Source organism: Pseudomonas sp. VD-NE ins, from assembly GCF_031882575.1.
Classification (GTDB): domain Bacteria; phylum Pseudomonadota; class Gammaproteobacteria; order Pseudomonadales; family Pseudomonadaceae; genus Aquipseudomonas; species Aquipseudomonas fluorescens_BZ.
The window spans coordinates 3354737-3470079 of the sequence record NZ_CP134772.1; the positions used below are offsets into that span (position 1 = coordinate 3354737).

The following is a 115343-nucleotide window of genomic DNA, read 5'->3' on the forward strand; positions in this document are numbered from 1 at the left end:
ATCCGGCGAGCCTTGTGCCCGGCCAGCAGCAGATCGATCTTGAGGCGTTCGTCGCCCGCGAGCACATTCTGGTGTCGTCCGGCGGGTTTATCGGGATTACCGATGAGGGCTTGGCGGCGCTGGGCCTGAGTCGACGGGTGTGCGCCTCGACCACGCATTTCGCCGCGCTGCCGTATCTGCTCAAGGGCAGCCGGGCGGTGGCAACGATTCCGGCGCATGCCGCCGAGAGCATCGCGGCGCTCAGCGGCCTGGCACTGCTGCCCTGCCCGCTGAGTTTGCCGCGTTATCCAATCGAACTGGGCTGGCGCACCAGCACGCAGATCGATCCGGTGGTGGTCAAGGTACGCGAGGCGATTGCCGCGACGTTCAGTTGAGGCGTTACTTGTTGGCAGCCATCAGGCGATTGACTTCACTGCGTACCATGTTGGCGAACTCTGGCGGCGACATACCATCGAGTTCCGCGCGGACCCACTCGGCCCATTTGCCTTTGCGCTTGCCACGCTCGCCGAACAAACGCGCGGCTTCGCCTTTGGCTTTGCCCAGATTGTTCTGCCAGAGTTCGAACAGACGGGATTTCTCGTCTTCCAGCGCAGCGCGCTCTGCGAGTGGTTTGTCGGCCAGATTGAAACTCATGGGGAATTATCCTGCTGCGTAAAATGGCGACATCTTACACGCTCGACGGAAATCTCCCGCGCAGGTTTTTCTTTCTGACCTAAATTCAGTGCAACTTTTTGATCAGCGCCACACTCCATTGATCACTGTCCATTCAACTGCAAGGAGTCACCCAATGGCCCGCAAATCCGCCGTGCAAGCCGCCGAAGATCAAATCAAGGATCAGGCCTTCAGCGAACTTCAGGCTCTGATCGAAGAGTCGGACAAACTGCTCAAGAGCAGCGCCTCACTGGTCGGCGAAGAAGCGGAAACGCTGCGCGGACAGATCGCCCTGAAACTGCAACAGGCGCTGGATTCCGTGTCGAGCGTCCGTGACCGCACCAAACCGGCAGTCGATGCCACCGAAAGCTACATCGGTGGCCATCCGTGGCAGACCGTGGCGATCTCCGCCGGTTTCGGTCTGGTGGTCGGCCTGCTGCTCGGCCGTCGCTGAGTCAAACGCCCACAAAAAAGGCGAACCCACTGGGTTCGCCTTTTTTATGCCTGCTGGGTCTAATCGGTTCCAGGCTTGCAAAACCTGAACTCAGCTCGATCTTTCACGTCGGCGCACATCCCCCATTCACCTCGGTCAGTCCCCTCTCCCTTTGGGAGAGGGTTAGGGTGAGGGGCCTTTGCTCTTTGCTCACACCCCCGCCAACTCACGCAACTGCGCCAATGTCTGCGCATCCAGCACAATACCCTCAGCCAACGATTTACTGCGCTGCCAATGCCGACGATCCCCCGGCAAACGCTTGAGTCCGACGCCATGCATCTGCCGCACCAATTCCCCACTGCGCTCGGCAAAACCCTGCCCGGCGGCTTTGCTCGGATCGATGACGATCAATAACTGCCCGGTCCACGGCGTTTTCGCCCCGGGATGATCGGACCAATCAAATTCAAAGGAAAAATTGCCCCCCGTCAGCGCCGCCGCCATCAGCTCGACCATCATCGACAGCGCCGAGCCCTTATGACCGCCGAACGGCAGCAACGCGCCGCCTTCAAGAATCGCTTTGGGGTCTTGGGTCGGCTGACCGAGGCTGTCCACACCCATCCCGGCCGGCAACCGTTCGCCTTTGCGCGCGGCGATCTGCACGTCGCCATGGGCAATCGCGCTGGTGGCCAGGTCGAAGACAATCGGTGCGGCACCGGCCCGTGGTGCAGCGAACGCAATCGGGTTGGTGCCGAACAGCGGTCGGTCGGCGCCATGGGGTACCACGCAGGTCATGCTGTTGACCACGCTCAGCGCCACCAGCCCCTCGTCGGCGAACGGCTCGACGTCCGGCCACAACGCGGCGAAGTGATGCGAGTTGCGAATCGCCAACAAGGCAATCCCGGCGCTACGCGCCTTCTCCACCAGCAACGGCCGGGCGGCGGCCAGTGCCGGTTGCGCGAAACCATTGGCGGCATCGACACGGACAAATCCCGAGGCGACATCTTCGACTTGCGGCACGGCGTGGCCGTCGACCCAGCCGCTTTTAAGGGTCGAGACATACCCGGGAATGCGGAACACGCCGTGGCTGTGGGCACCGTCGCGCTCGGCGCCGGCGCAGTTGGCGGCCAGCACTTGCGCGACTTCGGCGGAGGTGCCGTGGCGCAGAAAAATCGTTTCAAGCAGTTGCGTCAGCGCTTCGAGAGACAACGAGGACGAGACAGCAGAGGACACATGATCGTGTGGCGCAGACATCTGAAGCTCCAGAATGATTATTGGAGGGAACAACAGCGTAGGGACGACTTGCTGATCGATTAACCATGGCGAAGCTGTCGGCTGTCAACCCTTGCATCGGGATGACTGCCATTGGCCCATGACACATTTCAATTCGATGTGTGCGGTAACTATGTACCGCCTGCGCGGCGACCTGCGTAACTAATCTTGAACTCCCCGCCCGAGGCGCCCCGTTCAGAGTTCCGATAATGTCTAGCCCCCTGCTATTTCCCGACGTACTCAAATCACCGGGTTTGCATGACGACTCAGGTCGCACGCATGGCCTCAACAGTAGAGATTTCATCTGGCTTGCGCATGTGCAACTGGCTACCCAGGTGCGGCGCAATGAGCAAACTCCGCCCATGCTGGCCGAACGCATTCTGCTGAACGCTGACAAGCAACTGGCCGTGCCGCTGGCCGGCAGTTTCATTCTCAGCGCCGGGCCGGATGACGATGGCGTGTTTTTGTACACCCCTTACGACGGCCTGAAAAAATACAGCGATCACGAAGCGCTGACGGACGCCTTGCAGGCACGTCTCGACAACGCGCAGGAAACGGATGATCTGTTGGCTTTTCTCACTGTTTCGCTGCGCAAAGAACTGGTAGAGAAGCGCGGCATTACCTTGACCCGCGAAACGATTGAAGGCGACGTGTTTGACGATCAAAAAGCCGCGATCAACCAGTCTCAGGAGACCTGCGCGCGCGATCTGCTGGATGAACTGAAACGCCTGCCCTCCCTCACCACCCTGCTGGAGACAATTCTCGACGAACTGCTCGAACCGCACTTTGCCGGTTTGGAGCAGTCGCGCACCCGAGTCAGTTTTTTTGCCGACACGGCGCCCCTCTCCGGGGATGTCAGACATTGGATCAATTCGATGTCGCTGAGTGAGGCATTGCTGCTGCATTTTCGCCGTCAGGGCTGGCCGCACGGCCAGACTGCGGAGTTCTCCCATCCGGCCCGCTCAAACCAGCAAGCTGACCAGGCAGCCTGGGCTGAGGCGATCAAGTCCGCGTCGGGGAAATTGAGCATGCTGCTGTTTCGTCAGCTTGAAGTGTACTGGAATGGCGCCGCGTTCGAGGGCTCGCCCCGGCGCACGTTCTTCAGCCAGACCTTGCAGGATCAGGTGCGCGCGGATTTGATGATCAAACGCGAAACGGAAATCATCTCCGCCCGCGAGTTCGACGCCCTGCACAGCTTGATCCGAGAACCAAGCGTGGCGGTCCGGCGACCCAACTTCGAAACGGTGTGTTTGAGCGAGAAGACCGCCTATGTCGAACTCGCCGGTTCGCTGATGATCAACCATGACAACGCCTATCTGTACACCCCCACTCAAGGCTTGCAGGTCCTCACGAACTACGACGAACTCAAACAGACGCTGACCGCCAAGCTCAATGCGGCCGGACATGAAGACGAGTTATACGGTCTCATGAGTCTGGAGGAACGCAATCGTTACCTTGGATTCGCCAACGCACAGGTATCCGGTGAAAACATCGGTGGTGAAATCATCACCACGCTGTTTGAGGCAATCCTTACCAAACAACGGCAGAACGTCGAGTTTGCCTTGCAGCTCTTTCGCCAAAGCGAACGCACTACCGACATCCATGCACTTTTCGATAAGGCGCTGGATATCCGCTCGATGATTCACGAGCGCCTGATCAAGCTTGACGTCAACGAGCGCTGGAGTACCCGACCGCTGTTTTCCAGCGCTCCGCCATCGTCAGTCGTGCAGGCTGACAAGGCTGGGCAGTTGGCGGCATCGCTCGAACGCACGCTGGACAATCTCACCAGCCACTTTAAAGACCAGCCAACCACGAGCAGTACTGAACAACGCGCCTTTCTCGAAGGCATTCTGTGGAAACTGGCGCAGGCTTTCGAGGACGGGGTACGTGGCGAGGCGCAAATGAGAAATCTCAGTGGTTCCTGGCTGACCGCCGAACGAAAAATAGTCGATACCGTGTTCGACGCAAAACATGCGACACGCATGGATCGCCAGTCCCTCAATGGGTTCCGGCCGGATGCATGGTCAATCACCCTCACCTGCGCTGGCAAAAATGAGGTGTTGTCGCTTGCCAACTGCGTGCTCCTGACCGAACGCGGAGGTATGGACGTCGAGCATTCCGGGCGCGCCATCCTGTGGACGCCAGCTATGGGCCTGGAATCGTTCGACGACATCGCCATTGCGCTAAAGCAGTTGCAACGACGGCTCGACGACAACAACCAGAATCAGACACTGCTGGAAAACCTGCCACCGAAGCAACGCCAACTGGATCAGCAATACACCTTGGGCACCTTCCAGCTGATTGAAGGCAATGTGTTGAAAAATCGCATGCAGTCAGCGATTGACCATTTCCTCGACCATTGCGAGCTGCTACGCGTTTGCATAAAGGACGAGGACACTCTCGCAAATTTCCTGAGCAAGATGAAAAACACCGTCATCGATACCAACTTGCGCCGGGCCATTGAACTCGCGCGGGCCATCGTCCGTCGGCTCGACTATCCAGACTGGCTGCGCATGGCCCCGGTCACCGAACAACGCACGCAACTCGCCCTGCTGGATGAATTGCGGCACAGCTTCATCGATGGCAAGGATTTTCTCGAGGGCATTCCTGCGTTAACCACTCATGTCGAGGAGACGCTGAAGAAACAGCTCAACGCCAGATTCCCGGGCAACGGACTCACGCCACAGGACATCCTGATCACTCCGAACCTGACGCTGGCCGGCCCGGCCTGCAATCTGCTCGATTTTGCCTTGCATCACTACAACATCGTGCAGGGTACCGGTTTCAAGATTGCCTCGAAAACAACCGCAGAGTTGCCGGCAAAGCTTGATCAATCTGCAGTACGGCAACTGTTGCAATCCCTCGATATCACCACCACCTACGCACAGAAAGTGACTGAAGCACTGTCAGCTGACAGCGACTCGGCACGCAAAAGCAAAGAACGCTTTCTACGTCAGTTGCCCTGGCAATTGATGCAGCACGCGCACGCGTTGAAGTTGCAGCAACAGCTGTCGGAAATCGGCTACGACGCTATTTGCCAGGTTCTGGACATGCCGGACGGCGTAGCGCGTGCCACCGTCGAGGGTGCTAACGCCTTTGTCTGCCCGCTGTCATTGATCAAGACGGGAGGTGGTGACTTCGTCGACGCCCTCGGACTCTATGTCATCGGACCCGGTATGGGCAAAACAGGACCACGGGTGCTCTACGCTCCGTACTCCAAATACGTTTTTCGCGAGTTCGAAGATGAAGCGCAGTTGATCGAGACATTGAATACCCCCGGGCATTTTCAGGATTTGATCATCCGACGCTTGCCCTCTGCGCAGCAGACTGTCTTCAAGAATCTGCTGAAAACGACAATCGGCAAACCCAGTGAAATCAAACTGCAAAGCACGGCCATTACCGGCAATGTATTGGAGCAGTTGCACAAGGACACGCTCAGCCTCTTGCCGCAATTGCTCAGGTGCCAGCCGCAGATCAATGCGCAAGCCGACTGGGAAGCGGCGAAGTGTCTATTCAGCCACGGTGTTCGTTTGGTTCCCCATCTATTGCCGGGAAAACTCGCCTCTTTGTTTTTTCTCTGGAAAAGCTACAGCGACTTCAAGGATTCCGCCGAGGATCTGCAGGAGCACCATTGGGCAAACGCCTTGAAAAGCTTCATTGCAGGGGCAATTTCCCTGTTCAGCCTGGGACGGCTGTCCTGGGAAACAGAAGTAGAAAAGGAAACGGTCGAATTTGCCTCTGAAGCGCAGACGACTGGATCGACAGTTGCCCAAACCAGCGGGACTACAACAGTAAAAGCCGCCCCACGCTGGGCCAAAGTCGCGCCTGTTACTGCCACTCGCATCAACCTGCAACGCTTTGAAACCACCACCGCTCTCGAGAAGCTCAAGCTTGAGAGCAATAACCTGGTTTATGGCGATCCGTCGACGACACAAAAATACGCGGCGATTGCCGGCAAGGTCTACCCGGTGATCCAGTCGGAAAAAACCTGGCATCTGCAGATAAAAGGCGGGGGCGAAGGGCCGGCGCTTGAACAGAAGAACTCGCGACTTGTGGTTGCCGGCGCGGACAAATCTGCCAATCGTTGCCGATCAAAGCAACGCAACCGTGCGCAAACCGAGATCGAGCGCGACCGTTCAGTAATGATGTATATCCAGGCCAGAGGTATGGCCCAAATCAACCGCCGCTACCCCGCCAGAGCCTTCGTGATAGAGCAAGCTGTCAGCAGGGCCAGAGACTACGCGCTGAATTGTCTGCATAACTTCGTCATATATCGCGACAACCTGGGTGGCTCTCGTGTGGAAAAGCTACTCAGAGATTTTTTTGAGGTGCCGCAAGTCACGCCCATGTTGCTCAGGAAAATCGAAAAGGTCATCCTCCCTCTTTGCCGCGAGTTGACGGATCCCAAAGATGACTTGCTCTACACGGAACGCTTTTTCGCGGGCCTGAATGCGCGGTATGACGACGATACGGTTGCCTTTGTTTTCAAGCAGGACAGGCGACGAATCGTCCACTTCACCGAACAATTTTTTAATCCGGAACTGGATGCCTACACCGCTTTTCTGCCTCCCAGGTTCAATGTTGACTCTCACGCTCGCGCGGTCACGCTGATCCACGAGCTGTCGCATTTAGTCTGCGATAGCGAAGATTTTGTCTTCGTACAGGCGATCTCGCCATTTCCCCATCTAATCGACACTTCAACCGCTGACGGGCAACTTCTTAAAGATGATATTGATCGTCTGCGTAAGTCCATGTCCCGCTCTACTCCACTTTCGCAGTTATTCGCGCAGAAGAATGAGAAAGGGCTGTGGGTGGGTCTGGATCAGTTGCCGGAGCGCGCCGATGATCTCGAAAAAATTCTCAAACTGACAAAAACCAAAAACCTTGCAGATGCCCGTCAAGCCTTTCGCAGTCCAGTCTCTGACGAGGCACGCATTGAGGTAAAGATGGCCAACGCCGACTCGATCGCGTTGCTCATCAGCGAAATGGGCCGGGAGCTTGATCCTCTTCCGGTACGAATACCCCTGCCGGCACCCATCGCAAGCCAGACAGGATCCTTACCTGCTTTGCCTTAACGACTGAAAAAAAATGCGCCGGCTCAACGCCGGCGCATTTTTACAAGAAGCAGTCTGGACCGTTAGTCTTTCTGATCCCGCAACACGTTGCCCGACGCCCCATCGATACGGAACTCGTAGACAACGCCATCGGCCTTGCGCCCTTCGCCCTTCCAGTAGCCGTTGTTGTCGGCTTCGATCTCATAGACCTCGACGTAACCGGCCTTGGTTTTGACGATCTCGATGGCTTTTTCGATGGTGACCCAGCCGGCGCCCGGCTTATCGGCCAGCGCCGCGCCTGCACTGAGCAAACCGGCAGTAGCAATCAACGCTGCGAATGTCTTTTTGATCATTTTTTTCACTCCATTTGTGGATAGTGGTCTTGGTCGTCCTGCTTTTTGGGTGCCTGAGGGAAAAATAAGTTCCACTTTGATGGGTAAATGCCATGACGGATGTTCTCGGTCACTTCCTGACAAGGTTAGAATGTGCGAAATCAGGATGAGTCAATGACCCAAGACACCCTCTCGGAAGCCGAATACGATGCGATCACCGATGCCGCCGCGCATTGGTGCATGCGTGTGCACGCTGCCGACTGCACGGACGAAGAGCGTCGCGCGTTCCGGCAATGGCACGACGCTCATCCCCTGCATGCGTTCGAATATGAGGCCATGCTGGAGATCTGGGACGTGGCCGAACACTTGCCGCGCCCGGCATCAGCCTCAGTCGTGCCTGCGCATCGACCTTCGCGCTCCTGGCGTCAGTTCGCTATAGCGGCGGGTGTCTGTGCGCTCGCACTGCCGCTGGCGGCTTACACCGGCTGGAACCTGGGCTGGGTGCCCGACAGCTATCAGCATTTCGCCGCCACCGATACTGTCCGGCAGGTCACGCTGAGTGACGGGAGCCAGCTCGAGCTGAACCTCAACACCGATCTGACCTTCAGCAACTACAAGGACGAACGCCGCGTCACCCTGAAAAAAGGTGAAGCGTTCTTTACCGTCAGCCACGACATGGCTCATCCATTTGTGGTTCGCGCGGGAGAAGGCAAGATCAGGGTGACGGGGACACGCTTCAACGTCTGGATGTATCAGGATCAAGTGCGCGTGAACCTGGTCGAAGGTTCAGTGCTGGTGACCAGTAATCGCTCGTTGCCGGGCGACGGCTTGCGTCTCGGCCCGTCGATGCAGGCACGTTACCAGCAAGGCGACTACATGCCGCAGATCAGCCAGACCTACGCCAGCGACACGTCACTGGCCTGGCGCAACGGCAAGCTGGTACTGGACAACCTGGCACTGAGCGAAGCGCTGCCACTGATCAATCGCTATCTGAGCAATCCACTGGAACTGGCTGATACCCGTACCGGTTCGATTCGCGTGGGGGGCATCTACAACATCAGAGAGCTGAACAACCTGGCCAACAGCCTGCCCAAGGTCCTTCCGGTCTACCTGACCCGGAACAAGGAAGGTAACCCGGTGATCAACTCGATGCCGCAACAACCGCCAAAAAGCTGAAGGCCGCAACCTTTGCAGGATGCGGCCCTCGGGCTTGACGCAATTGACACCCGGATTTACTGAGCGGCGACTTTCCCCGCCTTCTCCAGCGTCTGGCGAACAGTCTGAACCTGATACTGCGGGTCCGCCTGGATCTGCTGTTCGGTAAACGGCAGCACACTCCACTGTTTCTTCGAGAACGCCTCAGTCTGATCCCGCGAATACTTCGACGCCGGATCGCTCGACAGCGAGAACGCCAGTAGCCCTTGGGCGTGCGGGCCCTTTTCATCGAATGTCACGACTTGCAGATAGCTGGTGCCACTGACCACTTCGAGCTTGCCATCTTCACGCGGCACGCTCTGAATGGCGTTGTAGATACCCAGCGTGCCTGGGCCGCCGTGGATCGGCGTCTGTTGCCCGCCACTGCTGACGACCTGAATATCGCCCCAACGGGTTTGTGGTTTGAAACCCATTTTTGCGCTCGATTCAACGGACGCCAACATGGCCTCACGCAGCGCCTTGGCCACCGCGGGCTGCTCGACGGCCAGACCTCGCGGTGTGTGTTGAGCATCTTTGGGATCGAACGCCACGCGCCAGACATCCGGCGAAGCCTGCAAGGCCTGCATGATGTTCTGGAAATGCACCAGGCCCAGGCCCGATTCCAGATTGGCGCGACCATCCCATGCCTTGAGGCTGACGCAAACCGGCTTCAGTGCCGGCGCGTCGGCGCCGAGATCAGAGGCACAGAACTTCAGCAGATCCGGCACCACCTGCGTCGCCAGGTACACTTGATCGTCCATCACCATCTGCTGCAGATCCTTTACCGCCAACGGACCTTTCTTGCTCAGCGTGCTCAAGCGATCCAGGGCAAACCGGGAGCGCAAGCCCAGCGGTTGACCGTCCTGACTGATCAATGGCGAGAAACCGGTCAGCGGTTGCGCCGGGTTGGCCAGCCATGCCGAGTCGTTGGAATGCTGGACGAAGTCCTTGCGCAGCATTTGCGGTAATTGGCTCGAGGCATAAATGCCCTTCTGCGCGGCTTGCGGGTCAATGTCCCACGCGCACGCGCTGTTGGAGCCGTCCAGCACGATCATTTGCGTGCCGATACGCGGGTCGCTGCACTTGGCCAGTTTCTCGGCATTGACGTTCGGCACCACCGACAGGTTCATGTACAGCGTCTGGCCTTTGTCGTCGACAGCCAGGGTGTTGACCCACGGGATGCCCTGAATCTTGTGCACCGAATCCTGCAGTTCGGAAAGCGTGGACGCCTGATTCATGGTGTACCACTGGTTGAGCACCCGATCATTCTCGAGGTTGGCATCGCGCAGGCTGTAGGCGAACTGATTGTCCCAATCGAGCTTGCCCGGCCATTGCACAATCGGCCCGAACTGCGAGCTGTAGACATCACGCGAAACCGGCACAACTTGCCCGTCTGCCTGCTTCACCTGCACGGTGACGGTCTGCTTGTTCAGCGGCAAGGATTTACCATCGAGCATATAGCGGGTGGAATCTTTCGGATCGAGTTGCAGACGATACAACGTGAAGTGTTTCGAAGAGTCGACCGTGTGGGTCCAGGCCAGATGCTGATTGAAGCCGATATTGATCATCGGCAGGCCTGGCAAAGCGGCGCCCATGACATCGAGCTTGCCGGGGATGGTCAGGTGCATTTGATAGAAGCGCATGCCGCCGACCCACGGAAAATGCGGGTTGGCCAGCAACATTCCGCGCCCGTTGAACGAACGCTCGCTGCCCACCGCTACAGCGTTACTGCCACGATCCAGGGCGAAGCGCTGCTGACGCGCATCGGCCAACTGATAGGCCTGCACGTTGTGTTCGATGCGCGCTGTTGCCTGCGGCGGGGCAGCACCGGCCACAGCCTCGGCGAACTGCCCTACTCCGCCCTCGACCAATAGACGCCGAGTCAGCTTCACCAGATCCTCCGGCGCAATGTCTCGCACCCACTCACCCTGACATTGCTGCGGCAAGCCTTGCTGCCGACGCTCGCCCAGATTACGGTTGAAGCCGGCGACATAGCCTTCGACCAGATCACGCACCTGCGCAGGCTGCGCCTGCCAGAATGCCTCGACCGCTTCCGGTGTGTTGAGCCAGGTAAAGAACACATCGCTGACACGGTTTTCGCGCTGCTCGACGGTGAACTGCTCCGGCCCGAAGTAACGTGAGCGCTGGCCGTTGACCGTCACGATCTCGTTGGCCAGCAGGCACAGGTTGTCCTGCGCATAGGCATAACCAATACCGAACCCAAGCCCACGCTCGTCTTGCGCACGAATATGCGGCACGCCAAACGCAGTGCGACGAATATCGGCGCTGACATCAGTGGCCGGACTAAACGCATGGGCTGAACAACTCAAACCAAAAACCATACCGGCCAAGGTCAGTCCGGGTAACTGTCTGGAAATAATCACGCTCACTCCTGATCGACATGCCAAAGAGCGGATCCGACGCTGACGCAGATCCACCCTGGAAACACCCACGCGTCCACGCGCAATGAGCCTGTCGAAGAAACGAAGTCAGAGGGAAAAATTTAGCCCCTCCACGCAATCCCCCAAACGCAAAATCAAAAGCCCCTCACCCTAGCCCTCCCGAAACGTCGGACCGCCCAGAGGGAGAGGGAACTGACCGAGGTGATTGCGAGAAACACACCGAAATGAAATACCGAGTTGGACTCAATACTGCACCAGATCAAAAGCCCCTCACCCTAGCCCTCTCCCAGAGGGAGAGGGGACTGACCGAGGTGATTGCGAGAAATACACCGAAATGAAATACCGGGTTGAACTCAATACTGCACCAGATCAAAAGCCCCTCACCCTAGCCCTCTCCCAGAGGGAGAGAGGACTGATCGAGGTGATTGCGAGAAATACACCGAAATGAAATACCGGGTTGAACTCAATACTGCACCAGATCAAAAGCCCCTCACCCTAGCCCTCTCCCAGAGAGAGAGGGGACTGACCGAGGTGATTGCGAGAAATACACCGAAATGAAATACCGAGCCGCACTCAAATTCGGAAACAAATCCAAAGCCGCACCCACCCCCGCTCCTCACCACTCAACAGGATGAGCGTTAGCTCGGCTGCCGCTCTTGATCTTGCCGTGCAGGCCCCTTCGGCAGGCTGAGTGGAGGGATTTATCCGGGGGTGGGAGCGCAGCGACCGTTCGACGAAGTCGAACACATCGAGAGGAGGTGCAGCGAAGCAAACCGTAGGCGATGCCCCCGGATAGATCCCGTAACGAAGGAACCCGAGCCACGGCGAGGGCCGAACGCCGGGGCCCAGACCTTTGGTTCCTTTGGGGCGTTTGCCAAAGGGACTCGCTGTAAGAGCGAAACCGCCAGCCGCAACACCCAAAAAAACGGATATACACCCAAACCCGCAAGAGCATGGTCGGCCCAAAGGCCGCCAAGCCCAACCCAATTTCAACCCACGATCACAAGAAAAAGACAAACCCCCGACAAATTTTCTACATTTTTTCTTTCATGATTTGTCGTGCTGAAACGTCTTGTTTTAGAGAGCGCAAAAAAACCTCCCCGATCAGGCTCTGAAAAGGAGTAATCGCATGTACAACTCGCAACTACCAACGGACGGTAGCCAGGCCCCCAAAGGAGTTTCCATGAGCCCCCACGCGAGCGATTTCGGGCAACGCGTCGAGCGTCACGGAAACGAACGCATCCGCTTGCTGCTGAAAAGTTTCGGGCTGCGCACCAGCCTGATTCGTCTGAAAGTCATCGACGCCCTGCTGGTCGCCGCACAAAGCGAGCGGCGTCTGGGCGTACGTGGTGTCCACAGCCAATTGCTGGATCTGGATATTCCACTGTCCTTCCTCAGCGTGCGTGAGGTGCTCAAGCGCCTGTGCGCCGAAGGTGTGATCACCTTCAATGAAGACAAGAGCTACAGCCTGCATCCACAGGCTGCAGCAGTCCTCAGCCACGATTGAAGCGTGCGCCAATCGCCGTCAAGGCTTGACCTTGCGGCGCATCACGCCGTTGATCACCACCACGACCACCGCCACACCGATGGCGACGAACTGGAACGCCTTCTCCGTAATCATTCCGGCATTTTGCAGCCAGGACAGGCCGAGCATGATAGCCAGCACCGACACGGCGATCAGAATCGAATAAATCAAACGTTGCTTGTGGGTCATTACGGCTTCCTGAAACTTTGAAATGTATCCGGTTTGTATCCGATTGCATGCCATGCACTTACCGTTCTACGGGGATGCGCCGCTGCAATCGGGGTCTCATGTTACAGCCGATGAAGAGTTTTGGCTTCATGACGGCGTAACCATGAGGATTTTTCAAAATGCTGCGTCGAATCACCTGGCTGATTCCCGTTCTTGCCCTGCTGACCCTGAGTGGTTGCATCATCTTCCCCCACGGCGGCTGGCATGACGATCACCACCGTTACTACCAGGGTGGCCCTGGCTATTACCAACATCGCTAGAACAGGATTGTTCGCCCTGCCCGCTTGCCTATGGACAGACTGAGGCAGGTCATCAACAAGCCCAATCAACTTCAAATAAAGCCCGCCATGTTGCGGGCTTTTCTGTTCTGGCGCGCACGCAATGCTGAAACGCCCAAATAAGTTGTAAGCATTTGAAATCTAATGTCGCAGCAAAACAATAGGTTAAGCGAACTTCTGCAACTAGTCTCTGGCCACTTATTTCCACTCACTAACAGGGACGTTTATGCAGAACACTCTTATACATATCGGGCCTCGACAAGTGCTCGGTTTTTGTTTTGCCATCAGCGCTTTTGAATGTCTGACATACATGGCCAGCGATTTGATCATGCCGGCTATGCTGAACGTGACAAGCGAACTTCAAGCCGATGTGCGGCATGTTCCCAACGCCTTCAATCTTTATTTGATTGGCGGTGTCTGTCTGCAATGGCTGATTGGCCCACTGTCCGATCAGTGGGGCCGACGACGGGTATTGTTGATCGGTTGTGCGTTGTTTGCTGTGGCCTGCGCGGGGGCATTCGTCACTCGCAGTATTGAAGCCTTCAACCTGCTTCGACTGATGCAAGGCATGGGCCTGGGTTTTGTAGTCGCCGTGAGTTATCCGGCGCTGCAGGAAGTGTTTTGCGAAGCGGATGCGGTGCGGTTGATGGCACTGCTCGGCAATATCGCCTTGCTGTCACCGTTGGTGGGGCCGTTGTTGGGCATTCTGTTGTTGCAATGGCTGTCCTGGCGCGAACTGTTTCTGGGCCTCGGTCTGGCGGCGTCGATGGTCTGGCTGGGGCTGTTCGCCTGCATGCCGGAAACGGTCGGCGTCGTACGTCGCGATGGGCAGCAGCAGCTCGCCGTGCGCTTTTCCTGGCGCCAGACCTGCCAGCGCTACGGAGTTCTCTTTGGTAATCGTCGCTTCCTCGCCGCCAGCCTCGCGCTCGGGCTGATGAGCCTGCCGCTGATCGCCTGGATCGGCCTGGCACCGTTGCTGCTGATCCAGTTGCTCGGGCTGACGCCACTGGAATATGGCGTGTGGCAGATTCCGGTGTTCTCTGCCGTCATCGTCGGCAATCTGATCCTCGACCGCTTGCTGGTCACTCACTCTTTGCCGCAACTGATCCGGTTGGCCCTGTGGCCCTTCTGTCTGGGTCTGCTGGCGTTGATTGCCTGTGCCCTGTCTGGCGCCGGCCTGGGTCCGGTGGTCGCCAGTCTGGCGCTCTACGCGGTCGGGCTGGGTATGAGCAACGCCGCGCTGTATCGGCTGGCACTGTTTGCCAGTGATGACAGTAAAGGCCTGGTCTCGGCATTGGTCGGCATGATTTCGATTGCCGTGATGGGCCTCGGCGGCGTGCTCATTGCGGCCATCGGTGGTGGCGCGCGCCTGGAGCTTTTTGCGCTCTGTGCCGCCTTCAGCGGCCTGACGTGCCTGCCTCTGGTCCGGGGACTCGTGCAAGACACCGAGTCCCGATAACGCTTCTGCTCAATAAAGGAATATTGAATGAATCACTTCCCCGCCGGTGACGCGCTCTGCGCGTTGCCACACCCGTATTGCCCGGAATCCGTGCCTGCGGGCCTGTTCGACAGGGCCATGACCGAGATCAGTCGGTTTCATTGCCAGCACACCCCCGGCTACGCACATTGGCTGAACGCCAACGGCCTCGACGTGGAGGACCTGGATAATCTCGCTGACTGGTCACGACTGCCGCCGATTCTGGCCAGTTTTTTCAAACAGCAACTGTTGCTCAGCCCGAGCGGAGAGAACGCCCTGGAACTGACATCGTCCGGCACCAGTGGCCAGAAAAGCCGCATGCGCTATGACCAACGCAGCCTGGCGGGCGCGCAGTTCATGGTCGAGCGGATCTTTGCCCACTACGCTTGGCACTCACCAGACACACCGTGCAACTACCTGTTGCTGAGCTACGAACCGCAGGGTGCGATCACTCTGGGAACAGCCTATACCGACCAGTTTCTCTGTCGCTTCGCCCCCATCAATCGCGTCGTTTACGCCTTGCGCTGCAATGGCAGTGGTCACCAGTTCGATGTGTTCGGGGTTATCAGCGCGCTGCAGTCGTTCGCCGAAGAAGGCCTGCCCGTGCGGATTTTCGGCTTCCCGGCATTCCTCTGGCAGACACTGCAACACATGCAAGCCACCGGTGTGCCTGAACTGAAACTGCCAGCTGATTCGCTGGCGTTTTTCGGCGGTGGCTGGAAAACCCGGGCGAGCGAGGAAATTCCAAAACAACAATTGTATGAACGCATCAGCCGACAACTGGGTATCGAAACGAATCGGTGCCGCGACGGTTATGGCGCGGTCGAGCACGCAGTGCCCTATATCGAATGTGCCCACCATCATTTCCATGTCCCGGTTTACGCGAGGGCTTACGTCCGCAATCCGCTGGATTTTTCCGTCCAGCCCTATGGCCAGCAAGGCTTGCTGGGGTTTGTTTCGCCCTACATTTCGTCCAGTCCGGCTCACGCGGTGGTGATGAGCGACCTGGCGACGCTGCACCCCGGTTCGAGTTGCGGCTGCGGCCTTGTCAGTGACTGGTTCGAACTGCATGGCCGCGCCGGCACCAGCGCCGGCAGGAGTTGCGCGATGGCGGCCTCCGAATTACTGGGGAGGCACTGACATGTACCTGATCAACGGGGAACTGCACGAGGACCTCGACCTCGACAACGCACTGCTGCAGCTACAGCAGACCTTGCCGCTAAACCTGAGTACACCGCTGGACAGCGCCACCGTACTGACTGCCGCCGCACACTTTGCGCAGCAACTGCACAGCGCCGAGTTGCCCCTGGATGCCGAGCAGCGCCAGGCGTTGATTGACTTCTGTCAGCCTTACGCCCTGCAAACCAGAATTGAACGCGAGCTGGGCGAGCAAGCCGATTGCCTGCGACGCATCGATTATCGGCAATCACGTTTTGAGCGCTGGAGCCCCTTGGGTCTGGTGATCCATGTCACACCGGCCAATGCGCCGCTGCTGGCGTGCTGCGCCATGCTCGAAAGCCTGCTCGCCGGTAACATCAACTGGCTGCGCCCCAGCCGCAGTGATCAAGGCCTGACGGCGCGTCTGATGCATGCGTTGGTGCAATCCGATCCCAGTGGCCAACTGCGTCATTACGTGGCGGTGCTGCCGGTGGCGACGGCGCAGATCGGCCGCTTGTGCAAAATGGCCAATGGCGTATCGGCGTGGGGTGGCGAAGCGGCCCTGCAAGCCATCCGCCAACAGTTGCCGCCCGGGTGTCGCTGGATCGACTGGGGGCACCGCATCAGTTTTGCCTACCTGACACCGGACGCGGCATCGCCACAGGCACTGGACGCGATAGTCGATGAGGTCTGCCGGCTGGATCAACAGGCCTGCTCCAGCCCGCAATGGTTATTGGTCGACAGCGATGACCCCTGCGTTCTGGAAAGCATCGGCGGCACGTTGGCCAGGTCGTTCGAGCGTCGTGCCGGGCAATGGCCGGCGCTGGTCCCGACGATCCAGGAAGCCAGCGAAATCACCACCCACAGTCTGATGACGCGCCTGAGCAGGAGCTTTTCCGGGGTGACGGGACAGGTCTGGAGCGCGGCGGGCTGGCGAGTGATCTGGAGCCATGATCCGTTGCTCGCGCCCTCGCCACTGTTTCGCACCCTGCTGCTCAAACCGCTGCCGCACGCGCGCCTGGCGCAAACCCTGTTGCCTTGGCGCAACGTATTGCAAAGCTGTGCCCTGGCGTGTGGCGAAGCGCAGATCGGTGAACTGTCGCGCACGCTGATTGCGGCGGGCGTCAGCCGGATTGCACCGGTCAACGCGATTCATGATGGCTACGATGGCGAACCCCATGATGGCGTTTACGCGCTGCAACGTCTGAGCCGACGCGTGTCGGTCAGCGTCGCGCCGACGCAGTTGCCCACCCACATGAGCCTCGCCCCGCCACCTCGCGCGCCGAAACTGGCGGGCCTGCCGATCACCGACAAAGCGGCGTTTATCGCGCGGCCGACGACAGCGGCAGCGCAGCTATTCTTCCGCTCCGGCGGCAGCAGTGGCACACCGGCCCTGGCGGGATTCAGTTACCGTGATTTCCAACGGCAAATGCAGGCAACAGCCGACGGCATGTTCGCCGCAGGTCTCGACCCGCGCCGCGACAAAGTGATGAACCTGTTCTTCAGTGGCGGTTTGTACGGCGGCTTTTTCAGTTTTGCCAAAGTGCTGGAAATGCTGGGCGCAACGCACCTGCCCATGGGCGCGCCGGCCGACGATGATTACAGCGATATTGCGCAAGTGATCATCGAACAGCGCGTGACCGTCCTGATCGGTATGCCCAGCACCTTGCATCGATTGTTCCTCAATGAACAGCCGCGCCTGAGCCGCTATGGCGCGATTGAAAAAGTCTTCCTTGGCGGTGAACACATCAGTGAACAGTGCCGCGAACTACTGCATCGCTGCGGCGTCGCCAGCATTCGCTCGGCGGTGTACGGCAGCGTCGATGCGGGGCCATTCGGGCATGCCTGCGCCGTGACCGCTGATGGCGTGTTTCATCTGATGGACACCATCCAGCATCTGGAAATCGTTGCACTGGAGAAGGACGTGCCTGTCGCCGAGGATGAAATCGGCCGTTTACTGTTCACTTCCAAGGCACGCGAAGGCCAGCAGGTACAGCGTTATGACGTTGGCGACACCGGTCGATGGTTGCCTGGGCAGTGCGCATGCGGCCTGAGTTCGCCACGTTTCGAGCTGCGGCAACGGCACGGCAGACTCCTGCGCATCGGCACCGATTTCATTTGTCTTGATGAGCTCGGTCGACACCTGCAGGCGCCATTCCAGTTGCACCTCGATCACGCATCTGACGGCCTGGAACGCTTGCTGATTCGCAGCCCCGGCGCTCCCGCCGACATCCTCGGCCGACTGCAAAGCTATCCGACGCTGGCCACGCTGGTGCGTACCGGACTTGTCACTGTGCACGCGCAACACTGCGCACCACAGCAATTCGACAGAAACAAACACAGCGGAAAGACACCGCCAGTGATTGACGCGCGCCGCTAGAGGCAAAAATCGCCCACCGCCAGATCAATTAATGAGAACACCATGAACGCAGCACTTGAACTAAACAAGTTACTGGCCTTTGCCCGCGAACATTCAACGTATTACGCCAACCATTGGCAAAACATTACCGCGCAGATAACCGCACTGGAGGAACTTCCGGTGATCGACCCACAACAATACTGGGCAGCCAGCGAGAACTTCGAACAATGGCCGGTGCTGACCTCTACAGTCGAACGCGCACTGGTGTTCAAGACCGGTGGAACCACCAGCAGCGGTAAACTTTCGGTATTTACCCGCGAAGAATGGCAGACACTTGTGCGCGACTTCGGTGCGCATCTTGGTAGCCAGCTCAATCCAGGAGACCGGGTTGCCAACCTGTTTTTTGTCGGCGATCTGTATGCCAGCTTCATCTTTATCCACGATGCACTGGCACACGAAACAGCGGGGATCACCGAATACCCGTTTACCGGCAACGTCGAGCCAGCGGTACTGGCTGACGCCATTCGCCAGCACAGGATCAATGTGCTGGCCGGCGTACCCGCACAATTGCTGACGTTCGCTGACGCGCTGGAGCGCCAGGCGCAGACCCTGACCGAGGTCGAAACGATACTTTACGGCGGAGAAAGTCTGTTTGCCGGGCAATTGCAGCGGTTGCGCGGCGTGTTCCCCAACGCACGAATCGCTTCCATCGGCTACGCCAGTGTCGACGCCGGGTTCATCGGCGCCACTCACCGCGATTGCGCCTTGGGCGAACATCGCATGCTCGCAAGCCATAGCGTGCTGGAAATCGTCGACGAACACACCGGAGAAGTGATCGTGGACTGCGACCGTACCGGGCGACTGCTGATCACCAACCTGACCCGCCGGCTGATGCCGTTGATCCGCTACCCCGTAGGCGACCTTGCCTGCTGGAAAGAACCGGCCACAGCGCCGATGCGCAAGTTCGCCCTGATGGGCCGCAGCGCGAGCAGTCAGCGCGTACGGGTGAGCACTCTGACCCTGCTGATCGAAGACATCGCCCGGATCGTCCAGCGCACCACCGCCAGCGATGACTGGCAACTGGTCATCAGCCAATCGGCCAACGTCGATGTGTTGCGTCTGCAGTGGGTGGCCGCAGCGCTGATGCCTGAAACCGCTGATGCCAACACAACATTGCACAGTGAACTGATCGAGCAATACCCGCTGATCACGCAACTCTGCGCTGATCGGTTGATCGAGTTGCAGATCGCCCGATGCACTGGCGATGAACTCGCTCGCCATCCGCGCTCCGGCAAGCGCCAGCGAGTCGTCGACCTTCGTGTCTACACGCCTCCCCGCCCGGAGCAATGCCCATGGACAACGTAACGCTGCGCAGTTACCGGCGCTCCGACGCTGCAGCCATCAGCCGTCTGTTCCGGGAAATCTATGGCGATCACTACGTACAGCCGCACGTGTATTTGCCTTTGATGATCAACCAGAACCACTGCGATGGGACCTGGCACTCATTGGTCGCGGAATCAGGACAGAAAATCCTCGGCCACGCCACGTTGTGCAGAAACGCCGGATCGCACACGGCGGAACTGGCGTTGAGCGTGGTGCATCCATCGACGCGCGGGCAGAACATCGCCACGCAGTTGGGCACTCGACTGTTGATCCATGCGCAAGCGCTGGGTTGCCACGGCGTGACCATCAAACAGGTGACGCAGCACGCCTACACGCAACGCATGGCGCACAGACTCGGGTTTTGCAGCAGCGGCTTGTTGCTCGACTATGTCCCCTCGCCATTTGGCGAAACACTGCCGGAGTCGATCGTCATCGGCTACACCCCCATCGACGGCTACCGCCGCCCGCTGCCAGCCTTGTTATGGCCGCAAAGCTGTCGCGAGTTCATGGAGCATTTGTGCGAGGTGTACGGGACACAGGAAAAGGAAGCGCCTTGGGTGGGACCGCCGCTGCATGTCGAGCAATGTGCCGGGCGTTATGACGTGATGCTGAAAAAAATCGACAGCGGTTTGCTTAAACAACTGCGCAGACTGCCCCAACACTGGATGATCTCGATCAGGCTAAGGCTGGCAACGGGTTTCGCCAGTGCGGTGGTCAGCCTGTCGGCGTTGGGCTTTATCTTCACCGGGATTGCCCCGAATGATCGCGGCGCGGGATGGCTGGCACTGTTTCATCGGGGCTATCGCTCGCGCTCACTGGAACTGCATTGCCCACACATCCAGCGCTTGCATGATCAGGCGCAACTGCCCTTTGCAGTGCACGCAGAGGCATCGCCGCTGCCTTGATGACCCACAGCGCGCGAACCGCTGTAGCCCGCTCAAGCGTTGAGCGGGCTACAGCAATCGGTCTCACGCCTTGGCTTTGACGCCCTCGTCGACCGGTTTCGGCGCGTTGCCGTCACCGTAGGTCTTGAGGTTCTGCAAGACATAGATCGCTTTCTTGAACTCGGGAATCAGGCTCTTGCCGTAGGCGTTGCCATTGAGGCCATTGTTCTGAATGGCATCGAGTTGGGTCGCGAAATACTCCAGGGCGTTGAATTTGGCATCAATATCCTTGGTCACGCCAAAGCGGTCGAACTTGTCACCGGCGTTCTTCAACGTAAACGAGGTGATCTCGGAAATCAGCCCACGGCTGCGCAGCATCTCGCTCAGATTGCCCAATTGTTTTACCGAAACATTCGCAGGATCAAAGCCCTTGATGGCCTTGCGCATGCCCTGCTTGTCCATCTCGGCGGTATTCAGCGCGGTGGGGTTGGTACCGACCATGGTGAGCATCTGCTGCACCTTGAGGCTCTGTGACACTTGTTTCTTTGCGCCGGTGTCGCGTACCAGAACGCCCGCCTTGGCCTGCCAGCCGCCGACAATACCGATCGTCATGAAGAGACTCCCTGTAAAATGACCATGAAAATGTCCGTGTGAACGGCATTAATGGCCGCGAGTATCAGCGGGCTAACTGATGGCACCAACCCCTTTCTGCACTTTTTTACAATTCTTGTACATTCTCGATACAAAAGCAGAACCTCCCGAGAAGCCTGGCCCAGAGCTGTCATGGTACTGAAATGAAAATGACCCTTTTCATTCAATCCCCAGGCTTAACTCGGCCCATGTATCGAAGCTGATACCAACCGGTCATCGGTACTCAGGTTATTTAGGACGTATGTACCTAAAGCTTCCCGATGCAACGACGATACCCTGTGGACACCCGCACTGTTTTGCCCCTGCCCCCCTAATAAGAAACGCAGCTCAAGGACCGGTCTCCATGCCCGCATTCCGCACTATTCAGGCTCGCTACACGCTGTTTCTGGTTCTGTTCATCCTGCTGCTGTCGGTGTTGACCGTGGTCGGCATCAGCCAACTGGTCGCCCCCAAACTGCGGCATACCGAAGAACAGGTAGTCCTCAACCGCATCGCCGAAGTGGCCGAGCAGATTCAGGGCGAGTTGAACAAAGTGCAGGCGCAACAGCGCAGCATCACCCAGACCATCCCGCTGCTCGACAGCGCCGCCATCGACACGGTGCTGCCTGGCCTGGTTGATCAGTACGGCGAGTTGAAGGTGTTCGGCGGCGGGATCTGGCCGCTGCCGGGGCAACGTGAAGCCGGGCGCAACAAATTCAGTACGTTCTGGCACCGCGACGCGTCGGGCAAACTGGCCGTGAACACGTTCTGGAACAGCGACGCAGCCCCCAACTATTACGACCAGAGCTGGTACAAGGGCGGCATGGCCACACCGCGCGGCCAATGCGCGTGGGCGGCAGCGTATAAAGATGATGCCAGTGCCGAGCCGCGCACCAACTGCGCCATGGCCATCCAGAAAAACGGCAGCGCCTGGGGCGTGTCGACCATCGACGTGACCCTCGGTTTCTTCAACGATCTGGTGGCGCGCAAGGAAAAAGACCTCAACGCCGAGATGCTGATCATCGAAGCCGACGGCAAGATCATCAGTAACAGTTCGCGCATCAGTGGCCCGATCGTGCTGAAAAACATCAGCGAACTGGCCGGCACGTCGACCTTCGCCAGCCAGATAAAAGCCGGGTTGCAGAACCGCGATCAGGCGCAGCGCATCGAGTTCGACAACAACGGTGAAGCCAGCACCTTCTTCATGCGCCCGATTGAAGGCACGCCGTGGTTCCTCGCCAGCGCCCTGCCGACGAAAATGCTCACCGCCCAGCGTGATGACGTCCTCAGCACCTTGAGCCTGTTGCAGATTCCGCTGGTGATCCTGCTGGTGCTGTTGCAGGTCTACGCGATTCGCCAATTGGTACAGCGTATGAAAGCGTTGAAAGCCAACATCGACTTGCTGTCCAGCGGCGATGCCGACCTGACCCGCCGCATCACCATTCGCGCCGAAGATGAACTTGGCGCCATCGGCCACTCGGTGAACACCTTTATTGCCTATCTGCAGAACATGATCGGCGAAGTCACCCAAGCCACCGGCGCCATGGCCTCCAGCCTCGACAACCTGCAACGCACCTCGGCACACACCAGCCAGATCCTGCTGCGTCACGCCTCGGAAACCGATCAGACCGTTACCGCCATCACCGAGATGAGTTCCACGGCAGAAAGTGTCGCGCAGAATGCCGCCGAAACCGCTGCGTTCACCCAGCGCGCCAACGAAAACGCCGACCGTTCCCGCGTGGTGGTGGGCGAAGCGACCAACAGCGTGGTGGCGCTGATCGATGAAGTGGCCAGTGCCACGCACAAAGTCGAAAACATGCAGCAGGACGCCCAGCGCATCACCGAAATTCTCGGCGTGATCGGCGCGATTGCCGGGCAGACCAACCTGTTGGCGCTCAACGCGGCCATCGAAGCGGCACGCGCCGGTGAACAGGGGCGCGGTTTTGCCGTGGTTGCCGATGAAGTCCGCGCCCTCGCCGCGCGTACCCAGGCCAGCACGTCGGAAATCAACGAGATGTTGGCCCGCCTGACCCAAGGCGTGAGCTCGTCGGTCAGTGCCATGGAAAACACCCAGGCCAGTTGCCAGTCTGCCGCTGACGCCACCGCGCGGGTCAACTCCGGTCTGGATGAAATGGCCGGTTCGGTCAGCCACATCAACAGCCTCAGCACCCAGATCGCCACCGCCGCCGAACAGCAAAGCGCCGTGACCGAAGAGATCAACCGCAGCATGGTGCAAATCCGCCACATGGTCGATGAACTGGTGCAGAGCGGTAAAGCCAGCGAGCTCAACACCCACCAGTTACTGGAGGCCAACAGCCGGGTGAGCGCGATCATGGGGCGTTTCAAAGTCCGCTGATCCGTTCAGGCATTTCTGCCTGTCACATAACCCTGTGGGAGCTGGCTTGCCAGCGATGGGGCCCGGTCAGACACAACCTCATTGACTGACCTGCCGCCATCGCGGGCAAGCCCGCTCCCACAGGAGTCGACGGGGTCCAAACAATTGTTACCTGACGACCTTGTCATCTCACGCTCAGCAACCTGTCAGCCTTGATCTACGATCATCCTGGCAGCCTGCCTTGCAACAACTGGAAACATTGCGTTGATGCCGAGCAGGAAAAACCGGTCAAAATGCGTTTTTTCCTGATCGTCAGCCAAGCCGAGAATCCGTTATGCGAACCCACTTGCGTCTGGTCGCCCTGAGCGCCCTGTTCATCTCTTCCCTGGCCCAGGCCGCCGACCTGATCCCGATCGAAGTGCACCGCGACGCCAATTGCGGTTGCTGCAAAAAATGGATCAGCCACCTCGAAGCCAACGGTTTCAAAGTCGAAGATCACGTCGAAAGCGACATGAGCAGCTTCAAGCAACAACATGGCGTGCCGCCGCGTCTGGCGTCGTGCCACACCGCGATCATCAACGGCAAATTCGTCGAAGGCCATGTACCCGCAGAGCAAGTGCTGGCCCTGAGCAAGCGCGACGACCTGCTCGGCGTCGCCGCACCGGGTATGCCGATGGGTTCGCCGGGCATGGAAATGGACGGCATGAGCGATGCTTATCAGATCATCGGCCTGAAAAAGGACGGCGCTGATGTGGTCGTGGCGGACTACCCGGCCCATTGATCGGCGCCGCTTACTTCGGGCTGTTCTTTGCCGCATTCGGTGCAGCCACCCTGCTGCCATTACAGTCCGAGGCATTGCTGGTCGGTTTGATCGTCAGCGAACGCTACTGGTTGTGGGGCCTGCTTGCGGTGGCGACGCTGGGCAATGTACTCGGCTCGCTGGTCAACTGGTGGCTGGGCCGTGGCCTCGAGCGGTTTCAGGATCGGCGCTGGTTTCCGGTCAGCCCCGCTCATATGGTCAAGGCGCGCAAACACTATGAGCGCTACGGGTATTGGTCATTGCTGCTGAGCTGGTTGCCGATCATTGGCGACCCACTGACACTGATTGCCGGCGTCATGCGCGAACCGCCCGGGCGCTTCCTGCTGATTGTCACCCTGGCCAAAGGTTTACGTTACGGCGTGCTGGCAATGCTGACCCTGGGCTGGCTGGGTTGAACGATCAGGCGCGGGCATTGCCTGTGTTTAACGTCGGCATAATCCAGTCGTTCCAGCATCGGCCGATTTCAAACGGAGTTTGACCTTATGTCTGTCATGTTTTCCCGTTGGCTCCCCGGCCTGTTTCTGTGCGCCGCCCTGCCCCTGTCGGTGCAAGCTGCGGCGCCAGGTGAAGCCGCGCCGGAAGGTCCGGCGTATGGCCCGGAACTGCAAGGCTTCGAATACCCTTACACGCTTAAACACTTTGCGTTTCAGTCTCAGGGCAAATCCCTGCAGATGGGTTACATGGACGTCGCCGCCCACGGCAAAGCCAATGGCCGCACCGTGGTGCTGATGCACGGCAAGAATTTTTGCGCAGCCACCTGGGACAGTTCGATCAAGGCCTTGAGCGAGTCCGGTTACCGGGTGATCGCGCCGGATCAGATCGGTTTCTGTACCTCAAGCAAACCCGACAACTATCAATACAGCTTCCAGCAACTGGCAACCAATACCCAGCAGTTGCTCAAAGCGCTGGGCATTCAAAAAGCCACCCTGCTCGGTCATTCCACCGGCGGCATGCTCGCCACCCGTTATGCCTTGCTGTTCCCCGAGCAGGTCGAGCAACTGGCGCTGGTCAACCCGATCGGTCTGGAGGACTGGAAAGCCCTCGGCGTGCCGTATCGCACCGTGGATCAGTGGTATCAGCGTGAGCTGAAAGTCAGCGCTCAAGGCATTCGCGATTACGAACGCACTACTTACTACGACGGCCGCTGGAAACCGGAATTCGACCGCTGGGTCGACATGCTCGCCGGGCTGAGCAAAGGCCCGGGCAAGCCCCAGGTCGCCTGGAACTCGGCGCTGATCTACGACATGATTTTCACCCAGCCGGTGTACTACGAGTTCAAGGACTTGAAGATGCCGACCCTACTGCTGATCGGCACCTCCGACACCACCGCCATCGGCAAAGACCTCGCGCCACCTGAGGTGAAAGCGAAAATCGGCCACTATGATGTGCTCGGCAAACAAGTAGCCAAGCTGATCCCGCAGTCGACGCTGGTGGAATTTCCCGGCATGGGCCACGCGCCGCAAATGGAAGAACCGGCGCAGTTCCACAAAGCTCTGCTCGACTGGCTGAATACATCCAATCCCGTTCGTTGATGAGGTAAGGCTGATGGCGGTGCAGATTGCAGTGATCGATGACTGGCAGGACGTGGCCCGCGACGTGGTCGACTGGTCAGTCCTCGATAGCCTCGGTGAAGTGACGTTTGAACACGATTACCCGGCCGACAACGCGACACTGGCCGAACGTCTGGGCCGCTATCAGGTGATTTGCGTGATGCGCGAGCGCACACGTTTCGATGAAGACTTGCTCAAGCGTCTGCCTGATCTCAAGTTGCTGGTCACCGGCGGCATGCGTAACGCAGCGCTGGATATGCAAGCGGCCGCAAAGCTGGGGATCAAGGTCTGCGGCACCGACAGCTACAAGCATGCCGCGCCGGAATTGACCTGGGCGCTGATCATGGCGGCTACACGCAATCTGGTGAATGAGGCAAATTCCCTTCGCGCCGGTAATTGGCAGCGAGGGCTGGGCGGCGACCTGCACGGCAAGACCCTCGGCATTCTCGGCCTGGGTAGCATTGGCCAGCGCGTCGCCCAGTTCGGTCAGGTTTTCGGCATGCGGGTGATTGCCTGGAGCGAAAACCTCACGGCCGAACGGGCTGAACAGGTTGGCGTTACGTATGTGAGCAAACAGGCATTGTTCGAGCAGGCCGATGTGTTGTCGGTGCATCTGGTGCTCAGCGAGCGCAGTCGCGGGCTGGTCGATGCGCAAGCACTGGGCTGGATGAAACCGACGGCCCTGCTGGTCAACACCGCGCGCGGGCCGATTGTCGATGAAGCGGCGCTGATCAAGGCGTTGCAGAAACAGCACATCGCCGGGGCGGCGCTGGACGTGTTCGAACAGGAGCCGCTGCCGGCCATGCACCCGTTTCGCACACTGGACAATGTCTTGGCGACGCCGCATGTCGGGTATGTCAGCAGGCAGAATTATGAGCAGTTCTTTTCGCAGATGATCGAGGATATTCAGGCTTGGGCGGCTGGGGAACCGGTTCGCTTGCTGAATTGAGACCTTCATGAATTCGGTGGTGTAGCGACCATTGCTTTGGCGAGCAAGCTCGCGAAGGGGCACTCACTGTCTCCTCATCAACAAACTGCCCGCACCACAACAGTGCGCCAGCGCAGCCCGCTAGCACAAAATCGTGACCGACCAGTCACCGTTTTGGCCCTCCCTCACAGAAAAACCTGCACTTCGTCGGTGCGTTTACCCCTCAAAAGCACGGTTGGCGCTAACTGCCAACCGATTGTCGAACAATTTACCCATTTGCTCTGGCCCGCTCTAGGATCTGGCCTAGACTGACTTTCGCGGGGTAAAACCGACCGGTCACATTGCCGAAAAAAAGTCGAAACTTTTGCGCGCAGCGGCAGGTCATCTGAAAGGCGGGGCCTTAGCGACTGGTGCAATCCTTGCAACGCCCCGTTCACCCATTCTGCTTGCGCGTGTTGGGTAGCGTTTGCTCACCGATGCGTGGCGCGTTTGCGCCCGGCCACAGGACTTGGCCATGGACATCGCTTGTTCAAGACAAGAATCAGATCAACGAGACGGGAGATTCATATGATCAGTGCGGCATTGGAAATTCAGGGAGAGCGTGCTCAGCAGGCGGTTGGAGAATCGAGCACCGTCAGTGTTCCTGGCAGCCGACAGATCAACGTCCCCGGCACCAAAACGCTGACTCCGGTAGCGAGTCAGAACCCCAACAAGAAAAAAGTATTGTTTGTCACCTCGGAAATCGCCGATCTGGTCAAGACCGGTGGCCTGGGTGACGTGTCCGCCGCCCTGCCCCGGGCCATGGCCCATCTGCACGACGTGCGCGTGCTGATCCCCGGTTACCCGCAGGTGATGCACAGCGAAAACCCGATCCACATCATTGGCGAACTCGGCGGCCATGCCGCGCTGCCACCGTGCAAGATCGGCCGCATGGACATGCCCGACGGGCTGGTGATCTACGTGCTGATCTGCCCCGAACTCTACGAGCGCGAAGGCTCGCCTTACGGCGCCAACAACGGCCGCGACTGGCCGGACAACCACATTCGTTTCGCACGTCTGGGCCTGGCCGCTGCCGATATCGCCGCCAACCTCGCACAAATTCACTGGTGCCCGGATCTGGTGCACGCCCATGACTGGCCGGCCGGTCTCGCCCCTGCCTATATGCACTGGCGCGGGCAGCGCACACCGACCCTGTTCACCATTCACAACCTCGCCTATCAAGGCGTGACCAGCCTCGGCTCCTGCCCTGAGCTGGGCATTCCCAACCATGCCCTGCAACAGGAAGGCATGGAGTTCTACGGCAAGATGTCGTTTCTCAAGGCCGGCATGGCCTATTCGAGCCATATCACCACGGTCAGCGCCACTTACGCGCAGGAAATCACCACCCCGGATTTCGGCTGCGGCCTCGACGGCTTTCTCGCCGCCAAGACCCAGCAAGGCTTGCTCAGCGGCATTCCCAACGGCATCGATGAGAGCTGGGACGCTGCCACCGATCCGCACCTGTTTGCGCCGTTTGCCATTGGTGACTGGGAAGGCAAAGCGGTCAACGCCGCGCACGTGCGTGAGCTATTCGAATTGAATGACTCAGAAGGCCCGCTGTTCGCCGTCGTGTCGCGACTGGTCTATCAGAAAGGTCTGGACCTGACGATCGCGGTATCCGAGTACATCGTGCAGAACGGTGGCCAGATCGCAATCATCGGTCGCGGCGAACCGGAAGAAGAACAAGCCATGCGCGAACTGGCGCTGCGCTTTCCCGGGCAGATCGGCGTGCGCATCGGCTTCAACGAAACCGACGCCCGACGCATGTTCGCCGGCAGCGATTTCCTGCTGATGCCGTCGCGCTATGAGCCTTGCGGCTTGAGCCAGATGTACGCCCAGCGTTTCGGCTCGCTGCCGGTCGCACGCAATACCGGCGGTCTGGCCGACACCATTGAAAACGGTGTCACCGGTTTCCTCTTCGACGAATCCACCGCTGAAAGCTATCAAGAAGCCCTCAGCCGCGCGTTCAAGGTGTTCGCCTTCCCCGAATTGCTCAACGCCATGCGTTGCCGGGCAATGGCTGCGCCGTTCAACTGGTGCAAAGCGGTTGAACCGTACGCCGAACTCTACGAACGACTGGTCGCCAAGGCGCTGGGTAAAGCTCACCACAAATAACCAGGGAGGTTCACCACGATGCCGTTACGGTCTACTGAAACCTGGCCCCACGGCGCGATCATGCTGGACGCCGAACACACGCAATTTGCGCTATGGGCGCCGGATGCGTTTTACGTGAGTGTCGAACTCGAAAACGGTCAGTCGCTGCCGATGCTGCCTCAGGCAGACGGCTGGTTTGTGATCAAGGCCCGCTGTCCGGCGGGCACCCGCTACCGCTACAACATCGACGGCGAACTGGAGGTGCCCGACCCGGCCTCCAGAGCACAGGATGGCGACCTCGAGCACCACAGCGTGGTGGTCGATCCGTTGGCTTATCAATGGCGACACACGGCTTGGCACGGTCGGCCGTGGAGCGAAGCGGTGATCTACGAGTTGCACGTCGGTGCGCTCGGTGGTTTCGCGGAGGTCGAACAACATCTGGCGCGCCTTGCAGGCCTGGGCATCACCGCCATCGAACTGATGCCGCTGGCGCAGTTCCCAGGCGAACGCAACTGGGGCTACGACGGTGTTTTGCCCTACGCCCCGCAAGCTTCCTACGGCACCCCGGAACAACTCAAACACCTCATCGACAGCGCCCACGGCCACGGTCTGGCGGTGATTCTCGACGTGGTCTACAACCACTTCGGCCCGGACGGCAATTACCTGCATCGTTACGCCAAAGGCTTTTTTCGCGAGGACAAACACACGCCTTGGGGCGCGGCGATCGATTTCCGTCGCGACGAAGTGCGCGAGTTTTTCATCGAAAACGCCCTGATGTGGTTGCTCGAATACCGCTTCGACGGTCTGCGCCTGGACGCGGTGCATGCCATCGAAGACCCGGATTTCCTCACGGAAATGGCCCAGCGCATCCGCGCGCAGACCGACCCGAGCCGGCATGTCTGGCTGACCGTGGAAAACGAACTGAACCAGTCGAGCCTGTTGGAATACGACTACGACGCGCAGTGGAACGACGACGGCCATAACGCCCTGCACGTTCTGCTCACCGGCGAAACCGATGCCTATTACGCCGACTACGCCGCACAACCCACCGAACAATTGGTGCGCTGCCTCAGTCAGGGTTTTGTTTTCCAGGGGCACATCACCCGCCATGGCGAACCGCGCGGCGAGCCCAGCGAACACCTGCCCTCCACGGCGTTCGTGCTGTTCCTGCAAAACCACGATCAGATCGGCAACCGTGCGTTCGGCGAGCGCCTGCATCATCTGGCCGATCCGCGCGCCGTGCAGGCTGCGACCGTGTTGTTGCTGCTGTCACCGATGATTCCGCTAATGTTCATGGGCGACGAGTTTGCCGCCGAGCAGCCGTTCCAGTTTTTCACCAGTCACCACGGCGAACTGGCGAAACTGGTGCGCGAGGGCCGGCGCAATGAATTCGCCGCGTTCAGCGCCTTCACCGATCCGCACAAGCGCGAGCAGATTCCTGACCCGAATGCAGAAAAAACCTTCCACGCCTCACAGCCAAGGTTGATCGGCCATGGCAGCGAAAAACAGCAGGAAACCCTCGCGCTCTACCAGAAGCTCCTGCAATTTCGCCATCAATACATCATTCCCCACCTGTCCGGCACGCAAGCGCTCGGCGCCCATATGCTCGGTTATGGCGCGGTCAGTGCGCGCTGGCGTCTGGGCAATGGCAGCGAGCTGCGAATTGACCTGAACCTCAGCGACACGCCAGTGGTCAACCCTCCACAGACCGAGGCCGTGTGGTTGTTTCAACAGCCACCCACCGTCGATCTATCGGAATCGGGCGTACTGCCCGCGTATTGCGCGCTTGTCAGCCTCACGGCCGCAACCCCTTTGCAACCTCTGAATGGAGAGCGCCTATGAGCGATGCGCAACTGGAAATTCTTGCAAGCCGCGCCGGCCTCGCCGTCGACTGGATCGACGCCAACGGCCGCCCGCAAAAAGTCGCCCCGGCGGTGCTGCGCAATGTCCTGATCGGGCTCGGCCACCCCGCCAGCACCGCGCAGGAAATCGACGCCAGCCTGTTGGAACTGCAAGCCGTTCAACAAGACCGCCACCTGCCGCCGCTGTTGACCGCCGATGTCGGTGTCGGCGTGGATCTGGCGCGGTACTTCGCCCCGGAAACGCCGTGTGAAATCCACCTTGAAGACGGCTCACGGCTGAACCTGAAACTCGATTCCGAAGCGATATTGCCCGGGCTGATCCCGGTCGGTTATCAACAGGTGCACATCAGCGATCAGTATTTCACCTTGGCCGTGGCCCCGGAGCGCTGCTTCAGTGTCGGCGATGCGGTGGATAATCCGATTCCCCGCGTCTGGGGCCTGAGTGCGCAGTTGTATTCGCTGCGCCGCCCCGGCGACGGCGGTTTCGGCGATACCTTGGCGCTGGAAGACCTGGTCCGCGTGGCCGGTGAGCGCGGCGCCGATGCCTTGGCGATCAGCCCGCTGCATGCCATGTTCAGCGCCGATACCGGGCGCTACAGCCCTTATTCGCCATCCAGTCGGTTGTTCCTCAATGCTCTTTACGCGGCACCCGGGGCCATTCTCGGTGAGCGCGCCTTGCGTGATGCGATCGACGCGGCCGGCCTGGCCGAGCAGTTCGCGCAACTGGAAGACCTGACCCTGATCGACTGGCCGAGCGCCGCCGACGCCAAGCAAAAACTCTTGCAAGCGTTGTACGAAGGTTTCATCGCCGGTGACCATCCGCTGCACCCGGACTTCGCCAGTTTCCGCCACGCCGGTGGCGAAGCACTGGAAAACCATTGCCGCTTCGAAGCGATTCAGGAAATGCGCGCCGCCCGTGGCGAAAACCTCGACTGGCGGCAATGGCCGGAACACTGGCACGACCCACGCGGCGCGGCGCTCGAAGCCTTTGCCGAAGAGTACGCCGAACGCATCGGCTATTTCGCTTTTTGCCAATGGCTGATCCACCGTTGCCTGGAACGTGCGCAAACCGCCGCACGCAGCGCCGGCATGGGCATTGGCCTGATCGCCGATCTGGCGGTGGGTGCCGACGGCGCCGGCAGTCAGGCCTGGAGTTTTCAGGATGAATTGCTCGCCTCGCTCACCGTCGGTGCGCCGCCGGACATTCTCAATCGCTCGGGTCAGGGCTGGGGTATTTCCGCGTTCTCGCCGGAAGGCCTGATCCGCAATGGCTTTCGCGCCTTCATCGACATGCTGCGCGCCAACTTCGCCCATGCTGGCGGACTTCGCATCGACCATGTGATGGGCCTGCAACGCTTGTGGGTGATCCCCAACGGCGCGGCGCCGGCCGATGGTGCCTACCTGTATTACCCGGTCGATGACTTGCTGCGCTTGCTGACCCTCGAATCACATCGTCATCAGGCGATCGTCCTCGGCGAAGACCTCGGCACCGTGCCCGATGGTCTGCGCGAAAAGCTTATCGCCCGCTCCATGCTCGGCATGCGCGTGTTGTTGTTCGAACAGGACAACACCCATTTCAAACCAATTCTCGACTGGCCGGACAACGCACTCGCCACCACCAGCACTCACGATCTGCCGACGCTCAATGGCTGGTGGCATGGCCGCGACATCGACTGGAACGCACGTCTGGGCTTTGTCGATGCCAACGGTGAAATCGAATGGCGCCACCATCGTCAGCGAGAGCGTGAAGGCCTGCGCAGTGCGCTGAGCCAGGACCCGCAAAACTTTCGCGAAGAATCCCATGAGGCCGATCAAGTGGTCGATGCAGCGGTACGTTTCCTCGGCCATACCCGTGCGCCGCTGGTGCTGCTGCCACTCGAAGACGCGCTGGGCATCAACGAGCAAGCGAATTTTCCGGGCACCATCGACACCCACCCGAACTGGTCGCGACGTTTACCCGGCACCAGCGAAGCATTGCTCGATGACGCCGATGCGGCGCGACGTCTGGAACTACTCGCGTGCGCGCGTCTTCAGGCTGCCGAGCGTGACCAATGAATCAAGCGCTCATCCAGCCCCTGCGCGCGACCTTGCGCCTGCAATTTCATAAAGGCTTCACCCTTGAACAAGCCGTGCCACTGGTGCCGTACTTTGCCCGGCTCGGCATCAGCCATATTTATGCCTCGCCGCTGCTCGCGGCACGGGCCGGTTCCATGCACGGTTACGACGTGGTCGACCCGACCCAGGTCAACCCGGAACTCGGTGGCGAGCCAGCGTTAAGGCGCCTGGTCAGCACCCTGCGTGAACACAACATGGGGTTGATCCTCGACATCGTCTCCAACCACATGGCCGTCGGTGGCAACGACAACCCGTGGTGGCTCGACTTGCTGGAATGGGGTCGGCTCAGCCCTTACGGCGAGTTTTTCGATATTCAGTGGCACTCGCCCGACCCGTTGATGGAAGGCCAGTTGTTGCTGCCGTTTCTTGGCAGCGATTACGGCGTGGCGTTGCAGGAAGGCACGCTGAAGCTGCTGTTCAACCCACGCACTGGCAGCTTTTACGTCGAGCACTACGACCATCACTTCCCGATCTGCCCGAACGATTACGGTGAACTGCTGAAATCCGAGGAAGCGCTGAAGGCCTTGGCTGATCGCTTCAGCACGCTCAGTTATCAAACCGATGCCCACTCGCTGGCGATTCCACTGAAAGAAGAATTGCGGCAACTGGCGACGGATCCGTCAATCGCTGAGGCCATTGAAAACAACCTGCAACACTACGATTCGACCAGCGAAGAAGGCTTCCACAAATTGCATCAATTGTTGGAGCGTCAGAGCTATCGCCTCGCCAGTTGGCGCACGGCGGCGGATGACATCAACTGGCGGCGCTTCTTCGACATCAACGAGCTCGGCGGTCTACGCGTCGAACGTCCGGCGGTATTCGAAGCCACCCACGGCAAGATCTTCCAGTTGATCGCCGAAGGCTTGGTCGACGGCTTGCGCATCGATCACATCGATGGCCTCGCCGACCCGCGTGGTTATTGCCGCAAGCTGCGCCGCCGGGTTGATCTGCTGGCTCCGGGCAGGCACTTGCCGATCTACGTCGAGAAGATCCTCGGCGCCGGCGAAACCCTGCACCGCGACTGGGCGGTTGACGGCACCACCGGTTACGAATTCATGAATCAACTGTCGCTGCTGCAACACGACCCGGACGGCGAATACGTCCTGGGTGATCTCTGGCAACGGCGCACCGAACGCCCTGCCGCGTTCATCGAAGAAGCGCAACTGGCGCGTCAGCAGATTCTCAACGGCTCGCTGGCCAGTGATTGCGAAAGCGTCGCCCAGGCCCTGCTGCAAGTCGCCCGCGATGACCTGATGACCCGCGACCTGACCCTTGGCGCGATCCGCCGGGTGTTGCAGGCGTTGATCGTGCACTTCCCGGTGTACCGCACTTACATCAGTGCCATGGGTCGCTCCGAGCAGGACGAGGTGTTTTTCCAGCAGGCCATGGGCGGTGCACGGCAAACCCTCAGCGAAGCCGACTGGCCGGTGCTCGACTGCGTCGCTGCGTGGCTCGGTGGCACGCCGTGGCGACGCAAACCGCGCGGTCGTTCGCGCAAAATCCTCAAACATGCCTGCGTACGCTTTCAGCAACTGACCTCACCGGCAGCAGCCAAAGCCGTGGAAGACACCGCGCTGTATCGCTCGGCGGTGCTGCTGTCGCGCAACGACGTCGGCTACAACACCGAGCAGTTCAGTGCCCCGGTCAGCGACTTTCATGCAGTCAATCAGCAACGGTTGAATGAATTCCCCGACAACTTGCTCGCCACCGCCACCCATGATCACAAACGCGGCGAAGACACCCGCGCGCGGCTGGCCGTGCTCAGTGAACGCAGCCATTGGTACGCCGAGCAGATCGAATTGTGGCGCGCCCTCGCCCGTCCCGTTCGGGTTGACGATCAGATGCCGTCGAGCGGCGATGAGCTGATCCTCTATCAAGCGTTGCTCGGCAGTTGGCCGCTGCAATTGCGCGATGACGATCAGGCCGGGTTCGTCGACTACGCCAAACGTATCTGGCAATGGCAGCAGAAAGCCCTGCGCGAAGCCAAGCTGCAAAGCAGTTGGAGCGCGCCGAACGAAGCCTATGAAAACGCCGCACAGGCATTCACCGAAAAACTCCTCACCGGAGAGGAAGGCGAACTGCTGCGCGCCGCGCTGAGCAAGACCGTCAACAGCATCGCCGCCGCCGGCGCGCTTAATGGCTTGGCGCAAACCTTGCTGCGCATGACCGTGCCGGGGGTGCCGGATCTGTATCAGGGCAATGAGTTCTGGGACTTCAGCCTGGTCGATCCGGACAACCGCCGGCCGGTGGATTACGCCGCTCGTGAACACGCACTGGAGGCGCCATTGCCATCTGCGGAGTTGTTGGCGAACTGGCGTGACGGGCGCATCAAGCAAGCCTTGATCGCCCAGGTACTGAACCTGCGCGTCGAGCATGCCGAACTGTTCCGTCGGGGCACCTACCAGGCCCTGGAAGTGCTCGGCAGTCAGGCGCACAACGTGCTCGCGTTTGCCCGTGAGCACGGGGGGAAGCAGGCCATCGTGATCGTGCCGATCCGTTGCGCAACCCTGCTGGAAAACAGTGCTGTACCTCAGGTCGATGCGCTGCGCTGGGGCGATACGCGAGTGGTTTTACCGTTCGCCGCCTCTGACACAAACCTGAAGGGACTTTTTTCAAGCCGCGCAGTCACAAAAAACAGGGAGCTGAATATCAGCGACGCGCTGGGGGATGTCCCGGTCAATCTCTTTATCCAACACTTAACGTAAGCATGAGTTCAGTTCAGGAGCATTGCGATGAGTACCGACGATAAACGCATCCGCGAATTCGCCTATCAAATCTGGGAATCGGAAGGTCAGCCTGACGGTCAGGAGGCGCGCCATTGGGAGATGGCACGCAAGCTCGCTGAAGCGGAAGCCCTGGCACCGAAGAAACCGCCAAAAGCCGCTGGCAGCAAAACCGCGGGCAAGGCTACTGAGGCCAAGGCCCCCGCCGCCAAGCCGAAACCAGCGGCCAAAGCCAAACCGGCTAGCGCCGCGAAAGTGATTCCCCCGGGCGAAAAACCCGCCGAGAAAAAGCCTCGAGCGCCGAAGAAGCCTTCGGCGATCTGACGCTCTAACCGGATTATTGAACTGACTGAACGTGTGGCGGGTTCGCTCGCCACCGAGGGCTAACTCGCCCTCAAGAAACACACCCCCCCCTGTGGGAGCGAGCCTGCTCGCGAAAGCGGTGGGTCAGCTAACAGAGATGTCGGATGTGCCGACGCCTTCGCGAGCAGGCTCGCTCCCACAGGGGAAACAGTGTTAACCGAACTATCCCGATTTTTGCAGGAGCAATCATGACCCGTCCAAAGAAAGCCGAACCCACCGCGCACGCCGAGCCGTCGAGAATCCGTGAAGGCCTGCCCTTCCCGCTCGGTGCGACCTGGGATGGTCTGGGGGTGAACTTTGCTCTGTTTTCCGCCAACGCCACCAAGGTCGAACTGTGCATCTTCGACGATGCCGGCGAAGTCGAACTCGAACGCATCGAACTGCCGGAATACACCGACGAGATCTACCACGGCTACCTGCCCGATGCGCACCCGGGGCTGATCTACGGCTACCGCGTCTACGGTCCGTACGACCCGGCCAACGGTCACCGCTTCAACCACAACAAATTGCTCATCGACCCGTACGCCAAGCAACTGGTCGGCCAGTTGAAGTGGTCAGAAGCGCTGTTCGGCTACACCATCGGCCACCCCGACGCCGACCTGAGTTTCGATGAACGTGACAGCGCGCCGTTCGTGCCCAAGTGCAAGGTCATCGACCCGGCGCACACCTGGGGCAACGACCACCGCGTCAGCGTGCCGTGGGACAAGACCATCATTTATGAAACCCACGTGCGCGGCATCAGCATGCGTCACCCGTCGGTGCCGGAGAACGTGCGCGGTACCTTTGCCGGGCTGATGGTCGATGACGTGCTCGAACACATCCGCAAGCTTGGCGTGTCTACCGTCGAGTTGCTGCCGATTCACGCCTTTGTCAACGACCAGCATCTGCTGCACAAAGGCATGACCAATTACTGGGGCTACAACAGCATCGCCTTTTTTGCCCCGGACCCGCGCTACCTCGCCAGCGGCAAGATCGCCGAGTTCAAGGAGATGGTTGCGCACCTGCACGAAGCCAATCTCGAAGTAATCCTCGACGTGGTCTACAACCACACCGCCGAAGGCAACGAGCAAGGCCCGACCCTGTCGATGCGCGGCATCGACAACGCCTCGTACTATCGCTTGATGCCCGACGACAAGCGCTACTACATCAACGATTCCGGCACCGGCAACACCCTCGACCTGAGCCACCCATGCGTGCTGCAAATGGTCACCGACTCGTTGCGTTACTGGGCCAGCGAAATGCACGTCGACGGCTTCCGATTCGACCTGGCGACCATTCTCGGCCGCTATCACGATGGTTTCGATGAGCGTCACAGCTTCCTTGTCGCCTGTCGCCAGGACCCGGTGCTGCGTCAGGTGAAAATGATCGCCGAGCCGTGGGACTGCGGTCCCGGTGGTTATCAGGTGGGCAACTTCCCGCCGGGCTGGGTCGAGTGGAACGACAAATTCCGCGACACCGTGCGCGCCTTCTGGAAAGGTGACGACGGCCAGGTTGCCGATTTCGCCAGCCGCATGACCGCTTCCGGTGAGATGTTCAACCAGCGTGGGCGGCGTCCGTATTCCTCGGTGAACTTCATCACCGCCCACGACGGTTTCACCCTCAACGACCTGGTGTCGTACAACGACAAACACAACGAAGCCAACGACGAAAACAATCAGGACGGCAGCAACAACAACCTGTCGTGGAACCACGGTGTCGAAGGCCCGACTGACGATCCGGAAATCAATGCCCTGCGTCATCGGCAGATGCGCAACTTCTTCGCCACGCTGCTGCTTTCCCAGGGTACGCCGATGATCGTTGCCGGTGACGAGTTTGCCCGCACTCAGGACGGCAACAACAACGCTTATTGCCAGGACAGCGAAATCGGTTGGGTCAACTGGGATCTCAGCGAGGACGGCAAGGCACTGTTGAAATTCGTCAAGCGCCTGATCAAGTTGCGCCTGACTTACCCAATCCTGCGGCGCGGGCGTTTTCTGGTCGGCGAGTACAACGAGGACATCGGCGTCAAAGACGTCACCTGGCTGGCGCCGGACGCTACCGAGATGACTACCGAGCATTGGCACGATGCGCACAACCGCTGCCTGGGCATGTTGCTCGACGGTCGCGCGCAGGAAACCGGGATTCGCCGCAAAGGTGCGGATGCGACGCTGCTGCTGGTGGTCAACGCCCATCATGACATCGTCAATTTCACCTTGCCGGAAGTGCCGGACGGCGGCTTCTGGACCTGCATGATCGACACCAATCAGCCGTCGATCCGCGGTCAGGAACGCTTCGAGTTCGGTCACCAATACTCGGTTACCGGACGCTCGTTGCTGCTGTTCGAACTGCAACGTGATGAAGAAGATTGATATGGATCTGCACCGTTATCTGAGCCGACGTCCAGCGGATTATCCGCACACCGCCGCCCTCGGCAATTGCCTGCGGGCGCTGGTCGAGGCCGGGCTGGATCGCCTGCCGCTACCTGGCAGTGGCCGCACGCTGGAACGTTTTCAGCGATTGGCGGATGTCGGCGGGCATGATCTGGGTTTGTGCAAATTGTTCGAAGGCCATACCGACGCACTGGCGATCATTGAGCAACTGGGCGGCTCGCCGACACCGGGCAGCACCTGGGGCATGTGGGCAGCGGAACCGCCGCAGGCGAAGGTCAACGTCAGCCCGGTCGGGCACATGGTCGCATTGCACGGGCGCAAAGCGTGGTGCTCCGGTGCCGCCGTGCTCAGCCATGCCTTGCTCACCGCGTGGGATGCCGATGATCAGCAACAACTGGTGGCCGTCGCCCTCGACCAACCGGGCGTGACCGTCACCGAACAGGGCTGGCAAGCCGTGGGCATGGCCGCCACCGGCAGCGTTGAAGTGCTGTTCGACGGCGCCGAAGCGCAGGCCATCGGCAATCCCGGTGACTATCTGCAACGCCCGGGATTCTGGCAAGGCGGAATCGGCATTGCCGCGTGCTGGTACGGCGCCGCGCGGCAAATCGCCGAAGCGTTGCGCGCGCAGTGTGGCCAGCGCCCGGAACCCCACGCCCTCGCCCATCTCGGTGCGGTCGACAGTGCCTTGCAAGCGGCGGCGGATGTATTGCGGTTCAGCGCGCTGCACATCGATGCCCATCCCGAGGACCACGCCGAATTGCTCGCCCGGCGGGCCCGCGCGGTGGTCGAGCAGTCGGCCGAACAGGTAATGCGTGAAGTCGGTCGCGCCCTCGGCGCCGGGCCGTTTTGCAAGGATCGACACTTTGCCCGGCTCAGCGCCGATCTGCCGGTGTTCCTGCGCCAGAGTCATGCCGAACGGGATCTGGCTGCGCTCGGTCAATTGATTGCCGAACAAAGCGACGAGGCATGGACGTTATGAAAACCAACCCGATTGTCGGCCAGGGCACCAGCCTGCATCAGTGGCAGGCTTCGCGGCATCTGGCGGAGCTGGACAGCATCGACATCCTCAGTCTGGTGCCACCGAGTGCGCGGGCGGTGATTGTCGCGCCGCACCCGGACGACGAAGTGCTCGGTTGTGGCGGCCTGCTGCAATTGCTCGCTGCCGCTGGCCGGCCTTTGCAACTGATTTCGGTGACCGACGGCAGCGCCAGTCACCCGGGTTCCAGTCGTTGGCCGGTGGAACGTCTGAGCGTGGTGCGCCCACAGGAGTCTGCCGAAGCGCTGCGCCGCCTCGGTCTGCCGATGCATCGGGTGAAGTGGTTGCGCGGCGGTTTCACCGACACGCAGGTCGCCGCTCAGGAAGCTGAACTGGTCGACTTCATCGCGCGGCATCTGCGTCCCGACGACGTGCTCTTCACTACCTGGAGCGAGGACGGTCATTGCGACCACGAAGCTGTCGGCCGCGCCAGCGCCGAGGCTGCCCGTCGCGTCGGTGCGACTTGCCATGAATTGCCGGTGTGGACCTGGCACTGGGCAACCCCGGAGGACGCCTTCGTACCGTGGCAACGAGCACGCAAGATTCTCCTGAGCCCGGCGCAAGTCGCGCGCAAGCGCCACGCGGTGCACGCCTTCGCCAGTCAACTTGAAGGCGATCCTGACGCCGGACTCGGCCCGGTGCTCGCGCCCTACGTGCTCGATCGCCTGCTGCAGCCCTTCGAAGTGGTGTTTCTATGAGTGTCGACGATCGCTATTTCGACGGCCTGTTTGCCGGTAACGACGACCCGTGGGCGTTCCGTCAGCGCTGGTACGAGCAGCGCAAACGCGCGATCACCCTCGCCGCCCTGCCGCGTCCGCACTATCGGGCGATTTTTGAGCCGGGCTGCGCCAACGGCGAGTTGAGCGCCGAATTGGCCAGCCGTTGCGATCGCTTGCTGTGCTGTGACACGGCCAGTGCCGCAGTGGCGTTGGCGCGCACCCGTTTGAGCCTGTTCGATCACGCCGAGGTACGGCAAAACCGTCTTCCCGGCGACTGGCCGGAGGAAAAATTCGACCTGATCGTATTTAGCGAGATCGGCTACTACCTCGATAGCCAGGATCTGACAGAAGTGATCCGTCGAGCCAGTGATTGCCTGACTGCCGACGGCCAGTTCCTCGCCTGTCACTGGCGTCCACCCATCGACGACTGCCCGCTGAATGCGCGGCAGGTTCACGACCTGATTCACGACAAACTGCATCTGCCACGGCTGGTTCTGCATCAGGAAGCGGACTTCATTCTTGAAGTGTGGAGCCGCGAACCGCGCTCGGTGGCGGCACTGGAGGGCTTGCGATGATCGGCATTCTGATCCCGGCGCACAATGAGGAAGATCTGCTCGACGACTGCCTGAACGCGGCCATGCGCGCCAGCCGCCACGGTTTGCTGGCCGGTGAAAAGGTTGAGGTGTTGGTGGTGCTCGACAGTTGCACCGATCGTTCGGCGCAGATTGTCAGTCGCTATCCGGTGCTGAGCCTGCACATCGACGCGCGCAACGTCGGCCAGGCCCGGGCGGCCGGCGCACAGCTGTTGCTGGAGCGCGGAGCGCGCTGGATCTCCTGTTCGGACGCCGACAGCCGCGTCGCCGACGACTGGCTGGTGGCGCAGCTGGGGTTGGGTGCAGACGCGGTATGCGGTACCGTCACTGTCGAACGCTGGCATGAGTCGTTCGATGAGGCAGCGCAAATCCGCTACCACCGGGATTACCGTGCCTGCGATGGCCATCGGCATATCCACGGTGCCAATCTGGGCATCAGCGCCGATGCTTATCGCTGGGCCGGAGGCTTTAAACCGCTGGCTTGCGACGAAGATGTGCAGTTGGTGCGGGAGCTTGAACTCGACGGCGCGAACATTGCCTGGAGTCATCGCCCGCAAGTGCTCACCAGCGCGCGGTTCGACAGCCGTGCGCGCGGTGGCTTTGGTGACTATCTGCGAAATCTGGCACAGATGGAGCAAAAAAAAGCGGATCAGATTGATCTGTGACGCGACGAACTTCGCTTCATGAGCAATACTCTGCTTCGCGGCAATCCAGGGTTCGGAGCGTCGCAGGGCACTCAACCAGCCTTCACGGGTCGGTGGCGTCGGGCAATCACTGTCACGCGCACGACTGAGGGCGAGTCAACACAAGGACGTCATATCATGAAACCGTTAACCCTCAGCGACAGCAGTTCGTCGGCGCAAATCTGGAACAGCGCCGCGCAACTGGACAACATCCCCGTCATCAATACCCGCAGTCTGGTGCCCGACGGTGCCCGCGCCGTGGTCATCGCGCCGCATCCGGGCGATGAAGTGGTCACTTGCGGCGGCCTGCTGCAATTACTTTCCAGCCTCGGTCATCCGCTGCAACTGCTCTCGATCACCGATGGCAGCGCCAGCCATCCGGGTTCGCGGCAATGGTCGGAAAAGCGCCTGAGCGTATTCCGCCCGCAGGAAAGCGTCGAAGCCCTGCGCCGTCTCGGCCTGCCAATGCACAGCCTGAAATGGGTGCGCGGCGGCTTCACCGACAACGCTCTGTGCGACCAGCAAGCGCAAGTGACCGAATTCATCAGCCGCTACCTGCGCCCCGGCGACGTGGTGTTCAGCACCTGGCGCGGCGATGGCAACGACGACCACGAAGCGGTGGGCCGGGCCAGTGCGCAAGCGGCGGAACAGGCTGGCGCGACTTTTCACGATGTACCGGTTTGGGCCTGGCACTGGCCTGAACGCGACCAGCAACTGATTCCTTGGGAACGCGCGCGCAAACTGCGCCTCGACACCTGGACCGTGGCGCGCAAGAGCCACGCCACTCATGCGTATGCCAGCCAGCTCAACGGTGAACCGGCGATCGGCATAGCGCCGATGCTACCGCCGGTGATCCTCGAAAGAATGCGCCTGCCCTACGAAATCGTATTCGTCTGAATGCCAGAAGCACCGAGGTCCTGTGGGAGCTGGCTTGCCAGCGATGAGGCCGTAACCTGCACCTCATTGATCGCCTGATAGATCGCTATCGCTGGCAAGCCAGCTCCCACAGGGTACGGTGTGTTATCGAAGACTATCCAGAAGGAACTGCCGCCCCTCGCCATCAGTCGCATGAATAAGCGGCCCGCAATCCAGAGGAGTGAACGTGTCCAGCGATCCCAAGCGTCATGTTGTCGACGCGCCCGTCATCCATCGTCTAAGGGTGCTGACGGTCAACACCCACAAGGGTTTCACCGCGCTCAATCGGCGCTTCATCCTGCCGGAGCTGCGTGAAGCGGTGCGCAGCACCTCGGCTGACCTGGTGTTTCTGCAAGAAGTGGTGGGTGAACACGAACGGCATTCGAACCGCTACAACGAATGGCCGCAAACCTCGCAATACGAATTTCTCGCCGACAGCATGTGGAGCGACTTCGCCTACGGGCGCAACGCTGTCTACCCCGACGGCCATCATGGCAATGCGCTGCTGTCGAAATACCCGATCCGTGAATACCGCAACCTCGATGTGTCGATCACCGGCCCCGAACGCCGTGGCCTGTTGCACTGTGTGCTCGATGTGCCGGGTCACGCCGAAGTCCATGCGATTTGCGTGCACCTCAGTCTGTTGGAAAGCCATCGGCAATTGCAGTTGCAACTGCTCTGCCAGTTGCTCGAATCCCTGCCAGACGATGCCCCGGTGATCATCGCCGGTGACTTCAACGACTGGCAGCTACAGGGCAACGCCGCCCTCGCCCGTCGCAATTACCTGCACGAAGCCTTCGAGCGCCATCATGGGCGCCCGGCGAAGACCTATCCGGCGCGGTTTCCGTTGCTGCGACTGGATCGGATCTATCTGCGCAACGCCAGTAGCCGTGACCCGCAAATCCTCGGCAACAAGCCATGGACGCATCTGTCCGATCACCTGCCGCTGGCTGTCGAGGTGCATCTTTAGCCGCAATAGTGACAGCAATACCGCGCGCAATGGCGGTTGGTCGTTCGGCGGATCAGAGGTCTCGGCAGACCATCTGTCGGTAACTGAACACCTCTGAGCCGCGGCTTTCATCGCGTTATTCCATACAAACAAACACTTAGTTATGTGCAGAAAAACAAACGCTTGCAAATCCTGATTCAGGCCTACCGCTCATCGTTCAATTTCTTGACGGGTGCCTGCGACTCTTCTTATCTCTACCTTACTACCCCCGGAATCACCACCCGGGACGAGCCTTCGGACACTCGCGAAATCGAGCGGCCACGGTTCGCCCCGCTCCATTCGGTCGCCCCTCGTTCGGGGTAGGAGAGACGCCACATCGAGATACCGCATGCGCCTGCAAGGTAGACCTCCATGAAAACTTCCATCACCCCACACGAGATCAAAATCACTTTCTGCACAGTGTCGAGTTCTATCTTGCTGTGCTCATCCATGGAGGCGCAGGCCGGTCCTGCGGCGGATGAAACCACACCGTGGTATCGCGCGGATGTACCCGTCCTGACATTGCCCACCACCGTCATCACCCCCGGCCCGCAACGCTTCAGCCCACGGCCCGATCTGCAGGGCACACGCTTGATTACCGAAGACCTCGCACCCTCGGCTTGGGACGAGTTGTACGGTAGAAGCGCCCGGCAGGCGCAAACCGATGTGCTGTCGTCAGGCTACGCAATGCCCGGCAGCGGCGATTTCAAAGGCCCCGCCGTGTTGACTCTGCAAAGTGGTAGCCATACCCAGAAAATCGGACTGATCGGCGGCGTCAATCAGATTCAAGCCAATGGCAACGGCGTGCTCACCAGTCGCGCGTTGGCCGATCCGTACAGTGACACCCTCAATCTGCAAGGCCAGAGCCTCGGTGCCTATTACAGTTTGATCGGTGCCCAGGGCTGGCACGTCGATCTATCGGCCAGTGGCGGCCGGGTCAGTGGTTTCAGCCGCAACGAACAAGGCGCCCGGCAAGCCACCGAAGGTAGCGCGCTGACGTTGTCGGTAGAAGGCGGTTATCCGATCGGCTTGAGTGAGAACTGGGTGGTAGAACCGCAGGCGCAGTTGATCAATCAACGGATTACTCTCGACACGCCCTATGCAGGTTCAGGCAATGCGTCCTCCACCGACCTGACAGCCTGGAGCGGACGCGTCGGTGCTCGCTTGAGAGGCAGTTACGATTTGAATGGCCTGCCGGTCGAACCCTATGTGCGCACCAACCTGTGGCATACCGTCTACACCGGTAGCACGGTAACGCTGGATCAGGTCGACAAGATCAGCAGCAGCCGCAAGTCATCTACGGTTGAGTTGGGCCTGGGCCTGGTGGCGCGGGTGACACCAGCGGTGAGCCTGTATGTCAGTGCCGATTACAGCAGTGATGTCGATGACAATGATTTGAACGGGATTATTGGCAGCCTTGGGGTGCGGATGCGCTGGTGAGCGCTGAGCCGGATTTTGAAGGTGTCTGAACTGGCGCCTTCGCGAGCAGGCTCGCTCCCACATTTGGAATGTATTTCCCCTGTGGGAGCGAGCCTGCTCGCGAAGGCAGCGACACGGTCTCGGATCAACCCTCCGGTTTGAGGATCAACACCGCCAACGGCGGCAGATTCAGTTCCAGCGACAACGATTGACCATGGCTCGGCACTTCCTCGGTAAATGCCCCGCCGCCATTGCCGTAATTGGAACCGGCATAGGTGTCGGCATCGCTGTTGAGCAGTTCACTCCAGCGCCCGGCGAACGGTACGCCCACGCGATACGCCTGACGCGGCACCGGCGTGAAGTTGGCCACCACCAGCACCGGTTTGCCGTCCTTGCTCCAGCGCAGCCAGGCATAAACACTGTTGATCGCATCGTCGCCGATCAGCCATTGAAAGCCCTGCGGCGCATCGTCCTGGTCGTGCAGCGCCGGTTCTTCGCGATACAACCGATTGAGGTCACCGACCAGTTTCTGCACGCCTTTGTGCTCGGAATACTGCAGCAGATACCAATCCAACTGTTGATCGTGATTCCACTCGCGCCACTGGCCAAACTCGCAGCCCATGAACAACAACTTCTTGCCCGGATGGGTCCACATGAAGCTCAGATAGGCGCGCAGGTTGGCGAATTTCTGCCAGCGGTCGCCGGGCATCTTGTCGATCAGCGAATGTTTGCCGTGCACCACTTCATCGTGGGAGATCGGCAGAATGAAACGCTCGGACCAGGCGTAGACCAGACCAAAACTCAACTCGTTGTGATGGTGCGCGCGGTACACAGGATCCTGCTGAATGTAATGCAGCGAATCGTGCATCCAGCCCATGTTCCATTTGTAGGCAAAACCGAGGCCGCCCTGCTGCGTGCTCTGGCTGACGCCCGGCCACGCGGTGGATTCTTCGGCGATGACCAGCGCACCCGGCGCTTCCAGTTCAACCACATCGTTCAAGTGCCGCAGAAAATCGATGGCTTCGAGATTCTCGCGGCCACCGTGGCGGTTGGGCACCCATTCGCCGGCCTTACGCGAATAGTCGCGGTACAACATCGACGCCACTGCATCGACGCGCAGACCGTCGACATGGAAATGCTTCAACCAATGCAGCCCGGACGCCAGCATGTAACCGTGCACCTCAGTGCGGCCAAGGTTGTAGATCAGCGTGTCCCAGTCCTGATGGAAACCCTCTAGCGGGTTACCGTATTCATACAGCGCGGTACCATCGAACTGCGCCAGACCGTGGGTATCAGTCGGGAAATGCGCCGGTACCCAATCGAGAATCACGCCAATCTCGGCCCGGTGGCAGGCGTCGACGAATTCGGCGAACTGAGCAGGTGAGCCGTAACGCGCGCTCGGCGCAAATTGCGAGAGCAACTGATAACCCCAGGATCCGCCAAACGGGTGTTCCATGATTGGCATCAGCTCGATATGAGTGAAACCCAGTTCTTTCACATACGGAATCAGCCGCTCGGCCAGTTCCGGCCACGTGTACTGACGGGCGACTTCGCCCAGATCATCCAGCTCGCATTGCCACGAACCAGCGTGCAGTTCGTAGATCGACAGCGGCGCCGAGTGCTTGTGACGGTCGCGGCGGCTGTTCATCCAGTCCTGATCCTGCCAGTCGATTTGCAGCGGCTCGGCGACTTTCGACGCGGTGTCCGGCGGCAGACTGGTGGCCAGCGCCATCGGGTCGGCCTTCAGCGGCAGAATCCCGTGAGCGCCAAGAATTTCGTATTTGTACAACTCCCCCGCTTGCAGGCGCGGAATGAACAACTCCCAGACCCCGGACGGATGACGCAAGCGCATCGGATGCCGACGCCCGTCCCAGACGTTGAAGTCGCCAACCACCGACACGCGCCGGGCATTCGGCGCCCACACGGCGAAACGCACGCCATCGACGCCGTGCACGGTTTTCAGCTGTGCGCCGAGGCAGGCACTGAGGTCACGGTGATTGCCCTCGGCGAACAGATACAAATCCATTTCACCGAGCAGTTGACCGAAGCTATACGGATCCTCGGCAACCTGCTCGCCGCCGGCCCAGCGCGTACGCAACTGGTACGGCCGCGCCTGATCGAAATGGCCGACAAACAGCCCCGGCGTTTCGGTCTGCTCCAGTGGACCGCGTTCTTCACCGCTGTCCTTGTCCAGCACCACGACACTCAGCGCACCGGGTAGATACGCGCGAATGAACTGCCCGCCAGCGCCATCGCCGTGCGGGCCAAGAATGGAAAACGGGTCGTGATGTTCGGCGCGGACCAAGGCGTCGATATCTTTCGCCGAGGGCAGCAATGCTTCTTTGACCGCACCCTGTTCCTTGTTCGAGAAACTCATGACTACTCTCCACCAAGATCGGAAAAGGGTTTAAGCCCCGTCAATAACCCATACAAACCGTGCAACGGCACGGGCAGCCACGTGGGGCGATTTTCGGCTTCATAGGCCACTTCATAGGCCGCCTTCTCCAGGCCGAACAACGCCAGCGCGGCATCGGCACCCTCAGGATCTTGCCAAGCATGATCAAGACTAGCTGCCGCACGGCGATATGCCTGAACAAATGCCTCACGGGCCTCACGCAAATAGCGCTCGGCGACCAGACGCCGCGCCGTTTCAGACTCAGCGCTGTGGTCAACGTTGTGCACGTTGATCGTCATCGCGGCCGCGTAATCGAAGGAACGCAGCACGCCGCTGACATCCTTGTACGGACTGTGTTTGCCACGACGCTCGCTCAATGGCCGCGCCGGTTCACCCTCGAAGTCGATCAGATAGGCATCGCCCTTGATCACCAGCACCTGGCCCAAATGCAAATCGCCGTGGACGCGAATGCGCAAACCGCCGACGGCTTTTTTCGCCAGATCCTGCACATGCGTGAGGATGGTTTTCTTCTCGTCGATCAGGCGCTTCACCAGTTTCTGATCCGCCGCATTGAGTTCGCCCTGATGCTGTTTGAGCAGCTTCAGCGCGTGCTCGACCTGCGCCACGACATCCTTGCCCGTCGCCTGCATGTCCTTGGCCGTCGACACCTGCGGGGCGAATTCGGCATTGTCGGTGGGCGCGGCGAGCACCTTGTGCATCTCGCCCAGGCGCTGACCGAGCATGCCGGCAAAATCCTTCAACTCGCCGAGGGCGTTGTAATGCTGTTCCTGCTCGGACATGGCATCGGCCAGTTCATCGCGCAGCGCCCGTTCGAGGTTGTTCTGCGTCCATTCCCAGGCGTCGCCCTGATTGCTCAGATAGCCTTGGGCGATCATCAGCAGGTTGTCTTCGCCCTTGGCATCGCGGCGAATCACGGAGCCGAGCAGCGGAGAGATATTGGCAAATCCGGCCTCGGTCAGGTAAGCGCTCATCTCCAGTTCCGGGTGTACGCCAGAAGCGACTTTACGTATCAGCTTGAGCACCAGGCTGTTGCCGATCACCACCGAACTGTTCGATTGTTCGGCGGACAGATAACGCACTTCCGACTCAGCACCGAGGCCGAGTTTTTCCAGATGCGGCGTTGGTGCGAAGCGGATTTCACCCTCGGTCGACTCCAGCACGGTGTTGTTCTGCATGCCTTGCAGCACCGCACGAATAAACGCTTCAAGGCTGAACGCGTCGGTGATCAAACCGACTTGTCGTACACGGCGTACACGGGACAAGGCCAATTGCTGCGGCAACGCCGGGCCGACCTGATCCTCGGCAATAAAGCCGAACGGCAGTTGATAGCGACTGGTCTGCCCGCCACTGGTGACTTCGATTTCGCTGAGCAGCACCGGATGCTGCGCATCGCCGAAGCGCACGCCGTAGGCCAGATGCACTTTGTCGATGGCCGCATCCTTGCCTGCGAACCAGCGCCGGTTCTGCAGCCAGCTCGGCAGGATGCTTTGCTCCAGCGTCGTCCGTGACGGTGCTTCGAGCAGTTCTTCCATGCGTTTTTTCAGCACCAGCGTGGTGAAGTCCGGCAGGCTCTGCGCCGGTTCCACATGCCAGCTCGGCATCTGGTTTTCCGCCGCCAGGGCGAACCAGTAGAAACCGTACGGTGCCAGGGTCAGGAGAAAATTCAACTGGCCGATCGGCGGGAAAGCGTTACCGCCAAGCATCTCCACCGGCACCATGCCGACGTAGGCCGACAGGTCCAGCTCCACCGCTTGCGCACTGCGCGAAACGTTGGCCACGCACAGAATGATTTCGTGCTTGCCATCGGCATCGGTGAATTCACGGGTGTAAGCCAGCACGCGACGGTTGTTCGGCGAGAGCATCTTCAAGGTGCCACGGCCGAAGGCTTTGGACTGCTTGCGCACCGCCAACAGACGCCGGGTCCAGTTGAGCAGCGAATGCGGATCGCCGGACTGGGTTTCGACGTTGACCGACAGATAGCCGTATTGCGGGTCCATGATCGGCGGCAGCACCAGACTCGCCGGGTCGGCGCGGGAAAAGCCGCCGTTGCGGTCGATCGACCATTGCATCGGCGTACGCACGCCATCACGGTCGCCGAGGTAGATGTTGTCGCCCATACCGATTTCATCGCCGTAATACAACGTCGGCGTACCCGGCATCGACAGCAGCAGGCTGTTGAGCAGTTCGATACGGCGACGGTCGCGCTCCATCAACGGCGCTAAACGTCGACGGATACCGAGGTTGATCCGCGCGCGACGGTCAGCCGCGTAGTAGTTCCACAGATAGTCACGCTCTTTGTCGGTGACCATCTCCAGCGTCAGCTCATCGTGGTTGCGCAGGAAAATCGCCCACTGGCAGTTGGCGGGAATTTCCGGGGTCTGGCGCAGAATATCGGTGATCGGGAAGCGATCTTCCTGGGCCAGCGCCATGTACATGCGCGGCATCAGCGGGAAGTGAAAGGCCATGTGGCATTCATCACCGTTGAGGCCTGCAGCATCGGTGTCGCCGAAGTACAACTGAGTGTCTTCCGGCCATTGGTTGGCCTCGGCGAGTAGCATGCGGTCGGGATAGTTGGCGTCGATTTCCGCACGGATCTGCTTGAGAACGTCGTGGGTTTCCGGAAGGTTTTCGTTGTTGGTGCCGTCGCGCTCGATCAGGTACGGAATGGCGTCGAGACGCAGGCCGTCGATGCCCATGTCCAGCCAGTAGCGCATCACCGAGAGCACGGCTTTCATCACTTGCGGGTTGTCGAAATTCAGGTCGGGTTGGTGCGAATAGAAACGGTGCCAGAAGTACTGGCCGGCGACCGGGTCCCAGGTCCAGTTGGATTTTTCCGTGTCGAGGAAAATGATTCGCGTACCGTTGTATTTCTGGTCGTCATCCGACCACACGTAAAAGTCCCGCGCCGCCGAGCCGGGCTTGGCCTTGCGCGCCCGCTGGAACCACGGGTGCTGGTCCGAGGTGTGGTTGATGACCAGCTCGGTGATCACCCGCAAACCGCGTTTGTGTGCTTCGGCGATAAAGCGTTTGGCGTCGGCCATGGTCCCGTAATCGCTGTGCACGCCACGGTATTCGGCGATGTCGTAGCCGTCGTCGCGGCGTGGCGAGGGGTAGAACGGCAACAGCCAGATGGTGTTGACGCCGAGGTCGGCGATGTAATCGAGTTTGGCGATCAGGCCGGGAAAGTCGCCGATCCCGTCGTTGTTGGAGTCGAAAAACGATTTGACGTGAACTTGATAGATCACCGCGTCCTTGTACCAGAGCGGGTCTTTGATGAAGGTGGCTGCCTTGGGTTTCTTCGCCATGTGAAACTCCTGTTCAATTCTAGAAAAGCCGTGAGCCGATCACCTGACTCCAACTCAATGAGCAACCTGTGGGAGCGAGCCTGCTCGCGAATGCGGATTAACATTCAGCAAAAATGTCGCGTGCAAAATTGCTTTCGCGAGCAGGCTCGCTCCCACAGGGGGATCTGTGTTCAGGCAGTAATTCGCCAGATGCCGAACGGCTGGTAAGCCGGGTCCAGGCGCATGAACTGATATTTGCCGTGCCAGTCCCAGCGATGCCCGTTCATCAAGTCTTCGCCGTGGGTGGTCGCGTCATCAGGCAGGCCCATTTCCCACAGCGGCAGTTCGAAATTCGCCTCCTGCACGTTGTGCGGATCAAGGCTGACCGCGACCAGAATGAAATTGCTGCCGTCGAAGCTGCGCTTGCCGAAATACAGAATGTTGTCGTTCCAGGCGTTGTAGACCTTCAGGCCCAGATGCGTGTGCAGCGCCGGGTTCTGCCGGCGGATGCGGTTGAGCTGGGCGATCTCGGCAATGATGTTGCCGGGCGCGGTGAAGTCGCGGACGCGGATCTCGTATTTCTCCGAGTCGAGGTATTCCTCTTTACCCGGCACCGGCGCCGACTCGCACAGTTCGAACCCCGAATACATGCCCCACAGTCCCGAGCCCATGGTCGCCAGCGCGGCGCGGATCAGAAACCCCGGACGCCCGGATTCGTGCAGGAACGCCGGGTTGATATCCGGCGTATTGACGAAGAAGTTCGGCCGGTAGCATTCGCGCCACGGCGATTCATTCAGTTCAGTGAAATACGTCGCCAGCTCAGCCTTGCTGTTGCGCCAGGTGAAATAGGTGTAGCTCTGGGTGTAACCGACCTTGCCCAGCCGCGCCATCATTGCCGGCGTGGTAAAGGCTTCAGCGAGGAAGATCACTTCCGGATACAGCGCACGAACATCGGCGATCAGCCATTGCCAGAACGGCAGCGGTTTGGTGTGCGGGTTGTCGACGCGGAAGATCTTCACGCCCTCCTCGACCCAGCCAATGACGATGTCACGCAACTCGATCCACAGGCTCGGAATCGCGTCCGGCGCATAGAAGTCGACGTTGACGATGTCCTGGTATTTCTTCGGCGGGTTCTCCGCGTATTTGATCGTGCCGTCGGGGCGCCAGTTGAACCAGCCCGGGTGCTGCTTGAGCCACGGGTGATCCTGGGAACATTGAATGGCGAAGTCGAGGGCGATTTCCAGGCCATGATCGGCGGCAGCGGCCACCAGTCGGCGGAAGTCTTCGCGGGTGCCGAGTTGCGAGTGAATCGCCTCGTGACCACCTTCCTCACTGCCGATGGCATAAGGGCTGCCCGGATCATCGGGGCCGGCGGTCAGGGAATTGTTGCGACCCTTGCGGTGCGCGCGGCCAATCGGGTGGATCGGCGTGAAATAGAGCACGTCGAAGCCCATGTCCTGAATCATCGGCAAACGCGCGTGCACGTCATTAAAGGTGCCGTGACGGTGCGGATCGTCGGTGATTGAGCGCGGAAACAGTTCGTACCAACTGGCAAATTCGGCCAGTTCGCGTTCGACGTCCATCGGGAATTCGGGACTGACACTCAAATAGGCGCGGTGATCGGCCTCAGCCATCAATTGCGCACTGCGCGAGTGCAGAAACAGCGCGACCTGCTCGGTTTCGAGCAGCCCGGACAATTCGTGGTGCAACGCGGCAAGCTGTTCGCTGAGCTGACCTTCGCTGCGTTCGGCGGCCTGTTGCACCATGCTCCGGCCTTCCTGCAATTCCAGCGACACCGGAACAGCAGCGGTGTGTTTCTTCTCCAGTTCATACTGAAAACTGGCGAAGTGGTCGATCCACGCCTCGATGCAATACAGGAAGCGCCCCTGATGTTCAGGGCGGAACTGGCCTTGCCAGCCATTGTTGCCCTGATCGGCCATGACCTCGCTTTGCCAGGTCTCTTCGCCTTCCTCGCGCCAGCGGATGCGCACCGCGAGTTTGTCGTGACCGTCGGCAAACACCTTGCTGGTGACCACCACTTCGCGGCCGGCAATCGACTTCACGGCGAACTGCCCGCCCTCGAGGGTCGGCATGGTGTTTTCGATGGCAATGCGCGGCAGCAGCAACGCCTGCGACAGCGGCATGTGCGGGTTGTAGCTGAGTTCTGAGGGTCTTTCAGCAGTCATTGAGCATCTCTCCTTAACGCCCCAAGGACGCTCTTGTGCCGGATCAGTGTTCACAACGAAGCACCTGCCCCGAAATGAACTCACTTAGGTTCCGAGCGACCGACGCCGGGAAAAGTTCAGATGAAATTGCCGTGTCAGAAAAGCGGATCGAATTGCGTGCAGGGTGGTCAATCCACTTAAGCACTTCTCACGCCATGTGCCACACGGAGGTCATCAGATGAACATCCCGATCCCGGCCGAAACGCCAGATCCGAACATCGACAAACCCACGCTGCCCGAGACCGAGCCGCAACCGATTCCCGAGCAGGAACCGCCCGGCACCACGCCACCACCGAAAGAAGAACCGCCGAGCACGATGCCACCAGTCATCGTCTGATTGATCGTTCCCACGCTCCGCGTGGGAATGCAGCCCGGGACGCTCCGCGTCCCAAAGCGGACGCGGAGCGTCCATTGAGGCATTCCCACGCAGAGCATGGGAACGATCATCCGGCGCAGGAATGATCAGTGGTCATCAGTTTTTTCCTCGTCCTTTTCGAAAAGCTTCACGATGCGCGGCATCACGCTAAAAATTGCCAGTGCGAGAAAGGTGCTGAGCAATGCCGTAGCCTCTTTGCCCAACCCGGCAGCCACACCAATGGCCGCCGTCATCCACAGCCCGGCAGCGGTGGTCAGGCCTTTGACATGGCCTTCATCGCCTTCCTTGTTTTTCAGGATAGTCCCGGCACCGAGAAAGCCGATCCCGGCTATCACCCCTTGCACCACGCGGCTCATCGCATCCGACTCCGCCCCGGACGTCTGCGGCACCAGCACAAACAGCGCGGCGCCAAGCGCTACCAGCATGTGCGTGCGCACTCCGGCAGCCTTGCCCTTGTGCTCGCGCTCAAAACCGAGAATCCCGCCCAGTACCGCCGCCATCAGCAGGCGCACGGTAATGCGCGTCAATTGCGAAGCATCGCCAACGTCGGCGAATTCCGCTTGCAGGGTTTCCCACACTTCATGCCACCACCCGTTCATCGTGCAGTCCTGGTTATTGGCTGGATAAACGATGGACAGCGGCGACCATTAATCAGTTGCGCAGAACGATCGACGAAGCGTGCGCCCTAACCTTTCAGACCCCCCTGAAAAAAGGACTGCCCTTATGCCCCTTCGAGTCGATGAATCCAACCCCGAGCAAAAAGTGTGTTTTTTCACCGTTGAACATGGCGAGGAAATTCGCATTTGCGACACCCTGGAAGTCATGACGGATAGCGAAAAATCCATGTCGTTCGTGGAAATAGAAGGCCGACGCGTTTACATCACCGAGGCAGAAGCTGACGCCTTGACCGTCGCAGGCGCCAGGGACGGACGCAAACACCTGAAAGCCGACGAGAGTGATTCGGTGATTTGACTGACCTTGATCAACACCCCGCGCAAACGTCTGCGATAGGCGTTTGCGCCTTTGCCTGCGGGTTGCTTCAAGTTGTCGCAGGCGCAGCGCAAAATCGCATCTGATCCGCTTTTTATTGAAATACCTGAGTCTGTTATGCAAACAGATCGACGCTCATAGTGCTCTGGCCTGATGGAGGCTGATGAGCGAATAACCATGAGCGAACAAATCCCCGTCCGATCCGTAGAAGCATCCCCCACTATCAAAAGTGTGCCCGCACGCCCAATGAAGGCGACGGCCAGGTCCAGCGACAACCAGATCCACACCCGCAGCTTCACCGGTCTGTTCCGCACCCTGCGCATGAGCGGCGCGGGATTTCTGTTCGTGCTGTTTTTCGGCACGGTGTGGCTGAACTGGGGCGGACGTCAGGCGGTGCTCTGGGATCTTTCCGAAAGCAAATTCCACATCTTCGGCGCGACGTTCTGGCCGCAGGATTTCATCCTGCTCTCGGCACTGCTGATCATCGCCGCGTTCGGCCTGTTCGCCATCACCGTGTTCGCCGGCCGGGTCTGGTGCGGCTACACCTGCCCGCAGAGTTCGTGGACGTGGATCTTCATGTGGTGCGAGAAGATCACCGAAGGCGAGCGCAACCAGCGGATCAAACTGCAAGCCGCGCCGTGGAGCCTGAACAAACTGGCACGCCGTGCCGCCAAGCACACCCTCTGGCTGGCGATCAGCGTACTGACCGGCCTGACCTTCGTCGGCTACTTCACGCCGATCCGGCCACTGGCTGAAGAACTGCTGACCCTGCAAATCGGCGGCGTCAGCCTGTTCTGGGTACTGTTTTTCACTGCCGCCACCTACATCAACGCCGGTTGGCTGCGTGAAGCGGTGTGCATGCACATGTGCCCGTATGCGCGGTTCCAGAGCGTGATGTTCGACAAGGACACCCTGGCGATTTCCTACGACGTGGCCCGTGGCGAGAACCGTGGCCCGCGTAAACGCGACGTGAAACCGCTCGAGGCTGGCCTCGGTGATTGCGTCGACTGCCAGTTATGTGTGCAGGTCTGCCCGACCGGCATCGACATCCGTGACGGCTTGCAGATGGAATGCATCGGTTGCGCCGCATGCATCGACGCCTGTGATTCGATCATGGACAAAATGAACTACCCGCGCGGTTTGATCCGCTACAGTTCCGAGCGCGAATTGCAGGGTGGCAAGACCCATCTGCTGCGCCCGCGCCTGATCGGTTACACCGTGGTGCTGGTGGCGATGATCGGCGCATTGGCATTGGCGTTGGTCGAGCGGCCGATGGTCTCGCTGGACGTGACCAAGGATCGCGGGCTGTTCCGCGAGAACGGTCAGGGGCAGATCGAAAACATCTATAGCCTCAAAGTCATCAACAAGACCCAGCAGCGTCAGGATTACCACCTGAGTCTGGTCGACGGCGAAGGCTTCCAATTGCAGGGCAAGACCGAGCTGAGCCTGGCGCCGGGGGAAATTGTCGATGTCCCGGTGTCGGTGGCAATGACCACGGAACGCCCGGCCAGCAGCTCGCAGACCTTGAGCTTCAAGATTGCCGACAGCGATGAGCCTGAGGTTTACAGCGTGGCGAAGAGCAGGTTTGTTGCGCCGATGAATCGTTGAGCCGTTAGAATCTTTTCCCCTCACCCCAGCCCTCTCCCGGGGGTAGAGGGGGGCCGACCGTGGTGTCTGTCGCTATACATCGACCTGACAGACCGAGTTGATTATGAATTCAACAAAGCAATTTCAGGCCGAGTCGATTGTGGATTCAGTAAAGCACATCAAGCCGAGTCGATTACGGATTCAGCAAAGCACATCAAGCTGAGTCGATTGTGGATTCAGCAAAGCACTTTCAGGTCGGTGTAGTTCGCAAGCATCCCCCAATCAGTCCCCTCTCCCTCTGGGAGAGGGTTAGGGTGAGGGGCAGTTCCCCTGACACACCTCATCATCAACCAGCACCAAGGCTCCTCGATGAAACGCTACGAAAAATTCGCCGACGACATCGCTGAACTGATCCGCTCCGGCGTCCTTGGCCCCGGCCAGCGCGTGCCTTCGGTGCGCTACGCCAGCCAGACCTACGGCGTCAGCCCGTCCACGGTGTTTCAGGCCTACTACCTGCTCGAACGCCGCGGCCTGATCCGCGCGCGACCGCGCTCCGGCTACTTCGTCAACACCCATGCGCCGAGCCCGTTCTCGGAGCCTGTGATCAGCAGCCACGTCAACGACTCCACCGAAGTCGACGTCAGCGAACTGGTGTTCTCGGTTCTCGATTCGATCAAAGACCCGAGCACCATCCCCTTCGGCTCGGCATTCCCCAGCCCGACCCTGTTCCCGCTGCAACGCCTGTCGCGCTCGCTGGCCAGCGCCGCCCGCGAGATGGACCCACGCATGGTCGTCACCGACATGTCACCGGGCAACCCGCAACTGCGCCGGCAGATCGCTCTGCGTTACATGGTCGGCGGCCTGATGCTGCCGATGGAAGAATTGCTGATCACCAACGGCGCCCTCGAAGCGCTGAACCTGTGCCTGCAAGCCGTGACCGAACCGGGCGATCTGGTGGCCATCGAAGCCCCGGCCTTCTATGCCAGCCTGCAAGTACTCGAACGACTGAAACTCAAAGCCGTGGAAATCCCTGTGCATCCACGCGACGGCATCGACCTCGGCGTACTTGCGCAGACCCTGGAACGCCATCCGATCAAGGCCTGTTGGTGCATGACCAGTTTCCAGAACCCGATGGGCGCAACCATGCCCGAGGCGAAGAAACAGGAACTGGTCGAACTGCTGCGTCGCCATCAAGTGCCGCTGATCGAAGACGATGTCTACGCCGAACTCTATTACGGCCAACAGGCACCGAAACCGGCCAAGGCTTTCGACACTGAAGGTCTGGTGATGCACTGCGGCTCGTTCGCCAAGAGTCTGGCACCCGGTTACCGCATCGGCTGGGTGGCCGCCGGGCGTTATGCGCAGAAAATCGAACGATTGAAACTGATGACTTCGCTGTGCGCGTCGATGCCGGCGCAAGCCGCGATTGCCGACTATCTGCAACACGGCGGCTATGATCGGCACCTGCGCAAACTGCGCTACGCACTGGAAGAACAGCAGAGCGCGATGCTCGCTGCGATTGCCCGTTACTTCCCGGCACAGACGCGGGTCAGCCAACCGGCCGGCGGCTACTTCTTGTGGCTGGAACTGCCACCGCAGATGGACTCGTTGAAGTTGTTTCAGATGGCACTGGCGCAAGGCATCAGCATTGCGCCGGGGCCGATTTTCTCGCCGACGCAGCGGTTCAGGAATTGTATTCGGTTGAACTATGGCAGCCCGTGGACTGAAGACTCGGAAAAAGCCATGGAGACATTGGGGCGGATTGTGCGGTCGTTCTGAAAGATTGTTGCTGAATGCACTGGCCCCATCGCTGGCAAGCCAGCTCCCACAGTGTTCTATGTCACCGCGTATGTTGTGTACGACACAGAAACCTGTGGGAGCTGGCTTGCCAGCGATGGGGCCGGATCAGGCAACACAAATCCCAACGATCAGCGCCCACCCCCCAAATCAACAAACGTCCCCGTCGCATACGACGCCTTGTCGGACAACAACCAGACAATCGCCTCCGCCACCTCATCCGGCCGCCCGCCACGGGCCATTGGAATTGCCGACTCAAGCTTGCTGACCCGATCCGGATCGCCGCTCAAGGCGTGGAAATCGGTATAGATGTAACCCGGGCGCACCGCGTTGACCCGAATCCCCTCGCCTGCCACTTCCTTGGACAAACCGATGGTGAAGGTATCGAGCGCACCTTTGGACGCCGCGTAATCGACATACTCGTTCGGCGAGCCGAGACGCGAGGCCACCGACGACACATTGACGATGCTGCCGCCCTGACCGCCGTGCTTGGGCGACATGCGCAGGATCGCGTGCTTGGCGCAGAGGATCGGCGCCAGGACATTGGTTTTCATGATCTTGAGAATGCGGAATTCGGACATTTCGTCGACCCGCGACTTTTGCCCGACGGTGCCAGCGTTATTCACCAGAGCGGTGACGCGGCCCAATTCAGTGTCGACACGATGGAACAGCGCGATCACTTCGTCTTCGATGCTGACGTCGGCACGTACGGCGATGGCTTGGGCGCCCAGTGCACGAACTTGCTCCAGCACGCTTTGCGCGGCTTGTTCATCCGACTGATAGTTGATGCAGATCCGATAGCCTTGCTCGGCAGCCAACAACGCCGTAGCGGCGCCAATCCCGCGCCCGCCACCGGTGATCACAATGACTTTATCCATGCTGGCCTTTCCCCCAAATGCACACGTAACAGTCGGGGGGAAGAATAACCGCCATTGGCGGGTTTTGCATGAGCTCTGTTGTGTCGGGCCGGACGCCTTCGCGAGCAGGTCGAATCGTCGCACCGTCGCTCCCACAGGGGTATCCATTCCAAATGTGGGAGCGAGCCTGCTCGCGAAGAACGATAACGCAGTCGATCAGACCACCGCCAACTGCTCACCCCGCGCAATATTCTGCATGAATTTGTCCGCCGGCATCGGATGCCCCAGCAGATAACCCTGCAGCGAATCACAACCCAACTGCGTCAAAAATTCCTGCTGCACACCGGTTTCCACGCCTTCAGCGACAATGCGCAATCCGAGCGCCTGCCCCAACGCGACAATCGCCGAGACAATTGCCGCATCGTCGCTGTCATGCTCCAGATCACGCACAAAACCACGATCAATCTTCAGCTCGTTGGCCGGCAAGCGCTTGAGGTACATCAGGCTGGAATAACCGGTGCCAAAGTCATCGATCGACAGATCGACGCCCATGTCCGACAGCTCCTGCAACACTGTCATGCTCGCATCGGCATCGCTCATCGCCGTGGTTTCGGTGATTTCCAGAGTCAGGCTGTTGGCCGGCAAGTGGTGAGTGGCCAACGCTTTGGCCACGCTGCGCACCAACCCGGTGTGGCAGAACTGCAGCGCCGACAGGTTCACCGCGATGCGCCAATCGGTGTAACCGAGCACGTACCACTCGCGCATCTGCCGGCAGGCTTCATTGAGCACCCATTCACCAATCGGAATGATCAGCCCGGATTTCTCCGCCAGTTCGATGAACTTGTCCGGCATCAGCATGCCGTGAATCGGGTGTTGCCAGCGCAACAGCGCTTCAGCCCCGACCGGACGGCCGTTGGCGGCGTCGAACTTCGGCTGGTAATACAGACTGAACTGGCTGTGGTCCAGCGCCGCGCGCAGGTCCTGCAACAACTGCAATTGCTTGCGTGCGTTGTTGTTCATCGACGCATCAAAAAAGCTGTAACCGTTTTTGCCGCCGCCCTTGGCGTGATACATCGCCGCGTCGGCGTTCATCAGCAGTTCCTGCGCGGTCTGGCCATTGCCCGGATACAGGGCGATGCCAACGCTGGCGGAGATCTGCAGGTCATGCTCGGCGACACGGAACGATTGTGCAATCAGACCGACCTGACGTGCCGCCAGCCCCAGTGCGTCATTGGGTTCGGTCAGGCGCACCAGCAACACGAATTCATCGCCACCGATGCGCGCCAGTGTGTCCGGGCCGCGCAAGTCTTCACGCAAACGCAACCCCACTTCACGCAACAACTGGTCGCCCATGTGGTGACCGAACGCATCATTGACTGGTTTGAAGCCGTCCAGATCGATGAACATCAAGGCAAAACAGCCGCCCTGCTCATGAACCTTCTTCATTGCCTGATTGATGCGGTCGTCCAGCAACATGCGGTTCGGCAGGCCGGTCAACGTGTCGTGCAGGGCCAATTGCGTGAGTTCGCGGTTGGCCACGGTCAGCGAGTGCGCCAGATCCGCCGTGCGCGCTTCGAGGCGTGCGTCGAGAATCGATGTGAGCAAGGCAATCGACAGCACTGCCAACGTGGTGATCAACACCAGGCTGTCGAGGCCATTGCCCTTCAAACCATTGACGGTGGCGCCACAGAAACTGCCATCAGGGAATTGCGCGGCGGCCATGCCGGTGTAATGCATGCCGACAATCGCGATGCCCATGATGACCGCCGCGCCGCCGCGAATCAGCCGCACATAAGGCGAATGCTGACGCAGGCGAAAAGCGATCCACAGTGCCGCCGCCGAGGCGCCGACGGCAATCAGCAACGAAGCGCCAAACAGCGTCGGGTCGTAGTCGATCCCCGGGGTCATGCGCATCGCCGCCATGCCGGTGTAATGCATGGCACTGATCCCGGTGCCCATGATCAGCGCACCGAACGCCAGTTGCAGAACCGGCAGTTTCGGCTGGCTGACCAACCATAAGGCGAATCCACAGGACAACACGGCGATGAGCAACGACAGCGCGGTCAGGGTGATGTCGTAGCCAAGGTCGATCGGCAGTTTGAAGGCGAGCATGCCAATGAAATGCATCGACCAGACGCCGATGCCCATGGCAAACGCACCGCCGGCGGTCCAGAAATGCACCGCACGGCCCTTGGCCGTGGCAATGCGACCGGTAAGGTCGAGCGCGGTATAGGAAGCGAGGATCGCCACACACAACGAAATGAAAACCAGGGTGGAGGAATAACTACCGATGAGCATGGAATTTCTCGTGGCCACCCAACGCGGACTGCGTCCATTCTCGGTCGGGCAAATGCGGCGATTGTACTGATTACGCAGAAGAACGCACTGACAAAGTAATCAAATGGCCATCAAGCCGATGAAACGCTTGCTTGATCGTTCGGCAAGGCTCTGGCCCGGCGCTCACGGCTTTGCTCAAAACTGAAACACATACCTGTAGGAGCTGCCGGAGGCTGCGATCTTTTGATCTTGTCGTTAACAGCAAAATCAAAAGATCGCAGCCTCCGGCAGCTCCTACAAGGGGCATGGAATCAGTTGGAGTTGCTCACGTCCAGTTGCCCATCCCAGCCACCGCCCAGCGCCGCAATCAGTTGTACGCTGGCGATCAAACGGCTTTGCAGAATATTCAGCACGCTGCGCTCGTTGCTCAGCGCCGTGGCTTGCACCACCACCACATCGATGTAAGCAATCAGACCGGCCTTGTACTGGTTTTCCGTCAGGCGCAGGGAATCGCGGGCCGCATCGAGCGCTTCCTGGCGCACCGCCGCTTCGTCTTCGTACACCTTCAACTGCACCAGAAAGTTTTCCACTTCACGGAAACCGTCGAGTACGGTCTGCCGGTATTTGGCCACGGTCTGGTCGTAGACTGCTTCGGTGCGGTCGACTTCTGCCGAACGAATGCCGCCATCGAAAATCGGCAACGACAGTTTCGGCCCGACCGACCAGAAACGGTTCGGCAGGCTGACCAGATTCTGCGAGGTACTGCTGCTGTAGCCGCCGCTCAGGCTCAAGGTCAGGTCCGGGTAATATGCCGCTTTGGCCACGCCGATATTGGCGTTGGCGGCAATCACCGAACGCTCCGCCGAGGCGATGTCCGGGCGCCGTTCCAGCAACTGCGAGGGCAGGCTCAACGGTACTTGCGGCAGATTCGGGATGGTCTGCACTTCGGCAATGTTGAAATCCGCCGGCGCTTGACCGGTCAGTACGGCAATCGCATTTTCGAACTGCGCGCGTTGCCAGATCAGGTCAACCAGATCGGCCTGGGTGCTTTTCAGTTGCGTCTGTGCCTGGGCTACCGCATCGCGCCCGGAAACGCCCGCGCGGTATTGGTTCTGAGTCATTTTCAGCGAGCGTTCGTAAGCGGCAACCGTGGCTTCGAGCAGCCGTTTCTGCTGATCGATCACGCGCAGTTGCAGGTAGTTCTGCACCAACTCCGATTGCTGGCTCAGGCGCATGGCGGCCAGGTCGGCAAAACTGGCCTGGGCACTGGCCTCATCGGCTTCCAGACCACGGCGCAATTTGCCCCAGACATCGGCTTCCCAACTGACGCCCAGCTCGGCGTTATAGGTGTCGCGAATGCCACTGGAGGAACTGCTCAGACTCGAACTGCTGCTGCCGGTGCCCTGGCTGGAGCGGGTCTTGCCCAGGCTCAAGTCAACGCTGGGATAAAACGCTCCGCGAGCACTGCGCACCAAGGCCTGAGCCTGACGGTACTGGGCTTCCGACTGTGCGACGGTCTGGTTGGAATTGTTGAGTTTTTCGATCAGCCCGTTGAGCTGCTGATCGCCGTACAACTCCCACCAGGCACCACGTGCCAGCGAATCGCTCGGGTTGGCCTGAGTCCAGCCCTCGGCCTCCTTGTACTGGGCGATTTCCACAGTTTGCGGGCGCTGATAGTCCGGGCCGACAGCGCAGGCACTGAGCATCGCCACGCACAGCGACAGGCTGAGCAAACGCGAGCCGCGAGCAGTGGCCAGATTGAAAAGCGAACGGTCAGTCATAGCGGAGTTTCCAGAGCGGCGTCAGTACGCACGCCACGCCATTTGTTGAAACGATGGCGCAGCTTGTCGAGATAGAGGTAAACCACAGGCGTGGTGTAAAGCGTCAGCACTTGGCTGAAAATCAGTCCGCCGATGATGGTCAGGCCCAACGGCTGGCGCATTTCCGCACCTTCGGCACGGCTCAGCAGCAACGGCAAGGCACCGAGGATTGCCGCCAGCGTAGTCATCAGAATCGGCCGCAAGCGTTGCAGACAAGCACTGCGAATCGACTCCAGCGGCGACAGCCCCTGATGCCGTTCCAGTTGCAGCGCGAGGTCGATCATCAGAATGGCGTTTTTCTTCACCACGCCAATCAGCAGGAACAACCCGAGCAACGAGATCAGGCTGAACTCGCCGCCCAACGCATAGATCGACAGCAATGCGCCGACACCGGCTGACGGCAAGGTCGACAGAATCGTCAGCGGATGAATGTAGCTTTCGTACAGCACACCCAATACCAGATACACCGCCAGCAACGCCCCGAGAATCATGAACGGCTGGCTCTTCTGCGTAGCGGCAAAGGCGTCGGCCGTGCCGGCCATTTTCGCGATGACATCTTCCGGCAGGCCGAGCTTGGCAATCGCCCGCTCGATCGCGGCACTGCCCTGCTCCACCGTCACGCCTTCGGCCATGTCGAAGGAAATGTCTTCGGAAGCGAACTGGCCTTCGTGGCTGACGCGGTCATCTTCCAGGCTGCTCTCATAATGAGCGATCGTCGACAGCGGCACCCGGGCACCGTCAGCGGTGATCACCTGCACTTGCTTGAGCGTCACCGGGTCCTGGGCGTATTTCGGATTGACCTCCATGACCACCTGATACTGGTTGAGGCTGTCATAGATCGTCGAAATCTGCCGCTGGCTGTAGGCGTTGTTCAACACCGAGGTAACCATGTCCATGTCGATCCCCAGGCGCTTGGCCTGATCGCGGTCGACAATCAACGTCACTTGCTGGGCACCCTTGCCTTCACGCGCGTCGATCGCGGTCAGTTCAGGCAACGCCCTTAACGCGGCAACCACTTTTGGATACCACTTGCGTAACTCGCCCAGATCGCCACTTTGCAAAATGTAGCTGTACTGCGAGGTGGTCTGTTCGCGGCCGCCGCCAAATTGCAGGTCCTGATCGGCCATCAGCATCAGTTGCGCGCCAGGTACCTTGGGCATTTCCTTGCGCAGGCGTTCGATGACTTTCTGCGCGTTGAGCTGGCGATCCTTGATCGGTTTCAGGCGTACCAGCATGAAAGCGTTGTTGGTGCCGTTGGTGCCGCCGATGAACCCGGCAACACTTTCCACCGCTTCGTCCTTGAGCACGGCGCGGCGGAAAATTTCCATTTTCGGCTGCATCACGCTGAACGACAGGCCGTCGTCACCGCGCACGAAACCGATCAACTGGCCGGTGTCCTGCTGCGGCATGAAGGTTTTCGGCACCACCACGTACAGCGCGACGTTGACGCCGACGGTGATCAGCAAGCTGAGTAACGTCAAACGCCGGTGGCGCAGGACCCAGTCGAGGCTGGTGGCGTATTTGTCGACCATCCAGTCGTTGGTACGGCGGCTCCAGCGTTGCAGGCGGTTTTCCTGCCCCGGTGTGTGGGGTTTTAGCCAACGGGCGCAAAGCATCGGCGTCAACGTCAGCGAAACCACCAGCGAGACGACGATGGCCGCGGCCAGGGTGATGGAAAATTCGCGGAACAGGCTTTCGACAATCCCGCCCATGAACAGGATCGACAGGAACACCGCGACCAGCGAGACGTTCATCGATAGCAAGGTGAAACCGACTTCCTTGGCTCCGAGGTACGCGGCCTGCATCGGTTTGACGCCTTCGTCGATGTGCCGCGAGATGTTCTCCAGCACCACGATGGCGTCGTCCACCACCAGACCGGTGGCCAGAATCAGCGCCATCAGCGACAGGTTGTTCAGCGAGAAGCCATAGAGGTACATCACCGCAAAGGTGCCGACCAGCGACACCGGTACGGCCAATGTCGGAATCAGCGAGGCGCGGAAGTTACCGAGAAACAGGAACACCACCAGAATCACCAGCACCACGGCAATCAGCAAGGTCATCTCGGCTTCGTGCAACGTTGCCTTGATCACCGGCGAGCGGTCCATGGCCAGATCCAGCTTCACGCTGGCCGGCAACACCGCTTGCAAGGCCGGCAGTTGCGCCTTGATCTCGTTGACCGTCTCGATGATGTTGGCGCCGGCCTGGCGGTTGATCACCAGCAACACCGCCGCGTCATCGTTGAAGAAGCCGCTGTTGTAGCGGTCTTCGACGCCGTCACTGACCTTGGCCACGTCCTTGAGACGCAGCGCCGCGCCGTCGGCGTAGTGGATGATCAGTGATTCGTAATCCTTGGCTTTCTCCAACTGGTCATTGGCCTGGATCTGCCACAACCGTTGACCGTCCTCAACCGAGCCTTTCGGCCGGCGAACGTTGGCATCGGCGATGGTCTTGCGCACATCGTCAAGCGCCACGCCGTACTGGTTCAGCGCCTGCGGTTCAAGTTCGATGCGCACCGCCGGCAGCGAACTGCCACCGATCTGAACTTCACCAACGCCCTGCACTTGCGACAGGCTCTGCGAAAGAATCGTCGAGGCCAAATCGTAGAGCTGGCCTTTTTCCAGCACATCGGAGGTCAGCGACAGCACCATGATGGGTGCCTGCGACGGGTTGACCTTTTTGTAGGTCGGCATGCTGCGCATGCCGCTCGGCAGCAGATTGCGCGAAGCGTTGATCGCTGCCTGCACTTCCCGCGCAGCACCGTTGATGTCGCGGTCGAGGTCAAATTGCAGAATGACCCGGGTCGAACCCTGACTGGAGCGGCTGCTCATGGTGTTGACACCGGCGATCGCGCCGAAAGAGCGCTCCAGCGGCGTCGCCACCGTCGAGGCCATGACCTCCGGGCTGGCACCGGGCAGGCTCGCCTGCACGACGATCACCGGGAAGTCCATTTGTGGCAGTGGCGAAACCGGCAGCAGGCCGAAGCTGACACCGCCGAGCAGCATGATCGCCAGGCTCAACAGCATCGTCGCGACGGGACGCTTGATGAAAGGACCGGAGAGGTTCATTGACCACAATCCCCGACTTCGCCGCAGATCCCTGTGGGAGCGAGCCTGCTCGCGAATGCAATCTTGTATTCAATATTGATGTTGCCTGACAGGCCGCTTTCGCGAGCAGGCTCGCTCCCACCTTGGATGTGCGATGTTTGCGAAGTCATACCGACACCTCTTCGCTATCGGTATTGGTCTTGCCAAAGCGCCGACCGAGGCGGTCGAAATACAGGTAGATTACCGGCGTGGTGAACAGTGTCAGCACCTGGCTCACCAGCAGACCGCCGACCATCACCAGACCCAGCGGTTGACGCAATTCAGCCCCGGAACCGGTGGCGAGCATCAACGGCACCGCACCAAACAGCGCCGCCAGCGTGGTCATCAGAATCGGCCGGAAGCGCAGCAGCGCCGCTTGATAGATCGCCTGTTCCGGCGCCATGCCTTGCGTGCGTTCAGCATCGAGGGCGAAGTCGATCATCATGATCGCGTTCTTTTTCACGATACCGATCAGCAAAATGATGCCGATGATCGCGATCATGCCCAGGTCATTGCCACTGAGCAGCAACGCCAGCAAGGCGCCAACTGCGGCCGACGGCAAGGTCGAGAGAATGGTAATCGGGTGAATGTAGCTCTCGTAGAGCACGCCGAGCACGATGTACATGGTCACCACCGCCGCCAGAATCAGCAGCAAGGTACTCGACAGCGAGGCCTGGAATGCTTCGGCCGCGCCCTGGAACTGGGTTTGCACACCAACCGGCATGCCGATGTCTTTCTGCACCTGTTCGATAATGTCGACCGCATGCCCCAGCGCCACACCGGGCGCGAGGTTGAACGACATCATTACCGCCGGGAACTGGCCGATGTGGGTGATCGCCAGTTGCGCCTGCCGCTCTTCCACGTGGGCCAGACTCGACAGGCGTACCTGCGCGCCATCGGTGGTTTTGACGTGAATCTGGTCCAGCGCCTGCGGGCCGATCTTCTCTCCGGCCTGGGCTTGCAGCACCACGCGGTACTGGCTGGCCTGGGTGTAAATGGTCGAGATCTGCCGCTGGCCGAAAGCGTCGTACAGCGCATCAGTGATGTTCGCCACCGAAACGCCGAGGCGGGAAGCGGCATCGCGGTCGATCACCAGATAGACCTGCAAGCCCTTGTCCTGCAAATCACTGGCAACGTCAGTCAGTTCCGGACGCTGGGCCAGCGCTTCGACCAGACGGCCGCTCCACTGGGTGAGCAGTTCGGAATCCGGCGAGGACATGCTGAACTGATACTGAGTACGGCTGACACGGTCTTCGATGGTCAGGTCCTGCACCGGCTGCATGAACAAGCGAATGCCGACCAGTTTGTCCAGTTGCGGTTGCAGGCGCGCAATCACTTCAGTGGCGCTCAGATCGCGATCGCCATGGGGCTTGAGGTTGATCAGCAAGCGCCCGCTGTTGAGCGTGGCGTTGTCGCCGTCGACACCGATGTAGGACGACAGGCTCTGCACCGCCGGATCTTCGAGAATGATTTTCGCCAGTTCCTGTTGACGCTCACCCATCGCCGCAAACGAAATCGACTGCGGCGCTTCGGAAATGCCCTGAATCACCCCGGTGTCCTGCACCGGGAAGAAGCCCTTCGGCACGACCATATAGAGGAACACGGTCAACCCCAGCGTAGCGATGGCCACCAGCAAGGTGAGCGGCTGGTGCTTGAGCACCCAGCGCAGCATCCGGCCGTACTCGGCGATCATCCAGTCGATGACAGCACCGCTGGCACGGTAGAAACGGCCTTGCTCATGTTCTTCAGGTTCACGCTTGAGCAGACGCGCGCACATCATCGGCGTCAGGGTCAGCGAGACCACCAGCGAAATCAGGATCGCCACGGCCAGGGTGATGGCGAACTCGCGGAACAACCGCCCGACCACGTCGGCCATGAACAACAGCGGAATCAATACTGCGATCAGCGAAAGGGTCAGGGAAATCAGGGTGAAGCCGATCTGCTTGGCGCCCTTGAGCGCGGCCTGCATCGGGCTATCGCCCTCCTCGATGAAGCGCGCGATGTTCTCGAGCATGACGATGGCATCGTCGACCACAAAACCGGTGGCAATGGTCAGCGCCATCAGGGTCAGGTTGTTGACCGAGAAACCGGCGAGGTACATCACGCCGAAGGTGCCGATCAGCGACAGCGGCACCGCCACTGAGGGAATGATCGTCGCGCTGGCGCGGCGCAGGAACAGGAACGTCACCATCACCACCAGGGCGATGGCGATCAGCAATTCGTGTTGCACGTCGGTGACCGAGGCGCGGATGGTCTGCGTGCGGTCAGTCAGTACGGTGACATCGAGGCCGGCCGGCAGGTTGTCGGTGATGCTCGGCAGCAGCGCCTTGATGCGGTCGACCACCTCGATGACGTTGGCACCCGGCTGACGCTGGATGTTCAGCAATACCGCCTGATTCTGGTTGGCCCACGCGGCGAGGCGCTCGTTTTCGGCGCCATCGACGATTTCCGCCACATCCTTGAGCCGCAACGGCGCGCCGTTCTTGTAGGCAAGGATCAGGTTGGCGTAATCCTCGGGCGAGGTCAGCTGGTCGTTGGCGTCAAGCATCGACACCCGCGTCGGGCCGTCGAAGTTGCCTTTCGGCTGGTTGACGTTGGAAGCGCCGATCAAGGTGCGCACGTCGGACAGGTTCAGGCTGTTGGCCGCCAACGCTTCCGGGTTGACCTTGATGCGTACGGCCTGACGCTGACCACCGGCAATGCTGACCATGCCGACGCCGCTGATCTGGGCAATTTTCTGCGCCATGCGCGTATCGACCAGATCATTGAGTTTGGGCAGCAACATGGTTTTCGAGGTGATCGCCAGAGTCAAAACCGGGGTGTCTGCCGGGTTGACCTTGTTGTACACCGGTGGCGCCGGCAAGTCCGTGGGCAGCAGATTGGTCGCGGCGTTGATCGCGGCCTGCACTTGTTGTTCGGCGACGTCCATGTTGATGTCGAGGCTGAAACGCAAGGTCAGCACGGAAGCACCGCCGGAGCTGGTCGAGGCCATTTGCGTGAGGCCCGGCATCTGCCCGAACTGGCGCTCGAGTGGCGCAGTTACGGCACTGGTCATCACATCCGGGCTGGCGCCGGGATACAGGGTCATGACGCGAATGGTCGGGTAGTCGACCTGTGGCAGCGCCGACACCGGCAGCAGGCGGTAAGCGATCAGACCGGCCAGAACAATGGCCAGCATGCTCAGGGTGGTGGCTACCGGTCGGAGGATGAACAGCCGCGAAATGTTCATGCGCCCTTCTTGGCCTTGTCAGTGACCGCGGCGTCTGGTGTCTGGGCGGCGGACTTGCCTTGCAGGTGTTCGGTCGGGGTGGTCGGTACTTGATTGCTGTCGTTGACCACTTCCACTTCACTGCCTTCTTTGAGGCGGTCGGTGCCTTCCAGTACCACGCGGTCGCCGGCAGTCAGACCTTCGGTGATGACAGTGTTTTCGCCGTCGCTGGCACCAATCTTCAACTGGCGAATGGTGACTTTCTTGTCGCCGTCCAGCGCATAGACAAAGGTACCGTTAGTGCCAAACTGGATGGCCGCCGACGGTGCCAGCACCACGCCTTTCAGTGTGTCAGCCAGCAAGTGAACGTTGACGAACTGGTTGGGGAACAGCGCCTGATCGCGGTTTTCGTAGCGGGCCTTGAACTTCAGGGTGCCGGTAGCAACGTCAATCTGGTTGTCGAGGCTTTGCAGAACGCCGGTGGCTTGCAGTTTGCTGTCGCCGCGGTCCCACGCCTCGGCCGGAAGCTTGGCGCCGCTGCGATAACGCGCGAGAACGGTTTCCAGGCTGTTTTCCGGCAAGGTGAAAGCGACGCTGATCGGTTGTGTCTGGGTGATCACCGCGAGGAACGTGGTGTCGTTGGCGGTGACGAGGTTGCCGACGTCAACCTGACGCAGACCGACGCGGCCGGCAATCGGCGCGCGGATCTTGGTGAATTCGAGATTGAGCTTGGCGTCGTTGACCGCCGCCTGATTGGTCTTGACCGTGCCCAGATACTGACCGACCAGTGCTTCGGCGGTGTCCAGCGTCTGTTTGGCGATGCTGTCCTCTTTGTACAGACCGCGATAACGCTCGACGTCAACCTGAGCGTTCTTCAGTTGTGCCTGATTCTGCAGCAGAGTGCCTTCGGCCTGCAGCAAGGCGTTCTGGTAAGGGCGCGGGTCGATCTCGGCCAACAGGTCGCCGGCCTTGACCATCTGCCCTTCTTCAAAATTGATCTTGACCAGCTCGCCGCCCACCCGGCTGCGCACATTGATGGTGTTGAGCGCGGTCACCGTACCCAGCGCCTTGTAATACAGCGGGAAATCACCGGTAACCGCCGGCGCCACGCGCACCGGAATTGGCCCGGCGCCGCCACCGAAGCCCGGCCGCATCATTCCCGAACGCCCGGTGTGCCCGGCCGCAGCCTTGTCTGCGCCCTCCTTGGGGCTCGAGCCGGCAGGCCAGAATTTCCAGCACAGGACAGCGATCACCAACAGGACAAGCAGGCTGATCAGCCAGCGACGGGAGTTACGGGGAGACGATTGCATGGAGTGATTAACCATTGGGCGCGTGGGCTTCTTTTACGGGAGGCTGAACGATAAGCACTGATGGGGAATTAGCAAAGCAGCTTTACCGGCAATTTACTTACACCTTACGTTTCAAGGTGTGAGGCAAAACACTGATACACAAATGAAAACGGCCTGGACAGGGCCAGGCCGTTAACAATTGTAAAAGCGCTTACTTGAGAACGGACAGTGCCGCTTCGTAGTTAGGCTCTTCAGCGATTTCCTTGACCAGTTCGCTGTGCAGGACGTTGTCGTTTTCGTCCAGAACTACAACGGCGCGAGCGGTCAGGCCTTTCAGTGGGCCGTCAGCGATGGCCACGCCGTAGTTCTCGATGAACTCGGCACCGCGCAGGGTCGACAGGTTCTGTACGTTTTCCAGGCCTTCGGCGCCGCAGAAACGCGCTTGGGCGAACGGCAGGTCAGCCGAGATGCACAGCACCACGGTGTTTGCCACTTCGTTGGCCTGAGCGTTGAACTTGCGTACCGAAGTGGCGCAGGTCGGGGTGTCGACGCTTGGGAAGATGTTCAGCACTTTGCGCTTGCCGGCGAAGTCTTTGAGGGTGACGTCGGACAGATTGCCGGCAACCAGAGAAAAGGCTGGCGCCTTGGAACCGGCTTGTGGCAACTGGCCGTTGACTTGAACCGGATTGCCTTTAAGGGTGACTTGAGCCATGACTTGAGTCCTTCTGATGTTTTGATTGGAAAGCATGCAAGAGGCCGAAGTTAACCACGAAATGGTCCGACGACCTATGCCCTGTTTGGAAATTGTTGGGTGCCTGCGCGAAAAATTGTATACAAAACCACCACCATTCCCACTGTGGGAGCGAGCCTGCTCGCGAAGAGGCCGCCACATCCAACATTTATACTGACTGACCCAGCGCTTTCGCGAGCAGGCTCGCTCCCACATTGGATTTTGCGGTGTTACTGGTCATTTATTTAGAGACCTTGTCGATTCACCGCTGGCCCGTTCGACTAAGCAGTGAATCCCACCAAACTCACGGAGTACCCGCCATGCGATTCATGATCCTTGTAAAAGCCAGCGCCGACTCGGAAGCCGGCATCATGCCCAGCGAAGAGCTGATCACCGCGATGGGCAACTTCAATGAAGAACTGGTCAAGGCCGGCATCCTGATCGATTGCGATGGCCTGCACCCGAGCAGCAAAGGTGCGCGCGTGCATTTCTCCGGTGACAAACGCACGGTCATCGACGGGCCGTTCATCGAGACCAAAGAGCTGGTGGCGGGCTACTGGATCTGGGAAGTGAAATCCAGAGAAGAAGCCATCGAATGGGTCAAGCGCTGCCCTAACCCAATGTCAGGCGATTCTGATATTGAAATCCGCCAGATATTCTCTGCCGAAGACTTCGGCGCCGAGTTCACCCCCGAAGCACGAGAACAGGAAGAGCGCATCCGAGAGATGGTGAAGAAGTCTTAAGGAGTTGACATCCGGGCAGGGGAACATATCCCTGCCCGGACAGACTACTAAATAGGGTGAATGTTTACCGCGCTTAGGCCTTTCCCGAGAACGTCCTTAACTTCAAATTCAACCCTCTGACCCTCCGCGAGCGTCTTGAATCCGTCAACCTTGATTTCCGAGAAATGAGCAAATACATCTTTGTTGCCGTCCTCCGGCGTAATGAACCCATACCCCTTAGATTCGTTGAAGAACTTTACTGTTCCTTTTGTTATCGCCATTTCTATCGCCCTCATTTTTAAAGCGTCTTGCCGTTTGACGAGACATTCCACTCTCATCAGACACCCGGTTCAGCCCTCCCACAACTGTCAAACCTGACAGGGTGTAAATATTCCCAGTACCCCTGCAACTGCCGAAGGCTGGGGTATCTTGATCATTCCCACGCTCTGCGCGGGAACGATCATTCAAGAGAGATCAGTTCTTGAGTTCGACGTGATCCAAGGCTTGATTCACCGCGAGTTCACCCAGCATGACGACCTGTGCGATCCCCAGTGCGGTCTTGCGCTGGGAGGTTTCCAGCGAGGCGGCGAAGTTCATCAGCATTTCGCTGGCCGAGCCGAGGGTTTCGCTGGCGTTGGCTAGAAGAGATTCGGTGTTGTACCTGGGATTGGCGAGGTACATGGGTTCCGGCTCGTTGGCGCTGGACATGATGCTGGCGGCGGGATTGAGGTAGTAGTCGAGGGCGCGGTCGGCGGCTTCGTGAAGTTTTTTACTGTCGACTGAGGCGTAGGGGGATGTGGTGTCGGCGTCTGATTCTGGGGGGTTGGGTGTTGGCTTTTTCATGGTGTAACTCCACTGGAAAGTTGGAGCTGCCCCATTCGGTTTCCGGTCGAAGAGGTGGCAGCTGTACGCAGGTTGGAAACCCGGGCAGCGGCGACCCGGACGACCCGAAGGTCCCCCGCGCACAGCCGCCATAACGGAGTGCACACATTCGAAGTGCGCAAGGATACGTTATGAAAGGCGTGTACGCGCCACTAATACCCGTCGGGGTTTCCAGTCCCGGTCGCTGATTTGGCAGCGACGAACACAGGCTAGAGACCCGACGTCCGACGGACAACCTGAAAACCTTGTGGGAACGTTCCGCAAATTCCAAACAACGCTTAAACATCCCGAATTGAAATACGCACAGGTAGGAGCTGCCGAAGGCTCGGGTACCAGCCGTTTAGTACACAAAATCACCGTCTTCCTGCTCACAAAACCAAAGAATTAATCCAATTTCCGATGCTGGGCTGATTGAACGGGTGGAGACGCACCGTCAGCGCCTGATGCAGTTTTATCGGGCGAGCCTGCATGCCTATGACGGCGATCGGGATGCGTGGGGGCAGGATATGCGCGAGGTGATGCGCTGGGATGGCGGGAATCCGTACTTTCGCTGGTTTACCGGGCAATGATGTAGCGCCTGAGCAAATGCCATCGCGGGCAAGCCCGCTCCCACAGGGAACGATGTGAATCAAAAATCGCATTCACAACGCCGAACCCTGTGGGAGCGGGCTTGCCCGCGATGGGGCCATCAACTGCGCTGAATTATTTGGACCCGGACTTCAACTTGAGATACGACTGACGCAAGTCCGAGGCCCAGCCATCGATCACAGGTTTGACGTCATTCGCCGTCATCGCCTGCTTGTCATTTTCCAACGGCTTGCCGGTGCCTTTGCGCACCACTTGCGCGACGACCTTGTTATTCGCGCCATCGAGAAACACCGCTTCGGTGGCCAGAGTGGTTTCCTGATCGCGGATACCGCTGGCGGTGCTGACCGCGGCGGCGACCAGGGCGATCGGAATCACTTCATACGCGTGCAGGCCTTCGGTCGAGCTGCTCACGGCGGTGATCGCCGCACGCACCACAATCACGCCTGGGCCCGGGCCGGTGGCCAGCGGCAAGTCTTTGCCAATCTCACGTTTGAGCGCCTGATCGTAGTAGGAGGTGATGCCATTGAGGGTCTGCTGGGAGATCTTCGCAGTCGGTTGCGGTTTCGGGTAGAGCTGGGTTGGTTCGATATAAACGCTGGTGAATTTCTTGATGTCGACCTTCGGATCGATCCAGCGCATCACCTCGGCACCGGACGGGGATTTGGCCTCCTTGAGCTGGCTGTAGTCCTTGAGGAAGCCTGAGTACTCTTTCGGGTCGACGGTTTTGCTGGAACAACCTACCACTGCGAGGGTGGCAAAACACAGTGTGCCCATCATCACTGCTAGCTTCATGCTGTAACTCCTGTCAGAAGGCCGAAAACTCTGCCTGGGGGAGTTACAGGTATAGCTAAAACTTCAGTAATTGCGATTGCACAGCACAATATTCACGCAAGGCTGCGCGGTGGATCACAAGCGTGATTTGAAAGACGTCGAGCATCCGGCAACGCTGCATTGAGCACTTGGCAATGCGTGAACTTCAAGAGTCGGCTGCACTGGAGCAAGTTGAGCCAGAACGCCTGCAGGTGCTTTTGCAGGGCTGGAGGAAGATGAATATGGGGGATCCGGCGCTTAAGTGACGGGCTGGAGATTGTCTTGCCCTCACCCTAGCCCTCTCCCAAAGGTAGAGGGGACCGAATGGGGGATATTCGAGAGATGCACCGACGTGAGCGATTGGCTTTGAATCCATAATCGACTCGGTCTGTCACGTCGGTGTCGCTTGCCAGACAACTCGGTCAGTCCCCCTCCCTCTGGGAATGGGGACCGAATGGGGATATTCAAGAGATACACCGACTTGAGCGATTGGCTTTGAATCCATAATCGACTCGGTTTTTCACGTCGGTGTCACTCGCCAGACAACTCGGTCAGTCCCCCTCCCTCTGGGAAAGGGGACCGAATGGGGATATTCAAGAGATACACCGACTTGAGCGATTGGCTTTGAATCCATAATCGACTCGGTCATTCACGTCGGTGCAACTCGCCAGACACCTCGGTCAGTCCCCTCTCCCTCCGGGAGAGGGTTAGGGTGAGGGGCTTTTGAAGATTCAACCGATTACCAGGAAGAAGTCTCACCACTACGCAACGCCATCTCCCGCCGACTGTTGATGTGCATCGCCTTGATCAACGACACCGTACCCACCAACAAAATCGCCGCGCCCAACAGGAAGTCGATGTTGTACAGCTGGAAGTCCTGCACCGGCCCGATCAGCAGAACCCGCACGATCGCGGCGCCCAGCAGCGTGGCGAGGAAGTCGATCCCCGGTTCATTACGGTAAAACACCAACAGCAACGGCAGACACAGCACCAACAGCAGCAGCAACACCACCACCTTGAACGAGCCTTTGCGCTCGACACTGAAGGCACATTCGTGCGGTCCGTAAGCCTTGTAATCCTCGTCACGAATCATCGAGGTTTTCTCGTTGATGTAGTCGACGCGGTTGTACTTCTGGATCGGCGTGAAAGTGTTGGACATCTCCATCAACGTGGTGATGTTCTTGAAACGCAGGTCGATGCGCTCGCTGCCCTTGAGGTAATAGAGCACCGGTTTGTAGCCGTAGCGATAGGTGTCAAACGGGAATTCGGTGACTTGGCCCTGCACGCCGATCGGGCGCGGTTCGAGTTCGGCATAGGCGCTTTTGTTGGTCGCGGAGAGGTTGCGGCTCAGTGGCTGCACCTTGACCTGTTCAAGGAAGATCGGCGTGACGCCGTAGGACCACTGCAACGGCTCCAGACGCAGGCGCAGTTCGTTGCGAGCGAGGTCGTAGCGGTTGAAGGTCCGTTCCGAAACCACCAGCGAACCGCTGAGCATGAACTCGCCGCGCAGGTTGTTGGTGACACGCAAGGTCAACTGATCCTTGCCCAGCAGCGCTGCTTCAGTGGACGGAGGCGTGCCGCACCACGCGGTGCTTTCGCCGACGCCGCCGAGCTGGCCGTCGCGGTTTTCCTTGAATACGTAAAAGTAACTGGCCCACAGCGTCAGCATCAAAAGCAACGCTGTGAGGCCGAGGATTTTTTTGCCCGGACTCACTGATCAGACTCCCTTCTTCGGTTCCATCGTCCAGCCGAAAACCCGCTGGCGAGGGCGACTCTACCAAAAGGCCACCACTGACCCAAGGGAAAATGCCCGACTCAGGAGGTTTCTAGGGGTTTCCCCGGTGGTAAAAGCCAGATCAAAAGATCGTCCGAACGCGGCCCGAACCTTCGGCAGCTCCTACAGTTGACCTCATGTAGGAGCTGCCGCAGGCTGCGATCTTTTCAAGCGTCAGCGCCGCCGGAACAGCGGGCGCGGTTCGATGACTGAGCGCCCATACAACACGCTCATGCCGGCCAACCCCTTCAGCGCATCCTCGGCGGATTTGTCCTCACGCACCGCGAAACTGTCAAACCCGCACTGGCGCATGTGGCTGAGCTGATCGCGCAACACATCGCCAATCGCGCGCAACTCCCCTGCCCAACCGAAACGACTGCGCAGCAGATACGCCTGACTGTAAGCGCGGCCGTCGCGAAAGCTCGGGAAATCCAGCGCGATCAGCGGCAACGACCCCAGCCACGGCACCAGACTTTCAACTTCATCATCCGGGCCGAGCCACACCGCGTGAGTCGACGGCGACTCCAGCCAATGCGCCAACGGCAACATCAACAGCCCGGCAGGCCTTGGCATCGATGGCTCGCGCACCAGCGTCCATGGATCGTCCGTCACAATCCGCGCCACACCCTGCTCCAGTCGCAGCAGATTATTCATGCCGTGGTCTCCAGCGTCTTCGGATAAACCCGCTCCTTGAACGGCTCCAGTCCGATCCGCGTGACGGTGTCGACAAACAGTTCCTCGTGCTCGCGATAGCGCACAAAGGTGCCGATGATGCGCTCGATCACCTGCGGGACCTCGGCGGCGCTGAACGACGGGCCGATGACTTTGCCCAGCGCGCTGTGTTTGCCCTGCGCACCGCCGAGGGTGATCTGATACCACTCGCTGCCGTTCTTATCGACGCCAAGAATGCCGATATTGCCGATGTGGTGGTGGCCGCAGGCGTTCATGCAGCCGGAGATATTCAGGCTGATATCACCCAGATCGTGCAGGTAATCGAGATTATCGAAACGCGCCTGAATCGCCTGGGCGATCGGGATCGACTTGGCGTTGGCCAACGCACAGAAATCGCCACCGGGGCAGGCAATGATGTCGGTCAGCAGGCCGACGTTGGCGCTGCCCAGATCATGTTTGCACGCCAGTTGCCACAGCGCGTAGAGGTCGGTTTTCGGCACATCGGGCAGGACGATGTTCTGCTCGTGGGCAATACGAATCTCGCCGAAACCGAAACGCTGCGACCAGTCGGCCACCGCCAGCATCTGCACAGCGGTGACATCTCCCGGCGGCGACGCCATGCCCGGTTTGGTCGATAGCACCACACTGGTGTAGCCCGGCACTTTGTGCGGCTGCACGTTGCGCGCGACCCAACGGGCAAACGCCGGGCTTTCCGCCAGGCGTGTGCCGAAGTCCAGATCGGTGTCGGCCAGGGTGTGATAAACCGGCGGCACGAAGGCACTGGCGACCCGTTGGTACTCGGCCTCGGTCAACTGCGCCGGGCCGTCCTTGAGGTGTTGCCATTCCGCTTCGACTTCCTTGGCAAACGCCTCGATGCCCAGCGCCTTGACCAGAATCTTGATCCTCGCCTTGTACTTGTTGTCGCGCCGGCCGTGCCGGTTGTACACGCGCAGCACGGCTTCGACGTAGGACAACAAATGCTGCCACGGCAAGCCTTCGCGGATCTGCAAACCAAGGATCGGCGTGCGTCCCAAACCACCGCCGACGATCACTCGCAGCAACATCTGCCCGTCACGACCGGGGTAAAGATACAGGCCGATGTCATGCATCATGATTGCCGCGCGATCCTGCTTTGCCGAGCAGATGGCGATCTTGAATTTGCGTGGCAGAAAGAGGAATTCCGGGTTGATCGTCGACCACTGCCGCAGGATTTCGGCCAGCGGGCGCGGGTCGATCAACTCGTCCGCCGCGACCCCGGCGAAAGCCTCGGTGGTGATGTTGCGCACGCAGTTGCCGGAGGTCTGGATCGCGTGCATGTTGACCTGCGCCAGGCGTTCGAGGATGTCCGGCACCTCGGCCAGTTCGATCCAGTTGAACTGCATGTTCTGCCGCGTGGTGAAGTGGCCGTAACCGCGATCGTAGTCGCTGGCGATGCTGGCCAACGTGCGCATCTGCTCGGCGCTCAAGGTGCCGTAGGGAATGGCCACCCGCAGCATGTAGGCGTGCTTTTGCAGGTACAGACCGTTTTGCAGGCGCAGCGGCAGAAACTCCTCTTCGCTCAATTCCCCGGCCATGAAGCGCTCGACCTGATCGCGAAATTGCGCGACGCGCTCGAATACCAGCGCCCGGTCGTAATCATCGTATTGATACATGCCTGCCACCTCATCAGTTATTCCTGTGGGAGCGAGCCTGCTCGCGAATGCGGTGTGTCAGGCAACTGCATTGTTGGCTGACACACCGCATTCGCGAGCAGGCTCGCTCCCACAGTTTTCTTCAGAGCACTATGACGAAGCAGCGCAGCACGTTACAGATTCACCTGAAGCGATAAAAACCATATCAGGGCGCGGCAGAACGCCGCAGTCAGCCCTTCAATCTGATCCGCACAAATCAAAGATTCCTGAGCCTGTTTTGTTTCTGGCGGGGTTTCTACAGTGCAGCTCATGCCAGACCGGGTGGCCTGGCAAGACTTTGCAACCGTGGATGAACTGACCATGAGCACAGCAACAATCGGACAGGCTTATAACTACAAGGTCGTCCGCCAATTCGTCATTGCGACAATTTTCTGGGGTGTGGTGGGCATGGCGATGGGCGTGTTGATCGCCTCGCAACTGGTCTGGCCAGAGATGAACCTGGACCTGCCATGGACCACCTTCGGCCGCTTGCGCCCGCTGCACACCAGCCTGGTGATTTTCGGTTTCGCCGGCAGCGCACAATTCGCCGCCAGTTATTACGCGGTGCAGCGTACCTGCCAGGTGCGGCTGTACTCGGACACCCTCGCCGCGTTCACCTTCTGGGGCTGGCAATCGGTGATCGTGATCATGTTGATCACCCTGCCGCTGGGCTACACCACCACCAAAGAATACGCCGAGATCGAATTCTCCGGCGCGGTGTGGATGGCCGTGGTCTGGGTCGCCTACGCCGTGGTGTTTTTCACTACCGTGGTGCAGCGCAAGACCAAGCACATCTACGTCGGCAACTGGTTTTTCGGCGCGTTCATTCTGGTGATCGCCATGCTCCATGTGGTCAATCACCTGTCGATTCCGGTGGACTGGTTCAAGTCCTATCCGGTGTATTCCGGGGCTACCGATGCGATGGTGCAGTGGTGGTACGGGCACAACGCCGTGGGTTTCTTCCTGACCACCGGCTTCCTCGGGATGATGTATTACTTCGTGCCGAAACAGGTCAATCGGCCGGTGTATTCGTATCGCTTGTCGATCGTGCATTTCTGGGCGCTGATCACCCTGTACATCTGGGCCGGCCCGCACCATTTGCATTACACCGCACTGCCGGACTGGGCGCAGTCGCTGGGCATGGCCATGTCACTGATCCTGCTGGCGCCTAGCTGGGGCGGGATGATCAACGGCATGATGACCTTGTCCGGTGCCTGGCATAAGTTGCGCACCGACCCGATCCTGCGCTTCCTCGTGCTGTCGCTGGCGTTCTACGGCATGTCGACGTTTGAAGGACCGATGATGGCGATCAAAACCGTCAACGCCCTCTCCCACTACACCGACTGGACCATCGGCCACGTCCACGCTGGCGCTTTGGGCTGGGTGGCGATGATCACCTTCGGCGCGACCTATCACATGGTGCCGAAAGTCTTTGGCCGCGAGCAGATGTACAGCACGCCGCTGATCAACCTGCACTTCTGGCTGGCGACCATCGGCACGGTGTTGTACATCGCCTCGATGTGGGTCAACGGCATCACTCAGGGCCTGATGTGGCGGGCGATTAACGAGGACGGCACGCTGACTTACTCGTTTGTCGAGGCGCTGCAAGCCAGTCATCCGGGCTTCATCGTGCGCTTTGCCGGCGGGGTGTTTTTCCTCACCGGGATGTTGCTGATGGCCTACAACGTGTGGCGCACGGTGCGGGTGGCGGACGTCGCGCTGGCGCACCGCGAAGCGCAGATCGCCTGAGGCAGGGAGCCGCTCGTGATGGAGATTTTCTTTGATGTGTTGGGCGTGGTGTTTCTGTGGCTGGCGGTGGAGTACTGCTTGCGGCGGGAGACGGCGGACAGTCTGGATGAAGCGAGCATGGTGCCGTTTGCCGATGACCCGGAGGTGGCGCGACGGGTGGAGCTGGCTACCGGTAAAACCGTGAAAGCGGTGGCGCCTGAAGTGGCGAAGCCGGGGTGGGTGAATCTCGATATGTGAGGGTGTCAGGTGGGCTGCCCTCACCCTAGCCCTCTCCCGGAGGGAGAGGGGACTGACCGAGTTGTTTGTTCGGGTTACGCCGACCTGAAATATCTCGGGTGAATGCAATCTCAAACACAACGAAGGTCGGCTCCCTTTCCCCCTCGCCCCCCTGGGGGAGAGGGGACTGACCGAGTTGTTTGTTCGGGTTACGCCGACCTGAAATATCTCGGGTGAATGCAATCTCAAACACAACGAAGGTCGGCTCCCTTTCCCCCTCGCCCCCCTGGGGGAGAGGGTTGGGGTGAGGGGGTAAGCTCTTGATCTTAACTACGCTCGCGCGGAATCAGGCTCTGCAACTGCTGGGCAAGGAAGTTTGCGTCAAAGGCAAACGTATCCGGATCCTTCAAACCATTGGTCTTGCGCCACTGCCACGTGCCGTCCGGCAAGCCCACCAGCGAAATGCTGCCATAACGCGCCGCCGTCAGCCCCATCACCGCAAGCGAGATCTGCCCCGCGCTGCCCATCACATCCGGCACGAACTCCACCGGTTTGCCAGCAATCACAATGCTCAGTTTCTCAGTCTTGAAGGTCGAGGTTTCCACCGGTGTACTCGGCCCGAACGCAACATAAGCCTCACGACTCACCTCCAGCAGATTCGGCGCCTGCACCGGTTCCAGCCATTGCTGAATCTCCCCGAACAGCCCGGTAATCCGTGTGGCCCACGCGGCCGATTGCGTCTCGAACAGTTGCTTCTTGTGCGCTTCGCTCTCGGCGTAGTGACGAAGCATCTCGCCCAGTTGTTGTACGTCGTCCATAGCGGTGTTCCTCGGAAAAGGACCTGCAAAGGTCGATAGTGGCAGATACCAGCCGCTGCGTACGATTAAGCTGCTGCAAGGCCGACGAAGCACCATGACACTTGGGTGAAACATCAGCGGTACAGTCATTTGTTTGCTGGCATCGGACCGTGAACAGAAGGAAACTCCGGGCAGACCTGAACGCTCGACACTGTCATTTGCCTGAGGAGTTCCAATGCGCACCATCGGCCTGATCGGCGGCATGAGCTGGGAATCCAGCGCCGAATACTATCGACTCATCAATCAGCAAGTCCGTGATCGTCTCGGCCCGCTCCGCTCGGCGCAATTGCTGATGTACAGCGTAGATTTCGGCCCTGTCGAACAGGCCCAGCACGCCGGGCGCTGGGACGATGCGGCGGCAATTCTGGTGGATGCCGCGCGCAGGCTCGAAGCCGGCGGCGCCGAATGCGTGGTGCTGTGTACCAACACCATGCACAAAGTCGCCGAGCAGATTCAGGCGGCGATCAGCATTCCCTTTTTGCACATTGCCGAACCGGCCGCACAGGCGGCTCTGGAGATTGATGCGCGCACGGTCGGGTTGCTCGGCACCGCATTCACGATGGAGCAGGACTTTCTCAAGCAACGTTTGATTGCTCAGGGTTTGACGGTACTGGTGCCGGACGAAGCCGAGCGCAAGGACGTGCACCGGATCATCTACGACGAACTCTGCGTCGGCGTGATCAGCGATCAGTCGCGACAAATCTATCAGCGGGTGATCGAATCCCTCACCGCGCGCGGCGCTCAGGCAATTATCCTCGGCTGCACCGAAATCGGTATGTTGGTCAAACCCGAACACAGCGCCCTGCCCCTGCTCGACACCACCGAACTGCATGCGCAGTCGGCGGTGGCGTTCGCGCTGAGCGAATGAGTCAGGCTTTCGGACGATTGCGCAGGCGGGCCATGCTCAGGGTGTCGACCCATTGCCCGTCGCGCACGGCGTAATCGCGAAACAGGCCTTCGGTTTCGAAACCGAATTTGCGGTAAAGCGCGATGGCGGCCTCGTTGTCGGCGTAAACCGAGAGTTCGACGCGGTGCAGATTCATCCAGTTGTCGGCGACGTCCAGCGCCGCCGCCAACAGCTTCGACCCCACGCCTTTGCCCTGCCACTCCACGGCGACTGCCATACCGACGCTGCCGGCGTGGCTGCGACGAATCCGCGAATAGTTTTCCAGCCCCAAATGGCCGATGACCTGACCCTGATGCAGCGCGACCAGCTTCAACACCCGTTCATTCTCCCCCAGCAGCCTTTGGCGCCAGACGTCGACGGACTGGAACGGCATCTGCAACACCTGCCGGGTGACAGCCCGCTCGTTGTAAAGCGCAGTGACAGCCTCGAGGTGCGACTCGCTGAAGCGTTCGATGTGAATGGCGGCGTTGTGGTCTGGCATGGAGGATCCTTCCTGGATCGATGAGTGGCCGACCACTCTAAACCGGTGAACCTCTGTCTGGCGAATATCAAAATGTGGGAGCGAGCCTGCTCGCTCCCACAGGGGATTAGCATCAGGGCTGGAACCACTCCTGGCGCTCGTTAAAGGTGTGGTGGATCAGGTCAGTCAGAGTCTGCACTTCGGCCACATTCTGTGAGTCAGCATTGACCGCCAGCCATGCCTGCAATTGCATGGGCTCGGCGAATAATCCGGGTAACGCAATCAGCCCCCTATCGAAGCGGCTCATGTACGCCGGCAACAACCCGATGCACGCGCTGCAGCGAATCATCTCCAGCATCAATTCATAAGACTGCATCTGCACCACCCCGGCCAACCGCTGTTCAACCAACTCATTCCACGGCCGGAAGCTGTCGATCTGCCGGTCATGCTGCCACTGCACGAGCATGAAGTCGGCGAGGTCATCAGGCGTGTCCGGGCGGGCGGTGACGCGGGAGTAGCGTTTGGCGATGTGCGGCAGGTAGTCGAGGCGCGCCAGTGGTTGCGGTTCGCTGGTGGCGAAAGTCGGGCCGGGGTGTGGGGTTTCGCCGTGGGCGAGCCAGAGGACGATGTCGGCGCTGACGGCGCGCAGGGACAGTTCGCTGTCCAGCGCGATGATTTCCAGACGCACGCTGGCGTTACGGCGCAGCAATGCGATGAGGTCGCGGCCGAGGATGTCGTGGAGGATCGATTCGGCGACGGCGAGGCGAATCAATGGTTGTTCGATCACCGGCAGTTTGCGTTCGTTGGCCAGCGCCACCAGTTTGGCCTGTAGCTGTTGGCCTTCGCGGGTGAGGCTTAGGGCGCTGCCCTGAAAGCTGAACAGGGTGTGTTGCAGTTCTTGTTCGAGCTGCGCCAGTTGTTTGCGCAGCAAGGTCGAGCGCACGTTGAGGCTGCGTGCGGCTTGCATGAAGCAGCCGCAGCGGGCGCTGACCAGGAAGTATTGGGCGACGTCGCTGTCGATGGTGGCGGCGTGTGCGAGCCACGGTTCGCTGTGGTCGTGTGGCCAGTGGTAATCGGTGCTGCCCTGGCGTCCTGCGGGTTCGGTGAATGACATCGATGACTCCCTGTCGATCTTTGTATTTTGGTTGCTTCCAGCACTTTTTAACTATTTCTGAACCCATTGGAGATCCTGTGGGAGCTGGCTTGCCAGCGATGAGGCCGGCAGATCCAACATCATGGGTGACTGATAAGCCGCCATCGCTGGCAAGCCAGCTCCCACAGGTCACTCAGTGAAGGTGAGATTAGTGTTTTTCCTCCAGGACCCTGTTGAGTTCAGCACCGTCGATGCTCAGTGTCGCGGTGTTGAGCATGCCGTCCAGATACGCCTGGGCGATTTGTTCCTGCCGCTGCGCACGCAAGGCCTGGGTCAGTTGATCGCGCAGTTCATCAAGGGTCGCGGTACGGGCGGGTTGTTGCTCAGTGAGTTTGATCACGTGGAACCCGGCGGCGCTTTGGACGGGATCAGAGACTGCGCCAACCTTGAGCCGCGCCACTGCACCACGCACTTCCGGGACCAGTTGCTGCAACGGTTGCAGACCGGTATCGCCACCACGTTCAGCGGTGACGCGATCCTGTGAGTATTGAGTCGCCAATGCAGCAAACTCCGCTGGCGTCGCCTGCGCTTTCTTGCTCAGGTCAAGCGCCTGCTTGCGCACCGATTCAAGATTCTGCGGATCATTTACGCCGAGGAAAATCTGACTGACCCGATACAACGCCGGTGTCTGCCAATTCGCCTTGCCTGAGTCATAAGCCTGCTGCAATTCAGCCGCACTCGGATAATCCGCCGGCACCTGGCTGACCGAACGCAAGTAATCACGGAAGACAATCTGTTCAGTCGCCGCCCGGGTCTGCCGCGCAACCTCGGGGCGCTGCGCCCAGCCTTGCGCATCGGCCTGCTCGAGCACCGCTTTCTCGGCCAGTCGCGTGCGAATCCAGCGCTCCAGCGCCTCACGATTGCCGCGCAGTTGTTCGCGAGTCTCCGCTGGCACCGTCGCCAGCAAACCCTGAAGTTCCGCAGGGGTTACCTGCTGATTACCCAACCGCGCCACCGCCGGCCCCGCAGCAACCGCCGCCAGCGGCGACGATTGCTGGGCGGCGACCGGGTCACTGCCCGGCCGCACCACCAGCGCCACGGCCACCACCAACAGCGCTACAGCTGCAGCGCTGATCACCATGGCAGGCTTTTTCACAGCGCGACTTCCTCTTGCTCGGCGACAGCGACTTTGGCGGTCTGTGCGGTGCCGTTCTGGGTGAAGTCACGCAGATAAACGATGAACTCCTGCAACAGGCGATCCCACAATTCCAGGTTGCCACGCAGGTGCTCGTTGCTCACGCCCGCCGCTACCACCACGTCCATTTCCATCACCAGAAACTCGCCCTGCAACGACAAGCGCGCAAAACGGCGCGTGGCGTTCCACTGCTCGGCCACACCCGGCGGCAACTCACCCTGCACGCGCAGCGCACAGCTGAAGGTGAAATCGACGTAGCTGCCCTGTTCCACCGCCGGATTGCCGAAACGCACGGCGTAGCCGATGCCCTGGCTGGCGCTGAGCAACTGGACGATACCGTTCTGCTCGGTCTGGTTGACGCGATAACCGGCCGCTTGCAGGACGTCGGTCAGGGATTGTGGCGATACGTGGCTGATCAATTGAGTCATTACTTCTTCCTTGTTTATCAGTGCGTGAGCGCGGCTTGCGGCGCGTCAAATTGAGTCTTGTAGAGGTCGTCGCCGAACCCTTGGGCCAGTTCATCGAACTTGACCCGGGCGCTGCCCGCGAAGGGCTGGCGGATCTTCATCACCTCGGCCACATCGATGTTTTCGTAGGCAGTGAGGATCTGCTTGGCGACGCCGTACATCTGCTGATTCTTGACTGAACATTGCTGCACTTGTGTGTCACGTTCAGCCAATTGCGCTTGAAGCTTAGACCGTTCTGCCTCTTTGGCACGGGCCATGACCAGCAACTCGTCATAGGCCTTTTTGAACTTGCCGGTCTGCTCGGCGCTGGCCGCCACTTGCGCCTGCGCCTGGCTGTGCAGGCTCTGTTGCTGCCCGGCCAATTGCTCGGCAACGCCTTTGGCCTTGGCCAGTTCAGCACTCAATTGCTTGATTTGCGCCTGCGCAACCTTGGCGTCGTTTTGCGCCGCCAGTTGCGCGGCGCTGGCCTGGGCCTGCTGACTTTGCAGGGCCTGCAACTGCTGCGTGGTGCTGCGCAATTGCGTGCGCAGGCGCTCTTCCATGCCTTCGGCATTCACCCCGGTGGCAATCAACAGCCCGAGCCCGAGCAACACAAATCGCGTTTTCATAACCCTCTCCCGGCGCCTTAGAAGCGCGTGTTGATCTCAAGCTGCAAGACGTCGATGTCGAACGGCGCGCCGTACACCGCTTCGGTGCTCATCCAGCGACCGGTGGCGTAAACGTTCTTCGCCAGACCGTAGTTGCCGCCGATGAAATAACCCTTGGCGTTGGTACCGCCGAGGTGGAACGACGAGTCGTTGAAGCCGTCCGGCAAGGCGTCGGGCTCGATGTATTTGTAGCCAGCGAACATGTTCCAGTCGCCCTGCTTTTTCAGGTCCAGCGCGCTGCCGAGGGTGAATTGCACCATCCACGCATTGGCGCCGCTTTCGATGTCGCCGTTGCTGTCGAGGTTGTTGACGATCTGCCCGGCCGAACGCTTGCGCATGTCGCCTTCGTCGTACGCGAGGTTGTGGATGTAGTTGCCCTGGCTGCGCAGTTTGAAGTCTTCTGGCAGGTCGGCATCCCACACCACGTTCAGATCAAGCAGATTGAATTCGGACGCGAGACCAACAAATTGCGGCTGCGGCGTGGTGGTCGGGTTGAGCGGGTTCGGCGTGATGTCGCGCAGCAGGAACACGCTGTTGCCCTTCTGCATGAACGCTGCGCGGCTGCCATCGCTGTCGCAGCCCGGTGCGCCGGCCCACGGTTCACAAGGGCTGGAGCGCTGGCCTTGAATGTCGTCGAAGCGGTAGTAAGCCAACGCACCTTTCAAGCGGTTGTTGCTGTTGATCGCCCATTTGGCGCCAATCTGCGCGCCGTACAGCCACTTGTTGTCGCTCTCTTCCTTGTCGAAGCCGTTGCTGCTGGCGGTGTCGTTGGTGTAGTCCACCGGGAACGCACCGACGGTGCCGAACACACCCCAATCGCGGTTGAGTTTGTGGTCGAAAATCGCTGCCACACCGTCGAAATTCAAGTCGTTGGAATAGAGCATGTCGGTGGACATGAACGGGTTAGCAAAGCGCCCGCCGGTCAGGGTCAATTCATCCGTCGGCTTCCAGTTCAGGTAACCCTGATCGAGCCAGATGTCCTTTTTGGCGAAGCCGCCGCCGAGGCTTTGCGTGGTCGATACCGGGTTGTTGTCGGAGCCGGTGCCGATGCGAATGCCAGCGGTCCATTGCGGCGAGATCTCGGCTTTCATGCCCAGTCGCGCACGAATGCGGAACTGGTTGGTGCGGTCTTCGCGGGTATTGAGCAATGGCGGCAGATTGGTGCTGCTGTTGGGGTTTACGTCGTACGGGCCGTTGTTGTTGAGCTTGGCGAAGTCGACGATCTCGTTACTGTTGCTGTCCGAGTAGTAGCGCGACTCGTCACGCAGACGAATGTCGCCATCGAAGCTGATGCGCGCAGCCCATTCCGGGAAGCTGTTGGGCGCTGCCCAGTTTTCCTGTTTGGCGGTGGCCATGACTTCGGCTTTGACCTGGTCGCGGATCTGGTCACGCACCGCTGCCGGCACGTATTGCACACGGACATCGCCCGGCGCCGCCACTGGCCCGGCCGCCACGGCGGTGGATGCCGCAGCCTGTTTCGCTTGGGCCGCTTCGTTCTGCGCCTGAGCGATCAGTGCGTCGGCCTTGTCCTGTTTCAGAATGCCCTGCTCGACCAGCAAGCGGATCAGATTGATCGTGGCGTTCTCCGAGGGCGCAGGCGCTGCCACGGCCTGACCGACCAGGGTCGCGATGACCATGCCGACCGCCAGGGACAATCGATTCACGTTGGAAATCATCTGCACACAACTCCTTTTGGCAAAGCGTAAATAAATGAATTAACCCGGACGCCGTCCTTGCAGGGACAGGCGCACAGGCAAAGTGATGGAGGCCGGTGGCCGTTCGCTCAGTGCCGGCGCACCACGCAGCGCGGCCAACACTTGCGTATCAATCTCGGGGTTGCCGCTGGACTTGATCAGCTCGACCCGGGTGATCTCGCCAACGCTGCTCAGCCAGACATCGGCCTGCAGCGAAAACGCGAGGTTGCGCAGCTCGGGGTTCTCGCGCAGCAAACGCTGGAAGGTGAACGCCAGAAACTGGCTGTACGTGCCCGTGCCCAAACGTCCGCCGCCGGTACCGGCCATGCCACCACCCTTGCCCGCGCCGATGTTGAAGGCGTCGTTGCCAGACTGCGCATCGCCGTCCATTTGCATCGGGTTGGCCAGATCGTCCGCCGGCGATGGCGGCGCTTCTTCCTCGGGCTTGACCTCTTCTGGCTCGGGCGTTGGCTCCGGCTCGACGACTTTTTCTTCGACCGGGGTTTCCGGTTCCGGCGGTTTTTCCGGCGGCGGAGGTGGCGGTGGCGGCAACGGAATGATCGTCGGCACCTTCGGCGCTTCGCGGCGGATGCCGCTCATGTCGTTGGCCCACTGCCACAAAAACCACGCAGCGAGCGCGCCGATCAGTAAGCCGGCGCCCCACTTCGCATAACGCAGCGCTGGCTTCTTCACCGGCAGCGGCTCGATCGGGAGTTGTGCGGTCATGACTCAGCCCTGACTCGGTTTGCCGGTCACAAGACCGACCTGGGACAGTTCGAGCCGGCGCAACAGATCCAGCACTTCGATGACTTTCTGGTATTGCACCGTGGCGTCGCCGCGCACGATTACCGGGAAATCCGGGCTCTGCGCTTTCTCGATGCGCAGGCGTTCTTCCAGCTCAGCCAATGTCACCGGGTAAGCGTCGAGGAACACCTGGCCGCCGTCATTCACCGAAATCGCTTTGGTCTTGGCCTCGGACAGCGACACCGAAGCGCTGGCCTTGGGCAGGTTGATCTGGATCCCGGAGACTTGCGCGGTAGCGGTGAGGATGAACATCACCAGCACCACCATCAGCACGTCGACCAATGGGGTGATGTTGATGCTGTCCACTGCGGCATCTTCGTCATCGTCATGGGAGGCATTTACGGACGCCATGTCAGTGCTCCTCAGGCCGGTACGGAGTGGTTGGCGTGATGGCCGCGATGCGACGACTCACTGAACTGGCTCTCGCCGTGCATTTCCGCCAGACGGGTGATGAACTCGTCGACGAACACGCGCATGTCGGCGCTGACTTCCTTGTTGCGGGTGATCAGGCGGTTGTAGCCAAACAGCGCCGGGATCGCGACGAACAGGCCCATTGCCGTGGCCAACAATGCGGCAGCCATACCGGGAGCAATGGCGTTGATGTTGACGTCGCCGGCCATTGCCGTGCCGAGGAACACCACCATGATCCCCAGCACTGTGCCGAGCAGGCCGATGTACGGGCCGCCGGCGATGGCGTTGGACAGGGTCGAGAGTTTCGAACTCAGTTGCTGGTTTTCGCGGGTGCGCACGCCGTCCATGGAGCAGCGGATCGCTTCGATGGTCGCGGCGGAAACCGAGGAGGTATCGGCGCCCTGCTCGCGGCGGGTGCGGATCTCTTTCACCGCCACCAGGTACAGGCGCCACAGCGACGAATGCTGCAAACGCTGCGCGAGTTGCGCGTCGTCGGCGAACATCTCCAGACGCGTGCCGACCTTGGCAAACTGCACGCGGAAATCTTCATTGGCGGCAGACACGCGGCTGAGGCTGCGGTTCTTGCGCAGCATGATGATCCACGACTGGAACATCATCAGCACCAGCACGGCGATGATCACCCAGGCGTCGATCGGCACCGCGTTGAGCAGGAAGCCGAGGCTGCCGAAACCGAAACCGGATTGCTCTTCATCAACGCCGTAAGCGACCAGTTTCGACTCGGCACCTTGCGAAGTCGCGTCCGCCAGCAACAGCGCTGCCGGGCGCGAAACCTTCGACAGACGCAATTCATCGATAGCGCCCACGAACGGCTGGAACGGGCCTTCGTGCAGATCGGCACCGATGGCCATGACCGAATTGAAGGCTGGCATCGCCTGAGCGAGCGTGGCGGCCTCGCGACCGTTGATGAACAGGGTCACTTTGGAACCTTCAGCGGTCAGTGCAACGTGTTGCCATTGGCCCGGATTCAGCGCTTGTGTGGCGACGGCACGTTGGCCATCGATCTCCACAAACGGCACGCCTTGGTTCGCACCGATCAGCAAGCTGTTGGCGCCTTCGCGACGGGCGAGAATCAGTTGCTCGCCACTGGCCTGATCAAGTCGCAGCCAGGCACTGAAGGTGAAAGCGCTACCAGCGTTGTGTTGCAGCGAAGGACTGGCCGGCAGCAACAACGGCTGACCGCTGAACTGCAAGGCGCGCCCGACGACGCCGTCAATCGCCGCGCCGGTCGCACTTTGCGCCGTGTTGCCATAGGCGGTGGTGTCTTTGGCCGGGGTGCCGGTGGCGCCGTCGAAGTGATAGAGCGCGGTGTAATTGGGGTCGAAGGTCAGTTGGCCGTTGCCAGTCGCCGGGGCCTTTTGATTGCCGTAGTACATCCAGATGTCCTGGCGCTGACCGCCCTCGACATTCGGCACATCGACCCAGATCAGCGCCATGCCCATCAGTGCGTCGAAACTCTCGATCTGGTGGTTGAGCACGGTCTTGTCATCGGCGGCGACGAAGCGCAGATCAGCGCCGTCCTCTTTCACCCCGTCAAAGGTGAAGTTGCCGGTGTGCAGGCGCACCAGCAGCGCGGTACGCCCGAGCGCCTGATTGATGCCCGCACCTTGTGGCGTGGTGTCAACGGCGATCTGTTTGCGGTAATGCCAGTCGTCCTGCCACCAGGCCTGAGCCGTGGCCGGGAGCACGAAGCCCAGGCAGATCAACAACGAAAGAATGAGGCGCTGCATGAACGTGCTCCTTTAAAAAGTCGCTTGAAGGTTGAAGTGCAGGCGCGATTCCTGTTTCGAGGTGTTCGGCCCTTCGAGTAGCGGGTAGCCCCAGTCGAGGCTGCCGGACAGCCATTTGCTCAGGCTGGCGCGGGTGCCGAGGCCGACACTGGCCAGGGCGTAATTGGCGTCCTGATCCGGCAGTTCGTCGCGCAGATAAAGCTGTGCGCCTTCGGCGAAGGCATAGAAACGCCAGTCCTGCATCCACGTGCCGGCGTACTTGGCCAGCGACGGCGTGCGCACTTCCTGGCTGAGCAGCAAGCCGTCATCGCCAGTTCGCTCGGCGGCCAGATAGCCACGCACCGAGGTCGCGCCGCCGGCGGAGAATTGTTCGTTGGAAACCAGTGGCCCCGAGGCCAACTGGAACGCGGCTTTGCTTGCGCTCTGCCAGTCGCTGTCGAAGGTCCAGGTGTAATTGGTATCACCCTTGAGCACGGCAAAACTTGGTTTGGCGCGGTAGCGTTTGTAGTCGAAGTCTTCGTCGGAGCTGCCGTAGCCGAAAATGCTGCGAGTGGCGGCGACCAGGCTCAGGCCGAGGCCGAGCTGGCTCTTCTCGGTGTAGCGATAGCCGTTGTAGGCGAAGGTGAACGGGGCGTATTGCAGCGGGACTTTGTCGCTCTCGCCGGACAGGGTCAGGCGTTCGTCGAAGTCCTTGAAGTCGATGCCGGCCGACAGCGAGTTCGACCAGTTGCCGCTGGAGGGCAGTGTGTAGATCGCCGAGATGCCGTAGCTGTGGCCCTTGCCGAGCACGTTACTGCCGCCGATGGTGGCGACGTTGCTGTCGGACTGGTAACCGGAGAACTGCACGCTCCAGCGCTCGGTCAGCGGCGCGGTGTAGGAGCCCGACCAGACCTTGGCGTTGTCGGTGTCCTGCGGCGCGGTGAAGTAGGTCAGCGAGATGCTATGACCGAGCTGCCAGAGGTTGTTGTAGCCGAGGCTGGTGACCGTGCGCAGCTTCTCGGTGTCGGCGCTGTAATCGTTGTTGAGGCCGACGCTGGCGGTCCATGGGTTCTGGTCTTCGACCTGCAAATCGACGTCCATGGTGCCGGGGCGCTGACCCTCGCGGACCAGCGGCATCACCTGCCGGCCCGGCGTTTTGTTCAACTGCGCCAGTTCGCCCTGAACCTTGGCGAAGTCCGGCACCTCGCCTTCCTTCAGCGCCGGGACGTCGTCGCGAATGTCCAGCGGCGAATAGTGTTTGGCGCCGACCACACGCACGCGGCCGACCTTGGTTTCGCTGACTTGCAGGTAAACGATGCCGTCGGCAACTGCCTGCTCTGGCAGCTCGACGAACACCGATTGATAACCGCGTTGCTGATAGGCCTTCTGCAAGGCGTCCCGCGCGCCTTCGATATCGGTGAGGGCTTTTTGCGGGCCGAGGAACGGGTATACCGCTTCTTCAATCGACCGCGCATCGAGCACGGTGTTGCCGCGCACGAAGTATTCGTTGACGTCGACCAGACGCTGGGCCGCTGCGTTGTTGGCGGCCTCTTCGGCCAATGCCGGCTGCGCGCCCGCCGTCACCAGCAGCCAGCCCCACAGCGCCAGCCGTGACTTGAAAATCGGTTCCACACTACCCCCTGAATTCGCGATGACCTGTTGGCGTTTCGAACGCCGCGTGTATGGCGTCAATTGCTGGCTGTCGAGGCGCAGGCGTGTTTGCCCAGCCACGTGTGCAAAAGCGCGAAGTTCAGCGAGAACTCGGGCATTTGCAGCAAGGCACCGCAGAACACTTCGCCGATGATTTTTTGAATGAGCAGCACCGCACGGGGCTCGTTGAGCAACGTGGCGATGTCGCGACTGAGGGCGTTGAAGCTCCAGACTTTCTGGTTCAGGCCAAGACCGACGAACCAGCGGAACAGCAGGTTGTAATTGAGCTGTTCATACAGTTGCTGCTCGCTGGGCACCGAATACAGCAGTTGCAGGAGCAGGATGTGCATGACCGTTTGCGCGGGAATCAGCATGCCGGGCTCGGCATTGAGGTCGTGCAGGAGGTCGCGGTGGGCATCGAGCAAGTCGTCGATCTGCGGGCGCAGCAACACCAGCGAATGGCCCGGCGGAATGTAGCTCGAGACCTCTTTCAAGGCGCCCTGCCAATCATCCTGCGAGACGATCCAGACCCACGGCGCGCCGTAGCGATACACCGAAACCGGCTTCTTGCGCGCGGCCTCGACGATCTTCGACAGGCGTTGATCGAGTTCCTGCATGCCCACTTTCGAGTAGCGTTCCATAGTCCCCATTGCCTCACTCCCGGCGTCCCGCCTCGGCTTGTGAAAAGCGCCCCGTTGGGCCCCTCAAGCGCGTTACATAGGCATGACCGGACTGGCGATGTGCTACCGAACTTTTGTCATAAAAGCTTCATTACAGAATTTGGCAATGAGATGGGACATACATCGAGAACCCTGTGGGAGCTGGCTTGCCAGCGATAGCGGTCTGTCAGCGACAGTAAAGGTTGCTGACATGACGCCATCGCTGGCAAGCCAGCTCCCACAGGGTTTTGCAGTGTTTGGGTGATTTGGGGTCAGTCGTAGACAGGCCAGGTGTCGATGATTTTGCCGCCGCGCACGGCCAGCAGATCGCCGAATTGCAGCAGTACGGACTCGGTCTGGGTCGGGCGCAGGAACACCTGGTCTTCCACAGTGAGGCCGACGGCACTTGAGCCGTTGACCATCTCCTGATTGGAGCTGCGACCATACACGCCATTACTCTGCAAACCGGCCGGCGATTCGAACTCGGCCATCCAGTTACCGCCATAGATGAAGAAGGTCTGGCGCTGATTCTGGTCCCACCACGAAAACAGCTTCGACTTGTCATCCAGCGCCGGGATATTCACCGCGCCGGTGCTTTTCAACACGGGCGTGGCGATGTAGGTCGCAGGGACGTGCTCGCTGAGCGATGGCAAATCATAGTGCGTCGGTTTGAGCATCGCCGTGCCCACGGAAACCTCGCTGCTGAGCTTTTCGTTTTCGTGAATGCGGTAACTCGGGCTGCCGGCGGTATTCAGGCACAAGCCGTCGTGCCACAGCGCCGGAAACTGCTGCCGGGTGAAATCGACGCAGCGCTGATAAATCACCATGACCTTGGCGAACAGTTCTTCCGGTGAACCGAGAATCCCCGGCACCCCCATGCCCACGAACGGGTCGTAACCCATGAACCCGGCAAATTCCAGATGCTGCGGGTTGGCGCTGATCAGCGTGAGCATTTGCCCAAGGACATTCACATCGCTGACGCCGCCGCGATGCAGGCCGACGTCCAGTTCGATGTTGATGCGCATCCTTGTGCCAAAACCCTGAGCCAGCGCGAGGTATTGCTGCAATCGCTCCGGGCCGTCGAGCAGCCATTGCAGTTGCCTTGCGGGATCGAACGGGCCTTTGTGGGATTGATAAAACAGTTCTGCCGAGCGCACCGGCAACGGCTTGCCCAGCAGAATGTCGGAATGCGGAAACACCTGTGCATCGTGATTGAGAAACGGCTGATGAAACGACATCAGCTTCTGCGTTCCGGCACGTTGCGCGATGTAGCTCAACAGTCCCGGTGACGGCAGCGACTTCTCCACCAGACGCAATTGTTTGCCGCCATGTCTGACCGACTGCATCACCACATCGATGTTGTGATCGAGGCGATCGAGATCGATCAACAGCACCGGGCGCATCGGGCCTTTTTCCTTTAACTCTTTGTTCAGTGCGCGGAAATAATCGCTGTACGGCGCGCCGTGGTCTCCCGGCCGCAACCATGCGCCGACGCCCACCAACAATGCGCCAAACCCCAACGTGCCAAGCAGAAAATTACGTCGATTGACCGTCATCAGCTCACCCCCAAAATCGACGACAAATGCGCATTGAGAAACCGTCCGCTGGGGTCCAGCGCCTGGCGCACATCGACAAACTCGCGCCAGCGCGGATACAGCGGTTGCAGGTTCTTCGCGTTGAGCGAGTGCAACTTGCCCCAGTGCGGCCGCCCGTTGTACTTCCAGAAAATCGGCTCGACCGCCGCGAAGAAGTTGTGATGATCCATCTGATAATGCTGGTGCACCGAGATCGAACAGCTGTCGCGCCCCTCGAACATGCTCAGCGGGATATCGTCAGCCTTGACGTAGCGGTACTCGATGGGAAACCAGGTGCGCAGGTCCTTGTCCTGGATCAGCTTGAGAATTTCGCGCAGGCACGCCGGGCCGTGTTCCGCCGGCACCGAATATTCCATTTCGTTGAAGCGCACCGTGCGCACGTTGGCGTAGATGTCGAAAGAGTCGCCGACGCGGTCATCGAAGCTCGCCAGATGACGCAGGCTATTTAGCAGCGTGCGGCGCAGGTCAGGGAAGTCGCTACCGTATTTGTCGATCTTCTCGATCAGGGTGACGAACTCGTTGCCACCCTCCTCTTCGGGCGGAATCGGTGGTGTGGCCGGGTCATCGGTTTCGTTGAGGGCGATGGACAGCGCGTAGTCGGAATGGGTGACGACGAGCATTTCCCAGTGCTGGTTTTCGCGGGTGTTCTTTTCGAGGTCTTCCAGCAGCTCTTCGGTCTTGGCGATCCATTGGCGCTCTCGCAAGCGGTATGCCGGACGGTTTTGCAGGCGGATTTTGGTGGCTACGCCGAGTGCACCGAGGGAGACGCGAGCAGCGTTGAATACTTCGGCATGGCGGTGGCTGTCGCAGTCGAGCACTTCACCGCTGGCCGTCACCAGTTGCATGCCGCAGACGTGCGCCGAGTAGGACTGGAAGTTTTTGCCGGTGCCGTGGGTGGAGGTCGAAAGGGCCCCGGCGAGGGTCTGGTAATCGATGTCGGCCATGTTCTGCAGGGCCTGGCCGATGTCTTTCAGTGGCTGGCCCATGCGTGACATCGGCGTGCCGGCAGCGAATTCGGCTTGCAGGGTTTTCGCATCATGGTCGAGCAGACCGTTAAAGTAGCTCAGCGACAACAGCGTGCCGTCGGTAGGCACCAAGGCGCTGAACGAGTGCGCCGAGCCGACCGGGCGGATCTTGCCTTGCGCCTGCTGGATAGCGGCCACCAGCTCATCAAGATTCTTCGGCGCCAGTCGCGCCGCCGGCAGGCAACTCTGCCCGCCCGACCAGTTGCGCCACGGAATCAGCCGTGGCGCCCGCAGCAATTGACCCAATGCCGGATGGCTCGCCAGCGCACTGAAGGCGCCGACGATGCTCGCCCGTTGCAACAACTGACGCCGTGTCAGATCCATGCTCATGCCGGGCACCTTATTGTGGGAGCGGCTGGTCGGCCATGAAGCCGATCAGTTGCAGGAATTGTTCTTCGCTGCACTCGACGCACTGCCCCATCGGCGGCATGCCGTTGTAGCCGTTGATGGCGTGATCTAGCAGCGTGTCGGAGCCCTGGCGGATGCGCGGTTCCCAGGCTTTGCGGTCACCGGTGAGCGGCGCGTTGGCGGCCGGGTTGGCGTGGCAGAGCTGGCAGCTGTTGGCGTAGATCTGCGCCAGTGCCGGGTCTTTGGGCATGGCGTTGTTGTGGATGGTGGCCGGGGGTTTGGGGTCTTCGCCGCAGCCGGGCAGCGTCATGGCAAACGCCAGCAGTAGAGTGAGTCGGATTGCCCGCATAACGGCCTCGCTTATTGTTGTGCTCACACCTTAAGGCAGCGGCTGCAACGGGTTGAGGGCATTGCGGGACAGTGAGGGGGGCAAACGGGGCCAGCTCTCCCCCCGATGATCGTTCCCACGCTCTGCGTGGGAATGCCTCAAGGGACGCTCCGCGTTCCAATGGGACGCAGAGCGTCCCGGGCTGCGTTCCCACGCGGAGCGTGGGAACGATCATCAAGCCTGTCCGCTCTGCTGTGCGCCTTTGCGTGACATTCCGGTGACATTTGCGGGTTTAAATTCCGGCGCATTCAGGCGTATAACCTGTGAAGGCTTTTTGATCTGCATACGGACATCAACACGGGGTAGCGACATGACCACAGCAAACATCCTTGGCAACCTGTTCCCTTCTGTCAGCGACATCCCGGAAAAATACCGCCTCGACGCTCAGGTCGAGCAACGCGAATACCTGGTCGACGGCCAGTTGCGCCGCTGGGACGGCCCGCTCGCCACCGTGCGCAGCCCGGTCTATCTCAAAGGTGACAACGGCGACGAACAAGTCATCCTCGGCAGCACGCCGCTGCTCGATGCCGAGACCGCCCTCACCGCCCTCGACGCCGCTGTGCGTGCCTACGACCGTGGCCAGGGCCTGTGGCCGACCATGCGCGTGGCCGAACGCATCCAGCACGTCGAAGCCTTCCTCGGTCGTATGCGCCAACAGCGCGATGCCGTGGTGAAGCTGTTGATGTGGGAAATCGGCAAGAACCTCAAGGACTCCGAAAAGGAGTTCGACCGCACCTGCGACTACATCGTCGACACCATCAATGCGCTCAAGGAACTCGACCGCCGCTCCAGCCGTTTCGAGCTGGAACAGGACACCCTCGGGCAGATCCGTCGCGTCCCGCTAGGCGTCGCCCTGTGCATGGGCCCTTACAACTATCCGCTGAACGAGACCTTCACCACGCTGATCCCGGCGCTGATCATGGGCAACACCGTGGTGTTCAAACCGGCCAAGCTCGGCGTGCTGTTGATCCGCCCGCTGCTCGAAGCGTTCCGCGACAGCTTCCCCACCGGCGTGATCAACGTCATCTACGGCAGCGGCCGCGAAACCGTCAGCGCGCTGATGGCCAGCGGCAAGATCGACATTTTCGCCTTTATCGGCACCAACAAAGCCGCCAGCGACCTGAAAAAACTCCACCCAAAACCTCACCGTTTGCGCGCCGCGCTGGGTCTGGATGCGAAGAACCCCGGCATCGTCTTGCCGGAAGTCGATCTCGACAACGCCGTCAGCGAAGCGGTCACCGGCTCACTGTCGTTCAACGGTCAGCGCTGCACCGCACTGAAAATTCTCTTCGTGCATGAAGACGTGGTCGACAGCTTCATCGAGAAATTCAACGCCAAACTGGCCACGCTGAAACCGGGCATGCCGTGGGACAGCGGCGTGTCTCTGACGCCGCTGCCGGAGTCGGGCAAGGTCGATTACCTGCACGGCCTAGTGGCCGACGCGCGCAGCAAGGGTGCCGAAGTGGTCAACCCCAATGGTGGCGAATCCCGCGAGTCGTTCTTCTATCCGGCGGTGCTGTACCCGGTGAATCCGCAGATGCGCGTCTATCAGGAAGAACAGTTCGGCCCGGTCGTGCCGATCGTGCCGTACCGTCATCTCGATACCGTGATCGACTATGTGCTGGAGTCCGATTTCGGTCAGCAGTTGAGCATCTTCGGCACCAACCCGGTGGCGGTCGGTCGTCTGGTCGACACCTTTGCCAACCAGGTCGGGCGGATCAACCTCAACGCGCAATGCCAGCGCGGCCCGGACACTTATCCGTTCAATGGCCGCAAGAATTCGGCGGAAGGTACGCTCTCGGTACACGATGCGCTGCGGGTGTTCTCGATCCGTACGCTGGTGGCGACCAAGTTCCAGGACAGCAACAAGGACCTGATCAGCGAGATCATTCGTGGGCGTGATTCGAGCTTCCTGACCACCGATTACATCTTCTGATCAACTGTCACGCGGATCGTGAATAAGCAAAAAGGCGACGGCAACCGCTTCTGATCCAAAGTCGCCAAGCGCCCGGCAAATCAGTGTCTACACTGATGCCAGCACTGTGCTGGATGCCGGGAGCTTGACCATGCTGGATTACTTTGCGCTAGGGGTTTTGGTGTTTGCCGGGCTTGTACTGTTTTACGGGATCATCGTGTTGCACGACATTCCCTATGAGATTGCCGTTCATCGTAACCACCCGCATCAGGATGCGATCCATGCCACTGGCTGGGTCAGTCTGTTCACGCTGCATGCGCTCTGGCCTTTCCTGTGGATCTGGGCGATGGCCTATCGAGAGGATCGCGGCTGGGGCTTCGGTGACGGTAAATCCGTGCAAAACCATGTCGTTCGCCTGGAGCAACAGCTGGTCGAACTGCAAGGACGCCTCGAACGACTCGAAGCGCTGAATGCCACTGCTCCCCACAACCGGGAGGGCTGAACACCATGGATCTGCTGCTTATCCTGACTTACGCCGCGATCTGCGTCGCAGTGTTCAAGATCTTCCGTATCCCGCTGAACAAATGGACGGTGCCCACCGCCGTACTGGGCGGCATCCTGATGATCGGCGCCCTGATTTTCACCATGAACTACAACCATCCCTACTCCGAGGTGGCGCGCACTTACTTCGTGTCCGTGCCGGTGATTCCCATCGTCAGTGGTCAAGTGATCGACGTGCCGGTGAAGGGTAACGAGCCGCTGGAAAAAGGCGATGTACTGTTTCGCATCGACCCTACGCCGTTTGAAAACCGGGTGAAATCGCTGAAGGCGCAATTGATCGCCGCCAAAGGTGATCGCTATCGCATCACCGAATTGATCCGGCGCAACTTCGGCACCCAACGTGAACTGGATGCGGCCATCGCCCGCACCGATGATCTGCAGGCGCAACTGGACAACGCCCAGTTCGAGCTGGACAACACCACCGTTCGCGCGCCGAGCAAAGGCTTCGTCACCCATGTTTCGCTACGGCCGGGGATGATGGCGAGCAAGTTGCCGTTGCGCCCGTCGATGGTGTTCATTCCCGAGGAAGGCCAATATTTTGCCGCGTGGATGCGCCAGAACAGCCTGCTGCGATTGACCGTCGGCGACGAGGCAGAAGTCGCGTTCGACGGCATTCCCGGCAAGGTGTTCGCCGGTCGGGTAAAAAATGTCATCGGAGTGATTGCCGAAGGTCAGGTGCAGCCTTCCGGCACACTGATCGGCTATACCGGTTCGCCGCCGGCCGGGCGAGTGCCGGTGATCATCGAAATCACCGATCCGGACTTCGCCCAGTACAGCAAGCTGATGCCGGGCGGTGCTTACGGGCAGGCCGCGCTGTACAGTCAGCACTTCCACCACATTGGCACGATGCGCAAAATCCTCCTGCGTATGGCAGCATGGATGAATTACATTTTCCCTTTCCATTGACCTGAAACCCAATCACGAGAGGCCCGCACTGAGTACTTACAGCACCCATCGACTTCCGCCCTTGCTGCGTCGTGTCCTGCGTCCGTTGCTTGATCCTTATCGACGTTACCGGCACGCGCGGCTGATCCATGCGGTGCGCGTGGCCCTCGGTTTGCTGGCAACGATCCTGCTGACCACCGGCATCAATCTGCCCCACGGCGAATGGGCCTCGGTAACCATGCTGGTGGTGATCGGCGGTTTGCAGCACCACGGCAACATCGGCAAAAAAGCCGCCGAACGCGCCACCGGCACCTTGATCGGTGCCGGCGTCGGTTTGCTGCTGGTGGCGCAGCAGGCGTGGCTCGGCATGCCGTGGCTGACGTATTTTGCGATGGCGGTGGTCTGCGGTTTCTTCTCTTATCACGCCATTGGTAAGGGTGGTTACACTGCTCTGCTCTCGGCGATTACCGTGTTCATTGTCGCCGGGCATGGCGACAATCCGATCACCGATGGTTTGTGGCGCGGCGTCGATATTCTGATCGGCATCGCCCTCGCCCTGGCCTTCTCTTTCGCCCTGCCGCTCTACGCGGTGTATTCGTGGCGCTACAACCTCGCCGATGCCCTGCGCGATTGCGCCACGGTGTATGGGCGGATCATCAGCGGCCAACCGGTCAGCGCCGATGAGCATTTGAAGCTGATGGGCCGACTCGGCGCGGTGATGGTGCAATTGCGCTCGCTGATGCCGTCGGTGTCCAAGGAAGTGAAGATTTCCATGACCGAACTCGATGCGATTCAGCGCAACCTGCGTATGTGCATCAGCACGCTTGAGATCCTTGGCAACACGCGACCGGATGCAAGCGATCCAGAAGCCATGGCGCATCTGCAATCTGCGCTGAAGGCCGAGCACCGGCAGATTCGCGTGCAACTGATCGGCATGGCCCGGGCGTTGAAAACCGGTGCCTCGCAACGTCTGGAGAAGCCGCTCGAACTGCCGGAAGCCAACCTCGATGCGCCGGTTTACAGCACGCTGGATGGCTACCGACTGTTGACCCGGCAACTGGCGGCGAATATCGGCGAGATGCGCCAGCGCCTGGCGAAAAGCGCACCGCACTGGAACATCTGAGGGTTACTGCGCAGCCAGCCGCCGGCTCTTCAGGCCCCAGCCCTGTTGCATGCCGGCGGCGGCCAACAGAATCGCGGCCACGCCGAGCCATTGCAGGGTTTCCAGGCGATGGCCGAACGCAAACCAATCGACGAAGATCGCGGCAATCGGATAGATGAATGATAGTGCGCCGGTCAATGCCGTCGGCAGTTTCTGAATCGCGCCGTACAACAGCACATACATAAGGCCGGTGTGAACGATGCCCAGCGTCACCAGACTGGCCCAGGCACTCGGCGCTTGCGGCAGCGCACTGAAATGCGCGAACGGCGCCAACAGCAAAATCCCGGTGCATACCTGAATCAGCGCGATCAGATGCGGCGGCGTGCCGGTCAGGCGCTTGATGATCAACGCGGCAATCGCATAGAGAAACGCCGCACCCAACGCCAACGCAATCCCCATCAGATAGTCGTTGCCGCTTTCACCCTGAGTGCCATGGGCACTGACGATCGCCAACATCCCCATGAATGAAATCGCCAGCCAGAACAGCTTTTGCAGGGTGATCTTTTCGCCAAGAAACAGTGCCGCCAACCAGACCAGCATGAACGGCTGCACGTTGTACACCGCTGTGCCAATGGCAATCGAAGCGCGGGAGTACGAGGCAAACAGCAACACCCAGTTACCGACAATCGCCATCCCGCTGAGCACTGCAAGCAGGAACGTCGTGCGGGTCAGAATCCCCGGGCGCAGGAAACCGAATGCCGCGCAGATCAGCAACAAGGTGCCAGCGCCGAACACGCAGCGCCAGAACACTACGTCGAGTACCGGTTGCCCGGAGACCAGCACAAACCAGCCGATCGTCCCGGATATGAGCATGGCGGCAGTCATTTCGAATGAGCCGCGCCGCAGGGTCTTGTCCATCATCAATCTCCTCAACAATTGAGCAAAGTATGCCAAGGCGTCCCTGCGGCGCTCCAGAGCAAAAAGCAGGCTAAACTCGCAATCTGCCTTTTTTATCGCGGGTGGTTTTCATCGATCGCCTAATACAGGAGTTTTTTATGACGGATGACATTGATCAGATCCTCATCGGCGCATTGATGGAGGATTCGCGGCGTTCGCTCAAGGCGCTGGCGCAGATCAGCGGCTTGTCGTCACCAAGTGTGGCCGAACGCTTGCGCCGGCTGGAGGAACGCGGTGTGCTCAAGGGCTATACCGTAGAAATCGATCCAAAGTTCTTCGGCTATCAGTTGCAGGCGATCGTCCGGGTTCGCCCGTTGCCGGGGCAATTGCAGGAAGTCGAGCGGCAGATCCTGGCAATTCCCGAATTCACCGAGTGCGACAAAGTAACGGGCGAGGACTGCTTCATCGCTCGCCTGCATGTGCGCTCGATGGAACAGCTCGACACCCTGCTCGACCGCCTCAATACCCTTGCGGAAACCAATACTGCGATCGTCAAGAAGACGCCGGTCAAGCGCCGTTTGCCACCGATGGCCTAAGTGCTTTTTCAACACGTTTGACGTAGATTGAGTTTTTTCCGACGAAGGATTGGCGGTATGAAAGTTCAGGCAATGATGCTGAGCGCATTAGTGTTGAGTGGTTGCGGGACAGTGCAAACGGTCATGCGCGACGACCAGGTCGCCGTGGACGATTTGAGATCGAACAAATCCTATTGCGGGGCGGTGCCGAGGATCTACAGCGGCGTGATGTATGACTTCTGCAGTCTGCATGCGCCGATAGACGAAGGTAACAAGTACAACGCCGCCCTGCCCGGCTGGGCGATTGATGCTGTGGCGTCCGGGGTGCTCGACACGTTGTTGTTGCCTTACACCATTTACAAACAGCAGACTGATGGCAGCATCCTGATCAACTGAAAAAAGCCTGCGCACGCCGAAACGTGCGCAGGCTTTTCGCTTGTTACTCCAGCAGTTGCTGCAGGCTCGGGTCACGAATGACTTTCTGCAACGGCTGCGGCGTGGCGTTGTTGGTGGAATTGAGCATTTTCAGTTTCACGTCCGACGCTTTGCTGCACGCATTCTTGCCGTCAGCGTAGATGCCGCTCATGTCGCATTTCCACTCGAAGTAATTCACCAGACCGCCGGACAATTGCAGGCTGTAGTCAGTGCTTTGAGTGCCCGGCGTGAAAGCATGGCCGGCCGGAATGTTCTGGAACCACTTCATCCATTCAGGCGAACCCGGCTTCGGCGCATTGGCCTGGAACGTTGGATTCATGATCGCCACTTGCGGCGTTTCGGCGGTTGCATGGCAGCTCAGGCAGGAACTGTTGGGGTTGTCCACCGGACCATTGAGGCGACCGTTCCAGCCCAGGTGAGTGGGCGGTAATTCCTGGGTCTTGGCGTTGATCGCAGTCTGTTGCAACGCGGGATTGATCTTGGTCTGCGTCGGTTGCGGGTTGGTGAAGTCGTTGCCGATTTCTTCCGGATCGTTGCCCCACATGATCCCTACCGGGACGAGGTTGTCCCAGCCAGGCTTGCCGGTTTTCGCGCCGTTGTACTGAAAGGTGCCGAAGATCCAGCCAGTGGCGCTCATGCGCTTATCGCGCACGGCGATATCCATCTGGATCAATGCGACATCTTTGACCTTGCGATTGGCCGACGTGAATGTTTCGGTGACGTAGCCCTTCCACAACACCGGGTTCACCAGGAACGGCACGGTGCTGCGATCAATATCGGCGAACAGGGCTTTGCAGACTACGGTGCCGTCGGGGAAGCTGTTGGGTGCCGATGTGTATTTCGGATCAGGGTTGTTCGGGTCTTTCCAGACCTCTCCGATGGTATAGGCACCGATGTCGTTATAGATGCCCACCGCGTATGTCTGGCCAGTAGCGGTCTGCGTGGGGGCGAGTTGCTTGACCTGGATCTGCGCCTCTTTGGTCAGGCCGTGAATCCCTTCGCGTCCCAGCGGGCCATAGTGCTGCCACGGCATGTGATACCACTGACGTTTTTTATTGTTCTGCACGTACCAATCAGCCTCGACGTTGCCTTCGAGGCAATAGGTTTTGACTTCCTCCATGTACGCACGCCAAGTCTCAAAATTGTTATCTGGCTTGGTCGGTAGATTCTTGAAAAAACCGGGTAGCGGTACTTTCGGCGCTGTTGCCGGGTAACTCTGGCTCAACTCGAACAGTGGACCAGAGTATTGGCTTGAAGGTGGCTGATAGCCGAAGTCAGGATAGACGCCGGCGAAGGTTGACGCGCTGAACAGCGCGGTGGTGACGGCCAGTACAGCCAGTTTTCCTTGGGGCTGGTTCATCGATGATCTCCTTGATTGGGACAACGCCCGCAATGGCAGGGCCTCCATTATTTTTCTGGTATCAGGGTCCCGGTCTTTCGCCGGGATACGGTCACGGTGCATGGCATTTGGCGTGGTTCACCTCCCGGTTTTTACTGGACGAACGAATACAGTCGCTCTCGACCGAAAGGCCTGGCGATCAACAGCGAGGGAAGTGAATGCGAGGGACGCAGGAATTACACGAGGGGTGCTGGTTACCGACTCCTGTCGATCAGGCTACTGCTCTTCCTTGGTAATTAGGTGTAGGTGATTTCCAAAAAGACGCCACTATTTTCAGATCATTTTGTATGTAAAAGGCCACTACGCTTTTCGGCGAGCAACAAAAAACCCGCCGAAGCGGGTTTTTTGTTGAAACGAATAACGATCAGTCGTCGCGGCTCATGATGCCGAAGATCTGCAACAAGCTGATGAACAGGTTGTAGATCGATACATACAGGCTGATGGTCGCCATGATGTAGTTGCGCTCACCGCCGTGGATGATGGCGCTGGTCTGGAACAGGATGCACACCGAAGAGAACAGCACGAAACCTGCGCTGATCGCCAGTTGCAGGCCGCTGATCTGGAAGAAGAAGCTCGCCAGTGTTGCACCCAACAACACGAAGAAACCAGCGGTGATGAAACCACCGAGGAAGCTCATGTCCTTGCGGGTGATCAGCACGTAGGCCGACAGACCACCGAACACCAGCGCGGTCATCGCGAACGCCGAGCTGACCACTTCAGCGCCGCCCTGCATACCCAGGTAACGGTTGAGGATCGGGCCGAGCAGGAAACCCATGAAACCGGTCAGCGCAAAAGCGGACACCAGGCCCCACGCGGAATCACGGAGTTTGTTGGTGAGGAAAAACAGCCCGTAGAAGCCGATCAGCACCACGAAAATGTTCGGGTAGCCAACACGCATCTGCTGTGCGACGAAAGCCATGACGCCGCTGAATGCGAGGGTCAGAGCCAGTAGGCCGTAAGTGTTGCGCAGGACGCGGCTAACCTCTAGCTGCTCAGCCTGCACGCTGTTATTAACTGCGTAATCCTGTTCGCGCATGGCGACACTCCTGTTGGTTTGAAACGTTCAGTCGCAAAGATCATAACAGACGCTCTGTAACAAGCCATGCAGAGAGTTTGACAGTGTGTTTCATTCAGGTATTATGGCGCCCGCAACGCAACGGAGGTGTGGCCGAGTGGTTTAAGGCAACGGTCTTGAAAACCGTCGACTGTAACAGGTCCATGAGTTCGAATCCCATCGCCTCCGCCATCTTATGTACGACAAAGCCCTGATTATTCAGGGCTTTGTCGTTTCTGGCGTCCTGAAAAATCTCCGCCTAGCCGAATGCGTTCCATAACGTTTGTGGACGCGTTCCATAACTCGACCGAGTTTTCCCCTCTCCGGCGTCCTGCCAATAGTTAAAACACTCTTCATGTAACACGGTGCTACGCTGACTCCTTGGCTGCCAAGGAAACCAAAAATGCCCAACTCCGACCTGCTCCCTTCCCTTCTCTTCAAAATCAACGAAAACCAACTCGCCCTCGAAGCCGCCATCATGGAGTTGTCGAACTGGGTCGAACAACGCGGATCGGCAGACGTCGCCGAGAATGTGCGCGGCGCGCTCTGGGCGATCGACAAGAACGAAGAGTTCATCAAGATGACGCTTGCAGTGCTGATGACGCCCGACTGACGAATAGACAGTCAGAACCGTTCGGAGATATCTAGGAATACGACTAGGAGGCGTGAGGGTCAAATGGACTTCATTTTCGATTTGATAGCTCATCGTGTTGGCGTCTACGTACTGAGCCTCTTGAGTGGCGGCCGCTTCAAGGGAGAAAGTGGTTTTGCCTGGGGCTGGGCAGTTGTCGTCGGCGCGCTGATTCTGATCTCTCCATTCGCAGCATTCATAGCCTTGCTCATCTACACCAGTGGCCCGTGAAGTGATGTCTCGCATGGGTCATTAACCGCACTTCGCGACAGGCGCCAATCGGCCAAAAAAGCTGACGGTACCTACAGGCAGCAATCGACCCACAGCTGCCATTTAGATCTGTTGTTATCTTTGTTAGAGCGGGCTTACCCGCGCGTAGGCTGCTTGAGCAACGCACATACTCTTCGAGCGATCTCATCTGCGCCATCGGGAATGACCACTGAAATGCCTAAATAGTGTTCAAGGTGCAGGGTAAGCGTGTGTTCATCCACCACCAGATCCCAATAGCGCTGGTCCGGGCTATCGAGCCTCTCTTTCCAGCAACCGCCCAGCCCTTTCTCAAGAACCCGGGCCGCGTCCTCGAAAAGCTTCCAGTCGGCTTCTTCTGATACTTCAATCCTCACCATGCGTCACCTCACCATCAATAGTCCTCCGATTTTGGTGGCTCCTGCGAATGGCCGCAATGGGTCGACACCTACCGGTGAAGGATGACCGCTATTGGCCGGTAGCGGTCGCTTGCAAACATCCGCTTCTGGCTGAAAGTAGCCGCACCGCTGCAGTTCGTCGCCTCACCCTCGCCCACCTGCCTCGTTTAAATTACTGTACATGCATACAGCTTTTGTACAGCGAACCCCGCAACATGAATTTCGACCAGGCAAAAAACCTACGGCTCCAGCGATGGTGCGCGACTCTCGACGATCAGGACTTCCGTATGCAAAACCCAGAGGGGCATCGGGAAACCCTCCACGAGATGGCAGCTACGCTCCGCGATGAGGGCCTGATCGACCAGCTTGAGCAATTCGACATGAACGAAATGGCAGACGCCGCGTACTGGCAAGCCGTCGAGGAGCTGCAGAACTCGCCCGGGCACTACCGCGGCGCCTCTACCTATGACGTCGTTCAGATCGACAACGGGAATCTGCTGGGCACTATCAGCCGGTCAATCTTCAACTTCGAAAGTGATGAACCGCGCGGCGCTTCCTTCGCCTATGACGGCAAGGTCTACTCTGACGCTGATGGTGTGCGGCTGACTTTGAGTCTTTCTCGGAAGATTGGGCTGATTTCAGGCCTGGTGCTGGAAATGAATGGTCGCCGATATCAGTTGGTAGAGACCGAACGAATGATCGTCGGCATCACCCACCCACCTCTCTCTGACGCTGACGCCTATCGAGCGCTTATAGATGCAGCGCAAGTCGCGCATGAAGAAAGGGATCTCCGCGTCTTTGAAAAGGTGCGCCCTCATATTGAGTCGGCCGCTTTCTGCCTTTGCCCCGCCTGTCTCGATCGCTTTGGTGTGCGTGACGATTGCTCGACCTGCGCCGGGAAAGGTTTTGTGAAGAAGCCGGCGCCGACGTATCTACGCTGAAAGATCAATGTTCAAAGCAAGAGATGCGCAGAATTGCTGGCGTTTGTGGTATGGAGGTTTTAAAGGGCTTCAGGGGGCCCTCAGCCCCTGAATCTCCCCAAAAAAGAAGGAATGGTACAAAAAGTGGTACGATAATTTTTTTGCAGCGCGACTGCTGAGCGCCATGACTGCGACAATCATCCGAAAGACAGATTGCTGAAAGCCCAAATCAATAGTGTAAAAATAAAGATTGATAGTAATCCGAACGCTACACCACTAAGTTCATACAGAAACCTATTGACTCGGCTTAGTGCGGAACTGCTAAAATACAGCTCATCGCACCCAAGTTCTATTTTCTCCACTATCTGAGATGCTAAAGCTCTAGCCTTGTAACTAAGCTCATCTCGACCAGACTCTTTGAAGAAGTCCAAATCTCTTAGTGCACCGACCATTGCAATATCAACCAAAGATGTTCGAACATGGCCATTTAACTGATTGACACGCAGTTCCAGTTCCAGCATCAACCCAGTATACGCCTCCTCCGCTCTACTCGCATCGAAATTCCCCTTTGTAACTTCATCCTCTACCCACGATGACAAGTTATCCAATCGGTCGATAATTTTATCTTTCCGCTTCAGAGCCTCAGCTCTTCGGTTTGCATTGTATTGAAGATAAATGGTAAACATCCACCCAACCAATAAAACTATTAGCTGACCGGGAAGGTTTTGAAAATTCATTTATCCTTACCACCTGCAGCGTCAATTCGATCCTTGATTAGCGTTTCAATGCTTTTAACAAGAGAATGTGAATAAGTTAATTTTCTTTGCAACTCATCCCAAGTAAATCCTTCTTCGCGGATTAGTCCACCAAACGCCTCATCCAAGAAAGATCGACCATAACGATTATAACCATCGAGTTCCACGTGAACCTCGTCGTACTCTCGCAACTTAGGAGCGAGAATTCTTTCTCGAAAGTACTGGCCGCAACCTTCCCCGTCGTCAGGATATCTGCCATATGGACGCTTACTAAAATCCTTGACGACACTAATTGTAATTTTACTCATAATTCTATATTCCATTGGACCAAGGTACCAGGGAACTTATTCTTCAGCTTAGACGCACCTGGCTGCTGCCCGTCTTCATTAAACGTATAAAGACCGTTATTACTAAACACCCACAAAACACCACCATCCGTATCGTTAACAAGTGCTTTTATACTCTTGCTACCTTGACCATGCTTTTCTTGGCGGGTTCCAGAAACGTCATTTTGCATGGAAAAATAAATCAATCTCTCATCAGAAACTCTAGTGGGCACTGCATCAAAAATCTTAACACCTGAGCTCTCGAAATCTGGAATATCTTTAGTCATGTCATCATAAAGCTTAGGATCAGTAAATTTCAGAAGCGGGAAGAACCACGGTTGTTTCACCACAGTTTTCGGTATCCCCACACCACAATCATATATCGCTAGGTATAATTTCTTCCCGAAAGTGCTACACATCAGCCACCAGCGTTTATTCTCGTTGGGCTCTCCGGGATAGGCGTGCAACCTTACATTATTAATAGTTTCAGATACCGCATCACCGTAGACGTGCTCCTGCTCTGGGCTCATTCGACCGTCGTATATTCGACGCTGGATAAAATCTACGACTTCATCCATTTGCTCCCTACCAACACTCGACACAATTGGCATATTCCTAGAACTAGTAAGAGCATACTTAATCTCAAATCCATTTATAAGCTTATGCAAATTACTAGATTTTATTGCATTATTAACCGCAGGAGACTTGAGAGAGAGAGAAACGCTAGCTTTGCCTGACCGGCCGACGCCTGCGAGTTCAATTGCAGCGTAAACCACTACTAACGCTGCTGCAGAAATCTTCTCTGTTCGGGAAAAATCAACTACACAATTTCGGTTCCGGTACTTCTTGCGAATCTGATGTAGAAACTCCATTGTCTCATTATACGGACTGACTCTACTTTCAAATTCATAAATAGAGATGTATTTGGGGGCAATAAAAACATCTCTGTCAATCAACGCACGTACAGGTGCAATTTTCCCTGCAATATATTTTTTATTTTTTCGACGCAGTTGTATAAGCCATCGAGCCTCGCCGGCGGCCTGCTTTATATCCCTATGTTCTGCGCTAATTCGCTTCATCTTTATTCCGAAGTTGTTAAATCTTCCTTGCCGCCCCACTTCTCGATAACCCGCTGAGCCAGTAGGTCGCCACCTTCATTCTGTCCGCTGTATGTGACGGCACCGCACATTATCAAAAGCGAGTCTGAAGGTCACTCATCGTCCCCAACAATAGCTCATGCAAAAAAGGATTAACTCTCTCGTGGGACAGCCATTTTTCGAATTTTCCGCCCATTCAATCAGATTCAAAAATTTTTCTAACATACGATTGACACGCCTGCAGCGCGATCAACCCCCGGTCGCTGGTGTTGGTAATGTCGATAATTCGTTGAGCATGCGCCGGGTCAAGTCGGGCGCGTACGGTTGCATGATCCACGCCGCGGGCGCCGGCGGTGGCAGGCATGTCGCAGCCTTTGGCAACGTCGGTTGCGTCGAGGAGGACTGACAGCCGCAGATCAGAAGTGGCAAGGCGATCACGCAGGCGATCTTGGTCACGTTGGGCATCGGTCATTTTCTCGAAGTGGGTTTTCTCGCTGGCCGAAAGCTTCTGCTCGAGCGCCAGGCGCTTGTCCTGCTCGACCTGTTGGGCGGTAGCTGCAGCGATGGTCAATTGATTGAGGGTTTCCGCGCTCAGCCTCGCCTGCTCCGCCAACTGTTGCCCATAACGCCAGTCCTGAAACTGCCAGGCGCTGCCGAAGCCGGCGAGCACCAGCGCAAGCGCGCCCACCGCTTTCCAAGGTACGACCATCACGGCACATCCCTGAAGAACACGTGACCACCCAACTTGAGCGTCTGCTTTGCCTTCGCCGCCCAGGCCGGGGCCTTGATGCTGGTGGCGTAGTAGTGCGTGGCACCGCCGGTAGGATCCAGCACTTTCCCGTCGATCACTTGGTCAGCCGCGATCCGGCACTGCGCCAGCTCGCGGAACGGAATCTGCTTCACGCCAATCAGGAACTGATAGTTCGGGTCTGTCTTGTTCCAGCAGCTGAACTGGTACTTTGCCTGGCAAACGCCAGCGTAGCCCTCACCCCACCACGAACTTTCCCTCCCATCAAACACGCGGTTGCGAATCGTCCAGGCCACGGCGATCTGGCCGGCAGTTCCTTCGCCGCGGGCCTCTCCCCACAGCGTGCGCGCGAGGATGTCTCGATCTTTTTCGGTTGCAGTCATCATTATCTCCAAGCACAAAAAAACCGCCTCATGGGCGGCCGGGTATTCTTGATTCGATCACGCCGGATTGGCTTGCGGCAGTGGGTACCGCGCTTTAATCGCCGCTACTGAGGCGACCCACGGCAAATAGTCCGGCTCCAGTCCCTGACTGAGTGCGTCATAGGCGATTTCCAAACGCAGCGGATCCGACTCCGCCTGATAGGCCGCACGGCGCTGCGCACGGGCTGTTTCGAAATCGGCCTGAAACTGCTCAGACTTCCGCTGCTCGGCGGTGATCACTTTGCTGAAGTCGATGTTCATTCCGGCAGCCTCACTTCGCCGTCTGGCGGGTTGACGATATCGACCGGAAAGCACGCAGCCTCACCGGCGTCCACGGCAATTGGAAGTGACAAAGTGATAACCAGCTGGCCGTTTACCCGCTCAACCGGGAGTTCGACCCGCCGGCATCCTACGGCTTCGGCCGGCAATGTCGCGCCGTCCGGCAATGCAGTGAAGTCGAAGGTCTCACCGTCAATGGTGAGCGCGTCGCCAGACTTGGAAAGCGTCATGACGCCGTCCATGCGGATGGGGGAAAGCTTGATGATCATGAAGTACTCCTTAGAACCAGCGGCCGGTTGCGAACAGACGCGAAGCGCGACCGGTGGAATCGTTGTAGAAAGCCATGCGCGACCAGTTCACGCTGGTTGGTGTCGGCGGTGCATTTTGGGTCATGACGCCGTTACCCGTGTTGGGCATCCCGAGGAATACCGGTTCTGACCCAGCCACGAACGCGGCAGGAAACGTCCAGACGGTACCGGGGCTCATCCAGCCATTCCCTTGTGCTGTAGTCGCCGTAGTCGCACCGGTCGTGCACGTGCAGAACTGCGTCCCGTCAGCAAAACGAACCCAGGTCCCGTTGACATTCGACCCACTCTCCACGACATTGCGCCCAGCAAGCTGAAGACCCACTGGTACGTTCAGCACGCCTGCATACGAGTAGGTCATGAAAGGGCCGCCGGCGGTATTGGCCTGGTTGACGGTTCGCCAACTGAAACCGCCGCTGCCGCCACCTTGGTTGCAGGTGAAAGACACTGCGCCAGACATACCGCTGCCATTACCGGTTTCGTTCCAGCCTAGGAAACCACCACCGCCCGAGGGTACTGCCCCGGTCACCACACGAAGCGAATTGAAAATGGGCGTATAGGCGCCACCCACCACAGGCATAGCACCAATAGCAGCAAGCAATTCAGAGTTGTTGTTCGTCGCGACCCCGACACCGCCCTTGGTCAATGGCAGGATTTCGTAGTTACCCGTGGTGCCGAGGGCCGCGAGTTTCCCTCCCCACTGCAGGTTGATGTTATTAAACGCATCGGCCAACGCTTTCGGATAACCCTGAACCGGCATAATTGCGTATGTTGCCCCGCTCTCAGTTGCGCCTTTGTAAGCCGGTATAATTGAAATAACTGTCGCGCTAGCAACATTTCCTACTTCGTAATTCAAACCATCCGGCCCAACGAAGGCGTCACCTATCTTTGCGTTTGCGGCAAAGTCTGCATTCACACCAATAACCGTCGTCGATCCGTTCGCAACATTAACTGTCCCGCCTCTAAGCCAAGGCATAGCTACCCCTCTTTGGCAAAGTACCAAACATGCAATTTAAATTAATACAGCTGTATCAGCCGAGCTTTGCAAACATCGCCGGCAACCAGAATGCATACGGGTTTGAGAATGCGACAGTTACCGCATATAGCGCCTTATTTTTGAAATCCCACCACGAATAAAGAGCTCTACCAACGTTATCGCTGTTATACATCCGAGTTGAAAAGGAGTTAGCCAGCAAATATTCATTTTCAGGAAAATCGAACGGCACAGTATAGTAGTTAATATATTCGCCCTGCGCCCCTCGACCGGTCATCACGTAAGTCCAGTTTTGGAACGCGCGAGTAAACAATACGCTCGGCGTACCGGTATCGAAAATAGGCTTGGCAGTTTCAGAAAAAAGTCTGACGCCGTATTCTGCAATCGACTGAGCACCAAACGAAGCGACGATATACCTGCCGTTTGGATAAAACCCGATCTGGTTGTACATCCCCGTCAAAAAACCTGTCCAGTTACCGGGGCTACCTATCAAGCCAGCGGCGCCGCCCAACTGTGCCATCCCGTCAACAGTATCCGGTCTGATGAAAATAAAGGGCTGTTCGATGGTGGTTATAGGGGTTGGGAAGGTGACCACGGATCCATAATTACCGGGGCCGTAGTTCGGCGAATATCGCCCTGTGAAAATCACACACAGCCTTGCATATTCCGAATCCAGGACAACTTCATTGTCTTTATTGACAAAACTCAGACCATAGGTCATTAACGAAACCTCACAACAAACAACCGCATAGAACCTGCTGATGTATTACTGGCGTCGAACATGCGCGTATAGTTATACACGCGCGCGACACCATTCAGCATTTCAGTCTCAAACTGTCTATCATTTGACGTAGGTGTTGTTATTGGCAGGATAAACGCGATTGCATTATTTGGATTACAGCCGGGAACAGCAAAGTCCTGTGTTCCTTTTGCGTTAGGAAAGGTCACCACCACTGACAATACCAACCTGACAGTGAATGAGTTCTCGTCAATCTCCGGAAGTCCTTGTGCGCTCCACGTGCCCAATCCATATTCCATTATGAAAGTCTCCCGAATTTGGCTCGCAGTGTTCCAGCTGCATCGAATGCCGCAAGTCCATCATTATTGAGAAGAGACGAACCTCCAGAGCCAGCGCTTCGCAGTGTCAATGTCCCGGCTGGAATGTTGATTTCCAACAGCGGCTGGCCTTGAGCGTTTAATGTTGCCGAACGCAGCGTCATGCCTAGGACCAGATCCTTGATGAAGGCTTGGCTGATAATTGCGGTGTTCATGAACACCTGGCCACTCTGTACAACAAATGGCGCAATCATTTGGCCGCTCACTTCATCAAGGATCGCGAAACGTTGAGCGAACGCAAGGATCTGCGACTCTTGCTGTTCACCCTCCACGCCGATGGCGAGGCCAGCCATCACTGTTCTGTTTCCCACAGTGGTGGACGTTTTGATGGTGGTCAGCGCAGACACTTTGCCGTTCAAACCAGAAACGGCGGTGCTCGCGGTTTCTGCTTTTGCGGTGGCGTTGTTGGCGGTAGCCGAGATGGTCTCGATGCGCTGCGCCGTGGCTTCTTTATCTGTTGCAACCGCAGATTCCAGTGTTGAGAGATTCGCGGCATTTTTCCCTACCGCAGCATCAATGGACGTGAAGCGCGTTGCTGACGCAAGCTTCTCCTCCGCTATTACCTTCTCATTTGTCACGATGCTGGCCGTGTTGTGATATGCCTTCAGCGCCTCGCTCATTGCGCCAGTGCCGTCATCCTCTCGCCACACCGCTTGCAGGGCCTGCATCGTTGACGCCTGCGCGGAAACCTTGCCATCGATGGTTTGAATCAGCGTCGTGTGCTGCTGGATCTGTAAGGCCATCGCATTGGTGGTTTCGGCAATGGTGCCCATGTCGTACCAGAACTCAGCATTCGGCGGCGTTGTGCCGGCCGGCACAGCCTTGATGGCTGAAAATAGCCGGCCATCCAACCGCACTATTTCGCCTTTTCCGTATGGCTTCGCCGGGTCATAGACCATGGCATCGGTGATTTCGCCGATCAGGTTTTCAAGCTCTTGCTTGGCTTGCTCAAGCCGCTCATTGACCGAACCTTCGCCATCGCCAGAGATTTTCCCAATCTCTTTGAAAAGCTGCTCTCCCAAGGCTGACTCTTGGATTTTCCCGAGGAAATACTGCTCGTACTCAGACTGGTCGATGCTCACCTGCCCGTTGACACCATTTACTGCTGGGTACCATGGCCCTACGTTGCCAATGCGATCGACCAGCCTCCCCCAGAAAAACAGAGTGGTGCCCGGCACAACGTTCTGCATTTCGTGGTTCGATTGGGGATAGGCGAAATCCGCCAACTTCACAGCAGTAGCCAGATCGTTGATCTTGTTGTTCCAGATCTCCGTGCGCTGGGTGTCTTCCGCACCAGGTGGAAACCCCCATTCCAGACCAATGCCGTAAACCTTGCTGATCGTTTTCAGATACGCCAGTGCGGGCGGCAGCCCCTGCTTCCCGCTGAGGTTCGTCAGGATCGAGTTGCGCCATGGCGAAGTGATGTCGAACGCGCTCACCGCACGCACCCGCGCCACGTAGGCACCGGCATAGATACCGACCACGTCTGCGTTGGTCATACCTGTGCGCTGTAGTTTGATCCAGTTACCGCTGTCTTTGCGCCATTCCACGTCATAGCCAACCGCGCCGTCCACGGCGGGCCAGCTTATGGTCATGGTGGCCACGGCCAGACCCTGCACGATCGACGACGTCGACGACAGTGTCACGCTCGCCGGCGCTGGAACAACGGTGATCGGGATGACGCTGATCGGCCGCTCTTCCAAGCGGGCGCCGGTATCGATATAGGCGAACTTGCTCGGTTCAAATTGCAACGCACTGATTTCGTAGTCGCCTTCAATCGTGCGTTTGGTGCGCAGCACGCGGTACAGCGGGATTGCCAAATCATCGGCGTCGAGCGCCCATTGCAGTTGCGCAACCGGTGGTTCGCTGTAGGCAACTGTGACGGTCACGGCGCGGCCGTTGACGCTCTGCACTGTCCGACCTTCGGCGCGGCCACCCGGCAGGTTGATGATCAGCCGGTCGCCGGCCTTGGCCTGGGTATCGCGATCAAGTGTGATCACCCGCCCCGCCACTGCCGAGATCCGGCCGCCGACTTCACGACCAGCGAGCAGCGAATCGGCAACCGGGATGACATGGCCAGGCAGCGGAATCACACCTTCCATACCGGTCTTAAACGACACGGTGCGGTCTTGGTTGTTGCTCAAGATCGCCCACTTGCCACGGCGCTGGGCCTCAGATGCGCGTGTGCAGCCAATGGCGCTCAGCTCGGTCGGCCGATCACCATACCGGCGCTGCAGATCGAGGTCAGAAAACGGGATGACGTCTGTGTCGTAGTTGTTCGCCGGGTTGTCATAGCTGACCAGCGCCCGGGTGTAACGGGTCTTCGCCGAAGCGCTGCCATAGGAGAACTTTCCGTCGATAACGTTGGACCGGGTGAAGACGTAGTCGAAGTCCTGCGCTCGCGGCATGTCTGCCTGCATCACCAACTGTCCCTGCGCCCAGTACGTCATGCCTCGGTAAATCGCCGAGATATCGCGCAGCAGCGACCAGGCATCGGCCTTCCCCTGCAGGTTCATGTCACAGAGG

100 protein-coding genes and 1 tRNA gene (2 of these 101 running past the window's edge) are annotated in these 115343 nt (G+C 59.2%); 48 read left to right on the top strand and 53 right to left on the bottom strand.

The window, feature by feature from the left end:
• Nucleotides 1-374 carry the 3' end of a LysR family transcriptional regulator gene (locus RMV17_RS14830; RefSeq protein ID WP_311880776.1) on the top strand. It extends 535 nt beyond the left edge of the window, so only the last 374 of its 909 coding nucleotides appear in the window; the start codon falls outside the window, past its left edge; it ends in the stop codon at nt 372-374.
• 4 nt (nt 375-378) lie between these two features.
• Here RMV17_RS14830 and RMV17_RS14835 read toward each other — a convergent pair whose 3' ends face one another.
• A complete protein-coding gene (locus RMV17_RS14835; protein WP_034155999.1) occupies nt 379-633 on the bottom strand; it encodes a hypothetical protein in 255 nt (84 codons plus the stop codon).
• 154 nt (nt 634-787) lie between these two features.
• Here RMV17_RS14835 and RMV17_RS14840 point away from each other — a divergent pair, with 154 nt between their 5' ends.
• On the top strand, nt 788-1105 hold the full coding sequence (locus RMV17_RS14840; protein WP_016982860.1) for a YqjD family protein: 318 nt from the start codon (nt 788-790) through the stop codon (nt 1103-1105).
• 189 nt (nt 1106-1294) lie between these two features.
• On the opposite strand, the gene RMV17_RS14845 is transcribed toward RMV17_RS14840, so the two are convergent.
• Complete coding sequence (locus tag RMV17_RS14845; RefSeq protein ID WP_311880780.1) at nt 1295-2335, bottom strand: Ldh family oxidoreductase; 1041 nt, start codon at nt 2333-2335, stop codon at nt 1295-1297.
• A 227-nt stretch (nt 2336-2562) separates the two neighbouring features.
• Here RMV17_RS14845 and RMV17_RS14850 point away from each other — a divergent pair, with 227 nt between their 5' ends.
• Entirely contained in the window at nt 2563-7428 is a 4866-nt protein-coding gene (locus tag RMV17_RS14850; RefSeq protein WP_311880782.1) for a dermonecrotic toxin domain-containing protein, read from the top strand.
• Between the two features lie 62 nt (nt 7429-7490).
• On the opposite strand, the gene RMV17_RS14855 is transcribed toward RMV17_RS14850, so the two are convergent.
• Complete coding sequence (locus tag RMV17_RS14855) at nt 7491-7760, bottom strand: PepSY domain-containing protein (protein ID WP_311880784.1); 270 nt, start codon at nt 7758-7760, stop codon at nt 7491-7493.
• A gap of 153 nt (nt 7761-7913) precedes the next feature.
• On the opposite strand from RMV17_RS14855, the gene RMV17_RS14860 reads away from it, so the two are divergent.
• Entirely contained in the window at nt 7914-8915 is a 1002-nt protein-coding gene (locus tag RMV17_RS14860; protein WP_311880786.1) for a FecR family protein, read from the top strand.
• A gap of 56 nt (nt 8916-8971) precedes the next feature.
• Here the strand turns inward: RMV17_RS14860 and RMV17_RS14865 are convergent, their stop codons facing one another.
• Nucleotides 8972-11317, bottom strand: a complete 2346-nt coding sequence (locus RMV17_RS14865) for an acylase (RefSeq protein WP_311880788.1) — start codon at nt 11315-11317, stop codon at nt 8972-8974.
• Between the two features lie 1147 nt (nt 11318-12464).
• On the opposite strand from RMV17_RS14865, the gene RMV17_RS14870 reads away from it, so the two are divergent.
• Entirely contained in the window at nt 12465-12842 is a 378-nt protein-coding gene (locus RMV17_RS14870) for a fe2+ zn2+ uptake regulation protein (protein ID WP_034155993.1), read from the top strand.
• A gap of 18 nt (nt 12843-12860) precedes the next feature.
• Here RMV17_RS14870 and RMV17_RS14875 read toward each other — a convergent pair whose 3' ends face one another.
• Nucleotides 12861-13049, bottom strand: coding sequence for a hypothetical protein (locus tag RMV17_RS14875; protein ID WP_034155992.1), 189 nt, complete (start codon nt 13047-13049; stop codon nt 12861-12863).
• A gap of 158 nt (nt 13050-13207) precedes the next feature.
• Here RMV17_RS14875 and RMV17_RS14880 point away from each other — a divergent pair, with 158 nt between their 5' ends.
• The 6 genes from RMV17_RS14880 to RMV17_RS14905 all read left to right on the top strand — a co-directional run bounded on the left by RMV17_RS14880 (nt 13208) and on the right by RMV17_RS14905 (nt 20648).
• A complete protein-coding gene (locus tag RMV17_RS14880; protein WP_007918111.1) occupies nt 13208-13348 on the top strand; it encodes a hypothetical protein in 141 nt (46 codons plus the stop codon).
• A 244-nt stretch (nt 13349-13592) separates the two neighbouring features.
• The gene (locus tag RMV17_RS14885) at nt 13593-14825 is read left to right on the top strand and encodes an MFS transporter (RefSeq protein ID WP_311880792.1); all 1233 of its coding nucleotides are present in this window, start codon (nt 13593-13595) and stop codon (nt 14823-14825) included.
• Between the two features lie 27 nt (nt 14826-14852).
• Complete coding sequence (locus tag RMV17_RS14890) at nt 14853-15983, top strand: acyl-protein synthase (protein WP_311880794.1); 1131 nt, start codon at nt 14853-14855, stop codon at nt 15981-15983.
• 1 nt (nt 15984) lies between these two features.
• Nucleotides 15985-18381, top strand: coding sequence for an acyl-CoA reductase (locus RMV17_RS14895; RefSeq protein WP_311880796.1), 2397 nt, complete (start codon nt 15985-15987; stop codon nt 18379-18381).
• 42 nt (nt 18382-18423) lie between these two features.
• The gene (locus tag RMV17_RS14900; RefSeq protein WP_311880798.1) at nt 18424-19725 is read left to right on the top strand and encodes an AMP-binding protein; all 1302 of its coding nucleotides are present in this window, start codon (nt 18424-18426) and stop codon (nt 19723-19725) included.
• Nucleotides 19713-20648 carry a GNAT family N-acetyltransferase gene (locus RMV17_RS14905; protein ID WP_311880800.1) on the top strand — a complete coding sequence of 312 codons (936 nt, stop codon included), beginning with the start codon at nt 19713-19715 and terminating at the stop codon, nt 20646-20648. Before RMV17_RS14900 ends, RMV17_RS14905 begins: the two co-directional genes overlap by 13 nt.
• Nucleotides 20649-20711: 63 nt before the next feature.
• On the opposite strand, the gene RMV17_RS14910 is transcribed toward RMV17_RS14905, so the two are convergent.
• A complete protein-coding gene (locus RMV17_RS14910) occupies nt 20712-21239 on the bottom strand; it encodes a hypothetical protein (protein WP_034155986.1) in 528 nt (175 codons plus the stop codon).
• 382 nt (nt 21240-21621) lie between these two features.
• Here RMV17_RS14910 and RMV17_RS14915 point away from each other — a divergent pair, with 382 nt between their 5' ends.
• The 18 genes from RMV17_RS14915 (at nt 21622) to RMV17_RS15000 (ending at nt 44829) form a co-directional block, all read left to right on the top strand.
• Complete coding sequence (locus RMV17_RS14915; RefSeq protein ID WP_034155985.1) at nt 21622-23613, top strand: methyl-accepting chemotaxis protein; 1992 nt, start codon at nt 21622-21624, stop codon at nt 23611-23613.
• A 313-nt stretch (nt 23614-23926) separates the two neighbouring features.
• A complete protein-coding gene (locus RMV17_RS14920; protein WP_034155984.1) occupies nt 23927-24373 on the top strand; it encodes a DUF411 domain-containing protein in 447 nt (148 codons plus the stop codon).
• Nucleotides 24373-24807 carry a YqaA family protein gene (locus RMV17_RS14925; protein ID WP_311887051.1) on the top strand — a complete coding sequence of 145 codons (435 nt, stop codon included), beginning with the start codon at nt 24373-24375 and terminating at the stop codon, nt 24805-24807. Before RMV17_RS14920 ends, RMV17_RS14925 begins: the two co-directional genes overlap by 1 nt.
• An 87-nt stretch (nt 24808-24894) precedes the next feature.
• Entirely contained in the window at nt 24895-25944 is a 1050-nt protein-coding gene (locus tag RMV17_RS14930; RefSeq protein WP_311880804.1) for an alpha/beta hydrolase, read from the top strand.
• Nucleotides 25945-25957: 13 nt separating this feature from the next.
• Nucleotides 25958-26911, top strand: coding sequence for a D-2-hydroxyacid dehydrogenase family protein (locus RMV17_RS14935; RefSeq protein ID WP_311880806.1), 954 nt, complete (start codon nt 25958-25960; stop codon nt 26909-26911).
• Nucleotides 26912-27457: 546 nt separating this feature from the next.
• Nucleotides 27458-29044: a glycogen synthase GlgA gene (gene glgA / locus RMV17_RS14940; RefSeq protein ID WP_311880808.1), complete on the top strand. Its 1587-nt coding sequence runs from the start codon at nt 27458-27460 to the stop codon at nt 29042-29044.
• Between the two features lie 18 nt (nt 29045-29062).
• Nucleotides 29063-30865 (top strand): malto-oligosyltrehalose trehalohydrolase, encoded by a 1803-nt coding sequence (treZ, locus tag RMV17_RS14945; protein ID WP_311880810.1) that lies wholly within the window; start codon nt 29063-29065, stop codon nt 30863-30865.
• Nucleotides 30862-32940: a 4-alpha-glucanotransferase gene (malQ, locus tag RMV17_RS14950; protein ID WP_311880812.1), complete on the top strand. Its 2079-nt coding sequence runs from the start codon at nt 30862-30864 to the stop codon at nt 32938-32940. The genes treZ and malQ overlap by 4 nt, the downstream gene beginning before the upstream one ends.
• The gene (locus RMV17_RS14955; protein WP_311880814.1) at nt 32937-35705 is read left to right on the top strand and encodes a malto-oligosyltrehalose synthase; all 2769 of its coding nucleotides are present in this window, start codon (nt 32937-32939) and stop codon (nt 35703-35705) included. Before malQ ends, RMV17_RS14955 begins: the two co-directional genes overlap by 4 nt.
• Before the next feature lie 27 nt (nt 35706-35732).
• Nucleotides 35733-36047, top strand: a complete 315-nt coding sequence (locus RMV17_RS14960; RefSeq protein ID WP_311880816.1) for a DUF2934 domain-containing protein — start codon at nt 35733-35735, stop codon at nt 36045-36047.
• A gap of 227 nt (nt 36048-36274) precedes the next feature.
• A complete protein-coding gene (glgX, locus tag RMV17_RS14965; RefSeq protein ID WP_311880818.1) occupies nt 36275-38434 on the top strand; it encodes a glycogen debranching protein GlgX in 2160 nt (719 codons plus the stop codon).
• A gap of 1 nt (nt 38435) precedes the next feature.
• Nucleotides 38436-39434, top strand: coding sequence for an acyl-CoA dehydrogenase family protein (locus RMV17_RS14970; protein WP_311880819.1), 999 nt, complete (start codon nt 38436-38438; stop codon nt 39432-39434).
• A complete protein-coding gene (locus tag RMV17_RS14975) occupies nt 39431-40189 on the top strand; it encodes a PIG-L family deacetylase (RefSeq protein ID WP_311887052.1) in 759 nt (252 codons plus the stop codon). Before RMV17_RS14970 ends, RMV17_RS14975 begins: the two co-directional genes overlap by 4 nt.
• Nucleotides 40186-40785 carry an SAM-dependent methyltransferase gene (locus tag RMV17_RS14980; protein WP_311880820.1) on the top strand — a complete coding sequence of 200 codons (600 nt, stop codon included), beginning with the start codon at nt 40186-40188 and terminating at the stop codon, nt 40783-40785. Before RMV17_RS14975 ends, RMV17_RS14980 begins: the two co-directional genes overlap by 4 nt.
• Nucleotides 40782-41468 (top strand): glycosyltransferase, encoded by a 687-nt coding sequence (locus tag RMV17_RS14985; protein WP_034155972.1) that lies wholly within the window; start codon nt 40782-40784, stop codon nt 41466-41468. Before RMV17_RS14980 ends, RMV17_RS14985 begins: the two co-directional genes overlap by 4 nt.
• Before the next feature lie 156 nt (nt 41469-41624).
• The gene (locus RMV17_RS14990) at nt 41625-42383 is read left to right on the top strand and encodes a PIG-L deacetylase family protein (RefSeq protein ID WP_034155971.1); all 759 of its coding nucleotides are present in this window, start codon (nt 41625-41627) and stop codon (nt 42381-42383) included.
• A 205-nt stretch (nt 42384-42588) separates the two neighbouring features.
• Nucleotides 42589-43371, top strand: a complete 783-nt coding sequence (locus RMV17_RS14995) for an endonuclease/exonuclease/phosphatase family protein (RefSeq protein ID WP_311880824.1) — start codon at nt 42589-42591, stop codon at nt 43369-43371.
• A gap of 390 nt (nt 43372-43761) precedes the next feature.
• The gene (locus RMV17_RS15000; RefSeq protein WP_311880826.1) at nt 43762-44829 is read left to right on the top strand and encodes an autotransporter outer membrane beta-barrel domain-containing protein; all 1068 of its coding nucleotides are present in this window, start codon (nt 43762-43764) and stop codon (nt 44827-44829) included.
• Between the two features lie 124 nt (nt 44830-44953).
• Here RMV17_RS15000 and glgB read toward each other — a convergent pair whose 3' ends face one another.
• The 3 genes from glgB to RMV17_RS15015 all read right to left on the bottom strand — a co-directional run bounded on the left by glgB (nt 44954) and on the right by RMV17_RS15015 (nt 52694).
• A complete protein-coding gene (glgB, locus tag RMV17_RS15005) occupies nt 44954-47185 on the bottom strand; it encodes a 1,4-alpha-glucan branching protein GlgB (RefSeq protein ID WP_311880828.1) in 2232 nt (743 codons plus the stop codon).
• A 2-nt stretch (nt 47186-47187) separates the two neighbouring features.
• Entirely contained in the window at nt 47188-50529 is a 3342-nt protein-coding gene (gene treS, locus RMV17_RS15010; protein ID WP_311880830.1) for a maltose alpha-D-glucosyltransferase, read from the bottom strand.
• Between the two features lie 170 nt (nt 50530-50699).
• A complete protein-coding gene (locus RMV17_RS15015; RefSeq protein WP_311880832.1) occupies nt 50700-52694 on the bottom strand; it encodes an alpha-1,4-glucan--maltose-1-phosphate maltosyltransferase in 1995 nt (664 codons plus the stop codon).
• Between the two features lie 217 nt (nt 52695-52911).
• Between RMV17_RS15015 and RMV17_RS15020 the strand changes: the two genes are divergently transcribed.
• Complete coding sequence (locus RMV17_RS15020; RefSeq protein WP_016985118.1) at nt 52912-53070, top strand: hypothetical protein; 159 nt, start codon at nt 52912-52914, stop codon at nt 53068-53070.
• 125 nt (nt 53071-53195) lie between these two features.
• On the opposite strand, the gene RMV17_RS15025 is transcribed toward RMV17_RS15020, so the two are convergent.
• Nucleotides 53196-53708 carry an MgtC/SapB family protein gene (locus tag RMV17_RS15025; protein WP_311880835.1) on the bottom strand — a complete coding sequence of 171 codons (513 nt, stop codon included), beginning with the start codon at nt 53706-53708 and terminating at the stop codon, nt 53196-53198.
• Between the two features lie 124 nt (nt 53709-53832).
• Here RMV17_RS15025 and RMV17_RS15030 point away from each other — a divergent pair, with 124 nt between their 5' ends.
• From RMV17_RS15030 to mapR, 3 genes are all read left to right on the top strand, one after another.
• The gene (locus tag RMV17_RS15030) at nt 53833-54081 is read left to right on the top strand and encodes a DUF3203 family protein (RefSeq protein WP_311880836.1); all 249 of its coding nucleotides are present in this window, start codon (nt 53833-53835) and stop codon (nt 54079-54081) included.
• A gap of 195 nt (nt 54082-54276) precedes the next feature.
• Entirely contained in the window at nt 54277-55707 is a 1431-nt protein-coding gene (gene ccoG, locus RMV17_RS15035) for a cytochrome c oxidase accessory protein CcoG (RefSeq protein ID WP_311880837.1), read from the top strand.
• 348 nt (nt 55708-56055) lie between these two features.
• Nucleotides 56056-57465, top strand: coding sequence for a GntR family transcriptional regulator MpaR (mapR, locus tag RMV17_RS15040; protein ID WP_034155962.1), 1410 nt, complete (start codon nt 56056-56058; stop codon nt 57463-57465).
• Nucleotides 57466-57614: 149 nt separating this feature from the next.
• Here mapR and RMV17_RS15045 read toward each other — a convergent pair whose 3' ends face one another.
• From RMV17_RS15045 to tpx, 7 genes are all read right to left on the bottom strand, one after another.
• The gene (locus RMV17_RS15045) at nt 57615-58361 is read right to left on the bottom strand and encodes an SDR family oxidoreductase (protein ID WP_038368973.1); all 747 of its coding nucleotides are present in this window, start codon (nt 58359-58361) and stop codon (nt 57615-57617) included.
• A gap of 195 nt (nt 58362-58556) precedes the next feature.
• Nucleotides 58557-60638 carry an EAL domain-containing protein gene (locus tag RMV17_RS15050; protein WP_311880842.1) on the bottom strand — a complete coding sequence of 694 codons (2082 nt, stop codon included), beginning with the start codon at nt 60636-60638 and terminating at the stop codon, nt 58557-58559.
• Between the two features lie 290 nt (nt 60639-60928).
• Complete coding sequence (locus RMV17_RS15055) at nt 60929-62398, bottom strand: efflux transporter outer membrane subunit (protein WP_311880844.1); 1470 nt, start codon at nt 62396-62398, stop codon at nt 60929-60931.
• Nucleotides 62395-65502 carry an efflux RND transporter permease subunit gene (locus RMV17_RS15060; protein ID WP_311880846.1) on the bottom strand — a complete coding sequence of 1036 codons (3108 nt, stop codon included), beginning with the start codon at nt 65500-65502 and terminating at the stop codon, nt 62395-62397. Before RMV17_RS15060 ends, RMV17_RS15055 begins: the two co-directional genes overlap by 4 nt.
• A 145-nt stretch (nt 65503-65647) precedes the next feature.
• Complete coding sequence (locus RMV17_RS15065) at nt 65648-68749, bottom strand: MdtB/MuxB family multidrug efflux RND transporter permease subunit (RefSeq protein ID WP_311880847.1); 3102 nt, start codon at nt 68747-68749, stop codon at nt 65648-65650.
• A complete protein-coding gene (locus RMV17_RS15070) occupies nt 68746-70053 on the bottom strand; it encodes an MdtA/MuxA family multidrug efflux RND transporter periplasmic adaptor subunit (RefSeq protein ID WP_311880849.1) in 1308 nt (435 codons plus the stop codon). Before RMV17_RS15070 ends, RMV17_RS15065 begins: the two co-directional genes overlap by 4 nt.
• Nucleotides 70054-70228: 175 nt before the next feature.
• Nucleotides 70229-70729 (bottom strand): thiol peroxidase, encoded by a 501-nt coding sequence (gene tpx / locus RMV17_RS15075; protein WP_016987527.1) that lies wholly within the window; start codon nt 70727-70729, stop codon nt 70229-70231.
• A gap of 338 nt (nt 70730-71067) precedes the next feature.
• On the opposite strand from tpx, the gene RMV17_RS15080 reads away from it, so the two are divergent.
• Nucleotides 71068-71490 carry a YciI family protein gene (locus RMV17_RS15080; RefSeq protein ID WP_311880853.1) on the top strand — a complete coding sequence of 141 codons (423 nt, stop codon included), beginning with the start codon at nt 71068-71070 and terminating at the stop codon, nt 71488-71490.
• A gap of 47 nt (nt 71491-71537) precedes the next feature.
• On the opposite strand, the gene RMV17_RS15085 is transcribed toward RMV17_RS15080, so the two are convergent.
• Nucleotides 71538-71807 (bottom strand): cold shock domain-containing protein, encoded by a 270-nt coding sequence (locus RMV17_RS15085; RefSeq protein ID WP_409373088.1) that lies wholly within the window; start codon nt 71805-71807, stop codon nt 71538-71540.
• Between the two features lie 136 nt (nt 71808-71943).
• On the bottom strand, nt 71944-72312 hold the full coding sequence (locus RMV17_RS15090) for a DUF6124 family protein (protein ID WP_311880854.1): 369 nt from the start codon (nt 72310-72312) through the stop codon (nt 71944-71946).
• 458 nt (nt 72313-72770) lie between these two features.
• On the opposite strand from RMV17_RS15090, the gene RMV17_RS15095 reads away from it, so the two are divergent.
• The gene (locus RMV17_RS15095; protein WP_409373089.1) at nt 72771-72920 is read left to right on the top strand and encodes a hypothetical protein; all 150 of its coding nucleotides are present in this window, start codon (nt 72771-72773) and stop codon (nt 72918-72920) included.
• A gap of 133 nt (nt 72921-73053) precedes the next feature.
• Here the strand turns inward: RMV17_RS15095 and RMV17_RS15100 are convergent, their stop codons facing one another.
• The 4 genes from RMV17_RS15100 to RMV17_RS15115 all read right to left on the bottom strand — a co-directional run bounded on the left by RMV17_RS15100 (nt 73054) and on the right by RMV17_RS15115 (nt 77847).
• Nucleotides 73054-73731, bottom strand: a complete 678-nt coding sequence (locus RMV17_RS15100; RefSeq protein ID WP_034156560.1) for a DUF3313 domain-containing protein — start codon at nt 73729-73731, stop codon at nt 73054-73056.
• Nucleotides 73732-74488: 757 nt separating this feature from the next.
• Entirely contained in the window at nt 74489-75463 is a 975-nt protein-coding gene (locus RMV17_RS15105; protein ID WP_108224796.1) for a hypothetical protein, read from the bottom strand.
• Between the two features lie 234 nt (nt 75464-75697).
• Nucleotides 75698-76177 carry a DUF934 domain-containing protein gene (locus RMV17_RS15110; RefSeq protein ID WP_102898949.1) on the bottom strand — a complete coding sequence of 160 codons (480 nt, stop codon included), beginning with the start codon at nt 76175-76177 and terminating at the stop codon, nt 75698-75700.
• Nucleotides 76174-77847: a nitrite/sulfite reductase gene (locus RMV17_RS15115; protein WP_311880856.1), complete on the bottom strand. Its 1674-nt coding sequence runs from the start codon at nt 77845-77847 to the stop codon at nt 76174-76176. Before RMV17_RS15115 ends, RMV17_RS15110 begins: the two co-directional genes overlap by 4 nt.
• 339 nt (nt 77848-78186) lie before the next feature.
• Here RMV17_RS15115 and ccoN point away from each other — a divergent pair, with 339 nt between their 5' ends.
• Nucleotides 78187-79614, top strand: a complete 1428-nt coding sequence (gene ccoN, locus RMV17_RS15120) for a cytochrome-c oxidase, cbb3-type subunit I (protein ID WP_311880857.1) — start codon at nt 78187-78189, stop codon at nt 79612-79614.
• Between the two features lie 18 nt (nt 79615-79632).
• Nucleotides 79633-79851, top strand: a complete 219-nt coding sequence (locus RMV17_RS15125) for a hypothetical protein (RefSeq protein ID WP_016983187.1) — start codon at nt 79633-79635, stop codon at nt 79849-79851.
• Nucleotides 79852-80156: 305 nt separating this feature from the next.
• Here the strand turns inward: RMV17_RS15125 and RMV17_RS15130 are convergent, their stop codons facing one another.
• On the bottom strand, nt 80157-80648 hold the full coding sequence (locus RMV17_RS15130; RefSeq protein WP_311880858.1) for a hypothetical protein: 492 nt from the start codon (nt 80646-80648) through the stop codon (nt 80157-80159).
• 214 nt (nt 80649-80862) lie between these two features.
• Here RMV17_RS15130 and RMV17_RS15135 point away from each other — a divergent pair, with 214 nt between their 5' ends.
• Nucleotides 80863-81555, top strand: coding sequence for an aspartate/glutamate racemase family protein (locus tag RMV17_RS15135; protein ID WP_311880859.1), 693 nt, complete (start codon nt 80863-80865; stop codon nt 81553-81555).
• 1 nt (nt 81556) lies between these two features.
• On the opposite strand, the gene RMV17_RS15140 is transcribed toward RMV17_RS15135, so the two are convergent.
• The 14 genes from RMV17_RS15140 to RMV17_RS15205 all read right to left on the bottom strand — a co-directional run bounded on the left by RMV17_RS15140 (nt 81557) and on the right by RMV17_RS15205 (nt 95718).
• Nucleotides 81557-82075 (bottom strand): GNAT family N-acetyltransferase, encoded by a 519-nt coding sequence (locus tag RMV17_RS15140; RefSeq protein WP_311880860.1) that lies wholly within the window; start codon nt 82073-82075, stop codon nt 81557-81559.
• Between the two features lie 112 nt (nt 82076-82187).
• A complete protein-coding gene (locus tag RMV17_RS15145) occupies nt 82188-83168 on the bottom strand; it encodes a LysR family transcriptional regulator (RefSeq protein WP_311880861.1) in 981 nt (326 codons plus the stop codon).
• Between the two features lie 187 nt (nt 83169-83355).
• Nucleotides 83356-84303 carry a peptidylprolyl isomerase gene (locus RMV17_RS15150; RefSeq protein ID WP_311880862.1) on the bottom strand — a complete coding sequence of 316 codons (948 nt, stop codon included), beginning with the start codon at nt 84301-84303 and terminating at the stop codon, nt 83356-83358.
• On the bottom strand, nt 84300-84770 hold the full coding sequence (locus tag RMV17_RS15155) for a YbjN domain-containing protein (RefSeq protein WP_311880863.1): 471 nt from the start codon (nt 84768-84770) through the stop codon (nt 84300-84302). Before RMV17_RS15155 ends, RMV17_RS15150 begins: the two co-directional genes overlap by 4 nt.
• Nucleotides 84771-84787: 17 nt before the next feature.
• Complete coding sequence (locus tag RMV17_RS15160; RefSeq protein WP_311880865.1) at nt 84788-85417, bottom strand: DNA repair protein; 630 nt, start codon at nt 85415-85417, stop codon at nt 84788-84790.
• Nucleotides 85418-85434: 17 nt separating this feature from the next.
• Nucleotides 85435-87132: a putative porin gene (locus RMV17_RS15165; protein WP_311880867.1), complete on the bottom strand. Its 1698-nt coding sequence runs from the start codon at nt 87130-87132 to the stop codon at nt 85435-85437.
• A 39-nt stretch (nt 87133-87171) separates the two neighbouring features.
• Nucleotides 87172-87876 carry an energy transducer TonB gene (locus tag RMV17_RS15170; protein ID WP_007915486.1) on the bottom strand — a complete coding sequence of 235 codons (705 nt, stop codon included), beginning with the start codon at nt 87874-87876 and terminating at the stop codon, nt 87172-87174.
• Nucleotides 87877-87879: 3 nt separating this feature from the next.
• A complete protein-coding gene (locus RMV17_RS15175; RefSeq protein ID WP_007915482.1) occupies nt 87880-88305 on the bottom strand; it encodes an ExbD/TolR family protein in 426 nt (141 codons plus the stop codon).
• 11 nt (nt 88306-88316) lie between these two features.
• A complete protein-coding gene (locus tag RMV17_RS15180) occupies nt 88317-90113 on the bottom strand; it encodes a DUF2341 domain-containing protein (protein ID WP_311880869.1) in 1797 nt (598 codons plus the stop codon).
• Between the two features lie 12 nt (nt 90114-90125).
• On the bottom strand, nt 90126-91724 hold the full coding sequence (locus tag RMV17_RS15185; RefSeq protein ID WP_311880871.1) for a ShlB/FhaC/HecB family hemolysin secretion/activation protein: 1599 nt from the start codon (nt 91722-91724) through the stop codon (nt 90126-90128).
• Nucleotides 91725-91780: 56 nt separating this feature from the next.
• Nucleotides 91781-92392: a transposase gene (locus tag RMV17_RS30140; RefSeq protein ID WP_080750810.1), complete on the bottom strand. Its 612-nt coding sequence runs from the start codon at nt 92390-92392 to the stop codon at nt 91781-91783.
• Between the two features lie 281 nt (nt 92393-92673).
• Nucleotides 92674-93882: a DSD1 family PLP-dependent enzyme gene (locus RMV17_RS15195; RefSeq protein ID WP_311887054.1), complete on the bottom strand. Its 1209-nt coding sequence runs from the start codon at nt 93880-93882 to the stop codon at nt 92674-92676.
• Nucleotides 93883-93956: 74 nt separating this feature from the next.
• Nucleotides 93957-95285 carry a D-arabinono-1,4-lactone oxidase gene (locus RMV17_RS15200; protein ID WP_311887055.1) on the bottom strand — a complete coding sequence of 443 codons (1329 nt, stop codon included), beginning with the start codon at nt 95283-95285 and terminating at the stop codon, nt 93957-93959.
• Between the two features lie 76 nt (nt 95286-95361).
• Complete coding sequence (locus tag RMV17_RS15205; RefSeq protein WP_311880873.1) at nt 95362-95718, bottom strand: c-type cytochrome; 357 nt, start codon at nt 95716-95718, stop codon at nt 95362-95364.
• Nucleotides 95719-96067: 349 nt separating this feature from the next.
• Between RMV17_RS15205 and RMV17_RS15210 the strand changes: the two genes are divergently transcribed.
• The 4 genes from RMV17_RS15210 to RMV17_RS15225 all read left to right on the top strand — a co-directional run bounded on the left by RMV17_RS15210 (nt 96068) and on the right by RMV17_RS15225 (nt 100241).
• Entirely contained in the window at nt 96068-97693 is a 1626-nt protein-coding gene (locus RMV17_RS15210) for an NADP-dependent glyceraldehyde-3-phosphate dehydrogenase (protein WP_122597888.1), read from the top strand.
• A 130-nt stretch (nt 97694-97823) separates the two neighbouring features.
• Nucleotides 97824-98174, top strand: a complete 351-nt coding sequence (locus RMV17_RS15215) for a DUF3302 domain-containing protein (protein ID WP_311880876.1) — start codon at nt 97824-97826, stop codon at nt 98172-98174.
• Nucleotides 98175-98179: 5 nt separating this feature from the next.
• Complete coding sequence (locus tag RMV17_RS15220; RefSeq protein ID WP_034156511.1) at nt 98180-99139, top strand: HlyD family secretion protein; 960 nt, start codon at nt 98180-98182, stop codon at nt 99137-99139.
• A gap of 61 nt (nt 99140-99200) precedes the next feature.
• Complete coding sequence (locus RMV17_RS15225) at nt 99201-100241, top strand: FUSC family protein (protein WP_311880877.1); 1041 nt, start codon at nt 99201-99203, stop codon at nt 100239-100241.
• Nucleotides 100242-100244: 3 nt separating this feature from the next.
• Here the strand turns inward: RMV17_RS15225 and RMV17_RS15230 are convergent, their stop codons facing one another.
• A complete protein-coding gene (locus tag RMV17_RS15230; protein WP_311880878.1) occupies nt 100245-101138 on the bottom strand; it encodes a DMT family transporter in 894 nt (297 codons plus the stop codon).
• A 137-nt stretch (nt 101139-101275) separates the two neighbouring features.
• On the opposite strand from RMV17_RS15230, the gene RMV17_RS15235 reads away from it, so the two are divergent.
• Both RMV17_RS15235 and RMV17_RS15240 read left to right on the top strand, forming a co-directional pair.
• Complete coding sequence (locus tag RMV17_RS15235) at nt 101276-101713, top strand: Lrp/AsnC family transcriptional regulator (RefSeq protein WP_311880879.1); 438 nt, start codon at nt 101276-101278, stop codon at nt 101711-101713.
• Nucleotides 101714-101770: 57 nt separating this feature from the next.
• Nucleotides 101771-102088 (top strand): YceK/YidQ family lipoprotein, encoded by a 318-nt coding sequence (locus tag RMV17_RS15240; protein WP_186624294.1) that lies wholly within the window; start codon nt 101771-101773, stop codon nt 102086-102088.
• A 43-nt stretch (nt 102089-102131) separates the two neighbouring features.
• Here RMV17_RS15240 and RMV17_RS15245 read toward each other — a convergent pair whose 3' ends face one another.
• Together RMV17_RS15245 and RMV17_RS15250 are read right to left on the bottom strand one after the other, a co-directional pair.
• Nucleotides 102132-103487, bottom strand: coding sequence for a hypothetical protein (locus tag RMV17_RS15245; protein ID WP_311880881.1), 1356 nt, complete (start codon nt 103485-103487; stop codon nt 102132-102134).
• A 403-nt stretch (nt 103488-103890) separates the two neighbouring features.
• Nucleotides 103891-104562, bottom strand: a complete 672-nt coding sequence (locus RMV17_RS15250) for a Bax inhibitor-1/YccA family protein (protein ID WP_008081508.1) — start codon at nt 104560-104562, stop codon at nt 103891-103893.
• Between the two features lie 122 nt (nt 104563-104684).
• Between RMV17_RS15250 and RMV17_RS15255 the strand changes: the two genes are divergently transcribed.
• The 3 genes from RMV17_RS15255 (at nt 104685) to RMV17_RS15265 (ending at nt 105442) form a co-directional block, all read left to right on the top strand.
• A tRNA-Ser gene (locus RMV17_RS15255) sits at nt 104685-104772 on the top strand.
• 211 nt (nt 104773-104983) lie between these two features.
• Nucleotides 104984-105193 carry a hypothetical protein gene (locus RMV17_RS15260; RefSeq protein ID WP_016774031.1) on the top strand — a complete coding sequence of 70 codons (210 nt, stop codon included), beginning with the start codon at nt 104984-104986 and terminating at the stop codon, nt 105191-105193.
• Nucleotides 105194-105256: 63 nt separating this feature from the next.
• Nucleotides 105257-105442, top strand: a complete 186-nt coding sequence (locus RMV17_RS15265; RefSeq protein WP_095118629.1) for a hypothetical protein — start codon at nt 105257-105259, stop codon at nt 105440-105442.
• A 134-nt stretch (nt 105443-105576) separates the two neighbouring features.
• On the opposite strand, the gene RMV17_RS15270 is transcribed toward RMV17_RS15265, so the two are convergent.
• The gene (locus RMV17_RS15270; RefSeq protein WP_095118628.1) at nt 105577-105837 is read right to left on the bottom strand and encodes a hypothetical protein; all 261 of its coding nucleotides are present in this window, start codon (nt 105835-105837) and stop codon (nt 105577-105579) included.
• 233 nt (nt 105838-106070) lie between these two features.
• On the opposite strand from RMV17_RS15270, the gene RMV17_RS15275 reads away from it, so the two are divergent.
• A complete protein-coding gene (locus RMV17_RS15275; RefSeq protein WP_311880884.1) occupies nt 106071-106796 on the top strand; it encodes a hypothetical protein in 726 nt (241 codons plus the stop codon).
• Nucleotides 106797-106972: 176 nt separating this feature from the next.
• On the opposite strand, the gene RMV17_RS15280 is transcribed toward RMV17_RS15275, so the two are convergent.
• From RMV17_RS15280 to RMV17_RS15330, 11 genes are all read right to left on the bottom strand, one after another.
• Nucleotides 106973-107512 carry a hypothetical protein gene (locus tag RMV17_RS15280; RefSeq protein WP_311880886.1) on the bottom strand — a complete coding sequence of 180 codons (540 nt, stop codon included), beginning with the start codon at nt 107510-107512 and terminating at the stop codon, nt 106973-106975.
• On the bottom strand, nt 107509-107838 hold the full coding sequence (locus RMV17_RS15285) for an STAS-like domain-containing protein (protein ID WP_311880887.1): 330 nt from the start codon (nt 107836-107838) through the stop codon (nt 107509-107511). Before RMV17_RS15285 ends, RMV17_RS15280 begins: the two co-directional genes overlap by 4 nt.
• Nucleotides 107835-108935, bottom strand: coding sequence for a hypothetical protein (locus tag RMV17_RS15290; protein ID WP_311880889.1), 1101 nt, complete (start codon nt 108933-108935; stop codon nt 107835-107837). The genes RMV17_RS15285 and RMV17_RS15290 overlap by 4 nt, the downstream gene beginning before the upstream one ends.
• Nucleotides 108936-109149: 214 nt before the next feature.
• Nucleotides 109150-109662 carry a lysis system i-spanin subunit Rz gene (locus RMV17_RS15295; RefSeq protein WP_311887056.1) on the bottom strand — a complete coding sequence of 171 codons (513 nt, stop codon included), beginning with the start codon at nt 109660-109662 and terminating at the stop codon, nt 109150-109152.
• On the bottom strand, nt 109662-110084 hold the full coding sequence (locus RMV17_RS15300; RefSeq protein ID WP_311880891.1) for a cell wall hydrolase: 423 nt from the start codon (nt 110082-110084) through the stop codon (nt 109662-109664). Before RMV17_RS15300 ends, RMV17_RS15295 begins: the two co-directional genes overlap by 1 nt.
• Nucleotides 110085-110141: 57 nt before the next feature.
• Entirely contained in the window at nt 110142-110384 is a 243-nt protein-coding gene (locus RMV17_RS15305) for a hypothetical protein (protein WP_311880892.1), read from the bottom strand.
• Nucleotides 110381-110671 (bottom strand): hypothetical protein, encoded by a 291-nt coding sequence (locus RMV17_RS15310; RefSeq protein WP_095111666.1) that lies wholly within the window; start codon nt 110669-110671, stop codon nt 110381-110383. Before RMV17_RS15310 ends, RMV17_RS15305 begins: the two co-directional genes overlap by 4 nt.
• A 10-nt stretch (nt 110672-110681) precedes the next feature.
• Entirely contained in the window at nt 110682-111623 is a 942-nt protein-coding gene (locus RMV17_RS15315) for a phage tail protein (protein WP_311880896.1), read from the bottom strand.
• Nucleotides 111624-111738: 115 nt separating this feature from the next.
• Nucleotides 111739-112422: a hypothetical protein gene (locus RMV17_RS15320; RefSeq protein WP_311880898.1), complete on the bottom strand. Its 684-nt coding sequence runs from the start codon at nt 112420-112422 to the stop codon at nt 111739-111741.
• A complete protein-coding gene (locus RMV17_RS15325; protein ID WP_311880899.1) occupies nt 112422-112739 on the bottom strand; it encodes a hypothetical protein in 318 nt (105 codons plus the stop codon). Before RMV17_RS15325 ends, RMV17_RS15320 begins: the two co-directional genes overlap by 1 nt.
• On the bottom strand, nt 112739-115343 hold the 3' portion of the coding sequence (locus tag RMV17_RS15330; protein WP_311880900.1) for a DUF1983 domain-containing protein. It continues 1001 nt past the right edge of the window; only the last 2605 of its 3606 coding nucleotides appear in the window; its start codon lies beyond the right edge, outside the window — the gene reads right to left on this strand; its stop codon occupies nt 112739-112741. The genes RMV17_RS15325 and RMV17_RS15330 overlap by 1 nt, the downstream gene beginning before the upstream one ends.

Coding starts and splice junctions, on each gene's coding strand:
- RMV17_RS14835 (WP_034155999.1), bottom strand. CDS start 633: ATGAGTTTCAATCTGGCCGACAAACCACTCGCAGAGCGCGCTGCGCTG.
- RMV17_RS14840 (WP_016982860.1), top strand. CDS start 788: ATGGCCCGCAAATCCGCCGTGCAAGCCGCCGAAGATCAAATCAAGGAT.
- RMV17_RS14845 (WP_311880780.1), bottom strand. CDS start 2,335: ATGTCTGCGCCACACGATCATGTGTCCTCTGCTGTCTCGTCCTCGTTG.
- RMV17_RS14850 (WP_311880782.1), top strand. CDS start 2,563: ATGTCTAGCCCCCTGCTATTTCCCGACGTACTCAAATCACCGGGTTTG.
- RMV17_RS14855 (WP_311880784.1), bottom strand. CDS start 7,760: ATGATCAAAAAGACATTCGCAGCGTTGATTGCTACTGCCGGTTTGCTC.
- RMV17_RS14860 (WP_311880786.1), top strand. CDS start 7,914: ATGACCCAAGACACCCTCTCGGAAGCCGAATACGATGCGATCACCGAT.
- RMV17_RS14870 (WP_034155993.1), top strand. CDS start 12,465: ATGTACAACTCGCAACTACCAACGGACGGTAGCCAGGCCCCCAAAGGA.
- RMV17_RS14875 (WP_034155992.1), bottom strand. CDS start 13,049: ATGACCCACAAGCAACGTTTGATTTATTCGATTCTGATCGCCGTGTCG.
- RMV17_RS14880 (WP_007918111.1), top strand. CDS start 13,208: ATGCTGCGTCGAATCACCTGGCTGATTCCCGTTCTTGCCCTGCTGACC.
- RMV17_RS14885 (WP_311880792.1), top strand. CDS start 13,593: ATGCAGAACACTCTTATACATATCGGGCCTCGACAAGTGCTCGGTTTT.
- RMV17_RS14890 (WP_311880794.1), top strand. CDS start 14,853: ATGAATCACTTCCCCGCCGGTGACGCGCTCTGCGCGTTGCCACACCCG.
- RMV17_RS14895 (WP_311880796.1), top strand. CDS start 15,985: ATGTACCTGATCAACGGGGAACTGCACGAGGACCTCGACCTCGACAAC.
- RMV17_RS14900 (WP_311880798.1), top strand. CDS start 18,424: ATGAACGCAGCACTTGAACTAAACAAGTTACTGGCCTTTGCCCGCGAA.
- RMV17_RS14905 (WP_311880800.1), top strand. CDS start 19,713: ATGGACAACGTAACGCTGCGCAGTTACCGGCGCTCCGACGCTGCAGCC.
- RMV17_RS14910 (WP_034155986.1), bottom strand. CDS start 21,239: ATGACGATCGGTATTGTCGGCGGCTGGCAGGCCAAGGCGGGCGTTCTG.
- RMV17_RS14915 (WP_034155985.1), top strand. CDS start 21,622: ATGCCCGCATTCCGCACTATTCAGGCTCGCTACACGCTGTTTCTGGTT.
- RMV17_RS14920 (WP_034155984.1), top strand. CDS start 23,927: ATGCGAACCCACTTGCGTCTGGTCGCCCTGAGCGCCCTGTTCATCTCT.
- RMV17_RS14930 (WP_311880804.1), top strand. CDS start 24,895: ATGTCTGTCATGTTTTCCCGTTGGCTCCCCGGCCTGTTTCTGTGCGCC.
- RMV17_RS14935 (WP_311880806.1), top strand. CDS start 25,958: ATGGCGGTGCAGATTGCAGTGATCGATGACTGGCAGGACGTGGCCCGC.
- glgA (WP_311880808.1), top strand. CDS start 27,458: ATGATCAGTGCGGCATTGGAAATTCAGGGAGAGCGTGCTCAGCAGGCG.
- treZ (WP_311880810.1), top strand. CDS start 29,063: ATGCCGTTACGGTCTACTGAAACCTGGCCCCACGGCGCGATCATGCTG.
- malQ (WP_311880812.1), top strand. CDS start 30,862: ATGAGCGATGCGCAACTGGAAATTCTTGCAAGCCGCGCCGGCCTCGCC.
- RMV17_RS14955 (WP_311880814.1), top strand. CDS start 32,937: ATGAATCAAGCGCTCATCCAGCCCCTGCGCGCGACCTTGCGCCTGCAA.
- RMV17_RS14960 (WP_311880816.1), top strand. CDS start 35,733: ATGAGTACCGACGATAAACGCATCCGCGAATTCGCCTATCAAATCTGG.
- glgX (WP_311880818.1), top strand. CDS start 36,275: ATGACCCGTCCAAAGAAAGCCGAACCCACCGCGCACGCCGAGCCGTCG.
- RMV17_RS14970 (WP_311880819.1), top strand. CDS start 38,436: ATGGATCTGCACCGTTATCTGAGCCGACGTCCAGCGGATTATCCGCAC.
- RMV17_RS14975 (WP_311887052.1), top strand. CDS start 39,431: ATGAAAACCAACCCGATTGTCGGCCAGGGCACCAGCCTGCATCAGTGG.
- RMV17_RS14980 (WP_311880820.1), top strand. CDS start 40,186: ATGAGTGTCGACGATCGCTATTTCGACGGCCTGTTTGCCGGTAACGAC.
- RMV17_RS14985 (WP_034155972.1), top strand. CDS start 40,782: ATGATCGGCATTCTGATCCCGGCGCACAATGAGGAAGATCTGCTCGAC.
- RMV17_RS14990 (WP_034155971.1), top strand. CDS start 41,625: ATGAAACCGTTAACCCTCAGCGACAGCAGTTCGTCGGCGCAAATCTGG.
- RMV17_RS15000 (WP_311880826.1), top strand. CDS start 43,762: ATGAAAACTTCCATCACCCCACACGAGATCAAAATCACTTTCTGCACA.
- glgB (WP_311880828.1), bottom strand. CDS start 47,185: ATGAGTTTCTCGAACAAGGAACAGGGTGCGGTCAAAGAAGCATTGCTG.
- treS (WP_311880830.1), bottom strand. CDS start 50,529: ATGGCGAAGAAACCCAAGGCAGCCACCTTCATCAAAGACCCGCTCTGG.
- RMV17_RS15015 (WP_311880832.1), bottom strand. CDS start 52,694: ATGACTGCTGAAAGACCCTCAGAACTCAGCTACAACCCGCACATGCCG.
- RMV17_RS15020 (WP_016985118.1), top strand. CDS start 52,912: ATGAACATCCCGATCCCGGCCGAAACGCCAGATCCGAACATCGACAAA.
- RMV17_RS15025 (WP_311880835.1), bottom strand. CDS start 53,708: ATGAACGGGTGGTGGCATGAAGTGTGGGAAACCCTGCAAGCGGAATTC.
- RMV17_RS15030 (WP_311880836.1), top strand. CDS start 53,833: ATGCCCCTTCGAGTCGATGAATCCAACCCCGAGCAAAAAGTGTGTTTT.
- ccoG (WP_311880837.1), top strand. CDS start 54,277: ATGAGCGAACAAATCCCCGTCCGATCCGTAGAAGCATCCCCCACTATC.
- mapR (WP_034155962.1), top strand. CDS start 56,056: ATGAAACGCTACGAAAAATTCGCCGACGACATCGCTGAACTGATCCGC.
- RMV17_RS15045 (WP_038368973.1), bottom strand. CDS start 58,361: ATGGATAAAGTCATTGTGATCACCGGTGGCGGGCGCGGGATTGGCGCC.
- RMV17_RS15050 (WP_311880842.1), bottom strand. CDS start 60,638: ATGCTCATCGGTAGTTATTCCTCCACCCTGGTTTTCATTTCGTTGTGT.
- RMV17_RS15055 (WP_311880844.1), bottom strand. CDS start 62,398: ATGACTGACCGTTCGCTTTTCAATCTGGCCACTGCTCGCGGCTCGCGT.
- RMV17_RS15060 (WP_311880846.1), bottom strand. CDS start 65,502: ATGAACCTCTCCGGTCCTTTCATCAAGCGTCCCGTCGCGACGATGCTG.
- RMV17_RS15065 (WP_311880847.1), bottom strand. CDS start 68,749: ATGAACATTTCGCGGCTGTTCATCCTCCGACCGGTAGCCACCACCCTG.
- RMV17_RS15070 (WP_311880849.1), bottom strand. CDS start 70,053: ATGGTTAATCACTCCATGCAATCGTCTCCCCGTAACTCCCGTCGCTGG.
- tpx (WP_016987527.1), bottom strand. CDS start 70,729: ATGGCTCAAGTCACCCTTAAAGGCAATCCGGTTCAAGTCAACGGCCAG.
- RMV17_RS15080 (WP_311880853.1), top strand. CDS start 71,068: ATGCGATTCATGATCCTTGTAAAAGCCAGCGCCGACTCGGAAGCCGGC.
- RMV17_RS15085 (WP_409373088.1), bottom strand. CDS start 71,807: ATGAGAGTGGAATGTCTCGTCAAACGGCAAGACGCTTTAAAAATGAGG.
- RMV17_RS15090 (WP_311880854.1), bottom strand. CDS start 72,312: ATGAAAAAGCCAACACCCAACCCCCCAGAATCAGACGCCGACACCACA.
- RMV17_RS15100 (WP_034156560.1), bottom strand. CDS start 73,731: ATGAAGCTAGCAGTGATGATGGGCACACTGTGTTTTGCCACCCTCGCA.
- RMV17_RS15110 (WP_102898949.1), bottom strand. CDS start 76,177: ATGAATAATCTGCTGCGACTGGAGCAGGGTGTGGCGCGGATTGTGACG.
- RMV17_RS15115 (WP_311880856.1), bottom strand. CDS start 77,847: ATGTATCAATACGATGATTACGACCGGGCGCTGGTATTCGAGCGCGTC.
- ccoN (WP_311880857.1), top strand. CDS start 78,187: ATGAGCACAGCAACAATCGGACAGGCTTATAACTACAAGGTCGTCCGC.
- RMV17_RS15125 (WP_016983187.1), top strand. CDS start 79,633: ATGGAGATTTTCTTTGATGTGTTGGGCGTGGTGTTTCTGTGGCTGGCG.
- RMV17_RS15130 (WP_311880858.1), bottom strand. CDS start 80,648: ATGGACGACGTACAACAACTGGGCGAGATGCTTCGTCACTACGCCGAG.
- RMV17_RS15135 (WP_311880859.1), top strand. CDS start 80,863: ATGCGCACCATCGGCCTGATCGGCGGCATGAGCTGGGAATCCAGCGCC.
- RMV17_RS15140 (WP_311880860.1), bottom strand. CDS start 82,075: ATGCCAGACCACAACGCCGCCATTCACATCGAACGCTTCAGCGAGTCG.
- RMV17_RS15145 (WP_311880861.1), bottom strand. CDS start 83,168: ATGTCATTCACCGAACCCGCAGGACGCCAGGGCAGCACCGATTACCAC.
- RMV17_RS15155 (WP_311880863.1), bottom strand. CDS start 84,770: ATGACTCAATTGATCAGCCACGTATCGCCACAATCCCTGACCGACGTC.
- RMV17_RS15160 (WP_311880865.1), bottom strand. CDS start 85,417: ATGAAAACGCGATTTGTGTTGCTCGGGCTCGGGCTGTTGATTGCCACC.
- RMV17_RS15165 (WP_311880867.1), bottom strand. CDS start 87,132: ATGATTTCCAACGTGAATCGATTGTCCCTGGCGGTCGGCATGGTCATC.
- RMV17_RS15170 (WP_007915486.1), bottom strand. CDS start 87,876: ATGACCGCACAACTCCCGATCGAGCCGCTGCCGGTGAAGAAGCCAGCG.
- RMV17_RS15175 (WP_007915482.1), bottom strand. CDS start 88,305: ATGGCGTCCGTAAATGCCTCCCATGACGATGACGAAGATGCCGCAGTG.
- RMV17_RS15180 (WP_311880869.1), bottom strand. CDS start 90,113: ATGCAGCGCCTCATTCTTTCGTTGTTGATCTGCCTGGGCTTCGTGCTC.
- RMV17_RS30140 (WP_080750810.1), bottom strand. CDS start 92,392: ATGGGGACTATGGAACGCTACTCGAAAGTGGGCATGCAGGAACTCGAT.
- RMV17_RS15205 (WP_311880873.1), bottom strand. CDS start 95,718: ATGCGGGCAATCCGACTCACTCTACTGCTGGCGTTTGCCATGACGCTG.
- RMV17_RS15210 (WP_122597888.1), top strand. CDS start 96,068: ATGACCACAGCAAACATCCTTGGCAACCTGTTCCCTTCTGTCAGCGAC.
- RMV17_RS15215 (WP_311880876.1), top strand. CDS start 97,824: ATGCTGGATTACTTTGCGCTAGGGGTTTTGGTGTTTGCCGGGCTTGTA.
- RMV17_RS15220 (WP_034156511.1), top strand. CDS start 98,180: ATGGATCTGCTGCTTATCCTGACTTACGCCGCGATCTGCGTCGCAGTG.
- RMV17_RS15230 (WP_311880878.1), bottom strand. CDS start 101,138: ATGGACAAGACCCTGCGGCGCGGCTCATTCGAAATGACTGCCGCCATG.
- RMV17_RS15235 (WP_311880879.1), top strand. CDS start 101,276: ATGACGGATGACATTGATCAGATCCTCATCGGCGCATTGATGGAGGAT.
- RMV17_RS15240 (WP_186624294.1), top strand. CDS start 101,771: ATGAAAGTTCAGGCAATGATGCTGAGCGCATTAGTGTTGAGTGGTTGC.
- RMV17_RS15245 (WP_311880881.1), bottom strand. CDS start 103,487: ATGAACCAGCCCCAAGGAAAACTGGCTGTACTGGCCGTCACCACCGCG.
- RMV17_RS15250 (WP_008081508.1), bottom strand. CDS start 104,562: ATGCGCGAACAGGATTACGCAGTTAATAACAGCGTGCAGGCTGAGCAG.
- RMV17_RS15260 (WP_016774031.1), top strand. CDS start 104,984: ATGCCCAACTCCGACCTGCTCCCTTCCCTTCTCTTCAAAATCAACGAA.
- RMV17_RS15265 (WP_095118629.1), top strand. CDS start 105,257: ATGGACTTCATTTTCGATTTGATAGCTCATCGTGTTGGCGTCTACGTA.
- RMV17_RS15270 (WP_095118628.1), bottom strand. CDS start 105,837: ATGGTGAGGATTGAAGTATCAGAAGAAGCCGACTGGAAGCTTTTCGAG.
- RMV17_RS15275 (WP_311880884.1), top strand. CDS start 106,071: ATGAATTTCGACCAGGCAAAAAACCTACGGCTCCAGCGATGGTGCGCG.
- RMV17_RS15280 (WP_311880886.1), bottom strand. CDS start 107,512: ATGAATTTTCAAAACCTTCCCGGTCAGCTAATAGTTTTATTGGTTGGG.
- RMV17_RS15285 (WP_311880887.1), bottom strand. CDS start 107,838: ATGAGTAAAATTACAATTAGTGTCGTCAAGGATTTTAGTAAGCGTCCA.
- RMV17_RS15290 (WP_311880889.1), bottom strand. CDS start 108,935: ATGAAGCGAATTAGCGCAGAACATAGGGATATAAAGCAGGCCGCCGGC.
- RMV17_RS15295 (WP_311887056.1), bottom strand. CDS start 109,662: ATGGTCGTACCTTGGAAAGCGGTGGGCGCGCTTGCGCTGGTGCTCGCC.
- RMV17_RS15300 (WP_311880891.1), bottom strand. CDS start 110,084: ATGACTGCAACCGAAAAAGATCGAGACATCCTCGCGCGCACGCTGTGG.
- RMV17_RS15305 (WP_311880892.1), bottom strand. CDS start 110,384: ATGAACATCGACTTCAGCAAAGTGATCACCGCCGAGCAGCGGAAGTCT.
- RMV17_RS15310 (WP_095111666.1), bottom strand. CDS start 110,671: ATGATCATCAAGCTTTCCCCCATCCGCATGGACGGCGTCATGACGCTT.
- RMV17_RS15320 (WP_311880898.1), bottom strand. CDS start 112,422: ATGACCTATGGTCTGAGTTTTGTCAATAAAGACAATGAAGTTGTCCTG.
- RMV17_RS15325 (WP_311880899.1), bottom strand. CDS start 112,739: ATGGAATATGGATTGGGCACGTGGAGCGCACAAGGACTTCCGGAGATT.